The sequence below is a fragment of the Cupriavidus sp. AU9028 genome, assembly GCF_019795295.1.
Lineage (GTDB): Bacteria > Pseudomonadota > Gammaproteobacteria > Burkholderiales > Burkholderiaceae > Cupriavidus.
Map to the genome: position 1 here is coordinate 112,579 of NZ_JAIMCG010000001.1, position 112,059 is coordinate 224,637.

The window sequence follows — 112,059 nt, forward strand, 5'->3', positions numbered from 1 at the left end:
TGAAACCTCGGCGCAGCCGGTGCCGGTGGAGCGCCGCCTGACCGAGCTGGCCGCATCGCTGGCCGAGCAGGAGCGGCCGGTCGAACTGTCGCTGGAAGCGGGCGAGGGCTTCCGCCTGATCGCGACGCAACTGGACCGGGTGATCGGCAATCTGGTCGACAACGCCTGGCACTATGGCGCACGGCCGGTGACCATCGCCACCGCGCGCACGGCGCAGGGCTGGCAGCTGACGGTGGAGGATGCGGGCCCCGGCATCCCCGAGCACGAGTTCGAGCGGGCCACGCTGCCCTTCGTGCGGCTCGACCCCGCACGCGGCGGCAATGCGCATTCAGGGCTGGGCCTGGCGATCGTCGATCGTCTGGTGCGACAGGGGGGCGGCCGGCTGGAACTGGCCAACCGGCCGGAAGGGGGACTGCGGGTGGTGATGCTGTTCCCGTTCGCGCCGCTGGCCAAAGCCGCCTGAGCGCGCGCAGCAAGGCGCTGGCCGCGGCCAGCGCCGCTCAGGACGCCTTCTTCTTCTCGCCGATGCGGCTTTCCTTGCCGGCCAGCAGCTTGGCGATGTTCTGCCGGTGCCGCACGATCAGCAGCACGCTGATGGCGACGATGGCCAGCGCGATCGCGTTGGTGCCGAACAGCAGCACGTAGTAGAAGGGCGCGAACACCGCCGAGACCAGCGCGGCCAGCGAGGAATAGCGGAAGAACACCGCGATGACGATCCAGGTCGCCAGTGTCGCCAGCCCCAGCCACGGATTGATCGCCAGCAGGATGCCCGCGGCGGTCGCCACGCCCTTGCCGCCCGCGAAGCGGTGGAAGACCGGGAACAGATGGCCGAGGAAGACGCCGACGGCGACCAGCGCGATGCCGGTGGCGTCGATGCCGTAGCCGGGGCCGAAGTGCTGCGCCAGCCAGACCGCCAGCCAGCCCTTCAGGCCGTCGCCGAGCAGCGTCAGCAGCGCGGCCTTCTTGTTGCCGGTGCGCAGCACATTGGTGGCACCGGGATTGCCGGAGCCGTACGAATGCGGGTCGGGCAGGCCCATCGATTTGCTCACCACCACGGCGAAGGAAATCGAGCCGATCAGGTAGGCGAGCAGGGCGAAGATTGTATTGGCCATGGTAGCGGTTGCCGCGGGGGCGAGATCAACGGACGTCGGAAAACGAGGTGGCGCGATTGTAGCGTGCGAGGCAACCGTGCCGAACCCGGGTTTGCGCGTGGACCCGCGATTGCGCCCCTCGGATGTGCCTCCGTCACTCGGCCAGCGCGCACGAGACCGGCGTCGCCTGCAGCAGCGCGACCAGCACTGCGGGATCGACACTGACGAGGAAGCCGCGCCGGCCGCCGTTGATATAGATGCGCGGCAGCGCGAGGACAGTCTCTTCGACATAGACCGGCATCCGCTTGCGCGTGCCGAAGGGCGAGGTGCCGCCGATCATGAAGCCGCTATGGCGCTGCGCGACCTCGGGCTTGCAGGGCTGCACGCTCTTGCGGCCGATCTGCCGTGCCAGGTTCTTGGTGGAGACCTGCCGATCGCCATGCATCAGCACGATCAGCGGCTGCGCCTTGTCGTCCTCCATCACCAGCGTCTTGACCACGATATGCTCGTCCACGCCGAGCTGCCGCGCCGATTCCCCGGTGCCGCCGTGGTCGACATACTCGTAGGGATGCTCGCCGAATTCGATGCGGTGCTGGCGCAGCAGCTGCGTGGCGGGGGTTTCGGATACGTGCCTGGTCTTCGCCATGATGAGGGGTTCGGGGCGGTGGTTACCCGCGCGGATGGTGCTGCTGGTGCAGCACGCGCAGCCGCTCGCGGGCGACGTGGGTATAGATCTGGGTGGTCGAGATATCGGCGTGGCCGAGCAGCAGCTGCACCACGCGCAGGTCGGCGCCGTGGTTCAGCAGATGGGTGGCGAAGGCGTGCCGCAGCGTATGCGGTGACAGCGGCGCCTGGATGTCGGCGGCGCGCGCATAGCGCTTGATCAGGTACCAGAACGCCTGGCGCGTCATCGCTTCGCCGCGCTGGGTGACAAACAGCGCGTCGCTGGCGCGCGCTCCCAGCAGTGCCGGGCGGCCGCTGGCCAGATAGCGCCGCAGCCAGTCGCCGGCCTCGCCGCCGAACGGGACCAGCCGCTCCTTGTCGCCCTTGCCGCCGACCACGCGCGCCACGCCTTCGTTCAGCCCGATCTCCACCGTCTTCATCTGCGTCAGCTCCGATACACGCAGGCCGCTGGCGTACATCAGCTCAAGCATGGTGCGATCGCGCAGGCCCAGCGGCGTATCGGTGTCGGGCGCGGCCAGCAGCGCTTCGACCTGCGCTTCGCTGAGCGTCTTCGGAAAGCGCGGCGGCTGCTTGGCGGCGCGCAGCAGCAGGCAAGGGTCGGCCTGCACGATGTGCTCGCGCAGCGCCCAGCGGTAGAAGCGGCGGAACACCGCCAGCCGGCGGTTGGCGGACGAGGCGCGCGACTGCGGATGGCGCGCGGCGAAGTAGCCCGACAGCGCGCCGTCGTCGGCCTGCGGCAGCGACAGGCCGCGCTCGGCGCGCAGCCAGCGCGCGAACAGCGTCAGGTCGCGGCGGTAGGCGTCGATGCTGTTGCGGGCCAGGCCGTCTTCCAGCCACAGCGCATCGCAGAAGCGGTCGATCAGCGCCTGGTCCTCCGGTGCAAGCGGCGCGTCGGCGATTTCCTCGGGCAACGCGGACACGGTACGGTCGCGCGCGCTCACAGCAGCATCACCCGTTCGTGCCGCAGCAGCCAGCGCTTGACCTCCAGGTGGAAACCGTCCTCGCCGTGGTGGGCGAAGCCGCCCAGCCCTTTTGCGCCGACAATGCGGTGGCAGGGAACGACCAGCGGAAACGGGTTGGCACCGCAAGCCTGTCCCACCGCCCGCGCGGTGCCGCCGGCCTGGGCGGCAAGCTCGCCATAGGTGGCGGTGCGTCCTGCCGGGACGGCACGGATGGCCTGCCAGACACGCTGCTGGAAGCCACTGCCGCGCATCGCCAGCGGGATGTCGAGCGAGGCGTCCGGGTCCGCGTAATAGGCCTGCAGCCGCGCCGCCAGTGCGGCGATCAAGGGCAGCGGATTGTCCCGCAGCGGCGTATCCGCCGGCAGGAAATGGATCTCCTCGATGCCGCCGCTGCCCGCGCGCACCCCCAGCCGGCCGAACGGCGCGGCGAGGATGGCGTCGAAGCGTGACAGAGTGGGGTCGGGCGGGCGACCCGGGGTGGCCGGCATGGTGGCGTTGCGGTTGGGAAGAATACGGAATTCTAGTGCGAACGGCCGGGCAGCTGCGGGTTTGCTCCCCTCTCCCGCAGGGGCGGGGGAGGGGAGCAAACCGAGGGCAGCGCACCGGCGGTATGGGGACGCGAACAAGAAAGGGCCCCCGCAGGGGCCCCCGATACGCCAGCGCAAGGCGGACGTGCTTACTGCTCGAGCTTGATGTTCTGCACCTTGACCAGGTTGCGCATCTTGTCGAATTCCTTCTTGATCTCGGCCGCGTGCTGGGCCGGCGTATTGCCCGACGGCTCCGCGCCGGCGCCGCGCAGGCGTTCCTGGAAGCCCTTGTCCTGCAGGGCCTGCACCGCGGCCTGGTTCAGCTTGTTGATGATCTCGTCAGGCGTGCCGGCCGGGGCGACCAGGCCGTACCAGGCCGGATCGTTCGGCTCCTTCAGGCCCATCTCGGCCATGGTCGGCACGTTCGGCAGCGAGTCGATGCGCTTGTTCCATGCCACCACGATGGGGCGCAGCTTGCCGGCCTTGATGTGCGGCATGGAGGAGGGCAGGTTGTCCATCATGATGGGCACCTGGCCGGCCAGCACGTCGTTCAGCGCCGGACCTGCGCCGCGGTAAGGGATATGGACCATGAAGGTCTTGGTCGAGACCTTGAACTGCTCGCCCAGCATGTGGCCGAAGCCGCAGGTGCCCGAGGAGGCGTAGGAATACTTGCCCGGGTTGGCCTTCAGCACGGCCAGGAACTCCTTGTAGTCCTTGGCCGGGAAGTTGGGGTTGACCGCAATCACGTTGGCGACATTGGCCAGGTTCGTGATGGGCTTGAAGTCCTTGATCGGGTCGTAGGACAGCTTCGGGTTGCAGGCCGGGTTCACCGCCATGGTGGAGACGGTCGAGATGCCGATGGTGTAGCCGTCCGGATTGGCCTTGGCGATGGCGTCGGCGCCGATCGAGCCGCCCCCGCCCGCGCGGTTCTCGACCACGACCGGCTGGCCGAGGATCTTGCTCATCTGGTCGGCCACGCCACGGCCGACGATATCGGTGGTGCCGCCGGGTGCGAACGGAATGATCAGCTTGATGGGCTTGCTGGGATAGCTTTGCGCTTGCGCAAGCGACGCCGTCACGGCCAGGCCAAGGGCCAGAGCAATCTTCTTGGTTTGCATCGGATCTCGTCTCCGTCAAAAACCGGGCGGGGTTGGCCCACCCTGACACAAAAGCCCGCGAAGCGTCCTGTGCGCGCTCCGCCGGCGGGATCGGTCAGCCGCCCAGCAGTCCGCGCTTGAGCTCGCGGTCCACCGGCTTCTCCCCCAGGAAGATGCGCAGCACCGCCTGGTAGAAGTCCTCTCCGGGAATCGGCTTGCCGCGCGGAATGCCGTTGATGGCAATGATGGTCCCGCTGTCCGGCGTGTAGTCGAAGTTGATGATGTCGCCCTTGCGCGCGGTGCCGACCTGACCCATTGCCTGTTCGAGCTGAGACAGGCGGTCGGTGAACCGTTCGAGCTGTGCTTCGCTGTGGTTCTCGCGCATGCCCTCGTTCAGCGCCTTGATGAAGGCGGCGGATTCGACTTCCCGCAAGGGGCGGATCTGCAGCCGTTTCGGGCCCTTGGCGCCGAGCACGACCGCGGCATTGCGCACCTTCTCCGGCAAGTACAGCGCGGCGACGTAGCCCTTGACGATGAAGACCGTGCGCAGGCCGGCGCCGTTGAGCTGCAGTTCCTTGCCGGCGACACGGGCCGCATCGTCGAAGCGCACCCCCTCCAGTTCCATGGCGGCGATCTCCGGCGCCCAGGCGGCGGCTGCAAGCACGATGCAGCAGGCCCCCGCAAGCGGGCGAAGTCGGTGCGGCAGCGGGAAGCGGGCCAGGGTACGGCGGCGGGACGGCATGGAAAAGCGGAACATCGGTGGCAATAACGGAACGTGCCATCTTCCGGGTTTTCTGAAACAATACCAATCCGTATCTGCCCTAGGTGCTCCGGAGACCGCACCAGCCCCCCTTCCGGCAATACAACGACAACACCAATCCGCCGATGTCCCCAGCCTTGCTGATGGTGCCGGATTTCAGCCTGATCCTGATCGGCTGGCTCCTGGTGCGCTACACCTCGTTCGATCGCACCTTCTGGTCCGGCGTCGAGCGCCTCGTCTACTTCGTGCTGTTCCCGATGCTGCTGCTGCAGGCAACCAACAGCGCGGTGTTCGAGTTTTCCAGCACCTCGACCATGCTCGCCCTGGCCATCGGCACCACGCTGTTCGGCATGGCCGCGGGCTATGCAGTCAAGTGGGTGCTGCGGCCCAACCCGATCGACTTTGCGTCCGGGCTGCAGACCGCGTTCCGCTTCAATTCCTATATCGCGCTGGCGCTGGCCGCGCGCCTGGGCGGCGGCGAGGGACTGGCCATGATGGCGGTCATCGTCGGCTGCGTGGTGCCGATGTGCAATGTCGCGGCGGTCTGGTCGCTGGCGCGCCATGGCGAAGTCAGCGTGTGGCGCGAGCTGGCCCGCAATCCGTTGATCCTGGCCACGGTGACCGGGCTGGTCACCAATCTGCTGGGCCTGCATCCGCCCGAGGTGGTCGCCATGACGATGAGCCGGCTGGGCTCGGCTGCCACCGCGCTCGGGCTGATGACGGTGGGGGCGGGCCTGCAGATGCAGGGCGCGTCCGGTACGGCGGGCATGGTGGCGTGGTGGACCGGGGTCAAGCTGATCGCGATGCCGGCGGTCGCCTGGCTGGTGGGCCGCCAGTTGCCGCTGTCGCCGCTGCAATTGCAGATCGCCGTGCTGTACGCCGCGATGCCGACCGCGTCCAGCGCCTACATCCTGGCGGTGCGCATGGGAGGCAACGGTCCGATGGTGGCCGCCGCCATCTCCATCATGACGGTTGGCGCGATCCTCACCGCGCCGCTGTGGTACGCGCTGGTCAGCTGAGCGCGGCCGGCGTGCGCTGCTGCGCGAGCGCCCATTCGACGTGCTCGCGCACCAGCGGCGAAGGATCTGCCTGGCGCGCCTGCAGCGCGGCGCGGATGCGCTGCGCCGCCGGACCCTGCGCGTCCCGCAGGGCATTGCCCAGTCCCACAGCCAGGTTGCGCAGCCAGCGTTCGTGGCCGATCCGGCGGATCGGGCTGCCTTCGAGGCGCTGGTTGAATTCCTGCTCCGTCCAGCCGAACAGCGTCACCATGTCGGGCGCGTCCAGCTTGTTGCGCACGTCGAAGTCAGGCAGCGTCGCGCGCTGCGCGAACTTGTTCCATGGACAGGCCAGCTGGCAGTCGTCGCAGCCATAGACGCGGTTGCCCATCGGCGCGCGCAAGGGCTCGGGAATCGCGCCCTTGTACTCGATGGTGAGGTACGAGATGCAGCGCCGCGCATCGAGCTGGTAGGGCGCGACGATGGCGCCGGTGGGGCAGACATCGATGCAGCGCCGGCACTGTCCGCAATGCGCGGAGGCGGGCGGATCGGCGGGCAGCGGCACATCGATCAGGATTTCGCCAAGGAAGAACAGCGAGCCGGCGGCGCGATCGAGCAGCAGCGTATGCTTGCCGCGCCAGCCCAGTCCGCCCTGGCTGGCCAGCGCCACCTCCATGACCGGGGCCGAGTCGGTGAACACGCGGTAGCCGAACGGCCCGATCTCGTTGGCGATGCGCGTGGCCAGCTGCTGCAGCCGCGCGCGCAGGACCTTGTGATAGTCGCGGCCGCGGGCATAGACCGAGATGACAGCGGGTACGTCGTCGCCCTGACCTGTGCCGGTACTGGTGTCGGGATCGAGCCGCGCCAGTTCGCGCTGGCGCCAGTCGGCGGGCATGCTGGCGGGCAGGTAAGGCATGCGAGCGACGATGGCACGCACCGTGCCCGGCACCAATTCCGCCGGCCGGGCACGCTTCAGGCCATGGTTCGCCATATAATCCATGTCGCCGTGAAAGCCCTTCTCGAGCCAGGCCATCAGGCCGGCTTCGGCATGGCGCAGATCCACATCGGCGATACGGATGTCGTCGAACCCCAGCTCGGCGCCCCACGCGCGAATACGCTCGACCAACGCCGCCGGCTCGTAGACGCGAGTCGGCGATGCGGCCTCCGGTGCGGGGACGGCGGGCGGTTGCGCAGGGCCGGGTGCCTGCGGGGCGGACGAGGTGACGGCGCACGCCGTGCCCGGGCTGTCCGCCTCTGCCCTTGCTGCTGGGTCGATCATCCCCGAATTGTACGCAATGCCTCTGCTCGAAGAACGCACATTGATCCTGCCGGACGAAAGCGCGACCGACCGCCTCGGCGCGGCGCTGGCCGCCGTCGTGCGTGCGCTGCCGCCGCAGACCGTGCATGTGCAGCTGTCCGGCGACCTCGGCGCGGGCAAGACCACGCTGTCGCGCGCGATCCTGCGCGCGCTAGGCCATGCCGGCAAGGTCCGCAGTCCGACCTACACGCTGTGCGAGCCATACGAGGTCGCCCGTGCCGATGGCTCGCCCCTGACTGTCTATCACTTCGATCTCTACCGCTTCGCCGATCCGGAGGAATGGCTGGACGCGGGCTTTCGCGACTGCTTTGCCGAGCCGGCCTTCAATCTGGTCGAGTGGCCGGAGAAAGCCGGCAAGCTGCTCGGGGAACCCGATCTGCACCTGTTGCTCCAATCGGACACCGCGACTGACGACGAGGCCTTCCAGCGGCGCGTCGCCGCCCTGCGGGCCTATACTCCAACCGGAATTTCTCTGCTGCACGCATGCTGATCAAGCGAATCGACACCGACCGACCCGACGAACGGACGCTCGCCCGGCGCAAATGGATGGCGCAATGCCTCAAGGCCGGCGCTGGCACGGTGGTGTTGACGCTCGCCGGACCGCAGATTGCCCGTGGCGCGGGCATCATCGCCGTGCGGGTGTGGCCGGCCGAGGACTATACGCGCGTCACAATCGAGTCCGATGCGCAGCTGGCCGCCGTCCATACCATGGTGCGCAACCCGGACCGTCTGGTGGTCGATATCGACGGGCTGGAACTGTCGCCGACCCTGCGCGAGCTGGTGGCCAAGATCACGCCGAACGATCCGTATATCCAGGCGGTTCGCGTCGGCCAGAACCGCCCGCATGTGGTTCGCCTGGTGTTCGACCTGAAGGAGGACGTCGCGCCGCAGGTCTTCACGCTCAAGCCGATCGGCAGCTACCGCGACCGGCTGGTGTTCGATCTGTATCCGGTCAATCCGCCCGATCCGCTGTGGAAGCTGGTGCGCGAGACCGAGGACAAGCAGCGCCGCTTCGCCGCCTCGCCATCGACGGGCACCGCCGACAGCGTCGCGGGGGCTCCCTCGACCAGCGAAGAGGACGCGATCGCCGCGCTGGTGCGCCAGTTCGAGCAGCAGGCGGGGGCCGCGCCGGCGGTGCCGCCGCCTGCGGTCGCCGCTCGCCCGAAGGCGCCGGAGACGGCCCCGGGTAAATCCGCCAAGCCCCCCGCGCCCCCTGCCGAGCCGCCGGTGGCGCAAGACAGCCGGCCCTCGGCACCAGCGCCGAAGATGCGCCGCCTGCTGACGGTGGCGATCGATCCGGGCCATGGTGGCGAGGACCCGGGCGCCATCGGCGCCGCCGGGTCGCGCGAGAAGGACGTGGTGCTCAAGATCGCCAAGCGGCTGCGCGACAAGATCGACGCGCAGCCCAATATGCGGGCGATGATGACGCGCGATGCGGATTTCTTCGTGCCGCTGAACGTGCGGGTGCAGAAGGCCCGTCGCGTCAACGCCGACCTGTTCGTGTCGATCCACGCCGACGCCTTCGTCAAGCCGGAAGCGCGTGGCGCATCGGTATTCGCGCTGTCCGAGCGCGGCGCGTCCAGTTCCGCGGCGCGGTGGCTGGCGAACAAGGAGAACGCGGCCGATCTGATTGGCGGTGTCAATGTGGGCAGCAAGGACGCGCAGGTGGCGCGGGTGCTGCTGGACCTGTCCACCACGGCGCAGATCAACGACAGCCTGCAGGTCGGCAAGTCGGTGCTGTCGGAGATCGGCGGCATGCACCGCCTGCACAAGGCCCACGTCGAGCAGGCCGGGTTTGCGGTGCTGAAGGCGCCGGACATTCCGTCGATCCTGATCGAGACCGCCTTCATCAGCAATCCCGAGGAAGAGCGCAAGCTCAACGATGACGCGCATCAGGAACAGCTGGCCAACGCGATCCTGCGCGGCATCCGGGCTTACTTCGCGCGCAATCCGCCCTTGTCGCGCAATCCGTCCGTCTGACAAGAAAACGCCCGCGCATGCCGCAGGCAGTTGAACGGGCGACGCCGTCGTCCCCGCGAAGGCGGGGATCCGGTGGCTTTCGAAGACGCTGGACTCCCGCTTTCGCGGGACCGACACGGTGGCGGTTCAAGCGCTGCCGGCAATCCGACCCCTGCGATCCCGCAGGGGTTTTTTCATTGCACCGTCGATATTCCGCTCAGGCACGGGCTGCCGCGACTTGCGGCACCTCGGCGCGGGCGGCGTAGCGCGACGCCATTACCGAGCAGACGATCAGCTGCAGCTGGTGGTAGACCATGGTCGGCAACACCAGCAGACCCAGCGCCGGGTGGCCGGCAAACAGGATCTTGGCCATCGGGATGCCGTTGGCCAGGCTCTTCTTCGAGCCGCAGAAGACCGCGGTGATCTCGTCTTCCACCGAGAAGCCCAGGCGCCGGGCCAGCACGGTGGTGGTGGCGAGAATCACGAACAGCATCACCGCCGCGATGCCCATGACCGCGCCAATGGTCTGCCAGCTGTACTGGTGCCACAGCCCGGCCGCGGTGGCGTCGCAGAACGACGAGTAGACGATCAGCACGATCACGCCGCGGTCGATCCTGGTGGTGATCTTCTTGCGGCTGGCGAGCCAGTTGCCGATCATCGGGCGGGCCAGCTGGCCCAGCGCGAACGGCAGCAACAGCTGCAGCGCGACGCCCATCAGCGCCTTGCCCAGCGGCATCGAGGCACCGCTGGCGCTGATCACCAGACCCATCAGCAGCGGCGTCAGTGCCATGCCGATCAGCCCCGAGATGGTGGCGTTGAAGATCGCGCCCGGCACGTTGCCGCGCGCCATCGAGGTCATGGCTACGGACGACGACACGGTCGACGGCAGCGCGCACAGGAAGAACACGCCCAGCAGCAGCTCGTTGGGCAGCTGGCCGCGCAGCGAGAACATCAGCGCGGCACCGACCAGCGGGAACACGACATAGGTGAACACCTGCACGAAAGTGTGCAGGCGCCAGTGGCGCGCGCCGGCCACCAGCTTGTCGCGCGAAAGGGCGGCGCCGTGCAGGAAGAACACCAGCGCCACGCCGAGGCTGGTGACCAGGCCCAGATGCAGCGGGCCCTGGCTGGTGCCGATCGACGGCGCGAGCAGTGCCACGCCGATGGCGGCCAGCATGATCAGCACGAAGCCGTCGATCAGGTCGTAGAGTTTCTTGAAGGGAGAAAGCAGGGAAGTCATGACAGCGGAAACCAGGCAAGGGCCGGTATCAGGGTTAATACCGGGTTGGACGTATTGGACTCCGCCGCCCGCTAGAATGCAAATTCATTTATCGAATCGATCTATCTCGATAGCGCATGAATTACACCCTGCGACAGTTGCGCGTGTTCCTCGCCGTCGCCGCGCACGGCAGCTTCAGCCGGGCCGCCGATGCCATCGGGCTGACCCAGTCCGCGGTCAGCCGCGGTGTCGCCGAGCTGGAGGAGGCGCTGGGGCTGCGGCTGCTGGACCGCACCACCCGCGAGGTGGTGCTGACCGATGCCGGCCAGACGCTGGCGCCGGCGCTGGAGCGCCTGCTGGGCCAGCTCGACGACACGCTGGAGGAAACGCGCCAGCTGGGCGAGCGCTACCGGGGCCGCGTGGTGATTGCCAGCGCGCCGACCATCTCGGCGCGGCTGATGCCGCTATGCGTGGCCGAATGCGCGCGGCGCTATCCGGAGGTCCGGCTGTCGGTGCGCGACAACGTGCAGGCGGACGGCCTGGAGCAGGTGCGGGCCGGCGCGGTGGACTTCGGCGTGCTGATCGACCCGGTCGGCCCCGAGGACTTGGAGACAGTGGTGATCGGCACCGATCCGTTCTGCTTCATCTGCCGCGAGGACGATGCGCTGGCTCGCCGCGACGCCGTGCCCTGGGCGGCGCTGCAGGCGGTGCCGCTGGTATTGCTCGACTCTGCCTCCGGCAGCCGGCCGCTGATCGACGGCATTTTCGCCCGGCATGGCGTGACGCCGCTGGTCGCGCAGGAACTGGGGCATTCGGCCAGCGTTTTCGGCATGGTGGAAGCCGGAATCGGCGCGGCGGTGCTGCCCTCGTTCTCGCTGCCATTGCCCGCCGGTTCGCGGCTGACCTGGCGCCCGCTGGTGCCGCGGCAGGAGCGGCGTATCGTGATGGTACGGCGGCAGGACCGCTCGCTGTCTCCTGCCGCTGCCGCGGTCTGGGACCTGTTGCGCACGCTCGAGGTGGGCGCGGACGGCAAGCCGGCGGCCGGTGTTCCAGCGCCGCCGTCCGCCGGGTGTTGAGAGGCCCGGCTACTCCCCCATCGCCACGCCTTCGCGGCGGGGATCGGCGCCGCCGAACCAGGCCGGACGCCCGTCCACGGTCACGCGCATGATGCCCTGCAGGCCGGAGGTCTGCTCCATCAACCGGATGTCGTGCCCACGCGCCTTCAGGCCCTGCACCAGTGCCTCGGACACGCGGCCCTGCTCCAGCTCGGTCGGGCCATTGCGTGAGCCGACATTGGGCAGCGCGATTGCCTGCTGCAGGTCGAGCTTCCAGTCCAGCGTGCCGACCAGCGCCTTGCCGACGTAGTTGATGATGGCCGAGCCGCCCGGCGAGCCCAGCGTCATTACCAGCTCGCGCGTGCCGCGCTCGAATACCAGCGTCGGCGCCATCGACGAGCGGGGCCGCTTGCCCGGCTGCACGCGATTGGCGACCGGTTGCCCGTTCTCCTCGGCGACGAAGGAAAAGTCGGTCAGCTGGTTGTTCAGCAGGAAGCCGCGCACCATCTGGCGCGAGCCGAACTGATGCTCGATGCTGGTGGTCATCGAAATGGCGTTGCCGTAGCGGTCTACCACGGACAGGTGCGAGGTCGACGGCAGCTCGGGCGAGCGGTCGTCCGCCATCGCCAGCGTCACGCCCGCGGGCGTGCCGGGCTGGGCGACGCCGATGCTGCGCTCGCCGATGGCGGCCGCCCGTTTGGCCAGGTAGGCCGGATCCACCAGGCTGCGCCAGCTGCCACCGGGCAGCGGCACGAAGTCGGTGTCGGCAACATAGCGGGCGCGGTCGGCATACGCCAGCCGGCCCACTTCGCTGAACAGGTGCGCGCCCTGCACCGAGGGCTCGAGCCGACCGTCGCGCTCGGCGGGGGTCGCCCTGGCGATGTCGGTCGCGGGCATGGCGGCCAGCATGCCGAGCATCTGCGCGATGGCGATGCCGCCGGAGGAGGGCGGCGGCATGCCGCAGACGGTCCAGCGCCGGTAATCGGTACAAATGGGCTCGCGCACCCTGGCCTGGTATGCCGCCAGGTCGCTGGCGCGCAGGCGGCCCGGATTGGTCGGGTGCGCGCGCACTTTCGCTTCGATGTCGCGCGCGATCTGGCCGCGATAGAAGGCGTCGGCGCCGCCGGCGGCGACCTCGCGCAGCACCGCCGCGAACTCGGGATTGCGCAACACCGTGCCGGCCGGCTTCGGTTTGCCATCCGGCAGATAGAAGTAGGCGCGCGCGGCCGGGTCGGATGCCAGGTCGGGGTCCTCGGCCAGTACCGCCGCCAGTCGCGGGCTGATCGCGAAGCCCTGCTGCGCCAGCCGGATCGCCGGCTCGAACAGCCGCGCCCAGGGCAGCCTGCCATGCTGGCGGTGCGCCAGCTCCAGCATGCGCAGCACGCCGGGCACGCCGACCGAGCGGCCGCCGACCAGCGCCTGGCGGAACGGCAAGGCCTTGCCATCCGGTCCCAGGAACAGCCGTTCGTCGGCGGCGGCCGGAGCGGTTTCCCGCCCATCGTAGGCAAGCACCTGCTTGCCGTCCGAATGCAGCAGGAAGGCGCCGCCGCCGATGCCGGACGAGTTCGGCTCGACCAGATTGAGCACCATCTGCGTGGCGATGGCCGCGTCGATGGCCGAGCCGCCCGCCTTCAGGATGTCGTAGCCGGCCTGCGTCGCCAGCGGATTGGCGGCGGCAACCATGAAGGAATGCGCGATCCAGCCTGGCTTGTCGGTCCAGCCCGAGGCGGCCTCCGGCGCTACCGGCAGCGGGCCGGCGCTGTCGCCAGGGGCGGCGCACGCGGCCAGCAGCAGGCTGGCACCGGCCAGCAGCAGCGCCAGCCTGCCTTGCAGGCGAGCGCCGGACGGTGTCGAGGAAGCGGCTGAAAGCCTCATGCGCATCTCCTTCTTGTTGTGCGGCGTTCGAGGGGGCTTGCGTCGGGACCTTACTTCGGCTGCATCCGGATCGCGCCATCGAGCCGGATCACCTCGCCGTTCAGCATGGTGTTCTCGATGATCGCGCGCGCCAGCTGCGCGTACTCCTCGGGCCGGCCCAGCCGCGGCGGGAACGGTACCATGCGGCCCAGCGCGTCCTGCACTTCCTGTGGCATGCCAAGCAGCATCGGCGTCTCGAAGATGCCCGGCGCGATGGTCATGCAGCGGACGCCGTCGCGTGACAGGTCGCGGGCGATCGCCAGCGTCATGCCGACCACGCCGCCCTTCGATGCCGCGTAGGCTGCCTGGCCGATCTGGCCGTCGAAGGCTGCCACCGAAGCGGTATTGACGATGACGCCGCGCTCGCCCGCGGCATCCGGCTGGTTCTGCACCATCGCCGCGGCGGCGAGCCGGATCATGTTGAAGGTGCCGATCAGGTTGATGCGGATGGTCTTTTCAAAGGCGTCGAGCGGATGCGGTCCGTTCTTGCCGACCGTCTTGTTGGCGGTGGCGATGCCGGCGCAGTTGATCAGGCCCGACAGGCGCCCCAGCGCCGTCGCCGCCGCGACGGCCGCCTGGCCGTCCGCTTCGGAGGTGACATCGCAACGCACGAAGCGGCCGCCAAGCTCGCCGGCGAGCCGGTTGCCGCTTTCCTCGTTCAGGTCGGCGATCACCACCTTGCCGCCCGCTGCCGCAAGCATGCGGGCGGTGCCAGCGCCCAGGCCGGACGCGCCGCCGGTGACGAGAAATACGTTGTGCTGGATTTCCATGGGTGTCTTCCTCCTCGGGGGCGCCGTCCCGGTGGGCGTCGCCGTCAATGGGTTGCCTCGGTCTTTGCGACTGACGTTGACGTAAACGTAAATCGCTGCGGCTATTGTAAGGATCGGCGGGAAGGGCGCAAGGGCGCAAAGGGTAAAAAGGGGGGACGCGGACAGAACGGCGCGAACTCAGCGGATGGGCAAAGCGGAGCGCCAGAACGACGAAGGGCGGCCTGTCGGGCCGCCCTTCATGCAATGCCGGTTGCTGCGTCCCGCGCGGGACGGCAGGACCTTACTTCAACGCTTCGAACACGCGTGCGGTGATCTCGTCGACCGTGCCCAGGCCGCTGATCTTGCGATAGCGGGGCGGCGTGACCTTGGCGGCGGGATCGCCCTTGTTCGCCCAGTCCGAGTAGTAGTCGACCAGCGGACGGGTTTGCTGCGAATAGACGTCCAGGCGCTTGCGCACCGTTTCCTCGCGGTCGTCGTCGCGCTGGATCAGCGCTTCGCCGGTTTCGTCATCGACGCCTTCGGCCTTGGGCGGGTTGTACTTGACGTGATAGGTGCGACCCGAGGCGGCGTGCACGCGGCGGCCGCTCATCCGTTCGATGATCGCGTCGAAGGGGACGTCGATCTCCAGCACGTAGTCGATCTGCACGGCGGCTTCCTTCATCGCCTCTGCCTGCGGAATCGTGCGCGGAAAGCCGTCGAACAGATAGCCGTTGCGGCAATCGTCCTGGGCCAGCCGGTCACGCACCAGGCCGATGATGATGTCGTCCGATACCAGACCGCCCGCGTCCATCACCTTCTTGGCTTCCACGCCCAGCGGGGTGCCCGCCTTGACCGCGGCGCGCAGCATGTCGCCGGTGGAGATTTGCGGGATGCCAAACTTCTCACAGATGAACTTGGCTTGCGTGCCTTTGCCGGCGCCGGGCGCGCCCAACAGGATCAAACGCATTTACGGGTCCTCAGAGTTTTGAATTCTGTACGGAGGGGAGGAAGGAGGGTACCGCCGGAACTTGACGCGAGGCTGACTGGAACACGGGCCGCTTGATGGGCCCGGCAGCGCGCCGGCGGCTGGTCACTGGCTTCGACCGGTGTCGGCGTCGCGGGCATGCAGTGGCATGGGCGCGCGCCGGACGGCTCTTTCTTCATCTCCCCACCGAGCTCGTGCTGTCGTTCGCGATGAAGCGGGCGACAACGGCTCTTTTATTGTTGTGCATTATGCCACGAGGGCGAAGGGCTTCGGCTCGCGACAGCACTCAGCCGTCGGTGCCCAGCATGCCTTCGGCCCACAGGTGACGCACCCGTTCGAGGTCGGCCGGGGTGTCGACGCCGGGCGCGGGCGCACCGCTGGTGAGCAGCACGGCAATCCGTTCGCCATGCCACATTGCCCGCAGCTGTTCGAGCGCCTCGACCTGCTCGATCGGCGCCGGTTCCATGGTCGGGAAGCGCAGCAGGAAGTCGGCGCGATATGCGTACAGGCCGATATGGCGCAGCACCGGCATGGCGGGCAGCCCGACCGCCGCGCCGGCGGCCGGCATGCGTGGCACGTCGGCCCACTCGTCGCGCCACCAGGGAATCGGCGCGCGGGAGAAATACAGCGCGCGTCCGGCACGGTCCAGTACCACCTTGACCACGTTCGGATTGAAGACCTCGTCGGCGCCGGTCAGGGGATGGGCGGCGGTGGCGATCGCGCAGTCCGCGCGGTCGGCCAGGTGCTGTGCGACCTGGTCGATCAGTTCGGGCTCGATCAGCGGTTCGTCGCCCTGCACGTTCACCACGATCTGGTCGGGGGCAAGGCCGAGTTGCGCGGCGATCTCGGCGAGGCGGTCGGTACCGGACGGATGATCGGCCCGCGTCAGCAGGGCCTCTACGCCGTGTGCGGCGCAGGCGGCGGCGACGCTGTCGGCATCGGTGGCGACGACCACCCGCGATGCCGACGAGGCGCGCGCCCGTTCGGCCACGCGCACCACCATCGGCTTGCCGGCGATCTCGGCCAGCGGCTTGTTGGGCAGGCGCGTCGACGCCAGGCGAGCGGGAATGACGACGGTGAAGGCGGGTAGTGGCATCGGGGGCGTTCAGTGGGGCAGAAGTTCGGGCAGGCCCTTGGTGTTCGTCGTTGCCTGCCTTGCGGCAGAGGGCCGGGGAGAGGGAGCGGTGGACTGGACGTCAGGGTCGGTCAATCGCCCGTTGCCCTCTCCCCCGGCCCCTCTCCCGCAAGCGGGCGAGGGGAGCAAACCGGCAGTGGGGTCAGGCCGGCTCGATCGGGCGGCCGGCTACAGTTTGCCGGGCCTCGTCGGCCAGCATCACCGGAATGCCGTCGCGGATCGGGTAGGCCAGCTTGTCGACGTGGCAGATCAGTTCCTGTGCCTGGCGGTCGTGTTGCAACTTGCCCTTGCACAGCGGGCAAACGAGGATTTCAAGCAGCCGGTTGTCCATCTTGGCGTTCCTTCTGTTCATTGGCGGCGGCCGCTGCGGCGGCGCCGGCGGCAGCGGTCGGCGCGGCCTGGCAGCGCGCAACGACGGTGCGGCGGATTTTCTCGATCAGGCCCGGATCGATTACGGGCAGCGTGGGCACTACCCAGATGCGCGGGTCCAGCGGTGCGGGGAGTCGTTCACATTTTACGGCATCCTTCTCGGTGATCAGGATCACCTCGGCCGCTTCCGCGGCGGCATGGCCAATGAACGGGTTGTCGGCGAAGTCGTAATGGTCGGGCAGCGGCAGCGTCTCGACGGTCAGCCCCGCCTCCCGCAGGCTGGCGAAGAAGCGCCCCGGATTGCCGATGCCGGCGGCGGCCAGCACCTTGCGCCCGGCGAAGGTGGAGAGCGGCCGCACCAGCGCAGGGTCGGCAAGCTGCCAGGCATCGTCCAGCTCCAGGCGCATGCCGAACGTGTCCGGCTGGTCGGGCGAGGGGCGGAAGAACGGATCGTTGATCAGCGTCGCGTCGCGCGGCCGGGACAACGGTTCGCGCAGCGGGCCGGCCGGCAGCAGCCAGCCATTGCCGCCCATGCGGCCGTCGAACAGCACGATCTCGAAATCGCGCTGCAGCCGGTAGTGCTGCAGGCCGTCGTCGAGCAGCAGCACGTTGATGCCGGGGTGCGAAACCAGCATTGCCTGCGCGCACAGCGCGCGGTCGGGATAGACCCAGACCGGCACGTCGGTAGAGCGGGCGATCAGCAGCGGCTCATCGCCGACTTCGTCCGCGCGCGCGCCGGGCTGCACGCGGCGGGGCCGGGTCAGCGTCGCGCCGTAGCCGCGCGACACCACGCCGGGGCGCAGGCCGACCGCGGCCAGCGCGTGCGCGAGCGCGATCACGGCCGGCGTCTTGCCGGTACCGCCGACAGTCACGTTGCCGACCACGATCACCGGCATCGGCAGACGGGTGGAGGCGAACCAGCCACGGCGGTAGGCCAGGCGCCGCAGCGCCGCGATGGCGCCGAACAGCCACGAGAACGGCAGCATCAGCCAGGCGAACCAGCCGCGGTGCTGCCATTGGCGGGTAATGAAATCGGTCAGGGCGTGGCGGGGAGCGGGCATGGATTCAGAACGTCGGGGCTCCGGCAGATGCCGCGAACCGGCTGCCGTGTTGCGGGAGCGCAGGGCACCAGCCCAGGGCAGGAGTGCAGCAGGTGCAGGGAGCTGCCTGCATTATGGGTGCGCCTCGCTGCATGGGGCAAGGCCGGTTCCCGGCGGCGTCAGCGCGGCGATCCGCCGCGCGTGGCAAAGGTGAGCCGGGACAGGCCAGCGAGCCGGGCGGCTTCCATCACATTGACGACCGACTGATGCGAGGCCTGCGCATCGGCATGGATGACGACCGCCGGCGCTTCGCCCTGCGCCGGCGACAGCGCGCGCAAGCGGGCCGTCAGCGCGGCGACATCGGGGGCCTCGAAGGTGTCGCGCTGGATCGCCACTGTTCCCTTGGCCGACACCGATACGACGATGGGCTCGGGCTGGCGTTGCGGCTCCTGCGCGTTGGCGAACGGCAGTGCAATGCGCAACTCGGTATGGCGCGCATAGGTGGTCGTGATCATCAGGAAGATCAGGATCACCAGCAGCACGTCGATCAGCGGGATCAGGTTGATCTCCGGCTCGTCGCGGCGCTGTCTTGGGCGGAATTGCATGAGCGGGCGCGCCTCAGGACTGCGCGGGGTGGCCGAGGATGGCGTCGAGGAAGGCAGCCGCGCGTGCTTCCAGTTCGGTGACGTAGTCGTCCACGCGCCGACGGAAGTAGCGCCAGAAGATCAGCGCCGGGATGGCGACGATCAGGCCGAAGGCAGTGTTGTACAGCGCGACGGAAATGCCGTGCGCCAGCTGCTCGGGATTGGCGCCGGTACCGCCCTGGCTGCCGAAGATCTCGATCATGCCGATCACCGTGCCGAGCAGGCCGAGCAGCGGCGCGGCGGAGGCGATCGTGCCCAGCGCGTTCAGGTAGCGCTCGAGTTCATGGGCGACGGCGCGGCCGGTATCCTCGACCGCCTCGCGTGCCGCCGCGCGCGCGGGCGCTGCCCCGCCGCCGCTGTGGCGCATGGCCTGGCGAATCGCGGTTGCCAGCACCTTGCCCAGCGGCGAGCCGCGATGCAGGGAATCGATCGCATCGGGCGTGGCGCGCCGCTGGCGCACCGCGGCGATGGCCTCTTCATAGACGCCCGCCGGCAGCACCCGCGAGCGGCGCAGCGTCAGCAGGCGCTCGACGATCAGCGCGAGGGCAATGATGGAGGCGGCAAGCAGCGGCCAGATGGGCCAGCCGGCCGCTTCGATGATGGATAGCACGAGTAGGAAGACCTTGGCGCGAGTGGCGGGTGGACGGACTGACAACGGCAGCCGGCTGTCCCCGGAAAAAAGCAGGCGCCACTCTAGCGTGCCGATGCGGGACCGGCAAGCACGGGGCAGGGGCGGCGGGGAAGATCGCGCAGCGTCGGTCGGTGCGGGCGGCCACGGAGGCGCTTTCCACATGTGACCGGGACAGCATTGTGGAACGGTTGTGGACAGCCGTCGGACAGCGGCGCCAAGCCCTTGATCGGAAAGGACTTTGCTCCCTCTGCCTAAAAAACGGGCAGCATGGTCGGGGCGGGCCTGTATGCGTTCCGGCGTCGTCCCGGACCGCGTGCAGGGGGACCAGGGAGCGGGACAACCGGGGGAAAACCGCCAGCACGCCCGGTTTTTCCACAGGCGGCAAGGACAGTGCTGTGGAGGGGGTGTGGAAAGCCGCCTGACAAGCGCCGCAACTCGTTGATCCATAACGCGAAATGCGTCCCTGCTCAAAATTTGTGCAAATGCGCCGGGTCGCCGGAAAGTGGGTCGGCCGGCCTGGCAATGCGCAAAAGTACACGCGGCGGGCTGTCGCGCCGTGCACAACGCTGTTGAGAAGTTGTGGACAGGTGGGGATAACATGGCGGAACGCCGCAGCACATGCCGCTTGTTGCTATCGAAACCAATCATCGTATAGAAATTTCGCATGGTGGCATCCGAAGAGACGCCGCTCGACAGATGTCGAAAGTGCACAGTGGGCGCGGATCGGAATGGCGCAGGTGAAGAAATGTGCGCTCCAAGTGGCACTTCCACGGTGCCCGGCGCTGCCGCAGTTGTCCAGAGTTCTTGTGGATAACTTTGTGAACAAGCGGGGGCCCATCCGGGGTAAGTCTTTGACGCGTAAGAGAAATTCTTACATTGCTTAAAAAGTGATGCCGGCGAAAGACATTAATAATCAACGACTTGTGTCAAGCCCCCCGAGTAGTGCGACTTCGACGACACCCCTCGTCAAAGGACTTGACAGGGCCGGTATGCTGTGGACATGTCCACCCGACGCCGCTTCACGCCCCACCAGCCATGAGTGATTCCAACGCATTCCGTCCCGCCGCCGCGGCCTCCCGCGGACAGTCGGCCTCGCGCGACGTCATTCCCGTCGGGGAGCTGAATCATGCGATCGCCACGATGCTGGAGCGCAACTTCCCGCTGACCTGGGTGCGCGGGGAGATCTCCAACTTCACGCGGGCGGCCAGCGGCCACTGGTATTTCTCGCTGAAGGACGCGCGAGCCCAGATCCGCTGCGTGATGTTCCGCGGCCGCAACCAGTATGTCGATTTCCCTGTGCGGGAGGGCGAGGCGGTGGAGGTGCGCGCACTCGTGTCGATGTACGAGGCGCGGGGCGAGGTGCAGTTGAATGTCGAGGCGATGCGCCGGGCTGGCGTCGGCAATCTCTACGAGGCCTTCCAGCGCCTGAAGGAGAAGCTGGCGCGCGACGGTCTGTTCGATGCCGCACGCAAGCGGCCGATTCCCGAGCATCCGCGCACCATCGGCATTGTCACCTCGCTGCAGGCGGCAGCCTTGCGGGATGTGCTGACCACGTTGCGCCGGCGTGCGCCGCACGTCGACGTGATCGTCTACCCGGTTCCCGTGCAGGGCACCGGCGCCGCCGAGCGGATCGCGGCGATGCTGGACGTGGTCGGCGCGCGCGCCGAGTGCGATGTGGTGATCCTGTGCCGTGGCGGCGGCAGCATCGAGGACCTGTGGTCGTTCAACGAGGAAGTGGTGGCGCACGCGGTGTCCCGCTGCGCGCTGCCGATCGTCTGCGGCGTGGGTCATGAAACGGACTTCACCATCGCCGACTTCGTCGCCGACGTGCGCGCGCCGACGCCGACCGGCGCCGCGGAACTGGTCAGCCCGGACCGCGCGCATCTGCTGGCGCAGGCGCGCCGCGGAGGCGTGGCGCTGGCGCAGGCGATGCGCCGTCAGCTGGAGCGCCGGGCGCAGCATCTGGACTGGCTGGCGCGGCGCGTGCGCAGCCCGCAGGCGCAATTGCGCGAGCGGCGCGCACAGCTCGACTATCTGTCGCGACATTTGCGGGCTGGACTGCAGGAGTCGGTGCTGCGGCGGCGCCACCGGGTACAGGTGTTGACCATGCGCTGGCAGGCGCTGCGGCCCGATCCCGCGGCGGCGGGGCGACGGCTCGACCGTCTTGCCGTGAGGATGCAGGCCGCGCAGGAGCGGCAGCAGGAGCGCGCCGCACAGCGTCTGCAGCGGGTCGCCGGTGCGCTCGAGTTGCTGGCCCCGCAGCGAACGCTGGAACGCGGCTATGCAGTGATGCTGGACGGCCGCGGCAAGGCGGTGCGCTCGCCGTCCCAGCTACGTGCCGGCACTTCCGTCGAAGTGCACCTGGCCAGCGGCGTGGCCGACGTCGGCATTGCCTCCGTGCAGCCGAAGCTGGCCGACCTATAGTTAGCAACGTGCCGTCGCGGTGGCCGTGGGAAGTGACATCCCGAGTGCCGCCGGGCGCATACTGCCGCGCCGCGCAGGGGCATTTGCCCTCGTTTGCGCCGCTCTGGCAAGTCACCTACAATCGGTGGCTTCCCGTCCCAACAACCCACAGAGACAGAACAAATGGAACATACTCTCCCCCCGCTGCCGTATGCCTACGATGCGCTCGCCCCGCATATCTCCAAGGAGACCCTGGAGTTCCATCACGACAAGCACCACGCGGCTTACGTGACCAATCTGAACAACCTGATCAAGGGCACGGAATTCGAGAACGCGTCGCTGGAAGAGATCATCCGCAAGTCGTCGGGCGGCATCTTCAACAACGCCGCGCAGGTGTGGAACCACACCTTCTTCTGGGACTGCATGGGTCCGAACGGCGGCGGCCAGCCGACCGGCGCACTGGCTGACGCGATCAATGCCAAGTGGGGTTCGTTCGACAAGTTCAAGGAAGAGTTCACCAAGGTCGCCGTGACGACCTTCGGTTCGGGCTGGGCCTGGCTGGTCAAGAAGCCGGACGGCTCGCTGGACCTGGTGTCGACCTCGAACGCCCACACCCCGCTGACCACCGACGCCAAGCCGCTGCTGACCTGCGACGTGTGGGAGCACGCTTACTACATCGACTACCGCAATGCCCGTCCGAAGTTCGTCGAGGCCTTCTGGAACGTCGTGAACTGGGACTTCGTCAGCAAAAACTTCGCTGGCTGATCGTCCGGCCGCTGCCGCCAGCGCGGCACCGGCAACGAAAACAGGCCCTGCTTCGGAGGGCCTGTTTTTGTTTCTGCGTCCGGTATCCCTCTCTCCCGGCCCCTCTCCCCCGACCGCTCTCCCGCAAGCGGGGGAGGGGAGCCGACACGTCGCCTGGGCGCTCGGGGTTCACGTCGGTGACATATTGCCCCTGTACCCTGCCCCATCCCGGCAGGAAACCGATACAGGAGCAGGACCCATGCGCCCCGGCGACGAAGAGTTTATCCGCCGCATCCACCGTGAAGTGGCGGACCACTACGACGAGGAGCTTGAGCTCGCCATCGAGGACGACGGCTGGGAGAGCCTGTTCGGCGACAGCGGCAACGCGGGCGAGGGACATGCCACCGACGAGGAGCGCCAGGCGCGGCGCCGCTATTTCCGCGAACTGTTCCGGCTGCAGGGCGAGCTGGTCAAGCTGCAGAGCTGGGTGGTCGCGACCGGGCAGAAGGTAGTCGTGCTGTTCGAGGGCCGCGATGCGGCGGGCAAGGGCGGCGTGATCAAGCGGATCACGCAGCGGCTGAACCCGCGGGTCTGCCGCGTGGCGGCGCTGCCGGCCCCCAACGATCGCGAGCGCACGCAGTGGTACTTCCAGCGCTATGTCTCGCATCTGCCCGCGGCGGGCGAGATCGTGCTGTTCGACCGCAGCTGGTACAACCGGGCCGGCGTGGAGCGGGTGATGGGCTTCTGCACCGACGACCAGTACGAGGAGTTCTTCCGCACCGTGCCCGAGTTCGAGAAGATGCTGGTGCGCTCGGGCATCCGGCTCATCAAGTACTGGTTCTCGATCTCCGACGAGGAGCAGCACCTGCGCTTCCTGTCGCGCATCCACGATCCGCTCAAGCAGTGGAAGCTCAGCCCGATGGACCTGGAGTCGCGCCGGCGCTGGGAGGCCTATACCAAGGCCAAGGAAATCATGCTGGAGCGCACGCATATTCCCGACGCGCGCTGGTGGGTGGTGCACGCCGACGACAAGAAGACCGCACGGCTCAATTGCATCCACCATCTGCTGACGCTGATCCCGTACCGGGAGGTCGAGCATCCCGGCATCGTGCTGCCGCAGCGCGAGCGCAGTACCGACTATTTCCGCCAGCCGGTGCCCAGGGAGATGTGGGTGCCGGAGGTGTACTGAGCGTACCGAGGCCGGGCTGGACTCACTTGAAGCGCTGCAGGATCTCCAGCACCAGCAGCGTGAACAGGGTGGCGATCAGCGCGGTCATCTCGCGCCCCATGCCCGCCGCCACGCCGATGGCGGCTACCATCCAGATGCTGGCCGCGGTGGTCAGGCCCTTGATGTCGCCTTCGGCGGTCATCTTGATGATCGCACCGGCGCCAAGAAAACCGATGCCGGAGGCGATGCCCTGCAGCACGCGGCTGACGTCGTTCAGCGGCATGCCGGCCTGCAGGGGCACCAGCACGAACATGGCCGACCCCATCGCCACCAGCATATGGGTACGCAGCCCGGCGGCCTTGCCGGCCGACTCGCGCTCGTAGCCGATGATGCCGCCCAGCAGCATGGCCATGGTCAGGCGCACCAACACGCGCGTGGCTTGTTCCGGATCGGCCAGGTCGGCGAACTCGCTGCGCAGGGCAGCCAATACTCCTTCCCAGAAGTCTTCCATGTTTCCCCCGAAAACACTGTGCAATGCGCCAACGCGCGCTATGCAGTCCGGCTGGCTCGCCGTGCGCCGGCTGGGCGACTGGTGCGCCCCTGACTGTGACGTAAGCGTAGCATGGGGGTAGCGGGGGGCGCCGTCGGGGCGACGCTGACATGGCGTGGGAGAGTACGCCCGGCATGCCGGGCGTCGGCTCAGCGCCCGGTCAGCGGGCATGCCGCGGACACTCAGCGTGCCGTCAGCCGCAGCGGCTCGAGCAGCGCGGCATCGTACTGCGGACGGTCGATCCGTCCCAGCTCCAGCATGCGCAACAGGATATAGGCCTGGCGCTGGCGCGCGCGCTTCGGGTTGACCACCGGGTTGTTGGCCGAGGGCGCCTTCATCAGGCCGGCCAGCATCGCGCACTCGGCCAGCGTCAGCGCGGGCAGCTCCTTGCCGAAGTAGGTGCGGGCGGCATCGGCGAAGCCGTAGGCACCCTCGCCGAGGTAGACCTTGTTCATGTACAGCTCGAGGATCTCGTCCTTGCTGAAGGTCTCCTCGATGCGCCAGGCCAGCAGCGCCTCGTACAGCTTGCGGGTGTAGGTCTTCTCGCGCGACAGGAAGAAGTTGCGCGCCACCTGCATGGTGATGGTCGACGCGCCCTGGGACAGGTCGTCCGACAGGTTGGCCACACCCGCCCGCACCACGCCGACATAGTCGATGCCGTCATGCACGTAGAAGCGCTCGTCCTCGATGGCGATCACCGCCTCGGCGAGCGCGGGCGGCATGCGGTCCAGCGGCACGTAGCTCGGGGTTTGGCGGAAGGCGGCGATGGTATCGAGCGCAGGCAGCTGGCGGCTCGCCACCACGGCTGCCAGCGCCGCCAACAGGACGAGGCCCACCGCGGCAAGCGCGAGCAGCGTGAACAGAGTCGGCCAGAAACGTTTCATGGGGCCGTATTTTGCCACCGGCGTGTGACGTCGGCGCTGCCAGGCAAGGCGGCGGGCAGGATGCCGCTCGCTACGCCCGGCATTCGGTGCCGCGCGCCAGCAGTCCGCCGAGCAGGTCCGACTGGGTCACCAGACCCACCAGCTGACGCCGCTCGTCGACCACCGGCATCAGATGCCAGCCGCCATTGGTCATGGCTTCGGCCAGTTCGATCGCCGGCTGGTCGATGCCCGCGACCGGCACGGTACTCAGCATGACGTCGCGGATGATGCCGTCGGCGCGGCGCTTGCCCTTGGCCGGGTCGCCAAGGAAGAGGTCGGTGGTCGATACCAGCCCTACCAGGCGGCGGTCGCGCGAGGAGATCACGGGCAGGGCGCTCAGCCGGTGCCGCTGCATCAGGCGCCACGCGTCGTTCAGCCGCTGGTCGGCACGGATCGAGACGACGTCGCGCGACATGATGTCGGCGCAGCGCAGCTCGCCGAAGCGCCGGTGCCAGGCGCGCTGGCCGGCCTGCACCAGGATCTCTTCCAGATCGTCCGGTTCGATATCGATGAACTCGCCGCGCTCGGCCAGCACCGCATCCAGGTCCGCGCGGGTGATGCCGCCGCGCCGCGCCGGGGGCGGATCGCTGGTGCCGTGTCCGGGCGGGGCGATCGGGCGGTGCGGGTAGCGGCGCCCCATCAGGTTGTTCAGCGCCAGCGCGAGCAGCAGCAACAGCATCGCATTGATGGCGACCGGCACCACGGCGAAGCCGAAGCCGAGCTTCGCGATCTCGGGGCCGCCAAAGACGCCCGCCACCGCGATCGCGCCCGCCGGCGGGTGCACGCAGTGCAGCTGGAACATCAGGGCCAGCGACAACGCCACCGCGATGGCGGCAGCCAGCCCAGGAAACGGGATCCAGTGCGCGCAGGCGACGCCGATCAGCGCGGCCAGGATATTGCCGCCGATGATGGACCATGGCTGCGCCAGGGGGCTGGACGGCATGGCGAACAGCAGTACCGCGCAGGCGCCCATCGGCGCGATGAACCATGGGTTGAAGCCCGCCAGCAGATGACGGCTGATCCATTCCGTGCAGGCGATGCCGAGCAGCACGCCCAGCACGCTCTTGGCGCGCTCCAGCCGGTTGGCCGCCACCGGCATCGGTACGAAGCCGGCCAGCCAGTGCTGCCAGCGGGGCCGGTCATTGCCGGCAGTCGGGGAGAGGGTAGACGATCGGAAGAACATGGCTTGCGGTAGTGGCGCTTGCGACACATGTCTGGCGCCGGCGAACCGCAAATGTATCATGCGGTGATATAAGCCTGCAGGCTGGCGTGCGCGCGCCTGCATCGAGGGATGCCGCCGGAAGGTGAGCCCGGGTAACATGGACCCCTTCACGGTTCCGCCCTCCCGGCACGCCTTCCCCTTGCCATGAATCCCATCGACCCGGCCATCGAAGTCCACGGCGCCATCTGGTTTCAGGCGGGCGGCCGGCAGCTTGGCGGCCGGGACCGAATCGCGCTGCTCGCGGCGGTGGCCGAGCACGGCTCCATCACCGCAGCGGCGCGGGCGGTGGGCCTGAGCTACAAGGCGGCCTGGGATGCGATCGACGCGATGAACAACAGCGCGGGCGAGCCGCTGGTATCGCGCGCGGCCGGCGGCAAGGGAGGGGGCGGCACCAGCCTGACGGCGCGCGGCGAGCAGTTGGTGCGCACCTACCTGGCGCTCGAGGCGGAGCACCGTGCTTTCGTCTCGCGGCTGTCCGCCACCATGGGTGACGACCTCCATCTGATGCGCAAACTGATGATCCGCACCTCCGCCCGCAACAAGCTGTTTGGCCGGGTCAGCGCCGTGCGCGCCGGGGCTGTCAACGACGAGATCGTGCTGACGCTGGCCGGCGGCCAGCAGGTCGCCGCCACCGTCACGCACGAGAGCGCGGAAACGCTGGGTCTCGCGCCCGGCGTGGAGGCCTTCGCGCTGGTCAAGGCCTCGTCGGTGCTGCTGGGGGTGCCGGATGGCCCCATGCGGCTGTCCGCGCGCAACCAGCTGCCCGGTACCGTTGCGCGCATCGTGCCGGGGGCGGTCAACGCCGAAGTGGTGCTCGCGCTCGACGGGGGCCATACCGTGGCGGCCATCGTGACGCAGGCCGGCCTTGCCGACCTCGGGCTGCGCGAGGGCGAGCCAGCGGTGGCGATCTTCAAGGCGTCCAGCGTGATTCTCGGCGTGCTGGAGTGAGCGTGGCCGGGGCGGGGCGCGGCTACCCTCTCCCCCGGCCCCTCTCCCGCAAGCGGGCGAGGGGAGAACCCCGAGACCGAACGTGCCGCCGGTTTGCTCCCCTCTCCCGCCGGGCGGGAGAGGGGCTGGGGGAGAGGGTAATGCACCGCGGACGGCCACGCCAGAATCACACCGGCGGTACTTCCGTCTGCGCATGGATGCGCCCGTCGCGCATCTCCAGCACCTGGTCTGCCAGCGCCGCCACGTCGGCCGGATCGTGCGAGACGACCAGCATCGGCACATCGATGCTGGCCTGCAGCTCGCGCAGCTCTTCACGCAGGCGTGCCCGCAGCGCCGGGTCCAGCGCGGAGAAGGGCTCGTCCAGCAGCACGATGTCCGGCCGCCTCGCCAGAGCCCGCGCCAGCGCGACGCGTTGCTTCTGCCCGCCCGAAATGTCGGCCGGGTAGAGGTCGCGCACCGGGGCAAGGCCAAACGCTTCGATCCACCGCTCCGCCTGCGGATGGCGCTCGCCCTGGCGCGGGTTGCGCCAGCCGCGCACCAGCCCGAAGGCGATGTTCTGCGCCACCGTCAGGTGGGGAAACAGCGCGTAGTCCTGGAACAGATAGGCGACGTTGCGATGCTGGGGGCGGATGTCGATTCCGGCGGCGGCATCGAACAACACCCGGTCGCCAAGGCGGATGGTGCCGGCCGAGGGGCGCAGCAGGCCGGCGATGGCCTGCAGCGTCAGCGTCTTGCCGGCGCCGGAGGGCCCGAACAGCGCGAGCCGGTGGCTGTCGGCGGTGAAGGCGACGTCGAGTTCGAAGCCGCGTCCCGCGCCTTCGAGCTGCCGTCGGATGTCCAGGTGCAGCTGCATGGCCCTAGCGAATGGCGGGCCGGGACGCCGGGACCAGCCGGCCGGCGGCGAGCAGCAGCACCACGCAGACGACCGAGGTGACCAGCACCAGCAGGTTGGCGGTGCGGTCGTCGCCCGCCTGCACCGCTTCATAGATGGCGACCGACAGCGTCTGCGTGCGGCCCGGCAGGCTGCCGGCCACCATCAGCGTGGCGCCGAACTCGCCCAGCGCCCGGGCAAAGGCCAGCAGTACACCGGCGGCGATGCCGCGCACGGCAAGCGGCAGCGACACGCGGAAGAACAGCGCGATTTCGCCGGCCCCGAGCACGCGCGCGGCGTTCTCCAGCTGCGCATCGACGCTCTCGAAGGCGGCCCGGGCGGACTTGAGCACCAGCGGAAAGGCCACCACGCTGCTGGCCAGCACGGCGCCCTGCCAGGTAAAGACCAGTTCGATGCCCATGCTGGCGAGCCATTCGCCCAGCGCGCCGCGCCGGCCGACCAGCACCAGCAGGTAGTAGCCCAGCACCGTGGGGGGCAGCACCAGCGGCAGCGTCAGCACCGCATCCACCAGATCGCGCAGCGGCGAGCGCCAGCGCGACAGTAGCCACGCCGTGCCGATGCCCAGCACCGCGTTGATGGCGGTGGCCCAGAGCGCCACCTTCAGCGACAGGGCAAGCGGAATCCAGATTGCGCTCATCGCGGCGCGCGGAAGCCGTGCCGCGCGAGGATCTGCCGGCCCTGTGGGGAGGCGACGAAATCGGCGAAGCTGGCCGCGGAGCGATTGCCGGCGGCCCGCGCCGTCACCGCGATGGGATAGGCAATCGGCGTACGGGTGGGGAGGGTGGCGACCACGCGCACCCGTTCCGGCATGGCGGCGGCGTCGGTGGCGAAGACGATGCCGGCGTCGACTTCACCGCGCGCGACATAGTCGAGCGCCTGGCGCACGTTCTGCGCCGGCACGCCGCGGGCTTGCACCGCCTCCCATAGTCCCTGCGCCTGCAATGCCTCGCGCGCATAGCGGCCCACCGGCACCGAGGCGGGATTGCCGTAGGCGATGCGGCGCACGTCGTCGCGGCGCAGGTCGGCGAGGCCGGCGACAGGGGACGATACGCCCGCGGACATCCCCGCCGGCACCGCCGCCGGCACCACCAGCACCAGCGTGTTGCCGGCGAAGTCGCGCCGCGAACCCGGCGCCAGCATGCCGGCGGCTTGCGCGCGGTCCATCGCGGTCTGGTCGGCGCTGGCGAACACGTCGGCCGGCGCCCCCTCGACGATCTGGCGCATCAGCACGTCCGAAGCGCCGAAATTGAGCACCACCCGCGTGCCGGGATGTGCCGCCTCCCAGGCCTGCGCGATCGCCCGGAAGGCATTGGTCAGGCTGGAGGCGGCGGACACCACCAGCTCGCCATCTGCTGCGTGCGCCGGTGCGAGCCCGGCCCCACCCGCCATGACGGCCAGGGCGAACAGTGCGGTCCGGGCGGCGGCAAGCAGCCGGCGGCCGCAGCGCCGGGGGACGGAAGGACCGGGAAGGGCAGGCATTCGCGCAATATATGGCCGTATATAACGGTGCGTCAACTTGGGATTGCGCTGGCGCAGACCGCTCGGGTCCGGCTTGTGTTAGAAGGGTGTCTCGACCATCGTGCCGCCCGTTGGTGGCGTCGACGTCAGGCTTGCAGAATCACACAGTGGAAGACATTCGTATCGACAATGGCGGCCAGGCGCCGGAGAACAGCGCCGGCAACGCCGGGGACTGGGACACGACCCTCCTCGAACAGCTGTTCAACAGTATCCCGAACCCGGTACTGGTCAAGGACCGCACGCATCGCTGGCTGTTGCTCAACGACGCGCTGTGCGGGCTGCTTGGACGCCCGCGGGAGGCGCTGCTGGGGCTGACCGACCGCGATGTCTTCCCGGAGGCCGAGGCGGACCGCTACTGGTCGATCGACGAAGAGGTCTTTCGGGGCGGTACGCCTCGCGAAGTCATGCAGCAGATGGTGGCCGCCGATGGCGAGCTGCGTACGCTGCGGGTCCACAAGCGCGTGGTGCGGCTGCCGGGTAGCGATGCCGCCCCGGTGCTGGTCGCCTCGGCGGTCGACATCACCGAGTCGGTGCGCGCCGAGTCGGCGCTGCGCGAAAGCGAGGCCGACCGCCGCCATGCGGTGGAACTGGACCCGCAGATCCCGTGGGTCGCCGATGGTAGCGGGCGCGTGATCGAAGTCGGCCCGCGCTGGCGCGAAGTGACCGGCATGGCGATCGAGCCGGGCGCGAGCATCGACTGGCAGGATCGCGTCCATCCCGATGACTTGCCCGGCGTGCTCGAGCAATGGGCGAGGTGCGTCTGCACCGGCACGCCGGCCGACTTCGAGTACCGGGTGCGGCAGGCCGATGGCAGCTACCGCTGGTTCCGGGCACGGGCGGCGGCCCGGCTCGACGCGACGGGCCGGCCGGTGCGGTGGTACGGCACGCTGGAGGACGTCGAGGACCGCAAGCGCACCGAAATGGCCTTGCGCGAGAGCGAGGCCTTCGCCCGCAGCATCCTGGAGAACAGCACCAACAGCATCAGCGTGCTCGACCTCAACGGGGCGCTGCTCTACATGAACGCGGCCGCCGTGCGGGTGCTGGGCGCGGATGCCGATACCGTGATCGGGCAGCGCTGGCCCGACCTGCTGCCGCCGCAGAGCCGGCCTAACTGCGAGAGTGCGATTGCCGCGGCGCGCATGGGCCGCAGCAGCGCCTTTACCGTCCGCCGCCCGTTGGGCAATGGCATCGTGCAATGGCTCGATACCGTGGTCTCCGCGATCCCCGGCGGCGATGGCGCCCCCGCGCGCATCCTGGCCAGTTCCGTCGACGCCACCGAGGCGCGGCAGGCGCGCACCGCCGCCGAACGCGCGCGGCGCGAGGCGGCCGAGCTGGCATCGCGCCTGTCATCGGTGCTGGAGAGCACCACCGACAGCGTATTCGTGGTCGACCGCGACTGGCGGCTCACCTATTTCAACGGCAATGCGGCGCGGGCGATGAGCCGGCAGCAGCCCGCGCTGGGGCGCAGCCTGTGGGACCTGTTCCCGGAGGAGCGCGACGGGCTGTCGGGCCGCCAGTATCGGCGGGCGATGGAGCAGCAGGTGCCGGTGGCCTTCGAGCAGTACTTGCCGGCGCTCGATGTCTGGCTGGAGATGCACGCCTATCCATCGCAGGACGGCCTGTCGGTCTTCTTCCGCGACATCACCGAACGGCGCGAAGTGGAGCAGGAGCGCCGCGCCGCGCAGGAGAAGATCGCCCACATGGCGCGCCACGACGCGCTGACCGGGGTCCCGAACCGGCTGCTGCTGCGCGAACGGCTGGAGCAGGTGGTGCAGGAGTGCCACCAGGGCTCGCGTGCCGCCATCCTGTATCTGGACCTGGACGGCTTCAAGCCGGTCAACGATACCTTCGGCCATCCCGCCGGCGACCGCATCCTGCAGCAGGCCGCCGAGCGGCTGCGCGGCTGCCTCGGCCCGGACGACATGGTGGCGCGCTTCGGCGGCGACGAATTCGTCGTGGTGCAGCCGCGCATCGGCGCGTCCTACGAAGCCGGACGGCTGGCGCGGCGCATCATCCGCGCCTTGTCGGAACCCTTCTTCCTCGACAGCCAGCCGGTGCAGATTGGCACCAGCGTGGGCGTGGCGCTGGCTCCGGTCGACGGCGGCAGCTCGGACGACCTGCTGCGGGCGGCCGATATCGCGCTGTACCGCGCCAAGGCGGAAGGGCCGGGCGTGCACCGCTTCTTCCAGCACGACATGGACGAGCATCTGCGGGCGCGGCTCGATACCAAGCGCGCGCTGCACCAGGGGCTGGCCAACGGGGAATTCGAGCTGGTCTACCAGCCGCTGTACAGCCTGCACACTGGCGAGATCAGCTGTTTCGAGGCGCTGCTGCGCTGGCGGCACCCGGTGCGCGGGCTGATCTCGCCGGCCGACTTCATTCCGCTGGCGGAGGAAACCGGGCTGATCGTGCCGCTGGGCGAATGGGCCTTGCAGGAAGCCTGCCGCCAGGCTGCCACCTGGCCGCAGGGCATCGATGTGGCGGTCAACCTGTCGCCGGCCCAGTTCAAGGGCGGCACGCTGGTGGACAGCGTCACCCGGGCACTGCGCGCCAGCGGCTTGGAGCCGGCGCGGCTGCAGCTGGAAATCACCGAAACGGTGCTGCTGCAGCAGGACCGTGCCAACCTCGCGGTGCTGCGCGCGTTGCGCGAGCGGGGCATCCGCATCGCCATGGATGACTTCGGTACCGGATATTCGTCGCTGAGCTACCTGCGCAGCTTTCCCTTCGACAAGATCAAGCTGGACCGCTCGTTCGTGCAGGACCTGCACGAGCGCGGCGAGGCGCGTGCGATCCTGCATGCGGTGGCGGGGCTCGGAACGGCGTTCCGCGTGAAGACGGTTGCGGAAGGGATCGAGACGGTGGAGCAGCTGGCGGTGGTGCGCGACGAGGGCTACGACGAAGGGCAGGGCTATCTGCTCAGCCGCCCGCTCGACGCGCACCAGGCGGCCGCGTTGATCGCGCAGCCGCGCTCCGGCTGGCCGCCGGAGCTGACATAGGGAAGCCGGCGTCAGAGGACCGGCGTCAGCACCTTGCCGGTATCGAGGAAGACGCGCAGGTTGTCGAGCATCAGCGCCTGCATCGCGCCGCGGGTTTCCACCGTGCCGCTTGCCATGTGCGGGGCGAGCACGACCTGGTCCAGCCGCGTCAGCGCGGGCGGCACGCGTGGTTCGTCGCGGAACACGTCCAGGCCGGCGCCGCCCAGGCTGCCGTTCTCCAGTGCCTGCACCATGGCGTCCTCGTCGATCACGCTGCCGCGCGAGACGTTGACCAGGATGCCCTTCGGCCCGATCGCCTCGATCACCTCGCGCGACACCAGTCCCTCGGTTTCCGGCCCGCCGACGCAGGTCACCACCAGGTAGTCGCACCACGCGGCGAGGGCCAGCAGGTCGGACTCGTAGCGCCAGGGCGCGCCATCGCGCGGGCGCCGGTTGTGATAGGCGATCTGCATGTCGAAGCCCTCGGCGCGGCGCGCAACCTTCTCGCCGATGCGGCCCAGCCCGAGGATGCCCAGCCGCTTGCCCGATACGCGGGTCGTCAGCGGGAACGCGCCGTTCAGCCAGCGGCCATCGCGCACGAAGCGGTCCCCTTGCGCGATGCGGCGCGAGGCGTCCATCAGCAGGCCGAAGGCCAGGTCCGCCACGCAGTCGTTGAGCACGTCGGGGGTGTTGCTGACCTGGATGCCGCGCGCACGGGCCGCGTCCAGCGCGATTGAATCGTAGCCGACGCCGAAGCTGACGATGGCCTGCAGCTGGGGCAGCGCGTCGATCACCGCGGCGCTGCAGCCGTTGCGGGCCGACGTCACGATCACGCGCGCGTCGGCCCCATTTTCCTGCAGCCAGGTCAGCGCGTCGTCCTGTTCCCACAGCGCGACGGCGCCGTATTGCTGCTGCAGCAGACTATTGAGATGCGGCGCGAGCGGCCCGATCTGGATCACCTGGACGGAGGACATGGCAGTACGAAGGTTGAGATGGCGACAAAGCGCTGAGTGTATCCTGATGCGGCTTCGCTGTGCGTCGCCGTGCTCCTGGCAGCCCGCCGCGACGGCGGCACTGTTCCTGTTATAGCTTCGTTCCCTTGCGCCATGCCGACTGTCTATCTCGCCGGTCCCGATGTCTTCCGCCCCGACGCGTCCGCCTATGGGCAGGCGCTGAAGGCGTTGTGCGGCGCGCATGGCTTCACCGGGCTGTTCCCGCTGGACCAGCAGCTGCCCCGGGGACTGGCCGGACCGGCGGCGGCGCGCTGGATCTGCGATGCCAACCTGGCGCTGCTGCGCCGTGCCGATCTGGTGATGGCCAATCTGGAGGACTTCCGCGGGCCGGGGGAGGCCGACTCGGGCACCGCATTCGAGGTGGGCTTCGCGGTGGCGCTGGGCAAGCCGGTATGGGCCCATGCACAGGAGCCGGGCACCATCGTCGATCGTGCCACCGTGCGGCGCGACGACTCGGGCGTGCCGTTCGATGCGCGCGGCTATCAGGTCGAGGACTTCGGGCTGGGCAAGAACCTGATGCTGGCCTGCACGGTGCGGCTGGTGCATGGCGGTCCGGCGCAGTGCCTGGCCGCGATGGCGCAGGCATGGCGCGAGCAGCACGGGCGCGCCGGCTGACGCGGCCGGCTGACGTGCCGGACAGCACCCGGCGCTAGCGGGCGCGCGCGGCGTGCTGCGCGGTGATCGCCGCTGCGATCTGCGCGGTGGTGGCGTCGAGCGCGGCGCGATAGGCCCCCACCACGCCATCGACGCCGCCCGGGGCCGGCAGCTCGGCCTGCATCCTGCCGCTTTGCGCGGGACCGTCCGGCACCCGGCGCACCGTCCAGTTGACCAGCGCCAGCACGCGGTCGTTCTGGCCGGCATCCATGCGTACCACCTCGGTGCTGACGCGATACAGCGGTTGCGCGTCCGCCAGTCCCCGCTGGTAGATGTCGACCGCGCCGAGCGCGACCTGCAGCCGCTGCGACAGCGCGTCGCGCATCTCGTCGGGCAGCGGCGCGGACCAGCGCGAGGATTCCAGCCGGCGCTGCCGGCCGTTGCCTTCGTCGATCACCAGATGCTGCCGGTTCAGCCGCTCCGGCACGCGCACGGGCGTCACTTCGATCCACACCGGCTGCGCCTCGGCGGGCGCGGACGTGGCCGCCCCCGAGGGCGGCACGGACTCCGCCAAGGTGTAGTAGCGCGGCTCGGACGAGGTGCCGCAGGCGGCGAGGGCCAGCGCGGCGGCGGCGCCAGCCAGCAGCCGCAGCAAGGGTCGTGACAGCAGGTGGGCAGTACGGGTCATGGATTGGCCTCGGTTTCCGTCTTGCCGCGCAGCAGCGCTTCCGGATGGCGTTCGAGATAGTCGGTCAGCGCGCGCAGCGACACCGCGGTGCGCGTCAGTTCCTGCAGCATGCGGCGCGCATCCTGCTGCAGCGGCGCGTCCGAAGCCAGCGTGCCGTTGGCGGACTGGATGGTGCGGCGCGCGTCCTGCAGCGCGGCCTTGACCTCCGGTGCAACGTCGCCTTGCAGCTGCTTGACCAGCTTGTCGGCACTGTCCAGCGTGGTGTTCAGCTGCGCCACGGTCTTGCGCAGGTCGCGGCCGATCTCGTCGAACGGCACCTGCTCGATCTTGCGCACGATGATGCCGAGCTTGGCCTGCAGTTCGTCGAGCGCGCCCGGCATGGTCGGCAGCTCGGTGATCGGCGAGTTCGGGTCCAGCTTCGCCCGCTCCGCGTTCTGGAAGAAGTCCAGCGCGACATAAAGCTGGCCGGTCAGCAGGTTGCCGGTGCGCAGCTGCGCGCGCAGCCCGCGGCCCACCATGTTCTGCACGATCTCGCGGGCACGGGCGCGATCCTGCAGGTCGTGCTCCCGGAAGCCCATCCGCGACGGGTAAAGCTCGACCACCACCGGCAAGCGGAACGACTTGGATTCGGAGACATAGTCGATGCCGATCGAGCGCACCTGCCCCACCACCACGCCGCGGAAATCGACTGGGGCGCCCGGCGACAGGCCGCGCACCGATTGCTCGAAGTTCAGCACCGCCAGCGTCGGCGCCAGTTCGTCCGGCTCCTTCATCGCTTCGGTCTGCGTGCCGGCCAGCAGGAATTCGGTGTTCTCCCGTGCGGGGTCGGTGGCGCTGGAGCGCTCGGGCGCCTGGAAGGCGATGCCGCCCAGCAGCATGGTCACCAGCGACTGCGTGTTCAGCTTGAAGCCGCTGGCATCGAGCTTCAGATCGACGCCGCTCGCATGCCAGAAGCGCGTGTCGGCTGTCACCAGTTCGTCATAGGGCTTGTTGATGAAGACGCGCAGGCTGATATCGCGGCCGGCCGGCTCCAGCTGATAGGCCACCACCTGGCCGACCTGGACCCGCCGGTAATACACCGGCGAGCCGATGTCGAGCGAGCCCAGGTCCGCGGCGCGCAGCACGAACTGCTTGCCGGACGAATCGGTGGTGACCACCGGCGGCGTCTCCAGCCCGGTGAACTCGCTGGCCGATTCCGTGGAGCGGCCAGCGTCGACACCGACGTAGGAGCCGGACAGCAGCGTCTCCAGCCCGGACACGCCGCTGACCGCCAGCCTGGGACGGACCACCCAGAAGCGGGTGTCGCGGACCGCGAAGTTCTCGTTGGCCTTGCTCAGGTCGATGGTGGCGATCACATGCGAGCGGTCTTTGGACAGCCGCACTGCCTTGACGACCCCGATATCGACGTCCTTGTAGCGCACCGGCGTCTTGCCCGGCGCCAGCCCCTCGGCGGTGCGGAAGGTCACCTCGATTTCCGGTCCGCGCTGCGACAGCGTGCGCACCAGCAGCGACAGGCCCACCACCGCGGCGACGATCGGAATCAGCCACACCAGCGAGGGCAGCCAGCGGGCACGGCGCCGGCGCGCCGGCTCGGGCAGCCCGCCGTTGCGGGGGCCAGCGCCGGGCGGGCCGGAGGAAGGTGCAGGGGTGCGATCCGGTTCGTTCATGAGGGGTCGGTCAAGTGTTCTTGTTTGGCGGCGGGACCGGCAGGGCACGCCGCCATCTTGTTGGCAGCCGGCAAGTCGACCACGTCCCACAGCAACCGCGGGTCGAAGCTGATCGAGGCCAGCATGGTCAGCACCACCACCATGCCGAACGCGGCGGCGCCGGAGCCGGGTTCCACCGTGGCGAGCGCGCCGGCACGCACCAGCGCCGCCAGCAGCGCCACCACGAAGACGTCGAGCATGGACCAGCGTCCGATCAGTTCGACCAGCGCATACAGCCGGGTCTGCTGCCGCAGCCGCCAGGTCGAACGCAGATGCACCGATGCCAGCAGGAAGGTGAGGATGGCCATCTTCAGCAGCGGCACGACGATGCTGGCCGTCAGCACCACGATGGCGAGCAGCTGCGATCCCGAGACCCACAGGTAGACGATCCCCGAGAATATGGTGTCTTCCTGCACGCCGAGGATCGAGCGCGTCGTCATCACCGGCAGCACGTTGGCGGGGATGTAGAGCACGTAGGCAGCCAGCAGGAAGGCCCAGGTCCGCGAGATGCTGAAGGGTTTGCGCCGATGCAGGGCCGCGCCGCAGCGGCGGCAGGGCTGGCCCTCGGCCTCGATCGGACTGACCGCGGCGCAGGCATGGCACGAAATCAGTCCGGTCGAGGTTCCGGTGGGCACCTCGGGCAGCGCGCTGTCGTCGTCGCTGTCGGCCAGCCGGTGCGCGACGTCGGCCACCAGTTCGCGCGAGCGGCGCAGCCGGTCATGCCGGGGCGGGCCGGATGGGGGACGGTTCATCGCCGGCTCCGCTGCGCCTGCAAGAGGGCCTCGCGGCGGTCGTTCTGCCGCCGCACCGCGACCATGCGCCACAGGTCGCGGGGATCGTAGCTGAGCATCGCGGCCAGCACGATCACCAGCGCCGCGAAGGACCACAGGGCGACCCCCGGGATCACTCGCGCCATCGTCGACAGCTTCACCAGGGTCACCAGCACGCCGATCATGAAGACCTCGATCATGCCCCAGGGCCGGGTCTGGCGAATGCCGCGCATGATCCGCTCGAAGCCGAGCGGCACCTGCCGCTGCGTCAGCGGTATCAGCAGATAGGTCATCATCATCAGTTCGGCTGCCGGGAACACGATGGTGGTGGCGAACACCAGCACCGCCACCAGCAGCATGCCGTCGCCGTACAGCGCCTGCACCGAACCCCACAACGTGGTCTGCGTGCGCACGCCCTGCAGGTCCATCTCGACAATGGGATAGGCGTTGGACACCAGGAACAGGATCAGCGCGGTGAGCACCAGCGGCAACAGGCGCCGGTAGGCGCGCCGGCTTTCGTGATACAGCTCCTCGCCGCAGCGCAGGCAGTGCGCGCGCTCGCCGGGGCGCAGCACCAGGCGGCGGTAGACCGCGTCGCAATACTCGCAGGCGACCAGGCGGTCGTACTGCGCATCGTCGGCATCGTCGGCATCGAGTGGCAAGGGGCGCGCCAGCACTTCGCTTGCGCGCGCTTGTGTCGAGATCCCCGCGCTGGCGGACTCGTCGGACTTCATGATCACTGCTCTCCGGACCTCCCGCCGGGGCGGGGAACGACGTGAATATAGCGGAAACGGGCCGCGGTCCCCTCCGCGCCGGCGCCGCGGGCACGCCTCAGAGCTTGTAGGTGGACAGCAGGATGCTGGTTTCGGTGGCGCCGATGCCGTCGATCAGACGAATGCGGTCCAGCGTGCGGTCGAAGTTCTCGAGCGTGTCCGCGCGCAGCTCCGCGATGATGTCCCAGCGGCCGTTGGTGGTATGCAGGGTCTGCACGTTCGGTTCGCCGCGCAGCGCCTGCAGGACCTTGTCGATGCGATTGCCCTCCACCGCAATGGTGGTCAGCGCGCGGATCCGGTGCGGCTCGGCATCGGGCCGCACGCGCACCGTGAAGCCGACGATCACGCCGCCTTGCCGCAGCCGGTCGATGCGGTTCTGCACCGTGGCGCGCGACAGTCGCAGCGTCCTGGCCAGCGCGGTGGTGGACATGCGCGCGTCGTCGCGCAGCAGCGCCAGCAGTTGCCGGTCGGTGTCGTCCATCGTTCAGGCATCCTCCCCGGGCATGGTTGGCGGCAGGACCGGGATGCCGGTGCCGGATTGCCAGCCAACCTTGGCATTTTGTCATATTCACCACGCTGTTTTGTACGTTTTGCCAGCTTTTCGCCGACGTCCACGTAGACAACAATGCTCCTGCAGGCCGGCGATCCCGCCTCTGGAGCAATTCCCGGACCAAGGAGCGAAACATGCTGACCCAACCGTGCATCCTGCTGATCGAGCCGACCCACTTCGAGGTGTCGTATAGCATCAATCCGTGGATGCGTCCGCAGCGCTGGCAGGCGGCACCGGAGCAGATGCGCCAGGGCGCGCAGCGGGCGTTCGGCGCATTGCGCGCGGCGCTGGAGGATGTCGGATTCGCCATCGAGCAGGGCGTCGGCATCGCCGGCCAGCCCGACATGGTGTTCCCCGCCAATGCGGCGGTCGTGCTCGATGGCCGCGCGCTGCTGGCGCGCTTTCGCTATCCCCAGCGGCAGGGCGAGGAGGCGCACTTCGCCGCGCTCTTTGCCGCGCTGCACGCGCGCGGCCTGGTCGACGAGGTCGGCACCTTGCCGTCCGGTTGCTTCCAGGAGGGCGCGGGCGACTGCATCTGGGATGCGAGCCGCGGGCATTTCTGGGCCGGCTTCGGTCCGCGCTCGACACTGCAGGGCGCGCAACGGGCCGGTGAGTTCTTCGGCCAGGAGGTGGTGCCGCTGGAACTGGCGACGCAGCGCTGCTATCACCTGGACGTCTGCTTCTGCCCGCTGGCGGGCGGAGAGATTCTCCATTACCCGCCCGCCTTCACCCCGGCCGCGCTGCAGGTGCTGCGGCAGCGGGTACCGGCGGCCCTGCGCATCGAAGCCAGCGCCGACGATCTGCGGCACTTCAGCGTCAATGCGGTCAACCTGGAGGACCGCATCGTGATGGCGCGTGCCACGCCGTCGCTGCGCGAGGCGCTGCGCCAGCGCGGCTACCGGGTGCGCGAAATCGATCTGTCGCCGTTCATGCTGTCGGGCGGCGGCGCGTACTGCATGACGCTGCGGCTGGACCGCTCCAGCCGGCCGGCAGCCGGTTCAAGGATCGCTGCCGCATGAGCGGCAAGGGAGGGCGCGATGAAAGCCGTACCGATGACCCGCTTCCTCGATGCCACCGACGTGGCGATGCTGGTGCGCCGCATTGGCCTCGGCACCGCACTGCAGCAGCTGGCCAGTTGCGTGCGACAGGACTTCCTGCGCTGGCCGCGCTTCGAAAAGGCGGCGCGCGTGGCCAGCCACTCGCCGGTCGGGGTGATCGAGCTGATGCCGGTCACCGATGGCGCGCAGTATGCCTTCAAGTACGTCAACGGCCATCCACATAACGCGATGGCGGCAATGCCGACCGTGATGGCGTTCGGCGTGCTGGCGGAAGTCTGCACCGGATTCCCGCTGCTGCTGGCCGATCTGACCCTGCTGACGGCGCTGCGCACGGCCGCTACCTCCGCGCTGGCCGCCCGCGCCATGGCCGTTCCTGGCGCGGACACCATGGCGCTGATCGGCAACGGCGCGCAGGCCGAGTTCCAGGTGCTGGCCTTCCTGCAGATGCTCGGCGTGCGCCACGTTCGCGCCTTCGATGTGGACGGGGGCGCCACGGCCAGGCTGCGCCGCAACCTTGCCCACGTGCCCGGGCTGACGGTGACGGCGGCCACCAGCATCGACGACGCGCTGCAAGGCGCCCAACTGATTACCACCGCGACTGCCGACAAGACCCGTGCGACCGTCCTGCGCGATGGGCAGATCGGCGCCGGCGTCCATATCAACGCGCTGGGCGGCGACTGTCCGGGCAAGACCGAACTGGATGCGGCCCTGCTGCGGCGCGCCCGCGTGGTGGTCGAATACGAACCGCAGACCCGTATCGAAGGCGAGATCCAGCAGCTGCCGCCGGCGTTTCCAGTCATCGAGCTGTGGCGCATTCTTGCGCAAGAGCAGCCGGGCCGGCTCGATGCGGCCGACGTCACCGTGTTCGATTCGGTCGGTTTTGCGCTGGAGGACTACGCCGCGCTGCGCTGGCTGCATGCGGCTGCCTGCGAGCACCATGCGGGACGGCATGTGGAACTGGTGGCGATTCCGGAAGCGCCCGCGGATCTGTACGGGTGGATGCTGCAGGCCGAGCAGGGAGAGGCAGAGGGCGGCCAGGCGCAGGGCCTGCTCGCGGCCGGCAAGGCCGGCCTTGGGATGGCGGTGGCGTGACCCGGGTCCGGGCTAGGCCCACACGGCCGGATTGCGCAACAGCCGCTGCAGCCGCACGAAGGCCTCGACTTCCGCCTCGGTGGGCGGCTGCAGGAACACCATGATGCCCCAGCGCTGCAGGGTTTCGGCCATCGGCAGCGATGCCTCGCCCGGCGCGACCACCGCGAACAGCACGCCGCGGCGGCTGCAGAAGGTCTGCAGCTTTTCCAGCGGCGCCAGGTCGCGGTCGCCCAGCGATTCCACCTGACACAGCACCATGGTGGGATGGGAGGTGCCGGGGCCCATATAGGTAGTCAGTGTCGCCTTGCCGCGCTTGAGCACGGACCGCTGGAGCGGGCCGGGCGGGCGGGCAGCGCCGGTACAGGCGCGGGGTGCAGGCTTCATGGCGAAGGGTCCTTTGGGTCTGCCGGCTGCTCGCAGTCTGGGATGGCGTCGATGCAATCGGACTCTCCCTCCAGGTGGCGGATGCGGCCAGTATTTCACCGGGGACCGGTGCCGATCTGTTGGGTGACAGACAGAAGCTGCCAGCGTGGGCGGTGCGCCGGCGCACGGAAAGCGGCAAGCGGATCGCTACGATACGGCGGGCCGGGCCTGCCATTTGCGCAAGCGCCCGGCGGCTTTCGCATCCATCACCATTGCTGCCCCATGATCCAGGCCTTGCCCGTTGAAACCTTCCGCACCGTAGTGGCCAGCACGCCGCTGGTGTCCATCGATCTGCTGATCCGCGATGCCGGCGGCCGTTATCTGCTGGGCCAGCGGGTCAACCCGCCCGCGCAGGGAAGCTGGTTCGTTCCTGGCGGACGCATCCGCAAGAACGAGACGCTGGAGGCCGCCATCGCCCGGCTGCAGCGCGAGGAGCTCGGCACGCAGGCAGGACTGGCCGAGGCCGGGTTTGCCGGCGTCTACGAGCACTTCTATGCCGACAATTTCGCCGGCGAGCAGGGCAGCTCCACCCATTACGTGGTGCTCGCATGGCGCTTCGACCTGCGCGTCGCGCTGCCGCCGCTGCCGCAGGGGCAGCATGACCGCTACCGCTGGGCGCTGCCGGAAGAGATCCTGCTGGACGAAACGGTGCACCGGTACACCCGCGATTACTTCAACGACCGCGGCGGCGACTACAGCGGCGGATCTGGCGCCGGTGCGGTGCGCTGACGGCTAGAGGCCGTACTTCCTGACCTTGTCGAACAGTGTGGTCTTGGCGATCGCCAGCGCCTCGCTGGCGCGGGTCAGGTTGCCATCGTGGCGGCGCAGCGCGTCGGCGATCAGCGCGCGCTCGAACTGCTCGACCGCACTGGCCAGCGGCAGCAGCGCCGGCTCGGTGCTGCCCTGTTCGGGATCGCAGCCCAGCCCGAGCACGTGGCGTTCGGCGACGTTGCGCAGTTCGCGCACATTGCCCGGCCAGTGCCATGCGACCAGGCGCGCCAGTTCGGCCGGGCTGACGGGGCGCGCTGCGCGCTCGAAGCGCAGCGCAGCCTGCGCGACGAAATGCTCGAACAGCAGCGGAACATCCTCGCGCCGCTCGCGCAGCGGCGGCAGTTCCAGCGACACGACGTTCAGGCGGTAGTAGAGGTCGGCACGGAACTGCCCCGACTCCGACATCGCCTTCAGGTCCGCCTTGGTCGCGGCGACGATCCGTGCATCGACCGGCACCGGGGTGTTGGAGCCCAGCCGTTCCAGCGTGCGCTCCTGCAGCACCCGCAGCAGCTTGATCTGCATCGGCATCGGCATGCTCTCGATCTCGTCGAGGAACAGCGTGCCGCCCTGGGCGTGCTCGAACTTGCCGATGCGCCGGCGGCTGGCGCCGGTGAAGGAGCCGGCTTCGTGGCCGAACACTTCGCTCTCGAACAGCTGCTCCGGCAGCCCGCCACAATTGATCGCGACGAAGTTGCGCGGGTGCCGGGTGCTGGCATCGTGCAGGCAACGCGCGACCAGTTCCTTGCCGGTGCCGGTCTCGCCGTGGATCAGCACGTTGGCGCCGGTGTCGGCCAGATCGGCGATCAGCCGCCGCAGACGCTCGATTGCCGGCGAATTGCCGATCAGCCGGGCCTCCAGCCGCTCCCGTCCGGCCAGCTTTTCGCGCAGACGGACAACTTCGAGCGCGAGGCGCCGCTGCTCCAGCGCGCGGCGTGCGACATCGGCCAGCAGTTCCGGCGCGAAGGGCTTTTCGAGGAAGTCGTAGGCGCCTTCCTTCATCGCCTGCACCGCCAGCGCGACATCGCCGTGGCCGGTAATCAGGATCACCGGCAGGTCCGGGTCATCGCGGCGCAGCTGCCGCAGCAGCGCCATGCCGTCCTGGCCCGGCAAGCGGATGTCGGTGACGACGATGCACGGTTGGCCTGGCGCCACGCGTTGCAGCGCGGCCTCCGCGGTGCCGAACGATTCGGTGCGCATGCCTTCGAGCCGCAGCGCCTGTTCGCAGCCCAGGCGTACGTCCTCGTCATCCTCGACGATCAGGACGGTAAGGGGATCGGTGGGCGGCGTCATGGAGTGATCTCGCTGGCTTCGGGCAGCACGATGGTAAAGGCCGCGCCGCCGTCGGGATGGTTGCTGGCAAGCAGGCTGCCACCCTGCTCGGCGAGGATGCCGGCCGAGAGCGGCAGGCCCAGGCCCAGCCCCTGTCCCGGCGCCTTGGTGGTGAAGAAGGGCTCGAACAGCCGCGCCGATGCCTCGGCCTGCAGCCCGGGGCCGTTGTCGCGCACGGTACAGCGGACCATGCCGTCGGCGGCGATGGCTCGCACCTGGATCTTCGGCGCCGGCTGCCCCTCCACCGCGTCAAGCGCATTGGCCAGCAGGTTGACCATCACCTGTTCCAGCCGGTTCGGATCGCAGCGCACCGCAGTGCCCGCTGCGATGTCCACCTCGATCAGCGGGTGCACCTCGCGCACCCGGGTATCGAGCAGGAACAGCGCGTTGTCCATGGCGTCCATCAGCCGGGCGCGCTGGTTGCCGTTGTCCGCCGGCTTGCGCGCGAAGGACTTCAGCGCGCCGGTGATCCGGCCCATCCGTTCGACCAGCGCGATGATCTTGGCGAGGTTGGCGCGCACGGTGTCGAGCTCGCCGCGCTCGAGGAATTTCTCGGTATTGCCGGACAGCGTGCGCAGCGCGGCCAGCGGCTGGTTCAGCTCGTGGGCGATGCCGGTCGACATCTGGCCGATCGCCGCCAGCTTGCCCGCCTGCAGCAGGCCCTCCTGCGCCTGGCGCAGCTCCTGCTCGGCGCGGGTGCGCTCGGCCACCTCGGCGTGCAGCAGATGGTTGGCATGGGTCAGGTCCGAGGTCCGCTCGGCGACCTTGCGCTCGAGCTCGTTGTTGGCCGCCTCCAGCGCCGCGCGCGCCGCCAGCCGTTCGCCGACGATGCGCCGGCGCACGTTCCAGGCGGCGGCCAGCATCAGCACGAAGGCGGTCAGCACCGCGCACAGCGCGGCGGTGTTCAGGGCGGCGATATGCGCCTGCGCGGTATCGGTGAAGATGGCCAGCTGCCAGCCGGTGCCTGGCAGCATGGCATGCTGTTCGAGGATCGGCGGCCCGTGGGGGCGGCGCACCAGCGTGTCGCCGTGCCCGATCGTGCGGATGGGCGCGAACGACAGCAGCGGCAGCGGTGCGCGGTTGTATTGCTGCGTGCGGTCCAGCCGCGCGCGTTCGGCGTCGCTGAGCGGCCGCAGCGTGTGCAGCTTCCAGGACGGTTCGGACGCGAGGATGACCACGCCGTTCTCGTCGGACAGCGCCATCTGCATTTCCGCGCTCTGCCAGCGCTGCTCCAGCGGCTCGAGGCCCACCTTCACCACCGCCACGCCGGCGGCCTGGTCGCCGTCGCCCAGCGGGGCCGACAGGTAATAGCCGGATTCGCTGCGGGTGGTGCCGACCCCGTAGAACCGGCCCAGCTGGCCTTCCAGCGCGGCCTGGAAATACGGGCGGAAGCTCAGGTCCTCGCCCAGGTAGCTGTCCGGCCGCTGCCAGTTGCTGGTGGCCAGCACCTTGCCCTTGCGGTCGAGGACGAAGACCGTCAGCGTGCCGGCGCGCGCGTTGACCGCGGCCAGATGCTGGTTGGCGGCCCGCACCGCCGCAGGGTCGCCGGGCCGGGCCAGCAGCGCGAGGATCTTGTCGTCCAGCGACAGCAGGCTCGGCACGAAGTCGTAGCGCGCCAGTTCGCTGGACAGCGCCTGACCGTACAGGCGCAGCTGCACTTGCCCTCGCTCGGCCTGCGCCGCCAGGGCACTGTCATAGCTGGTGCGATACCCCAGCCAGCCGGCGAGGACGACCAGCGCCGCGAGGGCGAGCAGCGCGACCAGCTGTCCGAGCCCGGCCGCGCCCCGCTGGCGCCGCCTAGGACCACGCGGGGCAGCGGGGTCCTCAGTGCGGACGGCAGTCGGGACGGCAGCGGGGGAAAAGTGCGGACGAGGAGGCACGGTCTGGCGAGGCATTGCGGGACGGCGGCTTGGAACCGTCTACTTTTAACACAACCGCCAACCCGATCGCCTCGCCCCCCGCGTCAGGACTTGCCCGCCACCGCGCTGGACGGCAGCAGCTCCTCGCCGGCTACCGTGGTGCCGGTGCCCGCCACATCGGTGTCGTCGTCCACCGGCGCGCCGATGGCACCTTCGCTTTTGGCCACCACCGTGGTGGCGATCGCATTGCCGAGCACATTGGTGACGGTGCGGCCCATGTCGAGCACATGGTCGATGCCCAGTACCAGCAGGATGCCCGCCTCCGGCAGCCCGAACATCGGCAGCACCGCGGCCACCACCACCAGCGAGGCACGCGGTACGCCGGCAATGCCCTTGCTGGTGACCAGCAGCACCAGCAGCATGGTGATCTGCTGCATCAGGGTCAGTTCGACGCCGTAGACCTGCGCGACGAACAGCGCCGCGAACGAGGTGTACATGATCGAGCCATCCAGGTTGAACGAATAGCCCAGCGGCAGCACGAAGTTGGTGATGCGCGGCTTCACCCCGAACCGGTTCAGCTGCTCGATGACCTTCGGATAGGCCGATTCGCTCGACGCGGTGGCAAAGCCGATCATCAGCGGCGCCCGCAGCGAGCGGATCAGCGCGAACACGCGCGGCCCGAGGAACAGGTAGCCGCCTGCGATCAGCGCCAGCCACAGCAGCGCCAGCGACAGGTAGACGCTGCCCAGCAGCCTGGCGTAGACAGCCAGCACGCCCAGGCCCTGCGACGTGATCACGGCCGCCACCGCGCCGAACACGCCGATGGGGGCGAACGCCATCACGTAGTTGGTGACCTTCAGCATCACCTGGGCCAGGCCTTCGATCGCCGCGAGCAGCGGCTTGCCGACCCCGTCCTTGAGCGCCCCCAGCGCAAAGCCGAAGAACAGCGAGAACACGACGATCTGCAGGATCTCGTTGTGCGCCATCGCCTCGGCGAAGCTCTTGGGGACCATGTGGGTAATGAAGTCGCGCAGGTTCAGCGCGCCGGTCTTGACCGCGCTCGCCGCGTCGGCGGGCGGCAGCGGCAGATCCATGCCATGGCCCGGCCGCAGCAGGTTGGCCATCACCAGGCCGAGCAGCAGGGAGGTGATCGACGCCGCCACGAACCATGCCATGGCCTTGATCCCGATGCGGCCCACGGCCTTGCCGTCGCCCATGCTGGCAATGCCGCTGACCAGCGTGGCGAAGACCAGCGGGCCGATGATCATCTTGATCATCCGCAGGAAGACGTCGGTCAGGATCGACAGATAACCCGCGATACGGGTGGCGGTTTCCGGGTCGGGCGACGCCTGGTGTGCGGCCATGCCGGCCAGCACGCCGAGCAGCATGGCGAACAGGATCAGGGTGGGAAGGCGCTTCATCGTCATCATCATTCAGCCTCGGCGCTGCCTGGCAGGGCGGCGGGGGTCATTCAGGGAAAAACGGGGCGGTCCGGCTGGTGGCGGCCGCGCTCCTTCGGGCAACGCGGGACCAACAGCCGGATTGCACGCGGCGGCGCGGTTGCGCCATGGAGCCGCCCCGGAAGGGGACATGCGCAAGCCGCTGCGTGGGGTTGGGGTCAGGACGGTCGAGGCCGTGCACGCCGCCGGCGTGGCGGCGGCGTCGCCCGGGACAGGGCGGCGCCGGGGCAGGGGGCGGCTGGGGCCATGGGGTTCCTCCGGTGGTATGTCGCCGGTGCCGCGAGGGCCCGGCGCTATTCGAGTGGCGGAGGAAATCGCACGAGCCGTGCCAACGCGGCTGCCCTTGTCCGCGCCGGCAACCCGTTGAGCCGAAAGGAGATTTCTGTCGCTGTCCAGCGGCTGCATCCGGAATTCCGACGCTGGGGCCGGGAATGGCGTTCGGTTTTCCGAACGTCCGGAAAAGGCAGCCGCGCGCCGCCGGCCAACGCGGACGGCAAGCCTGGCGGGCTGCTACTTGCGTCTCTGTGCGCACCCGTACGATGCCCCGGGAGGGGCCGCAACAAGATGACCGTCGCCAGCCGCCCGCCGCACGGGGCGCGTGCATGAAAGCGAAAGAAGCACGCATTTCATGTGTCTTCCGCACTTGCACACCGATTAGATTGCCTCGGAGCGCCTTAAAGTGCGCCGCACCAATGCGCTCGTCAGCCGGACTGTTTCCGGCCCGACCTTCACTTCTTGCCAGGAGGATATATGCCGACCAGCAGCCTCGATGGAACCAGCGCGGGCGGTTACCGTGCCGATATGTCTCGCTCGTTGTCAGAAGTCGCGACGGCGACGGACCGGTGGCGCACCAGCGCCCTGGTCGCCACTTCCATCCTCGACGCGGCGAGCCAGGACCACAAGCCCAGGTCCCATGCCCTGGGGAAGATCGATCGCGCGCTCTACCCAGGGTGGGGTGCGACCGTTGCCGCCCTGCTCGGGCTGCGTGTCGCCCATGTGCCCCTGGTGCTCGCCGGTGCGGCATTGCCGGCGCTGCTTGCCACCGGTCCGGTCGTGCTGGCCGCCGTGTGCGGTGGACTGGCACTGGCGGAGGGCGGCATGGCGGTCGCGCGCCTGGTCACCGCCTTGACGAAGCGCCGGCATGTTTCGGCAGCGGTGGTCGGCCACCGGAAAGCGCAGTTCGAAGACCGCTGCGCCGACTCTGCGCGCGGCGAGCGCGGCGCGGCAGCAGGGCCGCCGCGACGGCGAGCCGTGGCGCGATGGGACGTGCCGCAGCGCTGCCGTGCCCACCCCATTACGGCGGTGATGCCCCCCGCCCGCGCTGCGCTGGCGCGCCGGCTGTGCGAGGAAAAGCTGGACGCGGTCGAGGAGCAGGTATCGCGCCGCAGGCTGGCGGCACTGCGCGACGGGCAGATACAGTCGCTGGGCGCCACCGCGACCTGTGCCACCGCCTTCTGCACGTTTGCCGGCGCCAGCTCGCACCTGCTGCACGGCCTGAGCATTCTCGGCGGCGGCTTCGGCATGCTGATGAGCGCGGCCCATATCGCCACGGCCATTCCGCTGCTGAGAATGGCGCGCAAGGCGGTCGACACCATCGACGCCAGACGGCAGGCGCTGGGCAAGCAACGTTTCCTCGCTGCGTTGCGCGACGGCGTCGACGCCCGGACGATGGTGGCGGAAAGCGGCGCCGGTGCCTTCGGCCTGGCGGACGAGCCGACCAAGTCGCTGGCGCGCTTCTATCGGGCCGCCAGCCTGGTCAGCGGCGACATGCTGGCCGAGCGCGGCGAACTGCGCCGGCAGGAGTTGCGGCAAGCGAAGACGCGGCTCGCCTACGGCTGCGCCACGCTGCTGACCAATGGCGCGCTGCTGACGCTTACCGTGCTCGGGCTCACGACACTGGCCGCCACCACGGCCGGGCTCTGTCTGCTGGCGCTCGCCGCCGCGCTTGGGCTGGCGTGGCTGCTGCCGCTGATCAAGCGCATCCTGGCCGGTCCGCCGCAGCAGCTCTCGTCCAGCTGGCAGGCCGGCAAGTCCGCCAGGTCGCTGCTCGCCGCGCTGCACGAGCACGATCCCTTCGACGTCATCGCGCGCGCCGGCCAGGCGCTCGGGAACGCGCACGAGGGGTATCGTTGCGCCGGCCCGGACCATGCCGACAGGGCGAAGCGGCTGCGCCTGGGGCAGCGCTGGCTGATCGCCGCACAGGTCTTCCTGCATCTGCGCGGCAACGGCGACGGCGACCCGGAATCGATGACGGCCTGCTGCATGGCCCAGTCGCTGCTGCAGGCGCTGGGCGCGGACCGGCAGGTGCTGACGGACTTGCGCGCCGCCAGCACGCCGGACGAAATCGAGATGGCGCTGCGGCTGGTGCGCCGTTTCCTGGCCGGCGACTTCCTCGAGACCAGCGTCGTCTGGCCCGGGAAGCGGCAGCGCGGCGTCCGCTTCGATCTCTCGGTCCAAGCCTTCTGCTATGACGAGAACGAACCGCTGCTGCGCAAGCAGAAGGTGGAATGACGATGCGGACGCGGCGCAGCACTACCGCGCCGCGTCCGCCATGCATTGCTGCAGGAAGTCCTCCAGTGGCACCGGCCGCCCGATCGCATATCCCTGCGCATAGTCGACCCCGATGGTGCGCAGCACTTGCAGGGTCTGCGCGTCCTCGACGGACTCCGCTACCGTGCGGATGCCCAGCCGATGCCCGATATCGTTGATCGAGCTGACAATCTCCCGGTCGACGGCGCTGCTGGCCAGGTTGCGGATGAAGCTGCCATCGATCTTCAGGTAGTCCACCGGGAACTGCTTCAGATAGGCGAAGGACGACAGGCCCGCGCCGAAGTCGTCCAGCGCCACGGTACAGCCGGCCTTGCGCATCTCCGCCACCAGCCGGTTGGCCGCCGCCATGTTGTTGATCAGCGCCGTTTCGGTGATTTCCAGCCGGATGCGGCTCGCCGTCAGCACCGACTGCTTCAGCTCGGCATGCAGGAACGGCAGCAGGAAGGGCTCGCCCAGCGAGTTGGCCGACAGGTTGATCGAGATCGACAGGCCGGGCATCGCCTGCAGCCGCGGCCCGTATTCCTGCAGCACGTGCCGGATGACCCAGCGGTCGACGTGGCCCATCAGGTCGTAGCGCTCCGCCGCCGGAATGAAGGCGCCCGGCATCACCAGCTCGCCCTGCTCGTCGACCATCCGCACCAGGATTTCGATATGGCTGCAGCAGGGCTCGGCGCCTTCGCTGCCCGCTTCGCGCAGCGAGCGGATCTCCTGCGCGAACAGGCGGAAGCGGTTGGCTTCCAGCGCCGAGTGGATGCCGGCGGCGACCTGCAGCTCGCGATGGTGGCGCCGCGCGTCGCTTTCGTCGCGGCGATACACCGAGACGCGGTTGCGCCCGCCAGCCTTGGCCGCATAGCAGGCGACATCGGCGCGGCTCATCAGCTCGCCGACCGGCGGCGCATCGCTGTCGATGCCGGTGATGCCGATGCTCGCGCCCAGATCGTAGAGCCGTCCTTCCCAGGGGAAGCGGCGCGCGCGGATGGCGTCGATCACGTTCTGGCCGACGCGCTCGCCGTGATCGACCGGGCAGTCGAGCAGCAGCAGCGCGAATTCGTCGCCCCCCAGCCGCGCCAGCACGTCGGTGGGGCGCACTTGGCTGCGGATGACATGGCCCAGTTCGCGCAGCAGCACGTCGCCCGCGGCGTGGCCAGCGGTGTCGTTGACGATCTTGAAGCGGTCCAGGTCGATGAAGCACAACACATGGTGTTGCTGTTGCGTGCGCGCGGATTCGCATGCCTCGCGCAGCAGCTTCTCGAACCACATGCGGTTCGGCAGTCCGGTCAGCGCGTCATGCATGGCCGAATGGGCCAGTTCGCGCTGCATCGCCCGGGCCCCGGTGATGTCCTGGAACACCAGCACCGCGCCCAGCACGCTGCCGCCGGCGGTCAGCACCGGCGCCGCCGAGTCCTTGACGTCGTGACGCTCGCCGCTGCGGCTGATCAGTACCGCGCCATCCTGCAGATAGGCCGGCTGCAGCGTGCGCAGGCATTCGGCCACGGGGCAGGGGATGGTGATGCCGGTGGACTCGTCCACCACATGGAACACCGTTTCCAGCCGCTGGCCGTCGGCCTCCACCATGGTCCAGCCGGTCAGTTGCTCGGCGATCGGATTGATGAAGGTGATGCGCAGCGCGCCATCGGTACAGATCACCGCATCGCCGATCGAGCGCAGCGTGATGTGCAGCCGCTCCTTCTCCTCGAACAGCGCTTCGGTCAGTCGGCGCTGTTCCGTGATGTCCCAGTTGGTACCCACCATGGCCAGCGCGGTGCCGTCGGGCGCGCGCGAAACCGATGCCATCGCCCGGACGTGGCGCACCTCGCCGCAGGGACGCACGATGCGGTACTCGGTGTCGAAGCGGGCCGTGCCCTTGACGGCGCGCCGCATCTCTTCACGGGTGCGCTCGAGATCGTCGGTGTGCACCATGCCGATCCAGCCCGTCATGTCCGGCGCGCCGGCACCCGGGTCGGTGCCGTGCAGCGCGTGCATGCGGCTGTCCCACGAAATCGCGCCGCTGCCGATATCCCACTCCCAGATGCCGACCCGGCCGGCTTCCACCGCCAGCTGGGTGCGGCGCGACAGCGCTTCGAGTTGCTGCTGCGCGGTCTTGCGGTCGTGGATGTCCTCCATCTGCGAGATGAAGTGCAGCGGCTCGCCCGTCGCCTCGTCGCGCACCAGCGACACCGCCATCAGCGTCCAGATGTAGCTGCCGTCCTTGCGCAGGAACCGTTTCTCCATCCGGTAGTTGTCGATGTCGCCGGCGAGCAGCCGTTCGATCTGGCGCAGGTCCGTCACGAGGTCGTCCGGATGCGTGATGGCGGGGAAAGGAAGGTGGGACAGTTCCTCTTCGCTGTACCCCAGCAGCTCGCAGATGGAGCGGTTGACCTGCTGCCAGCGGTAATTGGGGCTGACCAGCGCCATGCCGATCGCCGAATGCTGCATCGCCAGCCGGAAGCGGCGCTCGCTGCTGCGCAGCCGCGCCCGGTCCCGGCGGTTCTGCTCGGCGAGGTAGGCGATGCAGATGGGAAAGACCAGGATCAGCGCGGTCGACAGCTTGATCGCCTGCGCCAGGAACTCCTCGGACGACAGCAGTCCGGACTGCCCGGCCAGCAGACCGAGGGCAACGGTCGCCGCCATCGCGATGACCGTCAGCAGGGCCGTGGCAAAGGCGTTGGTCAGCAGCCCCGCGATCACCAGCGGCAACGCCAGCACCCCGAACGGATCGTGCGACTGCAGCACCGACAGCGCGCTGACCGCGAGCGTCAGCAGCAGCAGGGCCAGCGTGCGAGGCAGCCTGGCGCGCGAGAACGTTTCCGCGGCCCGGGCTGGGCTGTACGACACCGCCAGCGGCAACAGCATCAGCATCCCCGCGGCTTCCGCGCTCCACCAGCGCCACCACAACGGTTCGACCGCCGTGCCGTAGGCCAGATGCAAGGTCAGTGCGCCGATGCTGGCGCCCACCGCGGGCGGCAGCATGCAGCTGGCGCCAAGCCCGGTCATGAAGCGCGCCAGCGACACCGGCCGGGCACCGGAAGGATGTCCGGCCATGCGCGCCAGCGCGGAGGCCAGGCGAATCGCGGCGATATTGGCCAGCGCCAGCAGCGCGGCGACCCATGGCGGATCGCCGAACAGCAGGTTGGCGCAGGTGCCGGCTACCAGCAGCCCGGCGAGCTGCACCCAGGCCTGCGGGCCGCGCAGGCGCAGCGTGACGGCCGCGCCGAAGGCGGTGGCCGGCCAGATCAGGGCCGCCTGTCCGGGAAAGCGCGAGATCGCGATACCGGCGACGGCGAGCATGAAGAACAGCAGCGACGCGAGCGCGACGCGCAGAGACAGGGGAAAGGCCTGGCTGCCGGACGGCGATGAGGTATCCGTATCGGGCGTCATTTGACGAGGGGATCGGGCATGGGCGGCGGTACGGTCGGTCGCCCCGGCCCGCGATGCCGGCTGGCACGGCGGGGGAGAGCGAGCGCCGAGGGCGTGGATAAGGCTTGTCCAGAATCCGGCCGACTATAGCGGCGCGCACCATGACAGGAAGCGCCGATAAGACGGCCATCTGCGTGGCAAAAGGGGATGGCGCCAGGCGCCGTTTTGGGGTATGGGCGGCGAACCCTTGCCCGGTCTGTGCCCCTCGCCGCCCTCGGCGCACGGCCTCTGTGCGGCGTCCCGCGAAAGCCGCTTGCCATTCGGCAGGCGTGGACCTAAGGTAAGCGGCATGGACACCACGCAATTTTCCGCCGTTGCCGCAGGCCCGGCGAACCTGCTCGCCCAGCCCGAGAACGCCTTCGTCTGCCGGACGCTATTGCTTGCCGGAGAGGACGGCCTGCCTGCTGCGGAACTGGCCGGACGCGTCGGCCTGAGCCTGGGCCGGGCTGCGCGCGTATTCGAGGCGCTGCTGCAGGCCAACGTACTGGCCCTGTCCGTGCGCGATCGCAAGGTCTGCTATCGGCTGCGCGCCAGCGCGGAGATCGACCGCGCCCTGCAGGCGCTGGCGGCGGCCAGGGGCGACATCCGCCGCTGAGCCCCGGCAGCGGGCTGCGCTGCCCGCTCGCCTGCAAGATTTACCTTGCCGCGGCAGGAATTGCCGCCGACGGGGCGGCGCGGGCGTGTCAATCCGCCAAGTGGCGCACAGTCGCCATGGGCATGGAAGCTGCATGACGGCCCGGACTTCCAGTCCGAAGCGACATGCCGAGCCCGATGAAGCCCGATGACCACGCGCGCCAGACCGGCCTCGACCAGCAGGCCGCCCCCGCTGCAGGCGACACCGATGCCCTGTTGCAGCCGTCCGCGCCATGGTGGAAGAGCGCCGTGGTCTACCAGATCTATCCGCGCTCGTTCGCCGACTCCAATGGCGACGGCGTAGGCGATCTGCCTGGCATCTGCAGCAGGCTGGACCATGTTCGCGACCTCGGCGCCGACACCATCTGGGTGTCGCCGATCTTCCGCTCGCCGATGGCCGACGCGGGCTACGACATCAGCGACTATTGCGATGTCGATCCGCTGTTCGGCTCGCTCGCCGATGCCGATACGCTGATCCGCGAAGCGCACGCGCGCGGCATCCGCGTCCTGCTGGACTTCGTGCCCAACCACACCTCGGACCAGCACCCCTGGTTCATCGAGTCGCGCGCCTCGCGCGACAACCCGAAGCGCGACTGGTATATCTGGCGCGACGAGCCCAACGACTGGCGCGCCGCCATCGATGCAGGCAGCGCGTGGACCTGGGACGACACCACCGGCCAGTACTACCTGCACCTGTTCCTGCCGCAACAGCCGGACCTGAACTGGCGCAACCCGGAGGTGGTCGAGGCCATGCACGGTGTGCTGCGCTTCTGGCTGGACCGCGGCGTGGACGGCTTTCGCATCGACGTCGCGCACTGCATCGGCAAGGACCCCACCTTCGCCGGGCATCCGCGCTGCCTGGCCGGCGAGCCGCTGGTCAACTTCAACGACGATCCGTTCAGCCACGAGGTGCTGCGCGGCATTCGCAAGCTGGTGGACCGCTATCCCGGCGAACGCGTGCTGGTGGGCGAGGTCAATATCCGCTCCACCGCCACCGTGGCGCAGTACTACGGCGCCGGCGACGAGCTGCACATGTCGTTCAATTTCCCGCCGCTCGATGCGCCGTGGGACCCCATCGTCTTTCGCACCTGCGTGCGCGAGGTCGAGCAGATCCTGCGGCCCGCCGAGGCCTGGCCCACCTGGGTGCTGTCCAACCACGACAACGAGCGCCACCGCACCCGCTACGGCGGCTCGATGCGCCGCGCCCGCGCTGCGGCGGTCCTGCTGCTGACGCTGCGCGGCACGCCCTTCATCTTCCAGGGCGAGGAGCTGGGGCTGGAGGACACCGTGGTTACGCCCGCGACGCGAGTCGACCCCGGTGGCCGCGACGGCCCACGCGGGCCCGTGCCCTGGACGGCGGCGCCGCCGTACGGCTGGACGGGTCGCGCGCCGTGGCTGCCGTTTCCGCCCGATGCGGCCGCGCTTGCCGCGCAGGCCCAATGGCAGCAGCCCGATTCGATCCTGCAGCTGTATCGCAGCCTGATCGCCGCGCGCCGCGACAGTCTGGCGCTGCGCCTCGGCGACTGGGAAGAGCTCGATTCGGAGCCCGAGATGCTGGTCTACCGCCGCAGGCTAGGCGGCGACGAGCGGATCGTCTGCATCAACTTCGCCGCGCGGCCATTGCCGTATCGCCCGCACGGAGACTGGTGGATCGAGATCGACAGCCTGCCCGGTACGCAGGCACGCCGTTTCGACGGCATTCTGGAACCCGAGCAGGCGGTGGTCCTGCGCCGATGGAGGAGCTAGGCCGATGGAGGCACTGTGGTATCGCAACGCGATCATCTACCAGGTGGACGTCAGTGTCTTCCGCGACGGCAACAATGACGGATGGGGCGACCTGCCCGGACTCACGGCGCATCTGGAGTACCTGCGCGGCCTGGGCGTGACCGGCCTGTGGCTGACCCCGTTCTACCAGTCGCCGTTTCGCGACCACGGCTACGACGTCAGCGACCATCTCGCGGTGGACCCGCGCTTCGGCAACCTGGCCGACATGGTGGCGCTGCTGGAGAAGGCCGAGGAACTGGGCATCCGCGTGATGGCCGACCTGGTGGTGCAGCACACGTCGGACCAGCACCGCTGGTTCCAGGAAGCGCGGCGCGACCGCAATTCTCCCTATCGCGACTACTACATCTGGTCCGACGAACCGGTCCCCACCGAGGTCAAGCCGATGTTCCCCACCGTCGAGGACAGCGTCTGGACCTGGGACGAGGAAGCCGGCCAGTACTATCGGCACATCTTCTATTCCCACGAGCCGGACCTGAACCTGGCCAATCCCGCCGTGCGCCGCGAGATCGAGGAAATCATGTCGTTCTGGCTGCGGCTGGGCGTGTCGGGGTTCCGCGTCGATGCCGCTTCGCACATGATCGAGGGCGCGCGCGAGGCCGATCCGCGCGACGATGGCTTCTGGATCATGAACGACCTGCGCGATGTCGCCACGCTGCGGCGCTCCGACGCGGTGCTGCTCGGCGAGGTCGACGTGCCGCCGGCGGAGTACGCCAGGTATTTTGGGGAGGGGCACCGGCTGACGCTGGTGTCCAACTTCTGGCTCAACAATTTCCTCTTCCTCGCCCTCGCGCGTGAAGTGGCAGAGCCGATCTGCCGCGCGCTGGCCAATCAGCCGGTCCCGCCCGGGCGCTCGCAATACGCAGTCTGGGTACGCAATCACGACGAGCTGGACCTGGAGCGGCTCAGCGACGCCGAGCGCGAGGAGGTGATGCAGCGGTTCGCGCCCGAGGAGCGCATGCGCGTCTATGGGCGCGGCATCCGCCGCCGCCTGCCGCCGATGCTCGAAGGCGATCAGCGCCGCATCGAGCAGGTGCATGCGCTGCTGTTCTCGCTGCCCGGCACGCCGATCCTGCGCTATGGCGAGGAGATCGGCATGGGCGAGAACCTCGATCTGCCGGAGCGCCACGCCGTTCGCACCGCGATGCAGTGGTCCGACGAGCCCAACGGCGGCTTCTCGGCGGCGCCGCCGGAGACGCTGAACTGCCATGTGATCGACCAGGGCGAGTACGCCTATGACAAGGTCAATGTGTACGACCAGACCTTGCGCGACGACTCGCTGCTCGCCCGCACCGGCAAGATGATCCGGGCGCGGGTCGGCATGCCCGAGATCGGCTACGGCGAGTGCACGGTGATCAAGGTGCATGAACCCTCCGTGCTGGCGCTGCGCCACGAGCTGGACGGCAAGGTGGTCTTCACCTTCGCCAACCTGTCGGCCAGGGACGTGCGCATTTCCCTGCCGGGGGTCGCGCTGGCGGAGCTGCGCGACGTGCTGGCCGACGGACCCTATCCGCGCGAGGAGCGCGAGCAAGGCCGCGAGCCGGTGCTGACGCTGCGCGGTTATGGCTACCGCTGGCTGCGGCAGCGCCCGGGAAGCGCGCCGTGAGCTGTGCCATCGGCACGCGCGGGCCGGATCGCCGCTCACGGCAAACCATCATCTCTGCATTCGCCATCACGACAAAGGGACCACCATGGAAGCACTGGGACAGCGCCGCTGGGTCATCGCCGAAGGATATCTTCCGCCCACCGACCCCAACGCCAGCCGCCAGCTGAACAGCCACGAGGCGGCATGCCTGCTCAACACCGGCGATGCGCCGGCCAATGTCACCGTCACCATCTTCTACGGCGACCGCGAGCCGGCTGGCCCGTATCGCGTCACCGTGCCGCCCCGGCGCACGCTGCATCTGCGCTTCAACGACCTGCGCGATCCGGAGCCGATTCCGGAGGATACCGATTACGCCAGCGTGATCGAGTCCGATGTGCCGATCGTCGTGCAGCATACCCGCCTCGATTCGCGCCAGTCCGCGCTGGCGCTGATGACGACGATGGCCTACGCGGCCGGCTGAGCGCAGCCGGTACGCCCACAGGGACCGTTTCGCACCCAACACGGAGTTCATCATGGCGCTCATCGGTTATCACGCCTCGCACGAACAGTTCGCTCCCGAGGACCTGCTGCGCTACGCCCGTGCGGCGCAACTCGCCGGCTTCGATGCGCTCAGCTGCTCCGACCACTTCCATCCCTGGAGCGAGCGGCAGGGACACAGTGGCAACGCCTGGGCGTGGCTGGGCGCGGTCATGGCGACCGTCGACCTGCCCGCCGGGACGGTCAACTGCCCGTTCGGCCGCTACCACCCCGCGGTCGTCGCGCAGGCAGCCGCCACGCTGGCGGCGATGTTTCCCGAGCGCTTCTGGTTCGCAGTGGGCAGCGGCGAAGCGTTGAACGAACACATCGACGGACGGCCCTGGCCCGGCAAGCCGCAGCGCGAAGCCATGCTGCGCGAATCGGTCGACGTGATGCGCGCGCTGTGGCGAGGGGAAGAGGTCACGCACCGGGGCGCGATCACGGTCGACCGTGCGCGGCTCTACTCGCTGCCGGCGCGCCCGCCGCGGCTCTTCGCGGCGGCGCTGTCCGAGCAGACCGCACGCTGGGCCGGCGAGTGGGCCGATGGGCTGATCACCGTCACCGGCCCGCGCGAGCAGATGCGCAAGGTGATCGACGCCTTCCGCGACGCGTCCGGCGGCAACAAGCCGGTCTATCTGCAAGCCAAGATCGCGTGGGCCGATCCCAGCCAGGGCGACGACGCGGCGCGCGCCATGGCCTTCGAGCAATGGCGCACCAATGTGTTCGACAGCCAGACGCTGGCCGACCTCGCCATGCCCGCCGACTTCGATGCCCGTGCCGGGTCGGTCAAGGCCAGCGATATCGAAGAGAGCGTGCGCATCAGCTGCGACGCGGCGCAACAAGCTGCCTGGCTTGCCGAGGATCTGGCCATGGGTGCGGAGGCGATCTTCCTGCACAACGTCTGTACCAACCAGCAGGCGTGGATCGAAACCTGCGCGCAGCAGGTGCTGCCGGCGCTGAAGGATGCTTAGGCCGACACGGCGCCTGCGTTCAACATAGCAAAACACAGATCGCCCCCACAGCCTGCTCGCAATAGTCTCTTTCGCAAGCGAAACGACTAGCGGAGAGAATCCAATGACAGCAAGGCATGGCCCGCAGGGCCGCGGGCAGGGCGTACTGGCGGGGCTGCGCGTCATCGACTTCGGCCAGTTCATTGCCGCGCCATCGGCGGGGCAGATCCTGGCCGATCTGGGCGCGGACGTCATCAAGGTAGAGCCACCCGGCGGCGATGCCAGCCGCCGCTCCGGCTGGCATGCCGACAGCGCGGGACCGATGTTCTCGGCCTACAACCGCGGCAAGCGTTCCATCGTGCTGGACCTGCGCCGTGACGAGGATCGCGCGGTGGCGCTGGCGCTGGTGCAGCGTGCCGATGTGCTGCTGCAGAACGCGCGTCCCGGCGTGATGGAGAAATATGGGTTGGGCGCGGCAGCGCTGCGCGCCCGCCTGCCGCGGCTGGTCTATGCGTCGGTCAGCGGTTTCGGCGACAGCGGCGCGGCGGCAGCGCGCCCCGGACTCGATATCGCCGCGCAGGCCGAGAGCGGCATGATGAGCATCAATGGCGACGCCCATGCCGACCCGACCCGCGTCGGCTTCACGGTCGTCGATGTGCTGGCCGGGCGCACGCTGGCCACTGGCGTGCTGGCTGCGCTGGTGCGCCGCGGCACGACCGGCGAGGGTGCCCACGTGAAGGTGTCCCTGATCGACGTGGCTGCCGACGCGCTGAGCCAGCAATGGGCCGAGCAGCAGCAGCTCCAGACGCCTCCCTCGCGCTGCGGCAACGGGCAGGCCACGCTGGCGCCCGCCGCCGACGTGATTGCCACCGGCGACGGCAAGGTCGTGGTGTCGGCCTATCTGCAGGAGCATTTCGCGCGGTTGTGCGAATGCCTGGGCCAGCCCGGGCTAGCCAGCGACCCCCGCTTTCACGACAACGCCGCGCGCGTGGCCAACCGCGCTGCCTTGCGGCAGGCGCTGGGTGAGGCGCTGTCGGCGTTCTCCGCCGAGCAGGCCTGCGACAGGCTCAACGCCGCCGGCGTGGTGTGCGGCGTGGTGCGGGATCTGGGCAATGCCATCGAACGCATGCAGGCGCTGGCGCCGGACCGTCTGCGCGCCGTGCCGTCCCCGGGCAATCGCGTGCTGCGGATGCCGGCATTGCCGCTGACGATGGATGGCATGCCCGAAGCCGATGCCGCGTTGCCGGAGCTGGGCGAGCATGGCGCCGAGATCCTGGCCGAACTGCATAGGGACGCGGTGGACCTGCAGGAGGCTTGAGCGAGGGAAGCGAATCGAGGGTGCTCGAACGGCTGCTGGTTCGCGCCCCTCTCCCACGAGTGGGAGAGGGGCGGGGGAGAGGGGAGCGAACCGGTAGTCCATGGAAAAAGCCCGGCAATGCCGGGCCCTTTTCCTTGCCGCAAGACGCACTCAATCGATGCGCAGCCCGCCAACCTTGGCCAGTTCCTGCCACGCAGCGACATCCTCGCGCACGATGGCGGTGAACTGTTCCACCGTCCTGGTGGGAGGGCGCGCCATGTTCTGCTGCGAGAATTTCTGCACCACTTCATCGGTGCCGAGGATGCGGTTGATCTCGGCATTGAGCCGCTGCACGACTTCCTTCGGCGTGGAGGCCGGCGCGAACACGCCATACCAGCCGTCCTTGTCGAACGGATAACCCTGCTCCTTCAGCGTGGGCACGCCGGGCAAGGCCGGACCGCGTGCCGTGCCGGTGCAGCCCAGCGCGACCAGACGTCCCGCGCGTACGTGCGGCACGGGCGAGGCGATATCGGTGAAACCGACCAGCATGTTCTGCGACAGCAGGTCGGTGACCAGCTGCGCGCTGCCCTTGTAAGGAACATGCTGCATTGACACACGGTAGTGCGACTTGATGCCTTCCATCACCAGATGGCCGGTCGAGCCGTTGCCCCAGGTGCCATAGGACAGCTTGTCCGGGTTGGCCTTGGCATGGCGCACCAGGTCGCCCAGATTGCGAAAGCCGGTCGACGGATGTGCGACCAGCAGGATGCCCGCGGCCCCTACCTGTGCCACCGGCGTCAGGTCCTTCAGCGCGTCGTAGGGCAGCTTGGGGTAGATCACGGGATTGATGGCGATGGCCGACGAGGGCGCCAGCAGCAGCGTGTAGCCATCGCCTTCGCTCTTGGCGGCCAGATCGATGCCGATCAGGCTGTTGGCGCCGGGACGGTTGTCCACCACGACCGGTTGGCCCAGCGCCTTGTTCAGATGCGCCGAGATCAGACGCGCGAAGATGTCCATGCCGGCGCCTGCCGGCCCGGGCACCACCAGCCGGATCGGCCGGGCTGGCCAGCCGTTCGCCGCAGCGCTGGCGCGGGCCAGCGTGGGCAGGGCGAGAAGGGCGGCGACGCCGAGGCAGGTGCGCCGCCGCATGGGCGAGTGATTCATGGCTTGTCTCCGATATCTTTTTCTGAGGTCGCGCCTGCACCTGGCAGCCCGGAAGGCTCGAGGGGGGCGGCGCGCCTGATCAGCTTGTGGAAATTCTAGCGACCGCGCGCACCGGGCATTACAGCGATCTTCGTCAGTCTGTCCTGCGCAAAGCGCCGGGATTGCCGCGGCGCGAGGGCCTGAAGTCTACTGCACGGGCTCCAGCGCCGGCGCAATACGGTGCGTGCCGGCATTGAAGTTGATGATCGGGTTGGACTGGCGGCAGGTGGTCCTGCGAATCTTGCCGACGATCAGGTCGTGCGTGCCGAGCACTTCGGTGCAGACGATGTCGCATTCGATGCTGGCCAGCGCATCGGCAAGCACCGGCAGGCCCTGATCGCTCTCGCGCCACAGCCCGGCGGCGAAGCGCGCCGGTCCCTGCGGTGCGCCGAGGAAGTCCTGGATGATGCGCTGATGGTCCTCTCCCAGCACGTTGGCGACGAACTTGCCGGTGCGCGCCAGGGCTGCCCGCGCCGAAGCGGTCTGCTGCACGAAGAAGCCGATCATCGGCGGCGATGCCGATACCGAGGTCAGGCTGGAGATGATGATCCCGGCCACGTCCTCGCCGCTGCCCGTGGTGATGGCGCTGATGCCGGCCGGCAGCGCGCGCATGGCGGCCTTGAAATCGTCGACCGACACCACCTCGTCCTCGGTATTGATCGTGATGTGGGCGCGCAGCATGCCGGCTTCGTCCACCCACCCGCGGCTGGCGGCGAAGTCCAGCATGGCCTGGAAACCGGCCTCCCACTGCGCATCGCCGGCATGGCCCGACAGGAAGCGCAATACCGAGGGGCAGAGCCGCACATGGCGCTCGTCCTCGCGCCGGCCGATCCGCGCGATGGCGCGGTCCAGCCGCTCCTGCGGCTGCGGATCCACCAGCACGTCCAGTCGCTTGAAATCGTCAGGGTCGCGCAGCGCGATGGCGCCGGCATCGGTCAGGTAGATTCGCATGGCGGGCTCCTTACGCGGCGATGCTCATGGCGGTGCTGGGGCTGCCGAGTTCCTTGCGGATCGCGGGAATGATCCGCTCGCCCCACAGTTCGATCTGGCGCAGCATGGTCTTCTGGTCGAAATCCCCCAGCTGCGTCTGCAGCGCCAGATGCTTCGGGCGCAGGATGGTGAGCTCTTCCAGCAGCTTGTCGATGACCTGGTTGACCGATCCCACCGGCAGGTTCTTGCGCAGCTGCTCGAAGGTCGGGTCGGTTTCCGAAGGCACTTCCTTGACCATATAGCCGTCGTCGCTCTGCGCGCGGCGGAACTTCAGGCTCTCGGAGATGCGGCGCTGGAAGCGGGCGCAATCCAGGTAGGCGTCGATCTCGGCCTGGTTGTCCGAGGCGTAGCCGCAGCGCAGGAAGCCGAACTTGACGTCGCGGTCCAGGTCCTTGCCATTCTCGCTGGCGACGTTTTCCAGGCGCCCGCGCAGCGCGGCGATCGCGTCGTTGCCGTTCAGCAGCGCGGTGACGAAGAGGTTGTGGTTCTCGCGCACGCCGCGTCCCAGCGTCAGCGGATTGCCGGAGGTGATCCACAGCGGCGGCATCGGGTCCTGCACGCAGCGCACCGCGATGGAGCTGGGCGGAATCTTGAGGAACTTGCCGTCGTGTTCGAAGATTTTCTGCGTCAGGCCCTTCGGGATGACATCGAGGAATTCGTTGAAGATCGCGCCCGAATCGGCGATGTCCACGCCGAAGCGTTCGAACTCGAACTGCTGGTAGCCGGAACCGACGCCCAGTTCCAGGCGGCCGTTGGACACCGTGTCGACGAAGCCGACCTCGGCGAGGAAGCGGGCGGGGTGGTACAGCGGCAGGATGCACACGGCGGTACCGAGGCGGATGCGCTGCGTCCTGGCGGCGGCATGCGCCACCGTCATCAGCGGCGAGGGCGACAGCGAGTAGTTGTTGAAGTGGTGCTCGGCGTACCAGGCGGTATCGAATCCGGCCTGTTCCGCCATCACGGTCTGCTCGATGGAGTTGCTGATGACGTCGCGCGAAGTCTGGTGGTAACCTCGCTGCTGCGCCAGAATGAATACGCCGAATTCCATGGTGTCTCCTGAAAATGCCCGTTGAGAAGTGCGTGAGGAAATTCTAGGAGCCGGTCATGGGGGGCCGGAATAGGGCAAAGGCGGCGTTCTGTACTGCAAAAACTGGAGGAATGGATGGACAGGCTTCGCGCCATGGAGCTCTTTCTGTCGATCTCGAAGACGGAAAGCTTCTCGGAGACGGCGCGCCAGTTCGGGGTGTCGGCGACATCGGTCTCGCGCATGATCACCGACTTCGAGAGCGAGCTGAACGTGAAGCTGCTGATGCGCTCTACCCGGCAGGTGGTGCTGACCGAGGCGGGGCAGGAGTATGCGCGCGAGCTGGAAGGCATCCTGTGGAACATCGGCCAGGCGCACCGCAATATCACCGAGATCCGCTCCGCGCCCAAGGGCACGCTACGGGTGCACTCGCGCATGATGTTCGGGCTCGGCGTGCTGCCCGCGCTGGTGGCAGACTTCCGCCGGGAATACCCGGACATCCATATCGAACTGGTGCTGTCCGAATCGAAGACGGACCTGCGCCGCAACAACTTCGATATCGACTTTCGCATCTCGCCGCCGGTCGAGGCCGGGCTGAAGCGCCGCATCCTGTTTCGCAGCGAGCGCTACCTGGTCGCATCGCCGTCATACCTGAAGCGGCGGGCGCCGCTGCGGGAGCCCACCGATATCCTGCAGCACGAATGCATGGCGTACCTGCTTCCCGGCGGCCAGCCGAGCTGGCGCTTCCGGCGCGACGGCGCGATCGAGGAGGTCAGCTTCAAGCCGCGCCATGTCACCAACAGCGGCGTGGCGCTGCAGGAGCTGGCGCGGCTGGGCGAGGGCATCGCGCTGCTGGATGACTATACGGTCCATCGCGATATCTCCAGCGGCACGCTGGTGCGGCTGCTGCCCGACTATCAGATCACCAACACCACGTTCGAGGAAGGGATGTACGCGACCATCCTCGATACCGCGACGATCCCCGCCAAGATCCGCCTGTTCCTCGACTTCGTCGCCTCGCAGGTATCGGGTGAGGCGCTGCGCTTCTCCGCCTACGGAAAGTCCGGCGCGCGGCACGTCGCGAGCGAAAGCGCGCAGGCGCCCGCCGTCGATGCTGCCGGTGCTGCCGGCGAGGCTCGGCAGGCCGAGGCCTAGGGTCCCGCCATTGCCGGCACCGCGATCCGGCATTCGGGCCGCGGCGCGCCGCGCCAACCGGTACCGCGCAGCCGCAGCAGGGCGCCGTCCAGTTCACCGTTGGCGCGCAGCCGTCCGCTGTCGCGGATCGTCGTGACGTAGAGGTCCGCGAGGTCCTCGCCGCCGAAGCACAGCGAAGCCGGGTGCGCCACCGGCAAGGGGATGCGGTGCGTCAGCGTGCCGCTCGCGTCAAAGCGCGCCAGCGCCCCCACGCGCACCAGCGCAGTCCATAGCCCGCCTTCACTGTCGAAACAGCAGCCATCCGGTCCGGAATCCCACGGCTGGGTATCGACGAAGCGCTCGCGCGCGCGCCACCGGCCCGCGCTGTCGATGCGGTAGCGGTAGATCGCCCGGGCCGCGCTGTCGCAGACATAGACCTCCTTGCCCGACGGGTGGGCCACCGGTCCATTGACGATGGCGAGGTCGCGGTCCAGCTGCGCAAGCCGCCCGGCCGGGTCGAGCCGGTACAGGCCGCCCAGCGGCGGCTCGCTGTCCCCGCGCACCGGATGCATGGTGCCCACCACGAAGCTGCCGTCCGGCATGGCGGCGCCATCGTTCAGCCGCAGATGGGGATGGCGCTCGTCCAGCGCCGCCACCGTGCGCAGCGCGCCGGTGGCAGGGAAGAGCAGCGCGATCTCATGCTGCAGCGCGACCACCACACTGTCCGGGCCGTTCAGCGCCATCGAACCGAGTGGCGCAGGCAGTTCGATCACGCGATGCTCACCGCTGCCCGGATCGACCAGGATCACGTGACCCCGGCGGCAATCGAGCATCCACAGCCGCTGCTGCCGCGCATCCCACACCGGGCACTCGCCCAGGTCGGTGCATAGCGTGCCAACGCGCTCGATCTGCATGGTGTCTTCCTTGTGTGTATTGGCCCGGCGCCATGAAGCGGAAATGCTAGCGGGTCCGCCATGCGCGGAATATGGCGGATTCCTGCAGGACAGAACCGACGAGATTGGCGGAAATTGACGGGGGAGTCCGTTCATATAATCGGACCACACCAGCTGCCAGCATCCCGTGCCGGCGCAGATACGATGAAGGAGACACCATGAAGCACGCACACAGCGGGCTGCGGCGCGCGCTCGCCCCGGCCTCTCGCAGGAGCCCTGTCAACGCGATGGGAGTGCGGCGATGAGCGAGAAATCGGTCCTGATGGAAATCTCCGATGGCGTAGCGCTGGTGACGTTGAGCCGCCCGCCGGTCAATGCGCTGAACCGCGCCATGCGCCACGAGATTGTCGCCACCTTCGATGAAATTTCCGAGCGCGACGATATCCGCTGCGCGGTGCTGACCGGCGCGGGCAAGGTGTTCTGCGCCGGCGCCGATCTGAAGGACCGTCCCGATCCCGACGTGGCGGGCGACTTCCTCGAGCACAACCGCATTACCCGCGAGACCGGCAACGCCATCCGCGAATGCGCCAAGCCGGTGATCGCGGCGGTCAACGGCGTGGCGCTCGGAGCCGGCATGGGCCTGGTGGCGTCGTGCGACATTCTCTATGCGGCGGAAGAAGCGACCTTTGGCATGCCCGAGATCAACGTGGGGCTGGCGGGCGGCGCGTCGATGCTGCGCACGCTGTTCGGCCGCTCCACCATGCGGCGCATGTTCTATACCGGCCAGCGCCTGACGGCGCACGACCTGCTGCGCCGCAATGTGCTGGAAGAGGTGCTGCCCGCCGAGCAGCTGCTGCCGGTGACGATGGCGCTGGCGCGCGAGATCGCCGAGAAGGCGCCGCTGGCGATTGCCTACGCCAAGCGCGCCTGCAATATGGTCGAGGTGATGCCGCAGCGCGACGCCTACCGCTTCGAGCAGGAATTCACCATGGCGCTGTCCCGCACCGAGGATGCGCGCGAGGCGCGCATGGCCTTCCTCGAGAAGCGCAAGCCGCAGTTCAAGGGGCGCTGATCATGCTGCAATCCATGCAACGTCCTGGCGCGGGCCTGGACGGGTTCTTTCACGCCCGCAGCATTGCCATCGTCGGCGCGTCCGACGACATCACCAAGATCGGCGGCCGTCCCATCTACATGCTGAAGAAGCACGGGTACGCCGGCCAGATCTATCCGGTCAACCCGAAGGGCGGCACCGTGCAGGCGCTGACCGCCTATCGCTCGGTGCTCGATCTGCCTGAAGCGCCCGAGCTTGCCATCGTCGCGGTGCCGGCTGCCGCCACTGCCGCCGCATTGCGCGATTGCGGTGCGCGCGGCGTGCGTTGCGCCATCGTGCTGTCCTCGGGATTCGCCGAACTGGGCGACGAGGGCGCGGCGATGCAGGCCGAACTCGTGCAGATCGCCCGCGAGCACGGCATGCGTGTGCTCGGCCCGAATTGCCTTGGCACCGTCAACGTACCCGACAAGCTGATCGGCTCGTTCTCGATCAGCCTGGAGGAAAACATGCCGCCGGCGGGCATCGTCGGCATCGTGTCGCAGTCGGGCAATGTCGGCAGCCACACGATGGCGACGGTCGCTCGGCGCGGGCTCGGTGTGAGCCGCTTCATGGCTACCGGCAACGAGGCCGACGTCGATATCGCCGACGGCATCGCCGCGCTGGCCGAGGACGAGGACACCCGCATCATCCTGTGCTGCATGGAAACCTGCCGTCATGCCCGCCGGCTGACCGGCGCGCTGGAGCTGGCGCGCAGCCGCGGCAAGCCGGTGCTGGTGCTCAAGGTCGGCGCCACCGAATCGGGGCAGGCAGCGGCCGCCTCGCACACCGGCGCGATGATGGCGTCGGATGCGGTGATCGACGCGGTGTTCCGCCGGCACGGCGCGCTGCGGGTGCGCTCGGTCGAGGAGCTGATCGAGGTCGGCCACGCCGCGGCGCTGCTGATGCCGCAGCGGCTGCCCCGCAACGACGCCGTCACGCTGCTGGCCGCCTCCGGCGGCTTCGGCGTGATGATGGCCGATGCGATGAGCGACGCGGGCCTGCGGCTGCCGGCGCTGTCCGAGGCGACCCGTGCGCGCATTCGCGAAGCGGTGCCGGCCGCCGGTACCGGCAATCCGGTCGATGCCACCGCGCAGATGTCCAGCCGGCCGGAAATCCTGCTCAAGATGCTCGGCGCGTTGCTGGAGGACGAGTCGGGCAGCACGCTGGTGATGTTCATGTCGCTGTCGCTGTACAGCACGCGGCTGCGTGGTATCTACCTCGACGCGCTGGCGCAGGTGCGCGCCAGCCATCCGGACCGCACCTTCGTCATCGTCGGGCAGGGCCCGGCAGACGCGATCGCGCAGATCCAGGGTCTCGGCATCCCGGTGTTCAGCACGATTCTCGACGCTGCCCGTGGCCTGGCAGGACTGGTACGGCTCGCCAAACTGGAGCGCACGCCGGTGCAGCCCATCGCGGTCACGCAAGCGGCGCCGCTCGATGCCGCGGTCTTCGCCAACGAGTACTGCGCCAAGCGCGTGCTGCGCGATGCCGGTATCGAGGTGCCGGCCGAGACCATCGTGGGCAGCGCCGACGACGCCGTACAGGCCGCCGAGGCGATCGGCTATCCGGTCGTTCTCAAGATCGTCTCCCCCGATATTCCGCACAAGACCGAAGCCGGCGGCGTGCTGCTGGACCTGCGCTCGGCCGACGCGGTACGGCAGGCCTATGACACGGTCACCGCCAATGCCGCTCGGCATGCACCGCGGGCCCGCATCGATGGCGTGCTGGTCGCGCCGATGCTCAAGGGCGGCGTGGAGATGATCGCCGGCGTCTCGCAGGACCCGGTGTTCGGCCCGGTCGTGATGGTTGGCATGGGCGGCATCCATGCCGAGATCCTGAAGGACGTTGCCGTGCAGGTGGCGCCGGTCAGCGAGGACGAGGCAATGGCGATGATCCGCTCGCTGAAGATGTTCCCGCTGCTGGACGGCGCACGCGGACGGCCGAAGGCTGACGTCTCCGCCGCCGCCCGCAGCGTGGCGCGGCTGTCCGAGTTCGCCTGCCGCCATGCGCTGCAGGTCGCCGAGATCGACATGAACCCGGTGCTGGTACGGCCGCAAGGCGAGGGCGCGATCGTGCTCGATGCGCTGATGATCGCTGCCACGCCCGCCGCCGCGCCCCACACCGACTGAGAACTGCCATGCATATCGACAAACACATAGCGGTGCCGGACCCCGCGGCCGGGCCCGAGGTCTACCGCCAGCATGCCCGCAACTGGCTGCGCGGCAATCTGCCCGAGTTCATGCGCGCCGACAGCCCGGACTATCGCACCCCCACGCTGGAGGAATGCCGCGAGTGGGAAGCGAGCATGTATCAGGCCGGGCTGGCGGGCATGACGTGGCCCAGGGCCTACGGCGGCCACGGCCTGACCCTGCGCGAGCACCTTGCCGTCAACAAGGAGATCGGCGCGCTGCTGATGCCCGAGAGCGTCAGCTCGATCGGCAAGGAACTGGCCGGCCCGATCATCATGAAGGTGGGCACCGAGGCGCAGAAGCAGGCGTTCCTGCCCGCCATCCTCAATATGCGCGAGTACTGGTGCCAGGGCTTCTCCGAACCGGACGCCGGCTCCGACCTCGCCCGGCTGCGCACGCGCGCGGTGCGGGAGGGCGACCATTGGCGCATCAATGGCCAGAAGATCTGGACCAGCGGCGCGGCCAAGGCGCACTACTGCCTGCTGCTCACGCGTACCGGCACGGTGGCGGACAAGCACCGCGGCCTGCTGATGTTCGCGGTGCCGATGGACACGCCGGGCATCCGCGTGGTGCCGATCAAGTCGATCGACGGCAAGGAGTCGTTCGCCGAAGTCTTCTTCGACGACGTGGTGGTGCCCGACAGCGCCCGGCTCGGCGCGCCCGACGACGGCTGGAACGCCGCCATCCGCGTGCTCTCGATCGAGCGCGCCACCAACCGGATGTACCGGGCCTGGCGCTTCGAGGCCGAACTGCGCCATCTGGTCGCGGCATGCAAGTCCGACGCGCAGCTCGCGCCGGCGCTCGAAGACGGCTATACGCAGCGCGCCATCGGTGAAGTGGTGGCGCAGATCGACGCGCTCAAGGGGCTGGTCGAGCAGACCGTGTCCAGCATGATGGCCGGCGAATCGATCGGCGCGCGTGGCTCGCTGACCAAGCTGTACTGGTCCGAATGCCACCAGGCGTTTGCCGGGCTGGCGCTGTCGCTGCTGTCGCAGGTCGGCCCGCACTCCAGCGCGCAGGCGCGCCGTGCGCGCAAGTCCTTCACCCAGGCCTACCTGTTCGCGCGCGCCGAAACCATCTATGCCGGTACTTCCGAGGTGCAGCTGGACGTGATCGCACAGCGCATCCTGAACCTGCCGAAGGATCTGACATGACCACGCACCACGACGAACTGCGGCCCGAGGAATTCGCCCAGGCCGCCACCGAAGCCATCGCCGATGCGCTCGCACGCGACGCGGGCGAGGCACCGCGCGTATTGGCCGAGGCAGGGCTGTTCGGTGTCTGCGCCGCCGAGGACGATGGCGGCCTGGGATTGCCGCTCGAATTCGCGCTGCCCGTGGTCAATGCCGCAGGCCGCCTGCAGCTGCGTCTGCCGCTGCCGGAGCAGATCCTGCTGGCGTCGGCGCTGCGCGGCACGCCCCAGGCCGAAGCGCTGGCAGCCGGCGAGAAGCTTGCCACCATCGCGTGGCAGGGCAGTGTGCAGCAGGGCACTGCGGCCCACGCCCGCCACGTCGCGCAGTGCGACTGGGTGCTGGTGGACGATGGCGGCGGCGCGGTGCTGCTGGAGGTATCGAGCCTGTCCGTGCAGAAGGATGGCGCCCTCGATCCGGATGCGCCGCAAAGCTGGCTCGATCTGCGCGGCGCCACCGTGGTGGCCCGCATCGATGCGCCGGCGCGCGCGGCGCTCGTGCACGCGTCGGCCCTGCTGATGGCGGAACTGGCCAACGGCGCCGCCGAAGCCGCGCTCGAACTGACGGCGGGCTATATGGCCACGCGTGTGCAGTTCGGCCGTCCGCTGTCGGCCAAGCAGGCGGTGCGTCATCTGCTGGCGCGCATGAAGCTGCTGCAGGAGGCGTCGTCCGCCGCCGTGCGGCGCGCGCTGCGCAGCAATGAATTCGGCGAGGCGCGCGGCGCCCGCCCGGCGCTGGCCGGCGCCATCGCCAACTCGGCATTCATCCTGGAGAAGGCCATCCATCTGCACGGCGGGATGGGCTTCACCTGGGAAGTGCCGTTGCACTACTCGCTGCGCGAGATACGCAAGCTCGATGCCGCCTTCGGCGCCGGCGCGCTGCCGCGCGGCATCGGTCAGGACTTTATCCGCAGCGTCTGAGGAGACACCATGCAACAGGATCTTTCCGGGCGCGTGGCGCTCGTCACCGGCGCGGGCGCCGGCATCGGCCGCGCCACCGCGCGCCAGCTTGCCGCACGCGGCGCCATCGTCGCGATCAACGACCTCAAGGAGGAGCTGGTCAACGACGCGGTCGAAGATATCCGCCGCAACGGCGGCGAAGCCATCGCGGTGGTGCAGAACGTCTCCACCCGCGAGGGCATCCAGGAGGCGGTGCGCATGGCCGCCGCGCACCGCCATCGTTTCGACATCCTGGTCAACAACGCCGCCTGGGTGCGCTACCAGTCCGTGCCGGAGATCATGCCCGAGACCATGGACCGCATGCTCGATATCGGCTTCAAGGCGGTGGTGTGGGGCATCCAGGCCGCCACCGAGGCGATGGATGGCGAGTGCGGCGGCGCCATCGTCAATGTCGCATCCACCGCCGCACTGGTGTCCGCGCCCAATTCTGTCGTCTATTCGGGCATCAAGGCCGGCATTCTGGGCGTGACGCGCGCCGCCGCGGCCGAACTGGGCGCGCGCAACATCCGCGTCAACGCGGTCTGTCCCTCGGCGATTCCGACCGAAGGGACGCAGCGCAATCGCAATGCCGAGCGCGATGCGCTGCGGGTCTCGCGCACGCCGATGGGGCGCCTGGGCACCGTCGACGATGTCGCCATGGCGATCTGCTATCTCGCCAGTGACGAAGCGCGCTTCATCACCGCGCAGGCGCTGGCGGTGGACGGCGGCGTGACCTTCACCAACCTCTGATCTTGGCTACGGTCCTGATCACCGGCGCGGCCGCCGGCATCGGCCGCGCCGCGGCGCACCGGCTTGCCCGCGACGGCTGGCGCTGCCTGCTGGTCGATCGCGATGCCGCCCGGCTGGACGCCGCGCTGCGAAGCCTGCCCGCCGGCATGCACGGCGATCATCTGGCGCTGCAGGCCGACCTTGCCGACGCCGCCGCCATCGAAGCGGTGGCGCGGCGCGTGCGCGCCAGCGGCCCGCTCGATGCGCTCGTCAGCAATGCCGGCATCTCGGACAACAGCAACCGCGGCATCGAGCAGCAGGATGCCGCGCGCTGGCGCACGGTGCTCGATGTCAATCTGCATGCACCGGCGCGGCTGGTCGAGGCGCTGTCGCCCGTCCTCAACCCGGGCGCGCGGGTCGTCAACGTGGCTTCGGGCGCCGGGCTGCGCGCGATTCCATGGCGCGGCGCGTATAGCGCCAGCAAGGCCGGCCTGATCGCGATGTCGCGGGCGCTGGCGCGGCAGCGCCGGGACCTGTGCGTGACAGCGCTGTGTCCCGGCTTCGTGCGCACCGAGCTGGTCGATGGGTTGATCGCCAGCGGGCAACTGGACCCGGCGCGCGCGGTCGCCAAGATTCCGCTGGGCCGCATGGCCGAGCCAGCCGACATCGCCGAGACCATCCGCTTCCTTTGCGAGGCCGATGCCGCGCCGTTGTCGGGGCTGGTGCTCAGCGTCGACGGCGGGTCGTCGGTGTTCGGCGGCAGCCAGGCCTTTGCGCCTGCGGTGGGCGAGCCGGTCGCGCTGGACGCCGCGGCGCATCTGCGTGTCGAGGGCGCTGCTGGCGCGCACGCGCCTGGCCTGGCCGATGTGGCGCCGAGCGGGGAAGGGCACGGCGGGGAAGCGCAGGGCGGCGGGCAGGGCTATTGCGGCGTGATCGACCTCACGCCCGCCCACGCGTCGCCCGGTGCACGGCTGGAAGCGGTACGGGCGTCCGCTTGCCGCTTCGCCGGCCAGCATCCGCACGATGCCAGCCTGACCCTGCTGCTGCCGCGCGAGGATCGCGACGATTGGCGCGCGGCCGCCGACGCCGCGGCGGCCCGCATGCTGGTCGCCACGCTGGCCTGCGAATGGGGCCAGCGCGCGCTGCGCATCAACGCGGTGCAGTGCGAAGTGACGGCGTCCCCGGCGTCATCGCTGCGCTATCTGCCCCTGTTGCGCTATCTCGCCGCCCCCGCCGCGCGCTGCATCACCGGACAGGTGCTCACGATGCCGTCCTGAGCGGCGCAGCCGGCCACCACTGTATTCCCACGGTATTGCGTCATGCCGCTCGCCGAGCCGGCAGGGACGCGCTTTTCCTGCGTCGTTGCCCGCTGCGCCATGCATCGGGCAGCGCGCGGTTCACAACAAAACGAGGAGACGAAACCAATGAAGGGAAGACTTGCCGTACCCGCCGCGCTGTCGCTGGCGTGCGCATTGCCGCTGCAGGCACAGGCCAGCGTCACGCTGTACGGTGTCATCGACAATGGCATCGAGTACGCCAATCACCAGCCCGAGGGCGGCGGTTCGATCGTGCGGATGTCCTCGGCCAACATCGCCGGCTCACGCTGGGGCCTGCGCGGCGAGGAAGACCTGGGCGGGGGACGCAAGGCGGTGTTCGTGCTGGAGAGCGGATTCGACGGCGACACGGGCCGCTCCTCGCAGGGCGGGCGCCTGTTCGGCCGGATGGCCTATGTCGGCATGCAGGGGCGTTGGGGCAGCCTGCTGGTCGGCCGTCAGCAGAATGCGCTGTTCGACTTCATCGGCCCGTACGATCCGATGCTGCTGGCGCCGCGCTATTCCATCATGAACCAGGACGTCGCCTTCGTCTCGCGCGCCGACAATACGGTCAAGTACCTCGGCCGGTTCGGCGGGGTCACCGCCTCGGCGATGTACAGCTTCGGCGCCGAGAGCAGCCGTCCCGACGGCAGCGAGGTACCCGGGGAACCGAAGCTGGGCAGGGAGTACGGCCTGCGCCTGAGCTACGCCGCCGGGCCGTTCGGCATCGGCGCCGTCTATGACGAGATCAACTCCGGCACCACCACCGTCAACCCCGATGCCAAGACCCGCCGCGCGGTGCTGGCCGGCTTCTACGACTTCGCGTCGATCAAGACCTTCCTCGGCTATCGCTGGGCGCGGGCCTATGACGGCGCGCTGCTGCCCGGCGCGGCCGTGGGAGCCGGCAACCAGGGCTCCAGCCTCTGGTGGACGGGCCTGCGCTGGGAAGCCACGCGCGCGGTCGCGCTGACCCTGGCTGCCTACTACCAGGACTTCCGCAACACCGGCAGCGATCCGTGGCTGTTCGTCGGCCATGCCCGCTACGCCTTTTCCAAACGGACGGAGGCGTACCTGAGCGTGGGTTATGCGCTGAACCGGGGCGAGGCCAATCTCGGCGTCGCCTCCGGCGTCGGCGGCTTTGGCTACGCGCCGCCCGGTACCAACCAGCTCGGCACCGTGGTCGGCATCCGGCATATCTTCTGATCAACCCTCGCCGCGCAGCAGGGCGTAGACCGGATCGTCCGGGAAGCGCCCGCCCACCGGCTGCCGCGGACCGAACTGCTCGGCCTGCGGCTTGCCGGTGGCGGCGAGCGGCCGGATCCAGTCATAGACCACCACGCGCCGGGCGATGCGCCACTCGCCCCGGCGCTTCTCGAAACGGTCCACATAGCGGCCCGCCAGGAACAGCTCCTGCGCCTCGCCAGTCTCGTCGGGCCGGCGCTGCAGCGCCTGGAAGTACGACTCCACCGCGGCCCACTCCCCGTGCAGCGCGATCGACAGGTTGGAGATCATGTGGATGGATCGTTCGCTGGTCCTGAGCCGCTCCAGCACCCAGTCGATGAAGCCGCTGGCGCTGCCCGAGTACGGTCCGTGCCGGTCAGTGCCGTCCTCCCAGTAGGCGCTGCGCAGCGCCGCCTCGTCGCAGCGGTCCACGCCGCGGCAATACCGGTACAGGCATTCGCGGATCGCTTCCCGGTCCAGCAACTGCGTCAGAACGCTCTGCGGCTCCGCTTCGTATGTCATCGTCATGATTTCCCCTGTCATATGGCACGTCCATTCTGTGACAGGCGGCTCCGACCATTGCGGCGCAATCCGGGATTGTGTTCTGCAAGCCATCGATGCGCTCCCGCTTGAAACGAAGCAAGGCGCGCGTAGCCGGTACGGCCAGAGACCTTCGGGGGGATTGCAAGACTCGCCCTCTTGCTGTGAGAAGATCGCTGCATTATTGGGCAGAGACATCGACGTGCCATCGACATTGCCAAAGACTCTGGCGGCCGTGGGCGCGCCGGATCGCGACTTTTCGGCATCGGGGGACGGGGCCTGCGGATTTTCCTGGGACGACCTGCGCATCATCAGGACGCTGAGCGAATGCGGCAGCCGGTCGGTGGCGGCGCGCTTCGACGGTGCAAGGTTGCGCGGTGGGGCGGCGGCCCCGGCGGCAGCCCGTGCCTGGCCCGCATCCGGCTGCGTCTCTACCTAGGGTTTCTACCTATTCAGCCGTCGTCTTGAAAACCGGGGTGCCCGTCCCTATAATTAGCACTCGTCGGGTGCGAGTGCTAACAGTGAGCTGTGGGCGCCACCCGACGTCGAATTTCGATGGCTGCCGGCTGGCGGCCGATCTCCGAATCAATGCTCACACTTGTACCAAGGAGTCCGTATGAATCTGCGTCCTTTGCACGACCGCGTGATCGTCAAGCGTCTGGACAATGAAACCAAGACCGCTTCCGGCATCGTGATTCCCGACAATGCTGCCGAGAAGCCCGATCAGGGCGAAGTGCTGGCCGTTGGTCCCGGCAAGAAGGATGACAAGGGCGCCAGCATCGCCCTCGACGTGAAGGTGGGTGACCGCGTGCTGTTCGGCAAGTATGCCGGCCAGGCCGTCAAGGTCGATGGCCAGGAACTGCTGGTCATGCGCGAAGAAGACATCATGGCCGTCGTCGCCAAGTGATGACGCACCGGGCGCGCCGCGCCCGGGTCCCGCGCATCGCTGCCCGCCCCGGCGGCGGGCCAAGGCTTCATCAGGCAATTCCTGTACAGAATCTGGAGAGATAGAACATGGCAGCTAAAGACGTAGTGTTCGGCGATTCCGCACGCCACAAGATGGTCGAAGGCGTCAACATCCTGGCCAACGCGGTCAAGGTGACCCTGGGTCCGAAGGGCCGCAACGTGGTGCTGGAGCGCAGCTTCGGCGGCCCGACCGTCACCAAGGACGGCGTGTCGGTGGCCAAGGAAATCGAGCTGAAGGACAAGCTGCAGAACATGGGCGCGCAGATGGTCAAGGAAGTCGCTTCCAAGACCAGCGACAACGCCGGTGACGGTACCACCACCGCTACCGTGCTGGCCCAGTCGATCGTCCGCGAAGGCATGAAGTATGTCGCCGCCGGCATGAATCCGATGGACCTGAAGCGCGGCATCGACAAGGCCGTTGGCGCCGCCGTCGAAGAGCTGAAGAAGCTGACCAAGGCCACCACCACCAGCAAGGAAATCGCCCAGGTTGGCGCGATCTCGGCCAACAGCGACGAAGTGATCGGCAAGCTGATCGCTGAAGCGATGGACAAGGTCGGCAAGGAAGGCGTGATCACCGTCGAAGACGGCAAGTCGCTGGCCGACGAGCTGGAAGTCGTGGAAGGCATGCAGTTCGACCGCGGCTACCTGTCGCCGTACTTCATCAACAACCCGGACAAGCAGGTCGTCCAGCTGGACAACCCGTTCGTGCTGCTGTTCGACAAGAAGATCTCGAACATCCGCGATCTGCTGCCGGTGCTGGAGCAAGTGGCCAAGTCGAGCCGTCCGCTGCTGATCATCGCCGAGGACGTCGAAGGCGAAGCGCTGGCTACCCTGGTGGTCAACAACATCCGTGGCATCCTGAAGACTGCCGCCGTCAAGGCGCCTGGCTTCGGTGACCGCCGCAAGGCCATGCTGGAAGACATCGCCATCCTGACCGGCGGTACCGTGATTGCCGAGGAAGTCGGCCTGACGCTGGAAAAGGCCACGCTGCAGGACCTGGGCCAGGCCAAGCGTGTCGAGATCGGCAAGGAAAACACCATCATCATCGACGGTGCTGGCGACGCTGGCGCGATCGAAGGCCGCGTCAAGCAGATCCGCGCGCAGATCGAGGAAGCCACCTCGGACTACGACCGTGAAAAGCTGCAAGAGCGCGTGGCCAAGCTGGCCGGCGGTGTTGCCGTGATCAAGGTTGGCGCTGCCACCGAAGTCGAGATGAAGGAAAAGAAGGCTCGCGTCGAAGACGCGCTGCACGCCACCCGCGCTGCCGTTGAAGAAGGCATCGTCCCCGGCGGCGGCGTGGCACTGCTGCGTGCCCGTGCTGCCATCTCGAACCTGACCGGCGAAAACGCCGACCAGAACGCCGGCATCAAGATCGTGCTGCGCGCAATGGAAGAGCCGCTGCGTCAGATCGTGCTGAACGCCGGCGAGGAAGCGTCGGTCGTGGTCGCCAAGGTCATCGAAGGCCAAGGCAACTTCGGCTACAACGCTGCCAGCGGCGAGTACGGCGATCTGGTCGAGATGGGCGTGCTGGACCCGACCAAGGTCACCCGCACCGCGCTGCAGAACGCCGCATCGGTCGCTTCGCTGATGCTGACCACCGACTGCGCCGTGTCGGAACTGCCGAAGGACGAGTCGGCTCCGGCAATGCCGGCTGGCATGGGCGGCATGGGCGGCATGGACGGCATGATGTAAATCGGCTGTCGCGCCGGTCCGCGGGCCGCGAGCAATCGCGGCACCGCTGGGCAATTGCGAAGAAAAACCCCACGGGCTTCGGCTCGTGGGGTTTTTTGTTTTCTGGCGGCGCAATCGCCGCCCGGAATTGATGAGTAGGGTTCACTACCGTATGCCGATTTGACCGTCTTCTCAACGCGCGAGGGCGGCCATACAGTTTCCTTCTATGTGAACCTCGCCAAAGGAAACCCATGTCCCTGTTACTCAGACTCGCACTGTGCGCGACGACCATGCATGCCACTTCGGCTCTCGCCGCCGAGCCGCAAGGCAACGCCTCGGCCGCTGCACAGCAGGGCGAACAACAGATCGCCCGTGCAGGCGAGCAGGCGTCCGTCGCTGGCCCGGCGCAGTACTTCACCGGCAGCGTACGGGTCGATCCGGTCTGGCCCGCTGACCAGCACATCAACGCTTCAGGCAGCCTGGTCACCTTCGAGCCGGGTGCGCGTTCGGCCTGGCATACCCATCCTGCCGGTCAGCGGCTGGTTGTCACCGCCGGCGTGGGCCTCACGCAGCAGTGGGGCAAGTCGGTCCAGGTCATCCGGCCCGGCGACACGGTCTGGTGCCCGCCGGGCGTCAAGCACTGGCACGGTGCCGCGCCGAACACGACGATGACTCATCTGGCTGTCACCGGCACGGTCGATGGCAAGAACGTGAACTGGATGGAGAAAGTCACCGATGCGCAATACAACGCCCGCTGAGCGGGGCAAACCGCGTCAGCCGGGCAAAGTGCGTCTGCGCGCTGGTACGTTGGCCGTGGCGCTGGGGCTGGTAGCGGCATGGAGCCACTCCGCCCATGGACAGGAGGGCCCCCAGATGACGCAACGCCCGGCCAGCGCAGCCAGCGCTTCCGACACCCTCGACGCGCGCCAGCAGGCCATCGTGCCCATTGCGGCCTTCGCCGCCGCAGGCGACCTCGCCCGGCTGAACGCGTCGCTCAATCAGGGTCTGGATGCGGGCCTGACGGTCAGCGACGCCAAGGAAATCCTGTTGCAGCTCTATGCGTATGCGGGATTTCCGCGCAGCCTCAATGCGCTGGGCGAATTGATGAAGGTGGTCAAGACGCGCGAGCAGCAGGGCAGGCGGGATGCTCCCGGCAGCGCGCCGAGCTGTCCCATTCCGAAGGGCGATGCGCTGCTGGCCGCCGGGACCGCCAACCAGACGCGACTGTCCGGAGCACCCGTCGCCGGGCCCTTGTTCGCCTTCGCGCCCGAGGCGAACGAATATCTGCGCACCCATCTGTTCGGCGATATCTTCGAGCGCGACAACCTCGACTGGCGAAGCCGCGAGCTTGCGACGGTCGGCATGCTGTCGGCGCTTCAGGGTGTCGAGTCGCAATTGCAGGCGCACATGCGCATCAGCATGAACGTGGGGCTGACGCCAGGCCAGTTGCATCAGCTCGCCGACGTGCTGGCCGAGCGCGCGGACGCCGATATGGCGCGGCGCGCGCGCGGGGCGCTGCAGCGGCAGCTGGCGGCGAGCAAAGGCCACTGAAGCGACAGATCCGCGCTTGCCGCGGCCTAGACCTGCACCACGCAGTTCCAGTCGAAGCGCGTGTTCTCCAGCGTGCCGTCGCGCCGGCGCACGTAGCCGCGCGGGTTGCAGATGACGCGGCATTGGCCAACGCGGTAGTCGAAGCTGGTGTGGGTGTGGCCGTGGATCCAGAGGTCGGCCTGCTCGACCAGGTCGGGACGGCGGGAGATGAAACCGGCCGAGGCGACATCGCTGGCATAGCGCTCGTCCAGGCTTCCGATGTCGGGGGCGTGGTGGGTCACCACCACGGTCTTGCCCGCGAACGGGCGCGACAGTTCCTGAGCGAGCCACGCGGTTTCGGCCCGGTGCCTTGCCAGCGCGTCGGCCGGGGTGAAGGGGCGGGTGCCGCCGTCCTCGTCCACCTCGATGCGCCGATGGTCCAGCAGGGTGGCGGCGCAGACCTCCATCGCGTGGCTACGGCGGTCCACCCCGAACAATTCATAGTCGGCCCACCACGTCACCCCCAGCACGCGCACCGGCTGGGCCGTCTCGGTCGCGAACACCGCCACCTGGCCGTCGAGAAGATCGACATTGGCGACGCTCGCCGCCGCCTCTCGCATCTGCGCAGCGGCGCGCGAAAGGGTGCGCTCGTAGTATTCGTGGTTTCCCGGGACATAGACCACCGGGCCGGCAAAGGTGCGAGCGGCCCAGGCGATGCCGTCGCCGCCGTTGCCGATATCGCCGGCCAGTATCACCAGATCGGCGTCGCAGGCGGGTACCTCGGCCGGGGTATGGTGCTCCAGATGCAGGTCGCTGAGGATGCGCAGTTTCATGGGGGCTCCGGCGTGGGGTGGAAGTGCCAGTGTCGGCTGCGCTGCGGCACCGGTCAATCCGCTGTTGAAGCGACGGTGGTTTGCTCCCCTCGCCCGCTTGCGGGAGAGGGGCCGGGGGAGAGGGAAACAGGCGCTCGATTGGCGATGTCGCCATAGCAAGTGCTCGATGCCCTCTCCCCCGCCCCTCTCCCACTCGTGGGAGAGGGGAGCAAACCGCGCGCGCCTCCCATGCATTCAGGTTGCTGTTTCCCTTCGCCGGGCCGCGCCAGGGCAGAGCAAAACCTCAACGCAGCACCGGCCGGTCGTCCAGCTGATTCGCGTCCGGCTCGCCGTGATGCGGGAAATGCTGGGCGAGCAGTTCATGGATCTGCGCCACCGCCGCCAGCACCGGTTCCACCGACAGCGCGTGCGCAAGCCCGCGCGCGAGGGACTGGCACAGCGCCGCCCATGTTTCATGGCCGACCCTGGCATCGATGCCACGGTCGGCCAGCAACTCCACCGCATGATCGGCCAGATTGACATAGAGCAGCACGCCGGTGTGATCGGTGGTGTCCCAGACGTCGAGCGCCGCAAACAGCGAGCGCGCGCGCTCGCGCGGCGAGACGCCGGACAGTGCCTGCAGGAAGGGCAGGCTGGACTCGATCACGACGCGGACCTCACCTCGGTGCCGCAGCTCGCCGTCGGCGATCGCCTGCTGCAGCCGGGACAAGGCGTCGGGCGGGAAATGCCGGCGGGCGTATCCCGCGGTGGTGGCGGTGTGCCGCAGCGCGCGGCGCCATCCTGTCTGCTGTGTGGCCATGCGCGCTCCCTTACCAGTTGCCCGAGGCGCCGCCGCCATCGAATCCGCCACCGCCTCCGCCGCCGAAGCCTCCGCCGCCGAAGCCGCCACCCCCGAATCCACCGCCATGGTGACGGCCCCAGCCGCCCATGCCGCCCAGCCCGCCAAGTCCGCCCACCGTGCCGGCGGCATTGTCCCAGCCGCGGCGGCCGACCACGATGCCGCGCTTGCGCTGGCGCGATGCACCGATCAGGAAGAACACGATGATGGCCAGCGGAAACAGCACCGGCAGCCAGTCGGACAGCAGGCCGGCGTCCTGCGCGCGGCCGCGCGGCTGCGGCCCAGGCAGTGCTTCCTTGTCGATGGTGGCCTGGATCGCCGAGATGCCGGCCGCCAGTCCGCCATAGAAGTCGTTCTGGCGGAAGTGCGGCGCCATGATGTCCTGCAGGATGCGCTTGGACATGGCGTCGGTCAGCGAGCCCTGCACGCCGCGACCCACTTCGAGCCGCATCTTGCGCAGCCCGGTTGGATTGTCCTTGGCGATCAGCACGATCACCCCGTCATCGATGCCCTTGCGTCCGGCGCGCCAGGCATCGGCGACGCGAATGCCGTACGCCTCGATGGTCTCGGGTGCGGTGGTGGGCAGCATCAGCACGAAGATCTGGCTGCCACGCTGGCGCTCGTAGTCGGCCAGCACGTTCTCCAGGGCGCTGCGCTGCGCGGCGCTCAGCGTGCCAGTCTGGTCGGTGACGCGCTGGGTCAGCGGCGGCACCGCGACGAAGCCCTGCTGCGCCTGCGCAGGGGCCGGCGCCAGCCAGACCAGGGCCAGCAGCAGCGCGACAAAGGGCGCTGCCAGGCGCCCCAGCCCGGCTGCGCGCCAGCAAGCGGAGAGGGAAAGGGGCGCGGTCATCGCCGTGCCCCGGTTCAGAATTGCACCTTGGGCGGCGTGGAAATGGCCTTCTCGTTCTCCACGGTGAAGGAAGGCCGCACGTCATAACCGAACATCTTCGCGGTCAGGTTGGTCGGAAAGCTGCGCGCCAGCACGTTGTAGTCCTGTACCGCGGCGATATAGCGCTGGCGCGCCACCGTGATGCGGTTCTCGGTCCCTTCGAGCTGCGATTGCAGGTCGCGGAACGACGCGTCGGCCTTCAGGTTCGGATAGTTCTCGGCCACCGCCAGCAGCCGCGACAGCGCGCCGCTCAATTGCCCCTGTGCCTGCTGGAAGCGGGCGAAGGCTTCCGGGTCGTTCAGCGTCTCCGGGGTGATCTGCACCTGCGTGGCGCTGGCGCGCGCCTGCGTCACCGCTTCCAGCGTCTCGCGCTCATGGGAGGCATAGCCCTTGACCGTGTTGACCAGATTCGGAATCAGGTCGGCGCGGCGCTGGTACTGGTTCACCACCTCGCCCCATGCCGCCTTCACCGCCTCGTCCTTCGACTGGAAATCGTTGTAGCCGCAGGCGCTCAGCACGCTGGCCAGGCAGGCCAGCAGCAGCCAGCGCAACGGCTGCAGCAAGCGGGAGATTGCATCCGGCTGGCTGGACGGTCGCATCGAACGGGTCGCGAAGGCTCGCATGTAGTGACTCCATCGTTATCGAAAAGGAGGTCCGGCACGGCCACAGGCCGGCTGCCGGGCGGGACGCGGGGCGCTTACCCCTTGGCGAACGCGCGCCGGGCGGCGTCGAAGGTGGCATCCAGAATCGCATCGTCGTGGCACGCACTGACAAAGCCCGCTTCGAACGCGGACGGCGCCAGGTAGACGCCGGCCTCCAGCATCGCGTGGAAGAAGCGGTTGAAGCGCGCAGTGTCGCATTGCGTGACCTCGGCGAAGCTGCCCGGCACCGTGTCGCGGAAGTAGAGGCCGAACATGCCGCCGACCGCATCTGCGCAGAACGGCACCCCGGCCTCCCGCGCCGCCGCGGTCAGGCCGTCGGCCAGCTTGCGGGTCTGCGCGCCGAGGCGGTCATGAAAGCCCGGCGCCTGGATCAGCTTCAGCGTCGCCATGCCGGCCGCGACCGCCAGCGGGTTGCCCGACAGCGTACCGGCCTGATAGACATTGCCCAGCGGCGCGAGTTTCCCCATGATGTCGCGGCGGCCGCCGAACGCCGCTGCCGGCATGCCGCCGCCGATCACCTTGCCCAGGCATGTCATGTCGGGCTTGATGCCGTAATGGGCCTGCGCGCCGCCCAATGCCACGCGAAAGCCGGTCATCACCTCGTCGAAGATCAGTACCGTGCCGTGCTCGGTGCACAGTTCGCGCATGCGCTGCAGGAAGGCCGCGCTGGCGCGCACCAGGTTCATGTTGCCGGCGATCGGCTCGACGATGACCGCGGCGATCTCGCCGGGATGCCGCGCGAAGGCCTGCTCCAGCTGCTCGACATGGTTGTACTCCAGCACCATGGTGTGCTGGGCGACATCGGCGGGCACGCCGGCCGACGAGGGGGCGTTCTGCGTGGTATCGGCGAAGGTCAGCAGGCCGGAGCCGGCCTTGACCAGCAGGCTGTCGGCATGGCCGTGATAGCAGCCCTCGAACTTGACGATCAGGTCGCGCCCGGTGAAGCCGCGGGCCACGCGCAGCGCGCTCATGGTGGCTTCGGTGCCCGAGGAAACCAGCCGCACCTGCTCGATCGACGGCACCAGCTTGCAGATTTCCTCGGCCATGTCGATCTCGCCCTCGGTCGGCGCGCCGAACGAAAAGCTGCCGGCTGCGGTCTGCTGCACCGCGCGCACCACCTCCGGATGCGCGTGACCGACGATCATCGGCCCCCAGGAGCCGATGTAGTCGATGTAGCGCTGACCGTCCGCATCCCACATGTAGGCGCCTTCGGCGCGCGTGATGAAGCGCGGCGTGCCGCCCACCGAGCGGAAGGCCCGTACCGGGGAATTGACGCCGCCGGGAATGGTGGCCTGGGCGCGGTCGAAGAGTTGCTGGTTTCGGGACATGGTCAAGGAGGAGAGTAAGGGGATGTTTGGCAGGGTGACCGACGGGGTCACCGCGGGGCCGGGTCGGACGCGCTCGGCTGGCGCGTGTGGGGCCGATTCGGTACTATCTGCGCTGATTTTAATCTAGAGAACTGCAACAACCTCATGGAATACAAGACCTGGATGTGCCTGATCTGCGGATGGATCTACGACGAGGCCGCTGGCGCGCCCGAGGATGGCATTGCGCCGGGCACCAAGTGGGAGGACGTGCCCATCAACTGGACCTGCCCGGAATGCGGTGCCCGCAAGGAAGATTTCGAGATGGTCGCGATCTGACCCGCGGCCGGCCCGGCGCCGGGGGTCGGCCCGGCCCGGCCCGGCCACGGATGTCCCGGCGAGCCATTCAGCCGGAGAACGGTCCCCGCCCCCGCAGCGCATTGGCCACCATCATCAAGGCCAGCAGGAACGGCAGCGCGACATAGAGAGCCCAGTGCACGCGATCGCCGATGGTATCGCCCCACTTGCGCTTGAAGACCTGCAGCCGGGGCATGCCGGACGGATTGGTGGCGCGCTTGTTCCGCACATGCCAGGCCATCCAGAAAAAGAAGATGGCGAAGGTGACGGACAGGAAATTGATGTTACCCATGCTGGATCGCGATTGTTTTCAGAGTGGTAAAGCCGTATAGCGCCTCGAAGCCCTTCTCGCGGCCGTGGCCGGAGCGGCCGCTGCCGCCGAACGGCAGCTCCACGCCGCCGCCGGCGCCATAGTTGTTGATGAAGACCTGGCCCGCGCGCACCTTGCGCGCGATCCGCAGCTGGCGGGCGCCGTCGCGCGTCCACAGGCCGGCGACCAGGCCATAAGGCGTGCCGTTGGCCAGCGCGATGGCCTCGTCCTCCGTGTCGAAGGGCATCGCCGCCAGCAGTGGACCGAACACTTCCTCCTGCGCCAGACGGTGCTGCGGCGGCACGTCGCGCAGCAGCATCGGCACCTGGTAGAAGCCGGTTTCCGGCGCCTCGGCGATGATTTGCCCCTGCGCCATCACCGCGATGCCGGCGTGCTGCGCGTCGGAGACGAAATCCCAGACGCGCTGCTGCTGCTTGCGGCTGATCAGCGGCCCGCAATCGACCTCCTGATCCCACGGCCCCACGCGCAACGCCTCGAACACGGTGGCAAGGCGGTCCAGCAGCGCGTCGTACAGCGGCCGCTCGACCAGCACCCGGCTGCCGGCCGAGCAGGTCTGGCCGGCGTTCTGCACGATGCCATTGACGATCACCGGCACCAGCGCATCCAGGTCGGCGTCGGTGAAGACGATCTGCGGCGACTTGCCGCCCAGTTCCAGCGTCACCGGCACATGGTTCTCGGCGGCCAGCTGGGCCACCAGCTTGCCGGTTTCGGGCGAGCCGGTGAAGGACAGGTGATCGATGCCCGGATGGCGGGCGAGGGCGGCGCCAGCCTCATGGCCGTATCCGGTCACCAGGTTCAGCGCCCCCGGCGGCAGCCCGGCTTCGGCGGCCAGTTCCGCCACGCGCAGCAGCGACAGGCAGGCGTCCTCGGCCGGCTTGACCACGCACGCGTTGCCGGCGGCCAGCGCCGCCGCGACGCTGCGGCCGAAGATCTGCAGCGGATAGTTCCAAGGAATGATGTGACCGGTCACGCCATGCGGCTCGCGCAGGGTCAGCACCGTATAGCCGTTCTGGTAGGGCAGGGTTTCGCCGTGCAGCTTGTCGGCCGCGCCTGCATAGAACTCGAAGTAACGGGCGACGGCGCGGGCATCGGCATGCGCCTGGCGCAGCGGCTTGCCGGTGTCGCGCGCCTCCAGCTTGGCCAGCGCGTCTTCCTGTTCGGCGAGCAGGTTGGCAAGCCGCATCAGGACACGGCCGCGTTCCATCGGCGAGGTCTCGCCCCAGGGGCCGCCAAGCGCCTGGCGCGCCGCGTGGACCCCGGCGTTGACATCGGTGGCATTGCCGCGCGCGACTTCGGCAAAGGGCGCGCCGGTGGAGGGGTCGAACACCTTGATGCGCAGGCCGGAATCCGGCGCCATCAGGCGGTTGGCAATGAAGTGCTGGGCATGCATGGCGAAACTGCTCCCGCGAGAAATCGACAGCCGGCATTATCGCCCAGCAAGGCGCCAATCCGTGCGCCGCGCCGCTTTGCGGCAGCAGCGAGCCGCTATAATGCCCGCCATCCGACAACCGCAACATCAACGGCAACTTCAGGCCCTGGAGAATCCCATGAGCTTCAACCTCGTCCCGCCGGGCAAGGATATCCCCAACGATTTCAACGTCATCATCGAGATCTCGGCGCAGAGCGACCCGGTCAAGTACGAGGCCGACAAGGAAACCGGCCTGCTGTTCGTCGACCGTTTCATCGGCACCGGCATGCGCTATCCGGCCAACTACGGCTTTATTCCGCAAACGCTGTCGGGTGACGGCGACCCGGTCGACGTGCTGGTGCTGTCCCCGTTCCCGATCCTGGCCGGCGCCGTGGTGCGCTGCCGCGCGCTGGGCATGCTGAAGATGACCGACGAGTCCGGCGTCGACGCCAAGCTGATCGCCGTGCCGGTGGACAAGCTGTCGCCCGCGACGGCCTTCATGAAGGGCCTGTCCGACGTGCCGCAGAACCTGCTGGATCAGATCAAGCACTTCTTCGAGAACTACAAGGCGCTGGAAGCCGGCAAGTGGGTCAAGGTAGAAGGCTGGGCCGGCATCGAAGAGGCGCACAAGGAAATCAGCGACGGCGTCGCGAACTACAAGAAGTAAGCTCGGCCATCGCCTTCTGCGATGGTTTTCCCCTCTCCCACTTGTGGGAGAGGGGTAGGGGAGAGGGTTGCTGCACTGGCAGACCGCGCTGGTTCGCAGGTGCCCCTTGCCCTCTCCCCCGGCCCCTCTCCCGCAAGCGGGCAAGGGGAGCACACCCCGCGCCTCCTACCTTTCTTCCTCCCGATACGGCGTCCTGTCGTTCAACTCGTCCAGGTACGCGTCGATTCCCTGCCGCTCCCGCGCCAGGAACCGCTCCACCGCATCCGCGAAGGCCGGATGCGCCAGCCAGTGCGCCGAGCGCGTGGAGACTGGCATGAAGCCGCGCGCCATCTTGTGCTCGCCTTGCGCTCCCCCTTCGAACGTGCGAATGCCGCGTTCGATGCAGAACTGCTGCGGCTGGTAGTAAGCCGTCTCGAAGTGCAGGCAGGGGTGATGCTCCAGCGCGCCCCAATACCGTCCGTATAGCGTGCTGATGCGGGGATCGTCGTCATAGACCAGCAGCGACGCCGCGATCGGTCGGCCTTCGCGCTCGGCGATCACCATCAGCAGATGCTGCGGCATCGCCGCGCCGATCCGCTGGAAGAAATCCAGGTTCAGGTACGGCGTCGAATGATGCTCCCGGTAAGTCTGCCGGTAGCAGCGATGAAAGAAGCGCCATTCCTGCTCGCCGATATCGTGGCCCGCGACATGGCGGAAGGCGATGCCGGCTTCCGCCACACGGCGCCGCTCGGCGCGGATGTTCTTGCGCTTCTTCTGCGACAGCGTGGCAAGGAACGCCTCGAAATCCGCATAGCCAGGGTTGGTCCAGTGAAACTGCACGCCATGGCGCAGCAGCATGCCCGCCTCGCGCATCGACTCCGCCTCGCTGGCTTCGGGAAACAGCACATGCAGCGACGACAGCCCGCTTTGCCGCGCCAGCTCCAGCGCCAGATGCAGCAGCACCGTACGGACCTCGTCGTCGTCGGCCAGCAGCCGGTTGCCCTGCACCGGCGTGAACGGGACCGCCGAGAGCCACTTTGGGTAATAGGGCAGGCCGTGCTCTGCGTAGGCATTGGCCCAGGCCCAGTCGAAGACGTACTCCCCGTACGAGTGGTCCTTGGCGTAGAGCGGCATGGCCGCGGCCAGCCGCTCCCCTTCGTGGTGCACCTTGCCGCCCGCGCCAGGATCGGTCGGATCCCATTCGACCCTGTATTTTTTACCATCGGCGAGGTGAATCTCCAGTCGCGTTCCCGCGGTATCGGCATCCGGGTGCGCCGTACCGTCGCCACCGGCGCCTTGCCATAGCGTCAGGAAGCGAGGCTGCCAGCCGGTTGCCGCACTGGCGCTGCCGCTGGCGTGCAGGGCGTGGAGAAAGGCATGGCGCAGGAACGGGGTCGGGTGGGACTGGCGCGCCAGCAGCGCATCCCAATCTGCGGCCGGGATGGCGTGCAAGTCGTCCACAAGGCGCATGCGATAATGGGCCACGCCAGGCGCCTTGCCCGTTGCGGAATGCCCGCGCTGCGGCGGGAGTCGGCTGTCTTTGGTCTGAGTCACGCTGAATCGGGCTGGGTCAGGGGTTTGCCCCCGGAACAATTATTGCCGGAATCGCGGCAAGGGGTCTTCCCTGCGCACCGCCCGAGGTTCGGGGCAGACGCCCGCCATCCATCAAAGGTCCGACGATGAGCCGATTCTTCAATCTCTACTCCCATGGATTCGTCCGCGTCGCGGTCGGCGTGCCCGTCTGCCGTGTCGCCGATCCGGCCTTCAACGCCGAACAGACGATCGCGCTGGCGCGCGACGCCGCCAACCATGGCGCGGCACTGGTGGCGTTCCCCGAGCTGGGGCTGTCCGCCTACACCTGCGACGACCTGTTTCACCAGAAGGCACTGCTCAATGCGTGCGAAAGCGCGCTGGGCAAGGTGGTGGAGGCATCGCGCGAGCTGCCGTGCGCGATGATCGTCGGCATGCCGCTGCGCGTCCAGCATCTGCTGTTCAACTGTGGCGTGGTGGTCGCGGGCGGCCAGATCCTTGGGGTGGTGCCCAAGAGCTATCTGCCGAACTACTGGGAGTTCTACGAGGCCCGTCAGTTCAGCGAGGCTGACTGCGCTACCACCGACAGCATCGAATTGCTCGGTCAGACCGTGCCGTTCGGGGCGTCGCTGCTGTTCGAGGTCGACAACATCCCGCTGCTGCGCTTCCACGTCGAGATCTGCGAAGACCTGTGGGTGCCGATCCCGCCGTCGTCGTACGCGGCGCTGGCCGGGGCGACCGTGCTGGTCAACCTGTCCGCGTCGAATATCGTGATCGGCAAGTCCGGCTATCGCCACCAGCTGGTGGGGCAGCAGTCGGCCCGGTGCCTCGCCGCATACCTGTACAGCTCGGCGGGCAAGGGGGAATCGACCACCGATCTGGCCTGGGACGGGCAGGCACTGATCTACGAGAACGGCGATCTGCTGCAGGAGTCGGAGCGCTTCGCCGACGATTCGCACATCATCTACGCCGACGTCGACCTGGAGCGCCTCTCGCGCGAGCGGATGCATGCCACCACCTTCGGGCACTCGGTGCGCCGGCATGCCAGCGCCGTGGCCGATTTCCGCGTGATCCGCTTCGCGCTGGAAGTCGATGGCGACCGGCCGCTGCCGCTGCGCCGCCGCGTCGAGCGCTTCCCCTACGTGCCCGCTGGCCGCCGCCGCCGTGACGAGCGCTGCGAGGAGGTCTACAACATCCAGGTACAGGGGCTGCTGCAGCGCCTGTCCGCCACGGGCATCTCGAAGGTGGTGATCGGCGTGTCGGGCGGCCTCGATTCGACCCACGCGCTGCTGGTGTGCGCCAAGGCGATGGACCGGCTTGGCCTGCCGCGCTCGAACATCCTCGCCTATACGATGCCGGGCTTTGCCACCAGCGACCGCACGCTGCAGCAGGCCCGCAAGCTGATGTCGCTGATCGGCTGTACCGCGCGGGAGATCGATATCCGCCCCAGCTGCATGGCGATGCTGAAGGACCTGGACCATCCGTTCGCCAGGGGCGAGCCGGTGTACGACGTCACCTTCGAGAACGTGCAGGCCGGCGAGCGCACCAACCATCTGTTCCGCCTGGCCAACCACCACGGCGGCATCGTCATCGGTACCGGGGACTTGAGCGAGCTGGCATTGGGCTGGTGCACCTACGGCGTGGGCGACCACATGTCGCACTACAGCGTCAATGCCAGCGTGCCGAAGACGCTGATCTCGCATCTGGTGCGCTGGGTGGCAGAGACGAAGCAGATCGGCGAGGGCGGCAGCGACGTGCTGCTCGACGTGCTGGGCACCGACATCAGCCCCGAGCTGGTCCCGGGCGAATCGAAGGACGAGCCGGGCCAGAAGACCGAAAGCGTGATCGGGCCGTACGAACTGCAGGACTTCAACCTCTTCTACACGCTGCGCCACGGCTTCACACCGACGCGGATCGCCTTCCTCGCCTGGACCGCGTGGTCCGATCGCAATGCGGGCGAGTGGCCGGAGGACGCGCATGTCGCGCGCAATCAGTACGGCCTTGCCGACATCAAGCGCAATCTGCGTATCTTCCTCGACCGGTTCTTCCGCCAGAGCCAGTTCAAGCGCACCTGCATCCCCAATGCACCGAAGGTGGGCTCGGGCGGCTCGCTGTCGCCGCGCGGCGACTGGCGCGCGCCCAGCGACGCGGAATCGGTAGTGTGGCTGGCCGACCTGGACAACATTCCGGAGGAGGAAACGGCGAAGGGCTCGGGGGCCGGCATCCACGCCGTGGCGCGCGGCGAAGGGACCGATGGCAAGCCGGCGTGACCCGCGCCGGGCTAGAATTGCACCATTACCAATGACGACATAACAAGGGGCCGCCATGAAGCAGATTACCGCGATCATCAAACCGTTCAAGCTCGACGAAGTGCGCGAGGCGCTCGCGGACGTCGGCGTTACCGGCCTGACGGTTACCGAAGTCAAGGGGTTCGGTCGTCAGAAGGGCCATACGGAGCTGTATCGGGGCGCCGAGTATGTGGTCGACTTCCTGCCGAAGATCAAGATCGAGGTCGTGGTGGCGGAGAACCAGCTGGACATGGTGCTGGACGCCATCGTCAAGGCGGCCCACACCGGCAAGATCGGCGACGGCAAGATCTTCGTCACCGAGATCGAGCGCGTCATCCGCATCCGTACCGGGGAGCAGGACGAGGCGGCAGTCTGATCCATTGCAGTCCCCGCCAGATCCAGGCGGACAAGGACAACGCCAGGTTCGCTCCCCTCTCCCGCAAGCGGGCGAGGGGAGCAAACCGGTGGCGTCGTCAGGCGCCTCTCAATTCGGCAGCTTCCACCCGTAATGCCATGACAACAGCCGCGCGACGATGATCGTCAGCGCGCCGGTCAGCAAAGACAGCTCCTGCGGCAGCCCCGCGTACGACATTCCGATATAGACGCAGCACCCGCCGAACGCGCAGCTCGCATATGGCGAGCGGTCGCGCAGGATCATCGGCACCTCGTTGCACAGCACGTCGCGCACCACGCCGCCGAACACCGACGAGATGATGCCCATCATCACCGCGACCGTCGGCGACATCTGCGCCACCAGCGCCAGCGAGGCGCCGGTCACCGAGAACATCCCCAGTCCGATCGCATCGGCCACCACCAGCGCCCGTTCCGATGCGACCTTGCTGACCACGCGGAAGACCAGGGCCGCGCCGATCGACATCACGAAGATCGCCAGCACCCAGCTTTCGTGCTCGACCCAGTAGAACGGACGGCGATCCAGCAGCACGTCGCGCAGCGTGCCGCCGCCAAAGGCGGTGGCGAACGCGACCACGAACGTGCCCACCGCGTCGAAGCGGTGCTTGCGCGCATCGACCACCCCCGACACCGCGAAGGCGATGACACCGATCACCTCCAGGACCTGCAGCACCACCGGCAGCGGGCCCATCAGCAATTCCAGCGGGGGCGTCATGCGGTATGCGGTTGGCGCAGCAGCACCATCAGGGCGCCGGAGCCGCCTTCGGCATTGCGGGCCTCGACGAAGGCCAGCACCTCCTCCTTCTGCACCAGCCAGCTGCGCACCTTGCCCTTGAGCACCGGTTGCTTGTCAGGCGAGCCGTTGCCCTTGCCGTGGATCACGCGCACGCAGCGCACCCCCCGGCGCACGCAGCGGCGCAGGAATTCGGCCAGCGCCTCGCGTGCCTCGTCGCGGCGCAGCCCGTGCAGGTCGATGCGGTCCTGCGGCACCCATTCGCCGCGGCGCAGCTTGCGCAGCACATCGGGGCCGATGCCGGGGCGGCGGAACGACAGGGTGTCATCGGTTTCCAGCAGGTTCTCGACGTCGAACTGATCCGACAGCGAGGCGCGCAGCACCGCCTGGTCGTCGAGCTGGCTCTGCACTGGAATCGGCTCGGGGCGGCTGGGCGGCGGCTGGACCCGGTCGCGCTGGCGCAGCGACTGCACATTGCCGACGCTGGTGCGGAAAATCTCGGCCTCCTCGCGCGCCTGGCGCTCGGCGGCTTCAGCCGCGACGCGCTGCGCCTCGCGGCGCTCGGCGTCAGCCTTCATCGCCTCGCGCAGTTTGCCGAGGTCGCCCAGGCCGAGCCGTTTCGGGCCGGTCTGCGAGGAGGTGCCGGGCCCCTGGCCGGGCTTGCGGGCAGCGTGCTTCATTTGCGGCGGAGAAAGTCGGAAGGGAAGTGTCCCTGTCCCTGAAAGGACAACAGGCAAGGCCCGTGCCGGCGCCTTGCCTGCTTGCCCGTGAAAGCAGACGCTTACTTCAGCGCCTCGACATAGCGCTGGGCGTCGAGCGCCGCCATGCAGCCGGTGCCCGCGCTGGTGATGGCCTGGCGGTACACATGATCCTGCACGTCGCCGGCCGCGAACACGCCCGGGATGTTGGTGGCGGTGGCGTCGCCCGACAGGCCGCTCTTGGTGACGATATAGCCGTTGTTCATCTCCAGCTGGCCGACGAACAGGTCGGTGTTCGGCTTGTGGCCGATCGCGACGAACACGCCCGACAGCTTGCGATCCTCGCTGGCGCCGCTCTGCACGTTCTTGATGCGCACGCCGGTCACGCCGGACTCGTCTCCCAGCACTTCGTCCAGCACGGTGTTCCACAGCACCTCGACGCGGCCTTCCTTCTGGCGCGCCATCAGCCGGTCGACCAGGATCGGCTCGGCGCGGAACTTGTCGCGGCGATGGATCACGGTCACCTTGCTGGCGATGTGCGACAAGTACAGCGCTTCCTCGACCGCGGTGTTGCCGCCGCCGATCACCGCGACTTCCTGGTTCTTGTAGAAGAAACCGTCGCAGGTGGCGCAGGCCGACACGCCGCGGCCCATGAAGTTCTCTTCCGACGGCAGGCCCAGGTACTGCGCCGAGGCGCCGGTGGCGATGATCAGCGCATCGCAGGTGTACTCGCCGGCGTCGCCGATCAGCCGGATCGGGCGCTCGGTCAGCTTCGCGGTGTGGATATGGTCGAACACGATCTCGGTGTTGAACCGCTCGGCATGGGCCAGGAAGCGCTGCATCAGCTCCGGACCCTGCACGCCGTCGGCATCCGCCGGCCAGTTCTCCACGTCGGTGGTGGTCATCAGCTGGCCGCCCTGGGCCAGGCCGGTGATCAGCAGCGGCTGCAGGTTGGCGCGCGCCGCATAGACGGCGGCGGTGTAACCGGCGGGACCGGAACCGAGAATCAGCACTTTCGCGTGTTTGGCCATGATGCTTTCCTGTTCTGGCACGACAGCCCGCGCCAGCCTTTGATCGACGAAAACCGCATTATAAGTGGAGGCGCCTTTCCTCACTGTTGCAAATTCCAATGAGGGCGATAGCCCCCGCGGGGGTAAAATGCCGCGACATCAATCCCTGCGCGGTGCAGTTCCCGGCGCCGCGACCGTAATACGACGCATGGCCAGAACCACCACCACCACCCGCACCGACCCCTCCGTATTGCCCTCTCGCATCGGCAAGCTGCTCGGAGAAGTGCGCTGGTTCCTGCTGCTCGGGGCGACGCTCGCCTTTGTCGGCATCCTGGCCAGCTACAGCAAGGCCGACCCGGGCTGGTCGCATGCCAGCGAAGTCGCGCAGATCCACAATCTGGGCGGGCGCGTCGGCGCCTGGATCGCCGACATCCTGTTTTTCGTCTTCGGTTTCTCCGCCTACTGGTGGGGCGTGCTGCTGGTGCGGCGCTGCTGGCGCGGCTGGCGTTACCTGACCGAGGAGCTGCCCGAGCGGCGCGCCGCCCAGACGCCGCCGCCGCCACAGGGCAACGTCGTCAGCTGGATCGGCTTTGGCCTGACGCTGGTCTCCAGCATGGGGCTGGAAGCGATTCGCATGTATCCGCTGCGCGAGTCGCTGCCGCGCGCGCCGGGCGGCGTGCTGGGCGACCTGCTGGGCGCGTGGCTGCAGCTGGCGCTGGGCTTTACCGGGGCGACGCTGCTGCTGCTGATGATGTTCGCCATCGGGCTGTCGCTGTTCTTCCACTTCTCGTGGCTGTCGGTGGCCGAGCGGGTCGGCGCCTTCGTCGAGACCGCCTTCCTGGGCTTCAAGGCGCGCCGCGAGAGCAAGCAGGACCGCCGCATCGGCGAGGCCGCCAAGGTCGAGCGCACGGAAACCGTCGAGGTGCAGCGCGTGCGCAACGAGGAGGCCCGTCCGGTGCAGATCGTGCGGCCGCAGGCGGTGCCCAAGCATGAGCGGGTCGAGCGCGAGAAGCAGCAACCGCTGTTCGCCGACCTGCAGGACGCCAACCTGCCGCCGCTGTCGCTGCTGGACCCGATCCCCACGGCGCAGGAGACGGTCAGCGCCGAGACGCTGGAATTCACCTCGCGCCTGATCGAGAAGAAGCTCAAGGACTTCGGCGTCGAGGTCAAGGTGGTGGCCGCCTATCCGGGCCCGGTCATCACCCGCTACGAGATCGAACCGGCCACCGGCGTCAAGGGCAGCCAGGTGGTCAACCTCGCCAAGGACCTGGCGCGTTCGCTGTCGCTGGTGTCGATCCGCGTGGTCGAGACCATCCCTGGCAAGAACTACATGGGGCTGGAGCTACCCAATCCGAAGCGCCAGGCGGTGCGCCTGTCGGAAATCCTCGGCTCGCAGGTCTACAACGAGAGCACCTCGCAGCTGACGCTGGCGCTGGGCAAGGACATCGCCGGCAAGCCGGTGGTGGCGGATCTGGCGCGGATGCCGCACTGCATGGTGGCCGGTACCACCGGCTCGGGCAAGTCGGTCGGCATCAACGCGATGATCCTGTCGCTGCTGTACAAGGCCAAGGCCGACAGCGTGCGGCTGATCCTGATCGACCCGAAGATGCTCGAAATGAGCGTCTACGAGGGCATTCCGCATCTGCTGTGCCCGGTCGTCACCGACATGCGGCAGGCCGGCAACGCCCTGAACTGGGCGGTCGGCGAGATGGAGCGCCGCTACAAGCTGATGAGCAAGATGGGCGTGCGCAATCTGGCCGGCTTCAACAAGAAGATCGAGGAAGCGGCCGCGCGCGAGGAGAAGATTCCCAATCCGTTCAGCCTGACCCCGGATGCGCCGGAGCCGCTGGACAAGCTGCCGATGATCGTCATCGTCATCGACGAACTGGCCGACCTGATGATGGTGGTCGGCAAGAAGGTCGAAGAGCTGATCGCCCGCATCGCGCAGAAGGCGCGCGCCGCCGGCATCCACCTGGTGCTGGCGACGCAGCGCCCCTCCGTGGACGTCATCACCGGCCTGATCAAGGCCAACGTGCCGACCCGGATTGCCTTCCAGGTCAGCAGCAAGATCGACTCGCGTACGATCCTGGACCAGCAGGGCGCCGAGGCGCTGCTGGGCATGGGCGACATGCTGTATCTCGCGCCGGGCACCGGCCTGCCGGTGCGCGTGCACGGCGCCTTCGTCTCCGATGACGAAGTGCACCGCGTGGTCGAGCAGCTGAAGGAGGCCGGCGAGCCCAACTATATCGAGGGCATCCTCGAGGGTGGGCTGGTCGATGGCGACCCGGCCGGCGACGGCTTCGGCGGGGGCGCCGGCATCGGCGGCGGCGGTGGCGAAGCCGATCCGCTGTACGACCAGGCGGTCGATGTCGTGCTGAAGAACCGCCGGGCGTCGATCTCGCTGGTGCAGCGCCATCTGCGCATCGGCTACAACCGTGCCGCGCGCCTGCTGGAGGACATGGAGAAGGCAGGGCTGGTGTCCGCCATGTCGGGCAACGGCAATCGCGACATCCTCGCCCCTGCCGGCGCCGGCCGCGACGAGGCGCCGGCCGACTGAGCCGCTGCCCGCCCTGCCGGCTGGCGGCTGCCGATGGGCCCGGGGCGCGCGTAATACACCGTTACCGCTGTCACCGACCCGGCGCAAAGCACCGGGAATCCCTGCGGCGGGCCGCGCTCCAATCAGACACAGGGCGACAGCACCGGCAACGGCCGCCGCTCTAGAATGTCCGGGTTCCTGACGGCAACCCTGATCCATCCCGAACGATCCCCGAGGATCCTGACGATCCCGACAGAGAGGACCGACTGCATGCAAATCCGCGTTATGGCTTCGGCCATTGCCGGCGCCACCGTTCTGACGCTCGCCGCACTCCTTCCCGCGCCTGCGATGGCCGCCGCCACCGACCAGCTCAAGACCTTCGTCACCACCGTCAAAAGCGCTCGTGGCGAGTTCGTGCAGCGCCAGGTCAAGGGCAGCGGCGAGGCGACCCGCGTCACCGGCACGTCCAGCGGCACCTTCGTGTTTTCCCGACCGGGCAAGTTCGCCTGGCGCTATACCAAGCCCTACGAGCAGCTGCTGCAGGCCGACGGCGAGACGCTGTACATCTACGACAAGGATCTGAACCAGGTCACCCAGCGCAAGCTCGACGGCGCGATCGGCTCCAGCCCGGCGGCGATCCTGTTCGGCAGCAACGACCTGCAGAAGGACTTCGTCGTGCGCGACGGCCCGGTGCGCGACGGCATCGAGTGGCTGGAACTGACGCCGAAATCGAGCGATACGCAGTTCGAGCGCATCGGCATCGGCTTTCGCGGCGGCAGCCTGGAAGCGATGGAATTGCGCGATGCGTTCGGCAACACCACGCTGCTGACCTTCTCGGCGCTGCAGAAGAATCCGCAGCTGCCCGCCGATACCTTCCGCTTCACGGTGCCCAAGGGCGCCGACGTGATCCGTCAATGAGGGCGCCATGCCTTGCAACCCGCCGAGTTCCGACCGTTTCCCGTCCATGCCGCTACACCGCACCTCGGGCGCCGGCAACCGGCGGCGCCTGGGCGCGCTGACCGGTGTCTCCGCCCTGGCCGCCGCCCTGATGGTCGGCGGCTGCGCCGTCAACCGGGGCGCGAGCCGGCAGTTCGATGTCGACGCCTTCCTGCGCGCGCCCGACACGACGCTGCCGGAAGTGCTGACCAATCCCGACTTTCTCGCCGCGACCCGGGCGTCCACGGCCGATTGCGCCGCGATGCTGCAATCGGAGCGCAATGGCGTGCTGGAAGAGCTGCCCGGCATGGCACGGGGCGACGGCTGGCTGTGGCGGCCGGCTGCCCAGTCGGGGCAAGTGTGGCTGGTGGCCAGCCGGCGTGGCGGCGAGCGGACCTGTCACGGCCCGCTGCCGGCCGAAGGGGTGCAGGCGCTGGTCGGACGCGCCGGCGGTTGAGCCAGCGCTTGAGCCGGCGCTTGAGCGATTGAGCCGGCGCTTGAGCTGGCGGTCGATGCCGAAGGGCGGGGCGAATGCCGCTGCCCCCGGCCCGATGCTGGCGCTCAGGCCGGCTCGCCCTCGGCGCGCTTGCGTGCCGCCGCGGCGACCGGCGAAAACACCGGTTTCCCGTCCGGGCCCTCGACCCGCTTGAAGGTCAGCCGGGTGCTGCTCGACAGCGCCCGCGCGGCGATCCGCCGCTGCAACTGGCGGCGCTCCTGGTTGAGCTTGCCCACGGTGCCGTTGCTGTACGGGTCCTTCTGCAGCCCCGACAGCGCCGCCATCGCCGCGCGCAACGCCGCCAGCGCGGCCTCCGCGTCCTTCTTCAGCATCGCATCGAGGATCTGGCGTGCCCGCACCTGGGCCTGCAGCAGGCCGTCGGTCGGATTCTCCTTGGCGCGCACCGCGTCCTGCGGCAACTGCACCGAACCGGCCAGCCGGCGCAAGCCGGCACGCAGCAGGCCGCCGTCCATCTTCGCTTCCTGGATCACCCAGGCCGCGTCGTGCCGCACCCACGGCTCAGGGTCGGAAAGCCGGCGCAGCAGCGCGCCCTGCAGCCCGTTCACCTCGAACTGGCCGGTACGGCGAATGGCATTGACGGCGATGCGGCGAATCTGGGGGTGGGCGTCGTCGAACAGCTCCTGCACCACGCGCTCGGCCAGGCCCTCCTTCTGCACCAGCTCGGCGAGCTCGGTGGCGAAGCCGATCTCCTGTACGGCGGTGAGCTTGTCCTGGCCGGCGAGCCGGGACATCTTGAACATCAGCATCCGGTAGCGCAACTGCATGGGGTTTCCGCGGTAGTTATCGGTTCTTGGTGCCGGGCATGACAGGGGCGCTGACAGCAAAGCCGGCCTCCGGCGTTGACGCAGCTTCCCACCTACGGGGTATCGGCATTCCGGTGCCAGACTTTAGCCCGCCGGGCGAGGGGTGGCCGGTCCCCTGGCGCCGATGCACTACACTGGCACCTTTGCCGCCCCGGCGCCGCCGGGGCGGCGCGAGCAAGCAATCAAGGCAGGACCATCGTGGCGGACTCGCTGTTTTCCGAACCCTCCGACGCATCCCGACAGCCGCTGGCGGAGCGGCTGCGGCCGCGCCATATCGACGACGTCATCGGCCAGCAGCACCTGCTCGGGCCGGGCAAGCCGCTGCGCGTCGCCTTCGAATCGGGCGAGCCGCATTCGATGATCCTGTGGGGCCCGCCCGGGGTCGGCAAGACCACGCTGGCGCGGCTCACCGCGCAGGCGTTCGACGCCGAGTTCATCGCGCTGTCGGCGGTGCTGTCCGGTGTCAAGGACATCCGCGAGGCGGTCGAGCGGGCCGAGCAGTTCCGCGCCCACGGCCGCCGCACGCTGGTGTTCGTCGACGAGGTGCACCGCTTCAACAAGAGCCAGCAGGACGCCTTCCTGCCGCATGTGGAAAGCGGCCTGTTCACCTTCATCGGCGCGACCACCGAGAACCCGTCGTTCGAGGTCAACGGCGCGCTGCTCTCGCGCGCCGCCGTCTATGTGCTCAAGAGCCTGTCCGACGACGAACTGCGCCAGCTCGCACTGCGCGCCAGCGAGGCGCTGGGCGGCCTGCAGTGGCAGGACGAGGCGCTCGGGCTGGTGGTGGCCTCGGCCGACGGCGACGGGCGCAAGCTGCTGAACAACATCGAGATCGTCGCGCGCGCCGCGCGCAATGCCGGTGCCCACACCATCGACACGGCGCTGCTGGGCAGCGCGCTGTCCGAGAACCTGCGCCGCTTCGACAAGGGCGGCGACGCCTTCTACGACCAGATCAGCGCGCTGCACAAGTCGGTGCGCGGCTCGGACCCCGACGCGGCGCTGTACTGGTTCTGCCGGATGATCGATGGCGGCGCCGATCCGCGCTATCTGGCCCGCCGCATCGTGCGGATGGCGTGGGAGGACATCGGCCTTGCCGACCCGCGCGCGGCGCGCATGACGCTGGACGCCGCCGAGACCTACGAACGGCTCGGCTCGCCCGAAGGCGAACTGGCGCTGGCACAGGCGCTGATCTACCTGGCCGTGGCGCCCAAGTCGAATGCCGGCTACAACGCCTACAACGCCGCGCGCGCCTTCGTCGCCAAGGACAAGTCGCGTGGCGTGCCGGTGCACCTGCGCAATGCGCCGACGCGATTGATGAAGGAGCTTGGCTACGGCCACGCCTACCGCTACGCACACGACGAGCCCGAGGCATACGCCGCCGGCGAAACGTATTTCCCCGACGACCTGAAGGCGCAGGGCTGGTACAAGCCGACCCCGCGCGGCCTGGAAGGCAAGATCGGCGAGAAGCTGCGGCATCTGCGCGAACTGGACGCGGCGTGGCACCGGCAGCGCAAGGACGGGCAGGGCGGCAGCGGCGGCACGCAGGGGTGACCGTCCGCGGTGGACCGCGTGCAGTAAAATGACGGGCTCGCCGGCGCCTGCCGGCCGCTCACCAGATTCCGCCTTACTGTCCCTCCGCCTATGCTCGACATCCAGCTGCTCCGCAAAGACCTCGACAACGTGGCCCAGCGCCTCGCGACCCGGGGATTCCAACTCGATGTGGCGGCATTCCAGTCGCTCGAAACCGAGCGCAAGCAACTGCAGACCCGTACCGAGGACCTGCAGGCGCGCCGCAACTCCCTGTCGAAACAGATCGGCATGGCCAAGGGCAAGGGCGAGGACGCGTCCGCGCTGATGGCCGAAGTGGGTGGCATCGGCGACGAGCTGAAAGCATCCGCCGCGCGCCTCGAGGAGATCCAGTCCCAGCTGCAGCAGCTGATGCTGTCGATCCCCAATCTGCCGCACGAGAGCGTGCCGGTGGGCAAGGACGAGACCCAGAACGTCGAAGTGCGCCGCGTCGGCACGCCGCGCACCTTCGACTTCACGGTGCGCGATCACGTCGATGTCGGCGAGAAGCTGGGGCTGGACTTCGAGACCGCCACCAAGGTCGCCGGCTCGCGCTTTGCCATGCTGCGCGGCGGCCTGGCCCGCCTGCATCGCGCGCTGACCCAGTTCATGCTCGATACGCATACGCTGGAGCACGGCTACACCGAAATGATGGTGCCGTACATGGTCAATGCCGCCTCGATGCGGGGCACCGGCCAGCTACCCAAGTTCGAGGAAGACCTGTTCCGCGTGCCGCGCCGCGTCGGTGGCGAAGGGCCGGATGGCGAAGCGGCGATCGAGAACTTCTACCTGATCCCGACCGCCGAAGTGCCGCTGACCAACATCGTGCGCGATGCCATCGTCGCCGGGGAAGCGATGCCGCTGCGCTTCGTCGCGCATACCCCGTGCTTCCGCTCGGAGGCCGGCTCCTACGGCCGCGACACGCGCGGCATGATCCGCCAGCACCAGTTCGACAAGGTCGAGCTCGTGCATGTGGTCCGCCCCGAGGAATCGATGGACGCGCTGGAGCAGCTGACCGGCCATGCCGAAGCAATCCTGAAGAAGCTGGAGCTGCCGTTCCGCACTGTGGTGCTGTGCACCGGCGACATGGGCTTTGGCAGCACCAAGACCTACGACCTGGAGGTCTGGATCCCCGCGCAGAACACCTATCGCGAGATCAGCTCCTGCTCGAACATGGGCGACTTCCAGGCCCGCCGCATGCAGGGCCGCTTCCGCAACGCGCAGGGCAAGCCGGAGCTGGTGCACACGCTCAACGGCTCGGGCCTGGCAGTGGGCCGCACGCTGGTGGCGATCCTGGAGAACTACCAGAACGCCGACGGCTCGGTGACCGTGCCGGCGGTGCTGCAGCCGTATATGGGCGGGGTGACGCGGCTGGAAGCGCAGGGGTAAGGCGCAGCGCCGGCTGTTGCGGACGCCGCGGCTACCCTCACCCCCGACCCTTCTCCCGCAAGCGCGAGGGGAGCAAACCGCAGGCATATCAAGACGCTGCCGGTTCGCTCCCCTCTTCCACTAGTGGGAGAGGGACCGGGGGAGAGGGCCTCCGGCGCTCGCCATCGCAACACCCGTGTCCGGCCCCACAAAATTCCGCCGCCAACCCCTTGCATCCCCCATTAGACCTCTCTATAATCTCGGTTTCGCCGCAACGCGACCGATCAAGGAGAGGTGGCAGAGTGGTCGAATGTACCTGACTCGAAATCAGGCGTACCGGCAACGGTACCGTGGGTTCGAATCCCACCCTCTCCGCCAGCAGTAACGCAAAGCCCCCGGAAACCTCGTTTCCGGGGGCTTTGTCTTTTGCAGGCTCGTCGTGCGTAGCCGTTACTGGAACGCCTTGTCGTTCGGGTTCGCGAACAGCTCCTTCATCTCCGCCGACAGCGGGTAGTTCATGTTCACGCCGCGCGGCGGGATCGGCGACAGGAACCACTTCTTGTACAGCTGCTCGGCCTTGCCCGACTTCATCATGTCGGCGATGACGCCATCGGCCAGTGCCTTGAACTGCGGATCGTCCTTGCGCAGCATGCAGGCATAGTTCTCGGTCTGCAGCGGCTTGCCGGCGACGGTCCACTGCCCCGGCTGCTTGGCCTTGGTCAGTTCCCCATACAACAGCGGCTCGTCCATCACGAAGGCCGCTGCCCGGCCGCTCTCGAGGATCAGGAAGGCCTGACCGTGGTCCTTGGCGCTGGTCAGGTTCATGTTCATCGCCTGTTCGCCGTTCATCTTGACCAGCAGGCGCTCGCCAGTGGTCCCGGCCGTGGTCACGACATTGCGTCCCTTCAGATCGGGGAAGTCATTCACTCCCGAGTCCTTGCGCACCAGCATGCGGATGCCATAGACGAAGATGCTGTTGGTGAAGCCGACCTGCTTCTGCCGCTCCAGGTTGTTGGTGGTCGAGCCGCACTCCAGGTCGATGGTGCCGTTCTGCATCAGCGAGATGCGGTTCTGCGAGGTGATCGGCATCAGCCGGACCTGCAGGTTGGGCATCTGCAGCTGCGTCTTCACCTTGTCGACGATCGCCAGCATGATCTCGTGCGAGTAGCCCATCACCTCGCGGCCATTGTTGTACGAGAACGGGATCGACGATTCGCGGTGCCCCAGCGAAATCACGCCGCTTTCCTTGATCTTGGCCAGCGTGTCGTTCTGCTGCGCCTGGGCGGCGCCGCTGCCCGCCAGCACCGCCGCCAGTGCCAGCGGGGCGGCGAGCAGGGACGCCAGCTTGCGTGCGGATATCGTGTTCGACTTCATGGTGAGGCTCTCCTTGGTTGTGGAACGGCTCGTTGTGGTCTTCGACATCTCGTGGTTCCAGGCGGCGGCCCTCCGGTACGGCCCTCAGGCCAGCGTCGCCGCATAGTCGGTCGCATGGACAGCCGGCCGGCGTCCCGCCATCGTATCCGCCAACAGGCTGGCGCTGCCCATGGCCAGCGTAAACCCCAAGCCCCCGTGCCCGATATTGAGCCAGAGCCCGGGCATGCGTGACTCGCCGATCAGCGGCAGGCCGCTCGGCGTCGCCGGCCGCAATCCTGCCCAGGGTTGCAGGTCGTGCAGCGCGTGGCCGTCCGCCAGCCCGGGGAACACCTGCCGCGTTTCCGTCAGCAGCGTGCCGGCACGCTCGGGGTCCGGCCGCGGGTCCGGACGGGTGGGCGAGCCGGTCAGGTCCGCCATCCCCGCTACGCGCACGGTGTGGCCGATGCGCGCATAGACGATCTTGCGGGCGAAGTCCGTCACGCTGATATGCGGTGCGCCCGCGCCCGACGTCACCGGCACCGTGATGCTGTATCCCTTCAACGGCCATAGCGGCGGGCGCAGGCCCAATGGGCGCAGCAGGGCGGCGCTGCCGATGCCGCCGGCGACCACTACCGCGTCGGCCTCGACGAAGTCATCGCCGGTCTCGACGCCACGCACCCGGCCACCGGCATGGGCGATGCCGCGTACCGTGGCGCCGAAGCGAAGGGTTACGTCGGGATGGGCGGCAAGCAGCCCGGCCAGTGCGCGGCAGAAGCGGTGGCAGTCGCCGACTTCCTCGCTGGGGGTATGGACCGCGCCGGCGATGCGCTCGCCCAGCGCCGCCAGCGCCGGCTCCAGCGCGATGCAGGCGTCGCGGTCCAGCGCCTGCTGCTCGCTGCCCAGCTGCGCCTGATAGTCGAGCAGGCGGCGGGCGGCATCGAAACTGGCGGCATCGCGATGCACGATCAGCTTGCCGCGGCGGGCGAAATCGAAGTCGATCGAGCGCTGCGCCAGCAGGGCCTGCATGCGGTCGCGCGAATGAAACGCCAGGCGCAGCAGCTTGCGCGTGGTGTCGTCGCTGGCGGTTCCGTTGCAGGCCCGCATGAAGCCGGCCAGCCAGCGCCATTGGGCCGGGTCCAGCCGCGGATGCCAGCGCAGCGGGGCGTCGCGCCGCAGCAGCCAGCCCGGCACCTTGCCCAGCACGCCGGGGCCGGCCAGCGGCGCGACGTAGCTATAGCTGAGCTGCCCGCCATTGGCGAAGCTGGTTTCCAGCCCCGGGCCCTCGCGCCGCTCCAGCACCGTCACGCGATGTCCGTCGCTGGCCAGCTGCCATGCCGTCGCCAGCCCCACCACGCCCGCGCCCGTGATTACTACCCGCATCGTTGCCTCGTTCCATTGCAATGGCAGCAACAGTAAAGGAGATCGGCGACGCTGCCCAATGCGAAGACGTGCCAGAATATGTCTTCAGGCTATACCCTGCTCGAGACCTTCCGCCATGCGACTGCGCCAGATCGAAGTCTTTCGCGCCGTGATGCTGACCGGCACCGTCAGCGAGGCCGCGCGCCTGCTGCATGTCTCGCAGCCAGTGGTGACCCGCGTGCTGCAGCACGCTGAAGCGTCGCTGGGCTTCCGCCTGTTCGACCGCAGCGGCGGCCGCCTGCGCCCGACGCCGGAAGCCAATGCGCTGTATGGCGATGTCGAGCGCCTCTACGGCGAGATCGACCGCGTCCGCCGCGTGTCGGAGAGCCTGCGGCACAAGGGCGCGGGCCGCTTGCGGGTGGCAGCGACGCCAAGTCTTGCGGAACCGTTGCTGGTGCCCGCGCTGCAGCGCTTCTGCGCGCGCCATCCCGACACGCAGGTCCAGGTGCTGACGCACCATACCGAAGAGATCGTGCAGGGGCTGCTGCGCAACCAGATCGATATCGGCTTTGCGTTCGCGCCGCCGCCGCACGAGGCGATCGCCGCGGTGCCGGTCGCGCAGGGCAGGATGCTGCTGGCGGTACCGGCAGGCCGGCCGCTGGCCGGACAGGCCCGGCGCAGCGCGCTGCCGATCGCCCGGCTGATGGACCGCGCCTTCATCGGCTACGACGACCAGAGCTCGCTCGGACTGATGGTGCGCCAGGTGCTGGCGCGCAACGGACTGGAGCCGCGCTCCACGCTCGAGGTGCAGACCTACTCGCTGGCTCGCCGGCTGGTGCAGGGCGGGCTCGGCATGGCATTGCTGGACCAGTACACGGCGCTGGGCGACCAAGCCGGGGCCGGCGCGCGCGACGTATCGCTGCACGAGATCCGCCCCGCGCTGCCGTTCGAGATCCAGATGCTGCGCGCCAGCCATCGCGGCATTCCCAGTCTCGCCGCCCAATTGCGCGAGGAGTTCGTCCGCGTGGCCGCGATGCTCGATGCCCAGGTCGAAAGCCGGCTCAGTGCCCCCGCGGTCGTCTTCGAACACGGACTGAAGTAGACCGCGACACGCTACGCACGGACAGGCAACAGGGTAGGGGACTGGCGCAATGGCCGTACCGAGCAGCCCGGCGCGCCATCCTTGCCGACTGCTGGCAGAAGGGCGGCCAGCGCGTCGGCATCGGCATCGGGGTTCCCCATCATCCAGCAGGTGAACGGCCGCCGCACCGTCCGCTGGCTGCGTGCGGCCTTGAGTTGCTCCAGCCAGTCCCGCGCGGACAGGCTGTCCGTACCGTCTCCCCAGATCAGGTAGTGATCCGCCGATACCGCCTGCAACATGGCCAGCGAGGCATCGGCGCTGCCCGAGCCCGTCCATACCGTCATGGCATGCAGATGGAGTCCCTCGTCGCCGAGGCGTCCGGACGCGCGCAAGGTGCGCAGGACCTGGGCGCCATCGGCATCGCCCGATAGCAGCACGGTGCGCCCGTCCTCCTCGGCCAGCAGCATCAGCGGCGCCAGCGACGGCGTGCGCGTCGCCAGGCAGGCGCTGGTCCCCTCCCAGTCGCGCAGGTCCAGTGGATTGACGAGCCGGCCTTCAGCCATCCCTTGCACCGCCCGCAGATAGTGCTCGCGGATCGCCCGCGTGCCCATGCGCACCACCGGCTCGCAGGGCCAGCGGCGCCACGCGGCCTGCGCGTTGGCAATCGTGTCCTCGGCGGGGCCTAGCAGCGTCAACGTCAGGGAGCCGAGGGCGAGCGTGCTGGTGCCGGTGGAGCCAGCGCCCGGCGCGTGCAAGGCGATGTCGAGCATGTCCGGCGCGCACAGCCGCGACAGCCTGGCCGCGCGCGGCAGCGCCAGCGCGATGCGGGCATCGTCGCGGCCGAGCGCCTCCAGTGCGGGCACACCGCTGGCACGCAGCGCGCGTGCCCGTGCCGACAGCAGCGGCTGGGCCGCGGCGCGAGCCTCGCCGATCTGCGCATCGATGCCGTTGTGCCAGAGCGCGCCAATGCGGGGGACCGGGGGCGAGGGCGGCAGCGCGGGCGGGTCGCCCAGTTGCGCATGGAAGTCATGCACGCGCCAGGCCAGCGCCGTTTCCAGCAGGGCGGATACGCCCGCCAGCGCGTCGGCGCCGGCGTGGGTCACGGCCAGCAGATGCAGCCCGTCGCCGCGGCGGCCGAGCTTGTGCAACCAGGGCGCGACGCTGGTGGCCATCGACGCGCCGCTGCCGCCGTCGCACAGCAGCCGATGTCCGGAGCGCGCTTCGATCGCCACGCAGCCGCCGTCGCGGGACGGAAAGAGCAGGACCTTCATGCTCGCCTCCGCCGTGGCTCGGCCGCCGCGCGCAGCGTCTCGCGCCGCTCGCTGCGCTGATCGAAGCCGATCGCTTCCTCGATCGCCGCGACTGGATCGATCAGGCCGTAGCCGGCGTCGTTGCGCCAGGCATAGTCGTGCGAGGGCAGCGGCCGCGCGGTACGGCGCAGGATGCCCTGGCATTGCGCCGCGCTCAATGTCGGCCGCGCGGAGAGCATCAGGCCCATCGCGCCGCAGACATAGGGGCTGGCCATGCTGGTGCCGGTCATCTCGACCCAGCTGCCGGGTTCGGCAAAGCCGTTGGCGGCGACGATGCGCGTGCCCGGTGCGCAGACGTCGGGCTTGAAGCGTCCATCGCGCGTCGGCCCCTGGCTGCTGGTGATATGCACGCGCGCCCGTTCCACGTCCGCGTTGGCCACGCCGATGACCCAGCGCGCGCAGGCCAGCGAATTGATCGAGTGCGAGTCGACGTTGCTGGCTTCCGTGAAGAACGACGGAAAGCGGTACGCCGCCAGCTCGCGCCGCCGCTGCAGCTCCATCGGATCGTCGCGTTCGATCCAGGCATGGAAGCCGCCATCGCGCACCTCGTCGCCATGCAACCGGATGCGCCACGTGCCAGCCGCCACCGGCGAGTACGCCTGGGGGTCCAGATAGGGCGACAGATAGATGCCAATGTAGTTGTCGCCGTTGGAGGGGTGGTACAGCTCGTTGTAGACCGACAGCACGGTGCCGTCTGGCAGCCGCCGGTTCTCGATGTACTCGCGGGGCGCCACCTCGTACCATTGCGCCGACCCTGGCGGCTGCACCGCCACCGAGAAGCGGTCCTGCGCGCCGTACCAGATTTCCAGCTCGTTCTCGGAGAAGTCGGCAATGCCGTCGCCGACCACGGTCCATTCGATCTCCACCGTCAGGCCGCGCGAGGCGATGCGGCCGCTGGTGTGGATGCGGCCCATGATCCAGCCGAAGCGGTCCTCGTCGGTGGGCCGCTCCTGGCCGGCATTGCCGGCCGCGATGGCGATGGCGCGGCCCGGCATGGCGAGGAAGGCGTCGAGCCAGCGACAGGTGCCATTGGCGCCATCGTGCGGTCCGCCATTGGTGCCCAGGCTGATATTGATCGACAGCGCCAGTCCCTCGCGTTCCGCGACCCGAAGCAGGTATTCGACCGCATGCAGGATGCGCGAAGCATCGCTGAAGGTCCAGCGCCGTGCCGCATAGTCGCCAGCCGGCGGATCGACGCTGATCAGCACGCCGGCGATGCGCGCACCCGGGCAAAGCCCGCTGTTGCCGGCGGCGATGCTGGTCACGTGGGTGGCATGCGAGCCCGGTTCCCGCTGCGACTGGCGCTCCAGTTCCGTGGCCGGCGGCCCGCCGCCGCGCGCGACCTGCAGGGCGGCGTCCAGCCGCTCGCGCGTCAGCTCCGAGCCGTAGCCGAAGCCCTCGGGCGGTGGCCGGAAGTCGCCGCCCTGGTCCCAGATCGACACGAAGCGGGTGCCGCCGTTGGCGTCGAGGAAGTCCGGGTGCGAGAAATCGAAGCCGCCGACGTCGATGATGCCGATCAGCACGCCCTCGCCACGCTGCGGCTGGCCCTGCACGGTCACCTGCCGGACGGGCGGCTCCAGCGCCGCCGCCCCGGCAAGCGGCAACCGCATCGACAGGCTTTCGCTGTGGTGCACGTAGCGGACCCCGGGCAGCGCCGCCAGTGCACGCAACGAGGCGACCGGCACGGTCGCGGCGATATAGTTGCCGCGGTGCAGGAGCGGCCCGGCCGCAATGGCCCCCATCCGCTGGCCTGTCGCTTTCCCCGAGGCCCTGCTGCCCAGCGTGCCGGTCATGCGCGCGATGGCCTGGACGATCGAGTCGGCCACCGCCGCGTCGCCATCGCCGGGCTCGATCTCCACCACCACGTTCAAATAGACGTCGTCCGCGGCCGGCATCGCGGCCTGCCCGGGGCGCGCCACCTCGCGCGGCGGCTGCGGCAGCGTGCCGGCCCCGGCCAGTCCCGCGGCAAAGCGCGCGGCCCCCGGCAGCGCGGGCGGGGGAGGGGCCTTGCCCGCGGCCGGGCGCCGCCGCTCGAGCGCGGCGGTGGCCAGGCACTGCGAAAACTCGGCGCGCATGCGGTTGACGGACGCGCTGCCATTGCTCACCAGGCGCAGGCGCGGATGCAACTGCTGGATGATGTCGTCGCTCATTGCGGCTCCTCGATTCGGTCAGCGGGTGCCATGGATAGCGTAGTTGCTGGCGCGCGCGAGGGCCACTGCAATGTGTTGATCGCTGTCCTGCCGGTCTTTGTGCGCCGGCCAACGCCGTCTATGATGACGGACCAACGCGCGTCCACCAACGCGCATCGCCTGCCAACGCCCTCCGACCGATGCTCGACGACCTGCCAACGCTGCCCGACTGGCTGATGCCGGACCAGCCCACGCCCGCGCTGCTGCTGACGGCGCTGCTGGTCTTCGTGCTGCTCAGCGTGCTGACCCTTTGCCTGGTGCGCGCCGTGCTGGTGCTGCTGCGGCCGGTGCTTGCCGGCATGGACGCCCTCCGGCTGTATCTGCACGCCGCTTTCGGCGACCGGCTGCGCGAGCGCTGGCCGCGCTCGATCGGCCTGCTGGAGCGGGAGGCGGCGGAACTGCTGTTGCTTGCCGCCGCGCTGGCAGCCCTGGCCGCCAGCGCCAGCGGGCTGGTGGTGCTGGCATTCGCGGTGGTCCAGGACGCGCCGCTGGTGCGGCTGGACGCGGCGGTATTCGAATGGCTGCAGCGTGGCCGGGACGCGGGCCTGGACCGGGTGATGGTGGCGATCACCGAAATGGGCGGCGCGCGCGTGACCGTGACGCTGGGCCTTGCGGTATTCGCCTGGCTGGCCTGGCGCCGCGCGTGGGCACCCGCGTTGTACTGGGCGGTGGCGCTGCTGGGGGCGCGCGCCTGCGTGGTGGCGCTCAAGCTCGGTTTCGAGCGGGCGCGGCCTGCCAGCATCTACGGCGGGGTGGAGTCGTTCTCCTTCCCCAGCGGGCACGCGACCAGCAGCATGGTCACCTTCGGCTTCCTGGCGTTCCTGCTCTGCGTGCGCCAGCGCTGGCGCCTGCGGATTCCGGTGCTGGTGCTGGCCAGCACGCTGATCGCCGCAATCGGCGTGTCGCGGCTCTACCTCGGCATGCACTGGCTCTCGGACGTGCTGGCGGGCTACGCCCTCGGCCTTGCCTGGATCGTGCTGCTCGCCGCCCTCTACCTGGCGCTGCACCGTCCGGGCCGGCTGCCTGCCGCGCCTCTGGGTACGGTGGCGGCCGCGGCGCTGGTGATTGCCGGAGGATGGGTGATGCTGTTTCGCCTTCCCGACGCGGTGGAGCGCTACCGGGAAGTGCGGCCGGTCAGCGCGCTGTCCCTCGTCCCTTGCACGGCAGGCGCCGTGGCCGCGGCCGCCGGTTCTCGCGTGACCACCGCCACCGCCTTCTGCCGCTCGGGTGACAGCCGCGAGACCAGCAGCTGATCGACCCGATGGTGGTCGATGTCCAGCACCTCGAAGCGGAAGCCGCCGACCTCGATGCTCTCGGACTTCTTCGGGATGCGCTTGAGCGTGTAGATCACCATGCCGGCCACGGTATCCACGTGGTCCTCGGCGGGCAGGGCGTCCAGCTCCAGCGCCTTCTTCAGATCCACCAGCGGCGTCAGGCCGTCGACCAGCCAGGAGTCGTCGTCGCGACGCACGATCTGCTCGTCCTCGGGCGAATAGAGGATGTTGCCCATCAGCGCGCCGACGATATCGTCCAGCGTGACCACGCCGACGACCAGCCCGTACTCGTTCATCACGATGGCAAAGTTCTGGTGCGCCTCGCGAAAGCGCGTGGTCGCCTCGGACAGGGTGAGCGTGTCCGGAATCACCAGCACGTTGCGATCATGGTGACGGGCGATCTCGCCGATCACCCGGCCCGATTCGTCGGCCAGCAGCAGCTGCAGGATGTCCTGCGATTCGATCACGCCCTGCACGTCATCCAGGTCGTGCCCGCAGACCGGGTACTGACCATGCGGATGCTCGACCAGCTTGCGCCGCACGCTGTCGGCCGATTCGTCCAGCGCGAGGAATACCACGTCGTCGCGCGGGGTCATGATCGCGGTGACGCTTTTCGAATCGAGCTCGAACACGTTCTCGATCAGATGGATCTCATGCTTGAGCAGCACGCCGGCTTCCGCGCCCGCATCGACCATCGCCGCGATGTCCTCGGAGGTAATCTGCTCGACCGCCTTGGTGGGCAGGCCCAACAGCTTCAGCACGCCGTCGGCGAAGGCGTTGAACAGCCACACCAGCGGCTTGAGCAGCGCCAGCAGCGACAGCATCGGTCCGATCACCGCCATGGCGCAGCGTTCGGGAAAGCTCATCGCGATGCGTTTGGGAATCAGGTCGGCGAACTGGATGAACAGGATGGTGACCAGCAGGAAGGAGCCGATCTCGGCCACGCGCTGCGCCATGGGCGGGGAAAGGTAAGGCTCCAGCCCGGCCTGGACCAGATCCGATACATGCTTTTCGCCCAGCACCCCGGCGAGGATCGCCACCGTGTTGACGCCGATCTGCACGATGGTGAAGAAGTTGCCGGGCTCTTCCTTCAGCAGCATGACCTTGGTGGCACGACGGTCGCCGCGCTCGGACAGGGTTTGCAGCTTGGTGCGGCGCGCGGCGGTCAGCGCGATTTCCGAGATGGAGAAGAAGGCGCTGACGAGCACCAGCAGGATCAGGATGAGAACGAACATGAAAAGTGAATCCAGTCGGCACGGCGACGCGGGGCAAGGCGCCGCGTTGGGTGCCGGAGCAGGGGGCCTTCCGATCATCCCCGGCGCCATCAGGGCTGTCAATCCGCCCCGCCGGCACCCGACGTCGCCGGAAAGGAGACGTACAAGCTACATGTGACCTGCGGTAATATAGCCATTATGAATTGATATTTATGCTTCAATAGCCGAATGCTTTAGTCTTTGTCGCACGACTTGTGGCGGACAATGCGCATCCGCGGAAACGGGGTGGCAACGCGCGTCGTCTATCATCGTTTGTGCAAGGCCGCATCCTGCGGTCGGTCTCAACAGGCAGGACAATCCGGGAGAGTTTCGATGACATGGTTTCAGGCGGGCTGGGCCCGTACGCTGATTGCCGCACCGCTGCTGGCGCTGACGATGGCCGGCGCCCACGCGGCCGATCTGCTCGATTCGGTCAAGTCGGCTGGTGTGCTGAAGATCGGGCTGGAAGGCACCTACCCGCCCTTCGGGTATCGCGGTCCCAGCAACCAGCTCGAAGGGTTCGACGTCGACGTCGCGCGTGCCGTCGCGGGCAAGCTCGGGGTCAAGCCCGAGTTCGTCACCACCGAATGGAGCGGCATCATCGCCGGGCTGCAGGCGGGCAAGTTCGACGTCATCGTCAATCAGGTTTCGGTCACGCCGCAGCGCCGGCAGGTGCTGGACTTCTCCAGGCCGTACGTCTACTCGGCAGCGCAGCTGATCCAGCGCAAGGACGACAAGCGCGAATTCCGTTCGCTGGAGGATCTGAAGGGCAAGAAGCTGGGCGTGAGCCTGGGCAGCAACTACAACGACCTGGCCAAGTCCGTGCCCGGCATCGACGTGCGCACCTATCCGGGCGCGCCGGAATACCTGCGCGACCTGGCCGCGCAGCGGGTCGATGCGGCGCTGAACGACCGGCTGATGGTCAATTACCTGATCAAGACCTCCAATCTGCCGCTGCGCCCGGGCGGCGTGGTGCGCGGCGGCGAAGTCGAGGTTGCGATTCCGTTCCGCAAGGACAACCCGAAGTTCGCCCAGGCCATCGACGGCGCGCTCGATTCGCTGCGCAAGGACGGCACGCTGTCCAGACTGGCCGTCAAGTGGTTCGGCAGCGACGTAACCAAGCCGGCCAGCGGGACGTGAAGGCGGGTCGGGAGGCCGTTCTCCCGGCACCCAGATAGAGACAAGGCGGTAGCACGGTAGCGGCTACCGCTTTGTCTTTTATGAGTCAGAACTTATGATTCCCACTTCGCTTGTGGCGGCCACCGGTCACGCCACGCCTTCCGCCGCCGCCTGACACCCATCTCCACCCATGCCTGCCCTGCAACTCGTCCTCGATTCGCTGCCCGTGCTGCTGCAGGGCATGGTGCTGACCGTGAAGTTCGCCCTCTGGTCGATGGCGTTCGGGCTGGTGATCGGCCTGGTCGTCGCGCTGATGGGGATCGGCAAGAACCGGCTGCTGGGCGCGATTGCCCGCTGCTACGTCAGCGTGATGCGGGGCACGCCGCTGCTGGTGCAGATCTTCGTGGTCTATTACGGCCTGCCGGGCATCGGCATTGCGCTGGAGCCGACGCCGGCGGGGGTGCTGACGCTGAGCCTGAATGTGGGGGCCTACCTGTCGGAAAGCATGCGCGGCGCGATTCTCGGGATTCCGCGCGGGCAGTGGATGGCGGCCTATAGTCTCGGCCTGACGCCGGCGCAGACCCTGCGCTACGTGGTCGGGCCGCAGGCCCTTCGGCTGGCGGTACCGTCGCTGTCGAACAGCCTGATCAGCCTGATCAAGGACACCTCGCTGGTGTCCGTCATCACCGTCACCGAACTGCTGCGCACCACCCAGGAGGTGATCGCCGCCACCTACCAGCCGCTGCCGCTCTACCTGGCCGCGGCCGCGCTGTACTGGGTGCTGAGCACGTTGTTGTCGGTGGGACAGCGGCTGCTGGAACGCAGGCTGGCGCTGCCGGGGCGGCATTGAGGGCCCGGGCAGCCGCGCGTTGCACAGCCATTCGCTCCTGCCGGCGCCCGTTAGCCCTCTCCCCCGGCCCCTCTCCCACAAGTGGGAGAGGGGAGCAAACCCCTGCCAGTTGGAGTGCTGCCGGTTTTCTCCCCTCGCCCCCATGCGGGAGAGGGGCCGGGGGAGAGGGCCAGCGAGCGCACGAGCCCACCCGCAAGCGCTACCCTGCCTCCCCAATTCGCTGCGCGATATGCCCCAGCGCCTCCTCCACCTGATCTACCAGAATCAGGCACAGGTCGCCCGGCTGCAAACGCTGCAGCGCCGTATCGATCGCCAGGAACTCCCCGCGGATCTCGTCGACCTTCTCCGTGCGCGACGCCTGCGCCAGTCCTTCGCGCAGTAGCGCCAGCACTTCGCCATCCTCGCGCCCGCGCTGGCACTGGTCCTGATACAGCAGCACGTCGTCGAACACTTCGCCCAGGATGCGGGTCTGCTGGCGGATATCCTCGTCGCGCCGGTCGCCGGCGCCGCTGATCACCACCGCGCGGCGGCGCGCCGGCATGGTCTCGATCGCGTCGCACAGCGCCTGGATCGCGTCGGGGTTGTGCCCGTAGTCGGCGATCAGCGTGGCGCCGCGATAGTCGAACACATTGAAGCGCCCTGGCGCGCTGCCGGCGTCGCTGACGAAGGTCG

The 112,059-nt window shown here is 68.7% G+C and carries 101 protein-coding genes, 1 tRNA gene and 1 pseudogene (2 of these 103 cut by a window edge); 47 read left to right on the top strand and 56 right to left on the bottom strand.

What is annotated here, in order from left to right; genetic code table 11:
• Positions 1 to 463 carry the 3' portion of an ATP-binding protein gene (locus K6V06_RS00505; protein ID WP_222239616.1) on the top strand. 815 nt of this gene lie to the left of the window's left edge, so only the last 463 of its 1,278 coding nucleotides appear in the window; the start codon falls outside the window, past its left edge; the stop codon is at positions 461 to 463.
• A gap of 37 nt (positions 464 to 500) precedes the next feature.
• Here K6V06_RS00505 and plsY read toward each other — a convergent pair whose 3' ends face one another.
• The 6 genes from plsY to K6V06_RS00535 form a co-directional block, all read right to left on the bottom strand.
• Positions 501 to 1,112: a glycerol-3-phosphate 1-O-acyltransferase PlsY gene (gene plsY, locus K6V06_RS00510; RefSeq protein ID WP_222239617.1), complete on the bottom strand. Its 612-nt coding sequence runs from the start codon at positions 1,110 to 1,112 to the stop codon at positions 501 to 503.
• Positions 1,113 to 1,245: 133 nt separating this feature from the next.
• Positions 1,246 to 1,737 (bottom strand): Cys-tRNA(Pro) deacylase, encoded by a 492-nt coding sequence (ybaK, locus tag K6V06_RS00515; RefSeq protein ID WP_222239618.1) that lies wholly within the window; start codon positions 1,735 to 1,737, stop codon positions 1,246 to 1,248.
• A 22-nt stretch (positions 1,738 to 1,759) separates the two neighbouring features.
• Entirely contained in the window at positions 1,760 to 2,695 is a 936-nt protein-coding gene (xerD, locus tag K6V06_RS00520; protein WP_370637361.1) for a site-specific tyrosine recombinase XerD, read from the bottom strand.
• Between the two features lie 17 nt (positions 2,696 to 2,712).
• Positions 2,713 to 3,225 carry a methylated-DNA--[protein]-cysteine S-methyltransferase gene (locus K6V06_RS00525; protein ID WP_222239620.1) on the bottom strand — a complete coding sequence of 171 codons (513 nt, stop codon included), beginning with the start codon at positions 3,223 to 3,225 and terminating at the stop codon, positions 2,713 to 2,715.
• Between the two features lie 188 nt (positions 3,226 to 3,413).
• On the bottom strand, positions 3,414 to 4,382 hold the full coding sequence (locus K6V06_RS00530; protein ID WP_222239621.1) for a tripartite tricarboxylate transporter substrate binding protein BugE: 969 nt from the start codon (positions 4,380 to 4,382) through the stop codon (positions 3,414 to 3,416).
• Positions 4,383 to 4,476: 94 nt separating this feature from the next.
• Positions 4,477 to 5,103 (bottom strand): chalcone isomerase family protein, encoded by a 627-nt coding sequence (locus tag K6V06_RS00535; RefSeq protein WP_370637341.1) that lies wholly within the window; start codon positions 5,101 to 5,103, stop codon positions 4,477 to 4,479.
• A gap of 143 nt (positions 5,104 to 5,246) precedes the next feature.
• Here K6V06_RS00535 and K6V06_RS00540 point away from each other — a divergent pair, with 143 nt between their 5' ends.
• On the top strand, positions 5,247 to 6,140 hold the full coding sequence (locus tag K6V06_RS00540) for an AEC family transporter (RefSeq protein WP_222239623.1): 894 nt from the start codon (positions 5,247 to 5,249) through the stop codon (positions 6,138 to 6,140).
• Here the strand turns inward: K6V06_RS00540 and queG are convergent.
• Positions 6,133 to 7,395 (bottom strand): tRNA epoxyqueuosine(34) reductase QueG, encoded by a 1,263-nt coding sequence (gene queG, locus K6V06_RS00545; RefSeq protein ID WP_222239624.1) that lies wholly within the window; start codon positions 7,393 to 7,395, stop codon positions 6,133 to 6,135. The two genes, K6V06_RS00540 and queG, sit on opposite strands and share 8 nt — an antisense overlap.
• A 16-nt stretch (positions 7,396 to 7,411) precedes the next feature.
• On the opposite strand from queG, the gene tsaE reads away from it, so the two are divergent.
• Together tsaE and K6V06_RS00555 are read left to right on the top strand one after the other, a co-directional pair.
• On the top strand, positions 7,412 to 7,924 hold the full coding sequence (gene tsaE / locus K6V06_RS00550; protein WP_222239625.1) for a tRNA (adenosine(37)-N6)-threonylcarbamoyltransferase complex ATPase subunit type 1 TsaE: 513 nt from the start codon (positions 7,412 to 7,414) through the stop codon (positions 7,922 to 7,924).
• Positions 7,918 to 9,414, top strand: a complete 1,497-nt coding sequence (locus tag K6V06_RS00555; RefSeq protein ID WP_222239626.1) for an N-acetylmuramoyl-L-alanine amidase — start codon at positions 7,918 to 7,920, stop codon at positions 9,412 to 9,414. Before tsaE ends, K6V06_RS00555 begins: the two co-directional genes overlap by 7 nt.
• A 196-nt stretch (positions 9,415 to 9,610) precedes the next feature.
• Here the strand turns inward: K6V06_RS00555 and K6V06_RS00560 are convergent, their stop codons facing one another.
• Complete coding sequence (locus tag K6V06_RS00560; protein WP_222239627.1) at positions 9,611 to 10,633, bottom strand: bile acid:sodium symporter family protein; 1,023 nt, start codon at positions 10,631 to 10,633, stop codon at positions 9,611 to 9,613.
• A 116-nt stretch (positions 10,634 to 10,749) separates the two neighbouring features.
• Between K6V06_RS00560 and K6V06_RS00565 the strand changes: the two genes are divergently transcribed.
• Positions 10,750 to 11,688, top strand: coding sequence for a LysR family transcriptional regulator (locus tag K6V06_RS00565; RefSeq protein WP_222239628.1), 939 nt, complete (start codon positions 10,750 to 10,752; stop codon positions 11,686 to 11,688).
• A gap of 9 nt (positions 11,689 to 11,697) precedes the next feature.
• On the opposite strand, the gene ggt is transcribed toward K6V06_RS00565, so the two are convergent.
• From ggt to K6V06_RS00605, 8 genes are all read right to left on the bottom strand, one after another.
• On the bottom strand, positions 11,698 to 13,542 hold the full coding sequence (ggt, locus tag K6V06_RS00570) for a gamma-glutamyltransferase (RefSeq protein ID WP_255581495.1): 1,845 nt from the start codon (positions 13,540 to 13,542) through the stop codon (positions 11,698 to 11,700).
• 50 nt (positions 13,543 to 13,592) lie between these two features.
• Entirely contained in the window at positions 13,593 to 14,351 is a 759-nt protein-coding gene (locus tag K6V06_RS00575; RefSeq protein WP_222239630.1) for a 3-hydroxyacyl-CoA dehydrogenase, read from the bottom strand.
• 280 nt (positions 14,352 to 14,631) lie between these two features.
• On the bottom strand, positions 14,632 to 15,297 hold the full coding sequence (gene adk / locus K6V06_RS00580; protein WP_222239631.1) for an adenylate kinase: 666 nt from the start codon (positions 15,295 to 15,297) through the stop codon (positions 14,632 to 14,634).
• A gap of 304 nt (positions 15,298 to 15,601) precedes the next feature.
• A complete protein-coding gene (kdsB, locus tag K6V06_RS00585; RefSeq protein WP_222239632.1) occupies positions 15,602 to 16,411 on the bottom strand; it encodes a 3-deoxy-manno-octulosonate cytidylyltransferase in 810 nt (269 codons plus the stop codon).
• A 181-nt stretch (positions 16,412 to 16,592) separates the two neighbouring features.
• Complete coding sequence (locus K6V06_RS00590; RefSeq protein WP_222239633.1) at positions 16,593 to 16,781, bottom strand: Trm112 family protein; 189 nt, start codon at positions 16,779 to 16,781, stop codon at positions 16,593 to 16,595.
• The gene (gene lpxK / locus K6V06_RS00595; protein WP_222239634.1) at positions 16,762 to 17,880 is read right to left on the bottom strand and encodes a tetraacyldisaccharide 4'-kinase; all 1,119 of its coding nucleotides are present in this window, start codon (positions 17,878 to 17,880) and stop codon (positions 16,762 to 16,764) included. Before lpxK ends, K6V06_RS00590 begins: the two co-directional genes overlap by 20 nt.
• A gap of 158 nt (positions 17,881 to 18,038) precedes the next feature.
• Positions 18,039 to 18,464: a biopolymer transporter ExbD gene (locus K6V06_RS00600; protein ID WP_222239635.1), complete on the bottom strand. Its 426-nt coding sequence runs from the start codon at positions 18,462 to 18,464 to the stop codon at positions 18,039 to 18,041.
• A gap of 13 nt (positions 18,465 to 18,477) precedes the next feature.
• Positions 18,478 to 19,113, bottom strand: a complete 636-nt coding sequence (locus K6V06_RS00605; protein WP_222239636.1) for a MotA/TolQ/ExbB proton channel family protein — start codon at positions 19,111 to 19,113, stop codon at positions 18,478 to 18,480.
• Between the two features lie 1,056 nt (positions 19,114 to 20,169).
• Between K6V06_RS00605 and xseA the strand changes: the two genes are divergently transcribed.
• The 3 genes from xseA (at position 20,170) to ppk2 (ending at position 23,470) form a co-directional block, all read left to right on the top strand.
• Positions 20,170 to 21,558 (top strand): exodeoxyribonuclease VII large subunit, encoded by a 1,389-nt coding sequence (xseA, locus tag K6V06_RS00610; RefSeq protein ID WP_222239637.1) that lies wholly within the window; start codon positions 20,170 to 20,172, stop codon positions 21,556 to 21,558.
• Positions 21,559 to 21,720: 162 nt separating this feature from the next.
• Positions 21,721 to 22,302: a superoxide dismutase gene (locus tag K6V06_RS00615; protein WP_222239638.1), complete on the top strand. Its 582-nt coding sequence runs from the start codon at positions 21,721 to 21,723 to the stop codon at positions 22,300 to 22,302.
• Positions 22,303 to 22,540: 238 nt separating this feature from the next.
• On the top strand, positions 22,541 to 23,470 hold the full coding sequence (gene ppk2, locus K6V06_RS00620; protein ID WP_222239639.1) for a polyphosphate kinase 2: 930 nt from the start codon (positions 22,541 to 22,543) through the stop codon (positions 23,468 to 23,470).
• A gap of 22 nt (positions 23,471 to 23,492) precedes the next feature.
• On the opposite strand, the gene K6V06_RS00625 is transcribed toward ppk2, so the two are convergent.
• The 3 genes from K6V06_RS00625 to K6V06_RS00635 all read right to left on the bottom strand — a co-directional run bounded on the left by K6V06_RS00625 (position 23,493) and on the right by K6V06_RS00635 (position 26,021).
• Complete coding sequence (locus K6V06_RS00625; RefSeq protein ID WP_222239640.1) at positions 23,493 to 23,960, bottom strand: MgtC/SapB family protein; 468 nt, start codon at positions 23,958 to 23,960, stop codon at positions 23,493 to 23,495.
• A 221-nt stretch (positions 23,961 to 24,181) separates the two neighbouring features.
• On the bottom strand, positions 24,182 to 24,883 hold the full coding sequence (locus K6V06_RS00630; RefSeq protein WP_222239641.1) for a transglycosylase domain-containing protein: 702 nt from the start codon (positions 24,881 to 24,883) through the stop codon (positions 24,182 to 24,184).
• 70 nt (positions 24,884 to 24,953) lie between these two features.
• On the bottom strand, positions 24,954 to 26,021 hold the full coding sequence (locus K6V06_RS00635) for an HPP family protein (RefSeq protein ID WP_222239960.1): 1,068 nt from the start codon (positions 26,019 to 26,021) through the stop codon (positions 24,954 to 24,956).
• A 267-nt stretch (positions 26,022 to 26,288) separates the two neighbouring features.
• On the opposite strand from K6V06_RS00635, the gene K6V06_RS00640 reads away from it, so the two are divergent.
• Positions 26,289 to 27,092 (top strand): TOBE domain-containing protein, encoded by an 804-nt coding sequence (locus tag K6V06_RS00640; RefSeq protein WP_222239642.1) that lies wholly within the window; start codon positions 26,289 to 26,291, stop codon positions 27,090 to 27,092.
• Between the two features lie 166 nt (positions 27,093 to 27,258).
• Here K6V06_RS00640 and K6V06_RS00645 read toward each other — a convergent pair whose 3' ends face one another.
• The 3 genes from K6V06_RS00645 to modA are packed head-to-tail and all read right to left on the bottom strand — an operon-like array spanning position 27,259 to position 29,463.
• The gene (locus K6V06_RS00645; RefSeq protein WP_222239643.1) at positions 27,259 to 27,945 is read right to left on the bottom strand and encodes an ATP-binding cassette domain-containing protein; all 687 of its coding nucleotides are present in this window, start codon (positions 27,943 to 27,945) and stop codon (positions 27,259 to 27,261) included.
• A 4-nt stretch (positions 27,946 to 27,949) separates the two neighbouring features.
• A complete protein-coding gene (gene modB, locus K6V06_RS00650; RefSeq protein WP_222239644.1) occupies positions 27,950 to 28,621 on the bottom strand; it encodes a molybdate ABC transporter permease subunit in 672 nt (223 codons plus the stop codon).
• The gene (gene modA / locus K6V06_RS00655; protein WP_222239645.1) at positions 28,618 to 29,463 is read right to left on the bottom strand and encodes a molybdate ABC transporter substrate-binding protein; all 846 of its coding nucleotides are present in this window, start codon (positions 29,461 to 29,463) and stop codon (positions 28,618 to 28,620) included. The genes modB and modA overlap by 4 nt, the downstream gene beginning before the upstream one ends.
• A 146-nt stretch (positions 29,464 to 29,609) precedes the next feature.
• Between modA and K6V06_RS00660 the strand changes: the two genes are divergently transcribed.
• On the top strand, positions 29,610 to 32,498 hold the full coding sequence (locus tag K6V06_RS00660) for a GGDEF and EAL domain-containing protein (protein ID WP_222239646.1): 2,889 nt from the start codon (positions 29,610 to 29,612) through the stop codon (positions 32,496 to 32,498).
• 11 nt (positions 32,499 to 32,509) lie between these two features.
• On the opposite strand, the gene K6V06_RS00665 is transcribed toward K6V06_RS00660, so the two are convergent.
• Entirely contained in the window at positions 32,510 to 33,451 is a 942-nt protein-coding gene (locus K6V06_RS00665) for a 2-hydroxyacid dehydrogenase (protein WP_222239647.1), read from the bottom strand.
• A gap of 132 nt (positions 33,452 to 33,583) precedes the next feature.
• On the opposite strand from K6V06_RS00665, the gene K6V06_RS00670 reads away from it, so the two are divergent.
• Positions 33,584 to 34,105, top strand: a complete 522-nt coding sequence (locus tag K6V06_RS00670; RefSeq protein ID WP_222239648.1) for a nucleoside 2-deoxyribosyltransferase — start codon at positions 33,584 to 33,586, stop codon at positions 34,103 to 34,105.
• 34 nt (positions 34,106 to 34,139) lie between these two features.
• Here K6V06_RS00670 and K6V06_RS00675 read toward each other — a convergent pair whose 3' ends face one another.
• The 5 genes from K6V06_RS00675 to K6V06_RS00695 form a co-directional block, all read right to left on the bottom strand.
• Positions 34,140 to 34,772: a membrane integrity-associated transporter subunit PqiC gene (locus tag K6V06_RS00675; RefSeq protein WP_222239649.1), complete on the bottom strand. Its 633-nt coding sequence runs from the start codon at positions 34,770 to 34,772 to the stop codon at positions 34,140 to 34,142.
• Entirely contained in the window at positions 34,769 to 36,439 is a 1,671-nt protein-coding gene (locus K6V06_RS00680; RefSeq protein WP_222239650.1) for an intermembrane transport protein PqiB, read from the bottom strand. The genes K6V06_RS00675 and K6V06_RS00680 overlap by 4 nt, the downstream gene beginning before the upstream one ends.
• Positions 36,436 to 37,230 (bottom strand): paraquat-inducible protein A, encoded by a 795-nt coding sequence (locus K6V06_RS00685; RefSeq protein WP_222239651.1) that lies wholly within the window; start codon positions 37,228 to 37,230, stop codon positions 36,436 to 36,438. The genes K6V06_RS00680 and K6V06_RS00685 overlap by 4 nt, the downstream gene beginning before the upstream one ends.
• Positions 37,227 to 37,982 carry a paraquat-inducible protein A gene (locus K6V06_RS00690; protein ID WP_222239652.1) on the bottom strand — a complete coding sequence of 252 codons (756 nt, stop codon included), beginning with the start codon at positions 37,980 to 37,982 and terminating at the stop codon, positions 37,227 to 37,229. Before K6V06_RS00690 ends, K6V06_RS00685 begins: the two co-directional genes overlap by 4 nt.
• 97 nt (positions 37,983 to 38,079) lie before the next feature.
• Positions 38,080 to 38,502, bottom strand: coding sequence for an Lrp/AsnC family transcriptional regulator (locus tag K6V06_RS00695; protein WP_222239653.1), 423 nt, complete (start codon positions 38,500 to 38,502; stop codon positions 38,080 to 38,082).
• 203 nt (positions 38,503 to 38,705) lie between these two features.
• On the opposite strand from K6V06_RS00695, the gene K6V06_RS00700 reads away from it, so the two are divergent.
• Both K6V06_RS00700 and K6V06_RS00705 read left to right on the top strand, forming a co-directional pair.
• Complete coding sequence (locus K6V06_RS00700) at positions 38,706 to 39,590, top strand: dimethylarginine dimethylaminohydrolase family protein (protein ID WP_222239654.1); 885 nt, start codon at positions 38,706 to 38,708, stop codon at positions 39,588 to 39,590.
• An 18-nt stretch (positions 39,591 to 39,608) separates the two neighbouring features.
• A complete protein-coding gene (locus K6V06_RS00705) occupies positions 39,609 to 40,721 on the top strand; it encodes an ornithine cyclodeaminase (RefSeq protein WP_222239655.1) in 1,113 nt (370 codons plus the stop codon).
• A gap of 12 nt (positions 40,722 to 40,733) precedes the next feature.
• Here the strand turns inward: K6V06_RS00705 and K6V06_RS00710 are convergent, their stop codons facing one another.
• Positions 40,734 to 41,105 (bottom strand): hypothetical protein, encoded by a 372-nt coding sequence (locus K6V06_RS00710; protein ID WP_222239656.1) that lies wholly within the window; start codon positions 41,103 to 41,105, stop codon positions 40,734 to 40,736.
• Positions 41,106 to 41,366: 261 nt separating this feature from the next.
• On the opposite strand from K6V06_RS00710, the gene K6V06_RS00715 reads away from it, so the two are divergent.
• Positions 41,367 to 41,873: a GDP-mannose mannosyl hydrolase gene (locus K6V06_RS00715; RefSeq protein WP_222239657.1), complete on the top strand. Its 507-nt coding sequence runs from the start codon at positions 41,367 to 41,369 to the stop codon at positions 41,871 to 41,873.
• A gap of 3 nt (positions 41,874 to 41,876) precedes the next feature.
• Here the strand turns inward: K6V06_RS00715 and K6V06_RS00720 are convergent, their stop codons facing one another.
• The 3 genes from K6V06_RS00720 to K6V06_RS00730 all read right to left on the bottom strand — a co-directional run bounded on the left by K6V06_RS00720 (position 41,877) and on the right by K6V06_RS00730 (position 46,530).
• On the bottom strand, positions 41,877 to 43,205 hold the full coding sequence (locus K6V06_RS00720; protein WP_222239658.1) for a sigma-54 dependent transcriptional regulator: 1,329 nt from the start codon (positions 43,203 to 43,205) through the stop codon (positions 41,877 to 41,879).
• On the bottom strand, positions 43,202 to 45,139 hold the full coding sequence (locus tag K6V06_RS00725) for an ATP-binding protein (RefSeq protein WP_222239659.1): 1,938 nt from the start codon (positions 45,137 to 45,139) through the stop codon (positions 43,202 to 43,204). Before K6V06_RS00725 ends, K6V06_RS00720 begins: the two co-directional genes overlap by 4 nt.
• Positions 45,140 to 45,207: 68 nt before the next feature.
• A complete protein-coding gene (locus K6V06_RS00730; protein WP_222239961.1) occupies positions 45,208 to 46,530 on the bottom strand; it encodes a dicarboxylate/amino acid:cation symporter in 1,323 nt (440 codons plus the stop codon).
• Between the two features lie 783 nt (positions 46,531 to 47,313).
• On the opposite strand from K6V06_RS00730, the gene K6V06_RS00735 reads away from it, so the two are divergent.
• A complete protein-coding gene (locus K6V06_RS00735; RefSeq protein WP_222239660.1) occupies positions 47,314 to 49,074 on the top strand; it encodes a hypothetical protein in 1,761 nt (586 codons plus the stop codon).
• 21 nt (positions 49,075 to 49,095) lie between these two features.
• On the opposite strand, the gene K6V06_RS00740 is transcribed toward K6V06_RS00735, so the two are convergent.
• Positions 49,096 to 52,491 (bottom strand): diguanylate cyclase, encoded by a 3,396-nt coding sequence (locus tag K6V06_RS00740; RefSeq protein WP_222239661.1) that lies wholly within the window; start codon positions 52,489 to 52,491, stop codon positions 49,096 to 49,098.
• Between the two features lie 328 nt (positions 52,492 to 52,819).
• On the opposite strand from K6V06_RS00740, the gene K6V06_RS00745 reads away from it, so the two are divergent.
• The 6 genes from K6V06_RS00745 to K6V06_RS00770 all read left to right on the top strand — a co-directional run bounded on the left by K6V06_RS00745 (position 52,820) and on the right by K6V06_RS00770 (position 59,335).
• Entirely contained in the window at positions 52,820 to 53,125 is a 306-nt protein-coding gene (locus K6V06_RS00745; protein WP_222239662.1) for an ArsR family transcriptional regulator, read from the top strand.
• 176 nt (positions 53,126 to 53,301) lie between these two features.
• Positions 53,302 to 54,909: an alpha-amylase family glycosyl hydrolase gene (locus tag K6V06_RS00750; RefSeq protein ID WP_222239663.1), complete on the top strand. Its 1,608-nt coding sequence runs from the start codon at positions 53,302 to 53,304 to the stop codon at positions 54,907 to 54,909.
• Positions 54,910 to 54,913: 4 nt separating this feature from the next.
• Positions 54,914 to 56,551, top strand: coding sequence for an alpha-amylase family protein (locus K6V06_RS00755; protein WP_222239664.1), 1,638 nt, complete (start codon positions 54,914 to 54,916; stop codon positions 56,549 to 56,551).
• A gap of 85 nt (positions 56,552 to 56,636) precedes the next feature.
• On the top strand, positions 56,637 to 57,011 hold the full coding sequence (locus K6V06_RS00760) for a sensory rhodopsin transducer (RefSeq protein WP_222239665.1): 375 nt from the start codon (positions 56,637 to 56,639) through the stop codon (positions 57,009 to 57,011).
• Between the two features lie 52 nt (positions 57,012 to 57,063).
• Positions 57,064 to 58,038: a TIGR03885 family FMN-dependent LLM class oxidoreductase gene (locus K6V06_RS00765; protein ID WP_222239666.1), complete on the top strand. Its 975-nt coding sequence runs from the start codon at positions 57,064 to 57,066 to the stop codon at positions 58,036 to 58,038.
• A 103-nt stretch (positions 58,039 to 58,141) separates the two neighbouring features.
• Positions 58,142 to 59,335, top strand: a complete 1,194-nt coding sequence (locus K6V06_RS00770) for a CaiB/BaiF CoA-transferase family protein (protein ID WP_222239667.1) — start codon at positions 58,142 to 58,144, stop codon at positions 59,333 to 59,335.
• 150 nt (positions 59,336 to 59,485) lie between these two features.
• Here K6V06_RS00770 and K6V06_RS00775 read toward each other — a convergent pair whose 3' ends face one another.
• The 3 genes from K6V06_RS00775 to K6V06_RS00785 all read right to left on the bottom strand — a co-directional run bounded on the left by K6V06_RS00775 (position 59,486) and on the right by K6V06_RS00785 (position 62,555).
• A complete protein-coding gene (locus tag K6V06_RS00775; protein ID WP_222239668.1) occupies positions 59,486 to 60,478 on the bottom strand; it encodes a tripartite tricarboxylate transporter substrate binding protein in 993 nt (330 codons plus the stop codon).
• A gap of 186 nt (positions 60,479 to 60,664) precedes the next feature.
• Entirely contained in the window at positions 60,665 to 61,468 is an 804-nt protein-coding gene (locus K6V06_RS00780; protein WP_222239669.1) for a flavin reductase family protein, read from the bottom strand.
• A 10-nt stretch (positions 61,469 to 61,478) separates the two neighbouring features.
• Positions 61,479 to 62,555, bottom strand: coding sequence for an LLM class flavin-dependent oxidoreductase (locus tag K6V06_RS00785; RefSeq protein ID WP_222239670.1), 1,077 nt, complete (start codon positions 62,553 to 62,555; stop codon positions 61,479 to 61,481).
• A gap of 114 nt (positions 62,556 to 62,669) precedes the next feature.
• On the opposite strand from K6V06_RS00785, the gene K6V06_RS00790 reads away from it, so the two are divergent.
• Positions 62,670 to 63,686 carry a LysR family transcriptional regulator gene (locus tag K6V06_RS00790; protein ID WP_222239671.1) on the top strand — a complete coding sequence of 339 codons (1,017 nt, stop codon included), beginning with the start codon at positions 62,670 to 62,672 and terminating at the stop codon, positions 63,684 to 63,686.
• Here K6V06_RS00790 and K6V06_RS00795 read toward each other — a convergent pair.
• On the bottom strand, positions 63,683 to 64,579 hold the full coding sequence (locus K6V06_RS00795) for an SMP-30/gluconolactonase/LRE family protein (RefSeq protein ID WP_222239672.1): 897 nt from the start codon (positions 64,577 to 64,579) through the stop codon (positions 63,683 to 63,685). The two genes, K6V06_RS00790 and K6V06_RS00795, sit on opposite strands and share 4 nt — an antisense overlap.
• Positions 64,580 to 64,859: 280 nt before the next feature.
• Here K6V06_RS00795 and K6V06_RS00800 point away from each other — a divergent pair, with 280 nt between their 5' ends.
• From K6V06_RS00800 to K6V06_RS00830, 7 genes are all read left to right on the top strand, one after another.
• The gene (locus tag K6V06_RS00800; protein WP_222239673.1) at positions 64,860 to 65,630 is read left to right on the top strand and encodes an enoyl-CoA hydratase/isomerase family protein; all 771 of its coding nucleotides are present in this window, start codon (positions 64,860 to 64,862) and stop codon (positions 65,628 to 65,630) included.
• A gap of 2 nt (positions 65,631 to 65,632) precedes the next feature.
• The gene (locus tag K6V06_RS00805; protein WP_222239674.1) at positions 65,633 to 67,777 is read left to right on the top strand and encodes an acetate--CoA ligase family protein; all 2,145 of its coding nucleotides are present in this window, start codon (positions 65,633 to 65,635) and stop codon (positions 67,775 to 67,777) included.
• An 8-nt stretch (positions 67,778 to 67,785) separates the two neighbouring features.
• Positions 67,786 to 68,991, top strand: a complete 1,206-nt coding sequence (locus K6V06_RS00810) for an acyl-CoA dehydrogenase family protein (RefSeq protein WP_222239675.1) — start codon at positions 67,786 to 67,788, stop codon at positions 68,989 to 68,991.
• On the top strand, positions 68,988 to 69,947 hold the full coding sequence (locus K6V06_RS00815; protein WP_222239676.1) for an acyl-CoA dehydrogenase family protein: 960 nt from the start codon (positions 68,988 to 68,990) through the stop codon (positions 69,945 to 69,947). Before K6V06_RS00810 ends, K6V06_RS00815 begins: the two co-directional genes overlap by 4 nt.
• Before the next feature lie 9 nt (positions 69,948 to 69,956).
• Positions 69,957 to 70,715, top strand: a complete 759-nt coding sequence (locus K6V06_RS00820) for an SDR family NAD(P)-dependent oxidoreductase (RefSeq protein WP_222239677.1) — start codon at positions 69,957 to 69,959, stop codon at positions 70,713 to 70,715.
• A 2-nt stretch (positions 70,716 to 70,717) separates the two neighbouring features.
• Positions 70,718 to 71,971, top strand: coding sequence for an SDR family NAD(P)-dependent oxidoreductase (locus tag K6V06_RS00825; RefSeq protein ID WP_222239678.1), 1,254 nt, complete (start codon positions 70,718 to 70,720; stop codon positions 71,969 to 71,971).
• A gap of 147 nt (positions 71,972 to 72,118) precedes the next feature.
• Complete coding sequence (locus K6V06_RS00830) at positions 72,119 to 73,210, top strand: porin (protein WP_222239679.1); 1,092 nt, start codon at positions 72,119 to 72,121, stop codon at positions 73,208 to 73,210.
• Here K6V06_RS00830 and K6V06_RS00835 read toward each other — a convergent pair whose 3' ends face one another.
• A complete protein-coding gene (locus K6V06_RS00835) occupies positions 73,211 to 73,756 on the bottom strand; it encodes a nuclear transport factor 2 family protein (protein ID WP_255581498.1) in 546 nt (181 codons plus the stop codon). It abuts the gene before it with no gap.
• A 628-nt stretch (positions 73,757 to 74,384) separates the two neighbouring features.
• Between K6V06_RS00835 and groES the strand changes: the two genes are divergently transcribed.
• The 4 genes from groES (at position 74,385) to K6V06_RS00855 (ending at position 77,956) form a co-directional block, all read left to right on the top strand.
• Positions 74,385 to 74,675 (top strand): co-chaperone GroES, encoded by a 291-nt coding sequence (groES, locus tag K6V06_RS00840; protein WP_222239680.1) that lies wholly within the window; start codon positions 74,385 to 74,387, stop codon positions 74,673 to 74,675.
• Positions 74,676 to 74,782: 107 nt separating this feature from the next.
• Positions 74,783 to 76,426 (top strand): chaperonin GroEL, encoded by a 1,644-nt coding sequence (gene groL / locus K6V06_RS00845; protein ID WP_222239681.1) that lies wholly within the window; start codon positions 74,783 to 74,785, stop codon positions 76,424 to 76,426.
• 230 nt (positions 76,427 to 76,656) lie between these two features.
• A complete protein-coding gene (locus K6V06_RS00850; RefSeq protein ID WP_255581499.1) occupies positions 76,657 to 77,163 on the top strand; it encodes a cupin domain-containing protein in 507 nt (168 codons plus the stop codon).
• Positions 77,164 to 77,278: 115 nt separating this feature from the next.
• Positions 77,279 to 77,956, top strand: coding sequence for a carboxymuconolactone decarboxylase family protein (locus K6V06_RS00855; protein WP_222239682.1), 678 nt, complete (start codon positions 77,279 to 77,281; stop codon positions 77,954 to 77,956).
• 26 nt (positions 77,957 to 77,982) lie between these two features.
• Here K6V06_RS00855 and K6V06_RS00860 read toward each other — a convergent pair whose 3' ends face one another.
• The 5 genes from K6V06_RS00860 to hemL all read right to left on the bottom strand — a co-directional run bounded on the left by K6V06_RS00860 (position 77,983) and on the right by hemL (position 82,485).
• Entirely contained in the window at positions 77,983 to 78,768 is a 786-nt protein-coding gene (locus tag K6V06_RS00860) for a metallophosphoesterase (protein ID WP_222239683.1), read from the bottom strand.
• A 283-nt stretch (positions 78,769 to 79,051) separates the two neighbouring features.
• Positions 79,052 to 79,567, bottom strand: coding sequence for a TPM domain-containing protein (locus K6V06_RS00865; RefSeq protein WP_222239684.1), 516 nt, complete (start codon positions 79,565 to 79,567; stop codon positions 79,052 to 79,054).
• Positions 79,568 to 79,577: 10 nt separating this feature from the next.
• On the bottom strand, positions 79,578 to 80,456 hold the full coding sequence (locus K6V06_RS00870; RefSeq protein ID WP_222239685.1) for a YgcG family protein: 879 nt from the start codon (positions 80,454 to 80,456) through the stop codon (positions 79,578 to 79,580).
• Positions 80,457 to 80,470: 14 nt separating this feature from the next.
• The gene (locus tag K6V06_RS00875) at positions 80,471 to 81,094 is read right to left on the bottom strand and encodes a LemA family protein (protein WP_222239964.1); all 624 of its coding nucleotides are present in this window, start codon (positions 81,092 to 81,094) and stop codon (positions 80,471 to 80,473) included.
• A gap of 98 nt (positions 81,095 to 81,192) precedes the next feature.
• Entirely contained in the window at positions 81,193 to 82,485 is a 1,293-nt protein-coding gene (gene hemL, locus K6V06_RS00880; RefSeq protein ID WP_222239686.1) for a glutamate-1-semialdehyde 2,1-aminomutase, read from the bottom strand.
• Positions 82,486 to 82,629: 144 nt separating this feature from the next.
• On the opposite strand from hemL, the gene K6V06_RS00885 reads away from it, so the two are divergent.
• A complete protein-coding gene (locus tag K6V06_RS00885; RefSeq protein ID WP_008644874.1) occupies positions 82,630 to 82,800 on the top strand; it encodes a rubredoxin in 171 nt (56 codons plus the stop codon).
• A 67-nt stretch (positions 82,801 to 82,867) separates the two neighbouring features.
• Here K6V06_RS00885 and K6V06_RS00890 read toward each other — a convergent pair whose 3' ends face one another.
• Both K6V06_RS00890 and K6V06_RS00895 read right to left on the bottom strand, forming a co-directional pair.
• A complete protein-coding gene (locus tag K6V06_RS00890; protein ID WP_222239687.1) occupies positions 82,868 to 83,110 on the bottom strand; it encodes a hypothetical protein in 243 nt (80 codons plus the stop codon).
• Positions 83,103 to 84,539 carry an aldehyde dehydrogenase family protein gene (locus tag K6V06_RS00895; protein WP_222239688.1) on the bottom strand — a complete coding sequence of 479 codons (1,437 nt, stop codon included), beginning with the start codon at positions 84,537 to 84,539 and terminating at the stop codon, positions 83,103 to 83,105. The genes K6V06_RS00890 and K6V06_RS00895 overlap by 8 nt, the downstream gene beginning before the upstream one ends.
• Positions 84,540 to 84,696: 157 nt before the next feature.
• On the opposite strand from K6V06_RS00895, the gene ppa reads away from it, so the two are divergent.
• Positions 84,697 to 85,224, top strand: a complete 528-nt coding sequence (gene ppa, locus K6V06_RS00900) for an inorganic diphosphatase (RefSeq protein WP_222239689.1) — start codon at positions 84,697 to 84,699, stop codon at positions 85,222 to 85,224.
• Positions 85,225 to 85,389: 165 nt separating this feature from the next.
• On the opposite strand, the gene K6V06_RS00905 is transcribed toward ppa, so the two are convergent.
• Positions 85,390 to 86,673: a GNAT family N-acetyltransferase gene (locus K6V06_RS00905; protein WP_222239965.1), complete on the bottom strand. Its 1,284-nt coding sequence runs from the start codon at positions 86,671 to 86,673 to the stop codon at positions 85,390 to 85,392.
• 209 nt (positions 86,674 to 86,882) lie between these two features.
• Between K6V06_RS00905 and K6V06_RS00910 the strand changes: the two genes are divergently transcribed.
• Both K6V06_RS00910 and glnK read left to right on the top strand, forming a co-directional pair.
• The gene (locus tag K6V06_RS00910; RefSeq protein ID WP_222239690.1) at positions 86,883 to 89,003 is read left to right on the top strand and encodes an NAD(+) synthase; all 2,121 of its coding nucleotides are present in this window, start codon (positions 86,883 to 86,885) and stop codon (positions 89,001 to 89,003) included.
• Between the two features lie 55 nt (positions 89,004 to 89,058).
• Complete coding sequence (glnK, locus tag K6V06_RS00915) at positions 89,059 to 89,397, top strand: P-II family nitrogen regulator (protein WP_222239691.1); 339 nt, start codon at positions 89,059 to 89,061, stop codon at positions 89,395 to 89,397.
• A 108-nt stretch (positions 89,398 to 89,505) separates the two neighbouring features.
• Here the strand turns inward: glnK and K6V06_RS00920 are convergent, their stop codons facing one another.
• The 3 genes from K6V06_RS00920 to trxB form a co-directional block, all read right to left on the bottom strand.
• Positions 89,506 to 90,147 carry a trimeric intracellular cation channel family protein gene (locus K6V06_RS00920; protein ID WP_222239692.1) on the bottom strand — a complete coding sequence of 214 codons (642 nt, stop codon included), beginning with the start codon at positions 90,145 to 90,147 and terminating at the stop codon, positions 89,506 to 89,508.
• Positions 90,144 to 90,845 (bottom strand): Smr/MutS family protein, encoded by a 702-nt coding sequence (locus K6V06_RS00925; RefSeq protein WP_222239693.1) that lies wholly within the window; start codon positions 90,843 to 90,845, stop codon positions 90,144 to 90,146. Before K6V06_RS00925 ends, K6V06_RS00920 begins: the two co-directional genes overlap by 4 nt.
• Positions 90,846 to 90,946: 101 nt before the next feature.
• Positions 90,947 to 91,894, bottom strand: coding sequence for a thioredoxin-disulfide reductase (gene trxB / locus K6V06_RS00930; RefSeq protein ID WP_222239694.1), 948 nt, complete (start codon positions 91,892 to 91,894; stop codon positions 90,947 to 90,949).
• A gap of 187 nt (positions 91,895 to 92,081) precedes the next feature.
• Here trxB and K6V06_RS00935 point away from each other — a divergent pair, with 187 nt between their 5' ends.
• The 3 genes from K6V06_RS00935 to K6V06_RS00945 all read left to right on the top strand — a co-directional run bounded on the left by K6V06_RS00935 (position 92,082) and on the right by K6V06_RS00945 (position 95,802).
• The gene (locus tag K6V06_RS00935) at positions 92,082 to 94,430 is read left to right on the top strand and encodes a DNA translocase FtsK (RefSeq protein ID WP_222239695.1); all 2,349 of its coding nucleotides are present in this window, start codon (positions 92,082 to 92,084) and stop codon (positions 94,428 to 94,430) included.
• Between the two features lie 264 nt (positions 94,431 to 94,694).
• A complete protein-coding gene (lolA, locus tag K6V06_RS00940; protein WP_370637362.1) occupies positions 94,695 to 95,327 on the top strand; it encodes an outer membrane lipoprotein chaperone LolA in 633 nt (210 codons plus the stop codon).
• Positions 95,328 to 95,373: 46 nt separating this feature from the next.
• A complete protein-coding gene (locus K6V06_RS00945) occupies positions 95,374 to 95,802 on the top strand; it encodes a hypothetical protein (protein WP_255581501.1) in 429 nt (142 codons plus the stop codon).
• A gap of 104 nt (positions 95,803 to 95,906) precedes the next feature.
• Here K6V06_RS00945 and K6V06_RS00950 read toward each other — a convergent pair whose 3' ends face one another.
• The gene (locus K6V06_RS00950) at positions 95,907 to 96,626 is read right to left on the bottom strand and encodes a hypothetical protein (RefSeq protein WP_255581502.1); all 720 of its coding nucleotides are present in this window, start codon (positions 96,624 to 96,626) and stop codon (positions 95,907 to 95,909) included.
• 237 nt (positions 96,627 to 96,863) lie between these two features.
• Here K6V06_RS00950 and K6V06_RS00955 point away from each other — a divergent pair, with 237 nt between their 5' ends.
• From K6V06_RS00955 to K6V06_RS00965, 3 genes are all read left to right on the top strand, one after another.
• Positions 96,864 to 98,216, top strand: coding sequence for a replication-associated recombination protein A (locus tag K6V06_RS00955; RefSeq protein WP_222239697.1), 1,353 nt, complete (start codon positions 96,864 to 96,866; stop codon positions 98,214 to 98,216).
• A 90-nt stretch (positions 98,217 to 98,306) separates the two neighbouring features.
• Positions 98,307 to 99,620, top strand: coding sequence for a serine--tRNA ligase (serS, locus tag K6V06_RS00960; RefSeq protein ID WP_222239698.1), 1,314 nt, complete (start codon positions 98,307 to 98,309; stop codon positions 99,618 to 99,620).
• A 267-nt stretch (positions 99,621 to 99,887) separates the two neighbouring features.
• Positions 99,888 to 99,977, top strand: a tRNA-Ser gene (locus K6V06_RS00965).
• Positions 99,978 to 100,049: 72 nt separating this feature from the next.
• Here K6V06_RS00965 and K6V06_RS00970 read toward each other — a convergent pair.
• Both K6V06_RS00970 and K6V06_RS00975 read right to left on the bottom strand, forming a co-directional pair.
• Positions 100,050 to 100,973 carry a glutamate/aspartate ABC transporter substrate-binding protein gene (locus tag K6V06_RS00970; RefSeq protein WP_222239699.1) on the bottom strand — a complete coding sequence of 308 codons (924 nt, stop codon included), beginning with the start codon at positions 100,971 to 100,973 and terminating at the stop codon, positions 100,050 to 100,052.
• An 84-nt stretch (positions 100,974 to 101,057) separates the two neighbouring features.
• Positions 101,058 to 102,332: a D-amino acid dehydrogenase gene (locus K6V06_RS00975; RefSeq protein ID WP_222239700.1), complete on the bottom strand. Its 1,275-nt coding sequence runs from the start codon at positions 102,330 to 102,332 to the stop codon at positions 101,058 to 101,060.
• A gap of 115 nt (positions 102,333 to 102,447) precedes the next feature.
• On the opposite strand from K6V06_RS00975, the gene K6V06_RS00980 reads away from it, so the two are divergent.
• On the top strand, positions 102,448 to 103,413 hold the full coding sequence (locus K6V06_RS00980) for a LysR family transcriptional regulator (protein WP_222239701.1): 966 nt from the start codon (positions 102,448 to 102,450) through the stop codon (positions 103,411 to 103,413).
• 11 nt (positions 103,414 to 103,424) lie between these two features.
• On the opposite strand, the gene K6V06_RS00985 is transcribed toward K6V06_RS00980, so the two are convergent.
• Positions 103,425 to 104,663: a hypothetical protein gene (locus K6V06_RS00985; protein WP_222239702.1), complete on the bottom strand. Its 1,239-nt coding sequence runs from the start codon at positions 104,661 to 104,663 to the stop codon at positions 103,425 to 103,427.
• Positions 104,660 to 106,852 (bottom strand): S8 family serine peptidase, encoded by a 2,193-nt coding sequence (locus tag K6V06_RS00990; RefSeq protein ID WP_222239703.1) that lies wholly within the window; start codon positions 106,850 to 106,852, stop codon positions 104,660 to 104,662. The genes K6V06_RS00985 and K6V06_RS00990 overlap by 4 nt, the downstream gene beginning before the upstream one ends.
• Positions 106,853 to 107,466: 614 nt before the next feature.
• Here K6V06_RS00990 and K6V06_RS20595 point away from each other — a divergent pair.
• Positions 107,467 to 107,826 (top strand): annotated as a pseudogene (locus K6V06_RS20595) (phosphatase PAP2 family protein); the annotation flags it as partial.
• Between the two features lie 179 nt (positions 107,827 to 108,005).
• Here the strand turns inward: K6V06_RS20595 and K6V06_RS00995 are convergent.
• A complete protein-coding gene (locus K6V06_RS00995; protein WP_222239704.1) occupies positions 108,006 to 109,400 on the bottom strand; it encodes a hemolysin family protein in 1,395 nt (464 codons plus the stop codon).
• Between the two features lie 414 nt (positions 109,401 to 109,814).
• Here K6V06_RS00995 and K6V06_RS01000 point away from each other — a divergent pair, with 414 nt between their 5' ends.
• Together K6V06_RS01000 and K6V06_RS01005 are read left to right on the top strand one after the other, a co-directional pair.
• Entirely contained in the window at positions 109,815 to 110,558 is a 744-nt protein-coding gene (locus K6V06_RS01000) for a transporter substrate-binding domain-containing protein (protein WP_255581524.1), read from the top strand.
• Positions 110,559 to 110,727: 169 nt separating this feature from the next.
• Complete coding sequence (locus K6V06_RS01005) at positions 110,728 to 111,387, top strand: amino acid ABC transporter permease (protein ID WP_222239706.1); 660 nt, start codon at positions 110,728 to 110,730, stop codon at positions 111,385 to 111,387.
• A 199-nt stretch (positions 111,388 to 111,586) separates the two neighbouring features.
• Here K6V06_RS01005 and cphA read toward each other — a convergent pair whose 3' ends face one another.
• Positions 111,587 to 112,059: the end of a cyanophycin synthetase gene (cphA, locus tag K6V06_RS01010; RefSeq protein WP_222239707.1), read on the bottom strand. Its footprint extends 2,101 nt past the window's final position; only the last 473 of its 2,574 coding nucleotides appear in the window; the start codon falls outside the window, past its right edge; it ends in the stop codon at positions 111,587 to 111,589.

Coding starts and splice junctions, on each gene's coding strand:
- plsY (WP_222239617.1), bottom strand. CDS start 1,112: ATGGCCAATACAATCTTCGCCCTGCTCGCCTACCTGATCGGCTCGATT.
- ybaK (WP_222239618.1), bottom strand. CDS start 1,737: ATGGCGAAGACCAGGCACGTATCCGAAACCCCCGCCACGCAGCTGCTG.
- K6V06_RS00525 (WP_222239620.1), bottom strand. CDS start 3,225: ATGCCGGCCACCCCGGGTCGCCCGCCCGACCCCACTCTGTCACGCTTC.
- K6V06_RS00530 (WP_222239621.1), bottom strand. CDS start 4,382: ATGCAAACCAAGAAGATTGCTCTGGCCCTTGGCCTGGCCGTGACGGCG.
- K6V06_RS00535 (WP_370637341.1), bottom strand. CDS start 5,103: ATGCCGTCCCGCCGCCGTACCCTGGCCCGCTTCCCGCTGCCGCACCGA.
- K6V06_RS00540 (WP_222239623.1), top strand. CDS start 5,247: ATGTCCCCAGCCTTGCTGATGGTGCCGGATTTCAGCCTGATCCTGATC.
- queG (WP_222239624.1), bottom strand. CDS start 7,395: ATGATCGACCCAGCAGCAAGGGCAGAGGCGGACAGCCCGGGCACGGCG.
- tsaE (WP_222239625.1), top strand. CDS start 7,412: ATGCCTCTGCTCGAAGAACGCACATTGATCCTGCCGGACGAAAGCGCG.
- K6V06_RS00555 (WP_222239626.1), top strand. CDS start 7,918: ATGCTGATCAAGCGAATCGACACCGACCGACCCGACGAACGGACGCTC.
- K6V06_RS00560 (WP_222239627.1), bottom strand. CDS start 10,633: ATGACTTCCCTGCTTTCTCCCTTCAAGAAACTCTACGACCTGATCGAC.
- K6V06_RS00565 (WP_222239628.1), top strand. CDS start 10,750: ATGAATTACACCCTGCGACAGTTGCGCGTGTTCCTCGCCGTCGCCGCG.
- ggt (WP_255581495.1), bottom strand. CDS start 13,542: ATGAGGCTTTCAGCCGCTTCCTCGACACCGTCCGGCGCTCGCCTGCAA.
- K6V06_RS00575 (WP_222239630.1), bottom strand. CDS start 14,351: ATGGAAATCCAGCACAACGTATTTCTCGTCACCGGCGGCGCGTCCGGC.
- adk (WP_222239631.1), bottom strand. CDS start 15,297: ATGCGTTTGATCCTGTTGGGCGCGCCCGGCGCCGGCAAAGGCACGCAA.
- kdsB (WP_222239632.1), bottom strand. CDS start 16,411: ATGCCACTACCCGCCTTCACCGTCGTCATTCCCGCTCGCCTGGCGTCG.
- K6V06_RS00590 (WP_222239633.1), bottom strand. CDS start 16,781: ATGGACAACCGGCTGCTTGAAATCCTCGTTTGCCCGCTGTGCAAGGGC.
- lpxK (WP_222239634.1), bottom strand. CDS start 17,880: ATGCCCGCTCCCCGCCACGCCCTGACCGATTTCATTACCCGCCAATGG.
- K6V06_RS00600 (WP_222239635.1), bottom strand. CDS start 18,464: ATGCAATTCCGCCCAAGACAGCGCCGCGACGAGCCGGAGATCAACCTG.
- xseA (WP_222239637.1), top strand. CDS start 20,170: ATGAGTGATTCCAACGCATTCCGTCCCGCCGCCGCGGCCTCCCGCGGA.
- K6V06_RS00615 (WP_222239638.1), top strand. CDS start 21,721: ATGGAACATACTCTCCCCCCGCTGCCGTATGCCTACGATGCGCTCGCC.
- ppk2 (WP_222239639.1), top strand. CDS start 22,541: ATGCGCCCCGGCGACGAAGAGTTTATCCGCCGCATCCACCGTGAAGTG.
- K6V06_RS00625 (WP_222239640.1), bottom strand. CDS start 23,960: ATGGAAGACTTCTGGGAAGGAGTATTGGCTGCCCTGCGCAGCGAGTTC.
- K6V06_RS00630 (WP_222239641.1), bottom strand. CDS start 24,883: ATGAAACGTTTCTGGCCGACTCTGTTCACGCTGCTCGCGCTTGCCGCG.
- K6V06_RS00635 (WP_222239960.1), bottom strand. CDS start 26,021: ATGCCGGTGGCGGCCAACCGGCTGGAGCGCGCCAAGAGCGTGCTGGGC.
- K6V06_RS00640 (WP_222239642.1), top strand. CDS start 26,289: ATGAATCCCATCGACCCGGCCATCGAAGTCCACGGCGCCATCTGGTTT.
- K6V06_RS00645 (WP_222239643.1), bottom strand. CDS start 27,945: ATGCAGCTGCACCTGGACATCCGACGGCAGCTCGAAGGCGCGGGACGC.
- modB (WP_222239644.1), bottom strand. CDS start 28,621: ATGAGCGCAATCTGGATTCCGCTTGCCCTGTCGCTGAAGGTGGCGCTC.
- modA (WP_222239645.1), bottom strand. CDS start 29,463: ATGCCTGCCCTTCCCGGTCCTTCCGTCCCCCGGCGCTGCGGCCGCCGG.
- K6V06_RS00665 (WP_222239647.1), bottom strand. CDS start 33,451: ATGTCCTCCGTCCAGGTGATCCAGATCGGGCCGCTCGCGCCGCATCTC.
- K6V06_RS00670 (WP_222239648.1), top strand. CDS start 33,584: ATGCCGACTGTCTATCTCGCCGGTCCCGATGTCTTCCGCCCCGACGCG.
- K6V06_RS00675 (WP_222239649.1), bottom strand. CDS start 34,772: ATGACCCGTACTGCCCACCTGCTGTCACGACCCTTGCTGCGGCTGCTG.
- K6V06_RS00680 (WP_222239650.1), bottom strand. CDS start 36,439: ATGAACGAACCGGATCGCACCCCTGCACCTTCCTCCGGCCCGCCCGGC.
- K6V06_RS00685 (WP_222239651.1), bottom strand. CDS start 37,230: ATGAACCGTCCCCCATCCGGCCCGCCCCGGCATGACCGGCTGCGCCGC.
- K6V06_RS00690 (WP_222239652.1), bottom strand. CDS start 37,982: ATGAAGTCCGACGAGTCCGCCAGCGCGGGGATCTCGACACAAGCGCGC.
- K6V06_RS00695 (WP_222239653.1), bottom strand. CDS start 38,502: ATGGACGACACCGACCGGCAACTGCTGGCGCTGCTGCGCGACGACGCG.
- K6V06_RS00700 (WP_222239654.1), top strand. CDS start 38,706: ATGCTGACCCAACCGTGCATCCTGCTGATCGAGCCGACCCACTTCGAG.
- K6V06_RS00705 (WP_222239655.1), top strand. CDS start 39,609: ATGAAAGCCGTACCGATGACCCGCTTCCTCGATGCCACCGACGTGGCG.
- K6V06_RS00710 (WP_222239656.1), bottom strand. CDS start 41,105: ATGAAGCCTGCACCCCGCGCCTGTACCGGCGCTGCCCGCCCGCCCGGC.
- K6V06_RS00715 (WP_222239657.1), top strand. CDS start 41,367: ATGATCCAGGCCTTGCCCGTTGAAACCTTCCGCACCGTAGTGGCCAGC.
- K6V06_RS00720 (WP_222239658.1), bottom strand. CDS start 43,205: ATGACGCCGCCCACCGATCCCCTTACCGTCCTGATCGTCGAGGATGAC.
- K6V06_RS00725 (WP_222239659.1), bottom strand. CDS start 45,139: ATGCCTCGCCAGACCGTGCCTCCTCGTCCGCACTTTTCCCCCGCTGCC.
- K6V06_RS00730 (WP_222239961.1), bottom strand. CDS start 46,530: ATGACGATGAAGCGCCTTCCCACCCTGATCCTGTTCGCCATGCTGCTC.
- K6V06_RS00735 (WP_222239660.1), top strand. CDS start 47,314: ATGCCGACCAGCAGCCTCGATGGAACCAGCGCGGGCGGTTACCGTGCC.
- K6V06_RS00740 (WP_222239661.1), bottom strand. CDS start 52,491: ATGACGCCCGATACGGATACCTCATCGCCGTCCGGCAGCCAGGCCTTT.
- K6V06_RS00745 (WP_222239662.1), top strand. CDS start 52,820: ATGGACACCACGCAATTTTCCGCCGTTGCCGCAGGCCCGGCGAACCTG.
- K6V06_RS00750 (WP_222239663.1), top strand. CDS start 53,302: ATGAAGCCCGATGACCACGCGCGCCAGACCGGCCTCGACCAGCAGGCC.
- K6V06_RS00755 (WP_222239664.1), top strand. CDS start 54,914: ATGGAGGCACTGTGGTATCGCAACGCGATCATCTACCAGGTGGACGTC.
- K6V06_RS00760 (WP_222239665.1), top strand. CDS start 56,637: ATGGAAGCACTGGGACAGCGCCGCTGGGTCATCGCCGAAGGATATCTT.
- K6V06_RS00765 (WP_222239666.1), top strand. CDS start 57,064: ATGGCGCTCATCGGTTATCACGCCTCGCACGAACAGTTCGCTCCCGAG.
- K6V06_RS00770 (WP_222239667.1), top strand. CDS start 58,142: ATGACAGCAAGGCATGGCCCGCAGGGCCGCGGGCAGGGCGTACTGGCG.
- K6V06_RS00775 (WP_222239668.1), bottom strand. CDS start 60,478: ATGAATCACTCGCCCATGCGGCGGCGCACCTGCCTCGGCGTCGCCGCC.
- K6V06_RS00780 (WP_222239669.1), bottom strand. CDS start 61,468: ATGCGAATCTACCTGACCGATGCCGGCGCCATCGCGCTGCGCGACCCT.
- K6V06_RS00785 (WP_222239670.1), bottom strand. CDS start 62,555: ATGGAATTCGGCGTATTCATTCTGGCGCAGCAGCGAGGTTACCACCAG.
- K6V06_RS00790 (WP_222239671.1), top strand. CDS start 62,670: ATGGACAGGCTTCGCGCCATGGAGCTCTTTCTGTCGATCTCGAAGACG.
- K6V06_RS00795 (WP_222239672.1), bottom strand. CDS start 64,579: ATGCAGATCGAGCGCGTTGGCACGCTATGCACCGACCTGGGCGAGTGC.
- K6V06_RS00800 (WP_222239673.1), top strand. CDS start 64,860: ATGAGCGAGAAATCGGTCCTGATGGAAATCTCCGATGGCGTAGCGCTG.
- K6V06_RS00805 (WP_222239674.1), top strand. CDS start 65,633: ATGCTGCAATCCATGCAACGTCCTGGCGCGGGCCTGGACGGGTTCTTT.
- K6V06_RS00810 (WP_222239675.1), top strand. CDS start 67,786: ATGCATATCGACAAACACATAGCGGTGCCGGACCCCGCGGCCGGGCCC.
- K6V06_RS00815 (WP_222239676.1), top strand. CDS start 68,988: ATGACCACGCACCACGACGAACTGCGGCCCGAGGAATTCGCCCAGGCC.
- K6V06_RS00820 (WP_222239677.1), top strand. CDS start 69,957: ATGCAACAGGATCTTTCCGGGCGCGTGGCGCTCGTCACCGGCGCGGGC.
- K6V06_RS00830 (WP_222239679.1), top strand. CDS start 72,119: ATGAAGGGAAGACTTGCCGTACCCGCCGCGCTGTCGCTGGCGTGCGCA.
- K6V06_RS00835 (WP_255581498.1), bottom strand. CDS start 73,756: ATGACGATGACATACGAAGCGGAGCCGCAGAGCGTTCTGACGCAGTTG.
- groES (WP_222239680.1), top strand. CDS start 74,385: ATGAATCTGCGTCCTTTGCACGACCGCGTGATCGTCAAGCGTCTGGAC.
- groL (WP_222239681.1), top strand. CDS start 74,783: ATGGCAGCTAAAGACGTAGTGTTCGGCGATTCCGCACGCCACAAGATG.
- K6V06_RS00850 (WP_255581499.1), top strand. CDS start 76,657: ATGTCCCTGTTACTCAGACTCGCACTGTGCGCGACGACCATGCATGCC.
- K6V06_RS00855 (WP_222239682.1), top strand. CDS start 77,279: ATGACGCAACGCCCGGCCAGCGCAGCCAGCGCTTCCGACACCCTCGAC.
- K6V06_RS00860 (WP_222239683.1), bottom strand. CDS start 78,768: ATGAAACTGCGCATCCTCAGCGACCTGCATCTGGAGCACCATACCCCG.
- K6V06_RS00865 (WP_222239684.1), bottom strand. CDS start 79,567: ATGGCCACACAGCAGACAGGATGGCGCCGCGCGCTGCGGCACACCGCC.
- K6V06_RS00870 (WP_222239685.1), bottom strand. CDS start 80,456: ATGACCGCGCCCCTTTCCCTCTCCGCTTGCTGGCGCGCAGCCGGGCTG.
- K6V06_RS00875 (WP_222239964.1), bottom strand. CDS start 81,094: ATGCGACCGTCCAGCCAGCCGGATGCAATCTCCCGCTTGCTGCAGCCG.
- hemL (WP_222239686.1), bottom strand. CDS start 82,485: ATGTCCCGAAACCAGCAACTCTTCGACCGCGCCCAGGCCACCATTCCC.
- K6V06_RS00885 (WP_008644874.1), top strand. CDS start 82,630: ATGGAATACAAGACCTGGATGTGCCTGATCTGCGGATGGATCTACGAC.
- K6V06_RS00890 (WP_222239687.1), bottom strand. CDS start 83,110: ATGGGTAACATCAATTTCCTGTCCGTCACCTTCGCCATCTTCTTTTTC.
- K6V06_RS00895 (WP_222239688.1), bottom strand. CDS start 84,539: ATGCATGCCCAGCACTTCATTGCCAACCGCCTGATGGCGCCGGATTCC.
- ppa (WP_222239689.1), top strand. CDS start 84,697: ATGAGCTTCAACCTCGTCCCGCCGGGCAAGGATATCCCCAACGATTTC.
- K6V06_RS00905 (WP_222239965.1), bottom strand. CDS start 86,673: ATGCGCCTTGTGGACGACTTGCACGCCATCCCGGCCGCAGATTGGGAT.
- K6V06_RS00910 (WP_222239690.1), top strand. CDS start 86,883: ATGAGCCGATTCTTCAATCTCTACTCCCATGGATTCGTCCGCGTCGCG.
- glnK (WP_222239691.1), top strand. CDS start 89,059: ATGAAGCAGATTACCGCGATCATCAAACCGTTCAAGCTCGACGAAGTG.
- K6V06_RS00920 (WP_222239692.1), bottom strand. CDS start 90,147: ATGACGCCCCCGCTGGAATTGCTGATGGGCCCGCTGCCGGTGGTGCTG.
- K6V06_RS00925 (WP_222239693.1), bottom strand. CDS start 90,845: ATGAAGCACGCTGCCCGCAAGCCCGGCCAGGGGCCCGGCACCTCCTCG.
- trxB (WP_222239694.1), bottom strand. CDS start 91,894: ATGGCCAAACACGCGAAAGTGCTGATTCTCGGTTCCGGTCCCGCCGGT.
- K6V06_RS00935 (WP_222239695.1), top strand. CDS start 92,082: ATGGCCAGAACCACCACCACCACCCGCACCGACCCCTCCGTATTGCCC.
- lolA (WP_370637362.1), top strand. CDS start 94,695: ATGGCTTCGGCCATTGCCGGCGCCACCGTTCTGACGCTCGCCGCACTC.
- K6V06_RS00945 (WP_255581501.1), top strand. CDS start 95,374: ATGCCGCTACACCGCACCTCGGGCGCCGGCAACCGGCGGCGCCTGGGC.
- K6V06_RS00950 (WP_255581502.1), bottom strand. CDS start 96,626: ATGCAGTTGCGCTACCGGATGCTGATGTTCAAGATGTCCCGGCTCGCC.
- serS (WP_222239698.1), top strand. CDS start 98,307: ATGCTCGACATCCAGCTGCTCCGCAAAGACCTCGACAACGTGGCCCAG.
- K6V06_RS00970 (WP_222239699.1), bottom strand. CDS start 100,973: ATGAAGTCGAACACGATATCCGCACGCAAGCTGGCGTCCCTGCTCGCC.
- K6V06_RS00975 (WP_222239700.1), bottom strand. CDS start 102,332: ATGCGGGTAGTAATCACGGGCGCGGGCGTGGTGGGGCTGGCGACGGCA.
- K6V06_RS00980 (WP_222239701.1), top strand. CDS start 102,448: ATGCGACTGCGCCAGATCGAAGTCTTTCGCGCCGTGATGCTGACCGGC.
- K6V06_RS00985 (WP_222239702.1), bottom strand. CDS start 104,663: ATGAAGGTCCTGCTCTTTCCGTCCCGCGACGGCGGCTGCGTGGCGATC.
- K6V06_RS00990 (WP_222239703.1), bottom strand. CDS start 106,852: ATGAGCGACGACATCATCCAGCAGTTGCATCCGCGCCTGCGCCTGGTG.
- K6V06_RS00995 (WP_222239704.1), bottom strand. CDS start 109,400: ATGTTCGTTCTCATCCTGATCCTGCTGGTGCTCGTCAGCGCCTTCTTC.
- K6V06_RS01000 (WP_255581524.1), top strand. CDS start 109,815: ATGGCCGGCGCCCACGCGGCCGATCTGCTCGATTCGGTCAAGTCGGCT.
- K6V06_RS01005 (WP_222239706.1), top strand. CDS start 110,728: ATGCCTGCCCTGCAACTCGTCCTCGATTCGCTGCCCGTGCTGCTGCAG.